The sequence below is a fragment of the Terrimonas pollutisoli genome, assembly GCF_029360765.1.
GTDB lineage: Bacteria > Bacteroidota > Bacteroidia > Chitinophagales > Chitinophagaceae > Terrimonas_B > Terrimonas_B pollutisoli.
Genome location: NZ_JARKNA010000002.1, coordinates 56,803 through 172,145, shown reverse-complemented (window position 1 = coordinate 172,145; position 115,343 = coordinate 56,803). Strand labels below are relative to the sequence as shown.

Sequence of the window (115,343 nt, the reverse complement as noted above, 5' to 3'; positions counted from 1 at the left end):
AGGATTCGGAAGTTTGGAAGGCGTGAAGAAAGCTAAAGGTGAATTATTTGATTTTTTACGGGGACAACCTCATGCTTTCGCTTTCGTGATGTGGGACTATGATTACCTGCAGGAAATGAGTAAAGGTATCAGCGGTATCATCAAGTATGGAACAAAGGATGCACACATTACCGGGAGAGTAAATAAGACCGAGCCTTTTCTTGAAGTGGAAATAACGCAAGGAATATCTAATCCATTTATTCAATCAAAGCTGGTCGGTGAATATAACCTGCCCAATATTTTAGTTGCCGTGACTGTTGGCGAAACATTTAAAGTGCCGGACGAAAAAATAAAATTGGCCATTGAAAACTATGAACCCACCAATAGCCGCTCACAATTAATAGAACAAGATTCCAATAAGATTATACTGGATGCTTACAATGCTAACCCAAGCAGTATGAAACTCGCCATTGAAAATTTTGCCAAATTGAAGGCTCCTAAAAAAGTACTGATGCTGGGTGCGATGGCTGAATTGGGAAGCGAAAGCCTGCAGGAACATAAAACTATTGTTGAGCTAATAAAACAAAACCATTGGAGCGATGTTGCTTTGGTAGGCGGCGATTTCCTCAAAGTTGAGCACCCTTATCATTCATTTGAAAACTCGACCCTTGCTAAAATTTGGTTTCAGAAAAATAATTTTGAAAATGCTTACATCCTTATAAAAGGGAGCAGGAGTATGCAGATGGAAAATATTTTGAAATAATAATGCTGCTGAAACTCCCCGCCGCGGCGGGGATGGAGGTTTAAATCTACACATATGAACTGGAAAGAGATCTTTCCGCAGTTTGAACCTGACTTAATTGCTGTCCTGGAGAAAGAAGCAGTATTTAAGACTTTTGCTGCTGGCGAAGTCATCATGCGAACTGGCCAGTATATAAAATCTACTGTGCTGATATTAACCGGCCAAATAAAAATATATCGTGAAAATGATGAAGGCGGCGAGTTCCTGATGTATTACCTGGGTCCGGGGCAGGCATGTGCTATTTCCATGATCTGCGCTATCCAATCACAAACCAGTGAAATAATGGCGAAGGCAGAAGAAGACACGGAAGTGTTGATGTTACCTATACAATTGATGGATGAACTGATGAACAAATATAAAAGCTGGTACCAGTTCGTCATCCAAACCTACAGAAGCCGCTTTGATGAGTTGCTGTCTGTAATAGATAATATTGCGTTTCGCAATATGGACGAACGGCTTGAGTTTTATTTAAAACGGCATGCAGACAAAACCGGGAAGAAAAACATCGGACTTTCACACCAGCAAATTGCGGACGACCTGCATACCTCCCGTGAAGTTATTTCAAGACTCTTAAAGAAAATGGAGCAACGAAAGCAATTGCAGCTACATCGCAACATGATAGAATTACTCTAGATGATACTGTTGTGATTTCTGTCACATTGCAGAAACACCCGTTAAGTTAATCTTGCAAAAAAATAGTATGGAACTTTTAGGGTATGTCGCATCAATAGTAATTGGCATTTCATTGGGCATGATCGGCAGTGGCGGCTCCATTCTTACCGTACCGGTTTTGGTGTACCTCATGAATATTAACCCCTTGTTGGCTACCACCAGTTCATTGTTTATTGTTGGTACAACCAGTCTTGTGGGAGGTCTCCGGGCTTATTCAAAAAAATTGGTCGACTTTAAAGCTGTTACTGAATTTGGCATTCCTTCTATCTTTTCCATTTTTGTTACCCGTCATTACCTGTTGCCTGCCTTACCTGAGCGAATGTTCAACATTGGAAAAGAAGTCGTGACGAGAGACATATTCCTGATGGTGATATTTGCTATCCTGATGATGCTGGCTTCCTATAGTATGATACGCAACAACAATGAAACCATCAAACCTGTTGCGGAAAAAGACCGGCATAATAAAGCACTGCCGCTTATTTTATTGGGCCTGGGCATTGGAGTGGTTACCGGTTTATTGGGAGCCGGCGGTGGTTTCCTGATCATCCCATCACTGGTGCTTTTTTTAAGGCTTACCATGAAAACTGCGGTTGGAACTTCGCTGCTGATAATTGCCATCAATTCACTTTTCGGCTTCCTTTTTAGTTTGAAACAATTTGAATACAACTGGACCATCCTGTTAGTTTTCACAGTACTGGCAATCGCGGGTCTTTTTATTGGCGGAAAACTGGCCGATAAAATTCCAAATGCTTCGCTAAAAAAAGGCTTTGGTTGGTTTATTTTGATAATGGGCCTCTATATTATAGTAAAGGAACTGGTATTTAAAAGCTAATTGTATTTGTGACAAAAGTCATAGATGATGATTGGGAAAGGAAGGAGATTTGTACCTCATAAAAATAAAAGGATATGATAATCGAGCAAATTTATACAGGCTGTCTTGCACAGGGTGCCTATTACATCGAAAGCAATGGAGAAGCGGTAGTCATCGATCCATTGAGAGAAGTGGATTCTTATATACAGAAAGCCGAAAGAAATAACGCTACTATTAAATATGTTTTAGAAACTCACTTTCATGCTGACTTTGTGAGCGGGCATCTTGACCTGGCTAAAAAGACCGGTGCAACCATTGTATATGGCCCGAATGCAAATCCTGAGTTTGATGCTCATATCGCTAAAGATGGTGAAAAGCTCCGGGTTGGTAATATCACAATAACTGCATTGCATACACCGGGTCATACCATGGAATCGACCTGCTATCTGTTACAGGATGAAAATAAAAAGGCTGTCGCTTTGTTCAGCGGTGATACACTTTTTATTGGCGATGTCGGTCGTCCCGACCTGGCCCAAAAACTGGCAACAGACCTTACACAAGAGAAACTGGCGGGACATTTATTCGATTCATTGCGTAATAAGATCATACCGCTGAGTGATGATATTATTGTTTACCCGGCACATGGTGCAGGTAGTGCATGCGGTAAAAATATGAGTAAGGAAACTACTGATACGCTGGGTCACCAGAAGCAAACCAACTATGCGTTAAGAGCCGATATGACCAAAGAAGAATTTATCAAAGAAGTTACCACCGGCCTGGTAGCGCCGCCAGCATACTTTCCATTAAATGTTATGCTGAATAGTAAAGGCTATGAGAGCATTGATAAAGTGCTGGAACGTGGTCATCATGCCATGAGCCCGGATGCTTTTGAAACGGCCGCTAATGAAACAAGTGCACTCCTGCTGGATACCCGCGACCCTCAAACATTCGCCAAAGGATTTGTACCTAACTCAATCAACATCGGCATCGACGGAAGTTTTGCTCCCTGGGTTGGCACCCTCATCCCTGATATCAGGCAGGAAATATTATTGATCACCGATGAGGGACGTGAAGAGGAAGTGATCACCAGGCTGGCCCGCGTGGGTTATGATTATACTATTGGCTACCTGAAAGGTGGATTCAAAGCATGGAAAAAGGCCGGCAAAGAAATCGATAAGATTAAATCAATCAGCGCTAAGGAACTCAAATTGTTGGCACAAACGAATGACATCAATATTCTGGATGTACGAAAAAACAGCGAGTTCTTAAGTGAACATGTTATTGACGCAGTAAATACACCACTCGATTTTATTAATGATAGCATGCTACAGGTGGATAAAAACAGGACATATTATGTTCACTGTGCCAGTGGTTATCGTTCAATGGTCTTTGCCTCCGTATTGCGGGCAAGAGGCTATGATAATTTAATAGATATACAAGGTGGCTTTAAGGCTCTAAAAGAAAATGGCGGCTTCAGGTTAACCGAATATGTTTGTCCTTCAACATTACTTTAATTATTGATAAAAAATGGAATTGACATTACTAACTATATTGGACTGGTTGAAACAACCATGGCCATGGTATATCTCCGGGCCGCTGATTGGATTAATGGTACCTGGCTTATTATTGATAGGTAACAAAAGCTTTGGCATTTCTTCATCGCTCCGGCATATCTGTGCAGCTTGTATTCCTGCAAAAATTCCCTTTTTTCAATATGATTGGAAAAAGGAAATGTGGAACCTGTTTTTTGTGACAGGTATTTTATTAGGTGCAATGATTGTGGCAGCATTCCTGCAAAATCCAGACCCGGTAAAAATGAATGCCAATCTCGTGAGTGAATTGCAAGAGTATGGCGTCACTGATTATAAAGGACTGGTACCATCAGAGCTTTTCAATTGGAATAGTTTGTTTACAATCAAAGGAGTTATTATGATCGTTGTGGGTGGTTTCCTGGTAGGATTTGGTACCCGTTATGCGGGGGGATGCACATCAGGTCATGCTATCATGGGCTTAAGCAATCTTCAATTTCCGTCTTTGGTTGCTACGATTAGCTTTATGGCCGGTGGTTTTTTTGTAGCTAATCTGATCCTTCCGTGGATCTTAAAACTTTAATGAATGCAAACACAGGAAATTATACAGGAAAAAAAGCACCACGAATTCTTAACCCACAATACCGATTTTGAAGTACGGTCATTGGATACGGTTTGCGTGAATGAGTCAGAATTGAAACATCCATTCTGGCACAACCTGAAATACCTGGTTGCCGGAATTTTATTTGGTATTATACTCGTAAAAGCCGAGGTTATTTCCTGGTTTAGGATACAGGAGATGTTCCGATTGCAAAGCTTTCACATGTACGGTGTCATTGGTTCAGCAGTAGCGGTTGGAATGTTATCTGTATGGCTAATAAAAAAATATAAGCTCAAAACAATCTACGGTGAATCAATCGAATTTGTGCCTAAGAAATTCAATAAGGGAAATGTTTATGGTGGATTGATATTCGGCTTTGGCTGGGCAATCACCGGCGCTTGTCCGGGCCCATTGTTTGCTCAAATTGGAACAGGAGCCACGGTAATTATGGTTACCTTGTTAAGTGCCATCGCTGGCACCTGGGTATATGGTAAAATGAGAGAGAAATTGCCGCATTAGTTTTTCACGCAACGATATAAAATAAAATGTTCACAGTCCATCCTGCTCTATCCATGATGAAGCTGTGAACATTCACACTATTATGGTCTAACCGGCAAAAATATAACCGCAACCTTTTTCCTGTGCCCGTCCCAAAGCCCACACACCGGAAGGAACGACGGTAATGCCTGGCAATAATCCGGACTCCCAATCTTTCCTGACTTCAGCTGCATCTTTATTCATACTTGCAGCGGCGACAGCACTATAAACCGTCATGGCAGCTCCGCATACGCAGAATTGTACGCCACTATCCTGTAATTGATTGATACCAATAGCTACTTCTCCAAAACCAGGAATTTTAAAAGCTCCGGGTTTAGGTTTCCAGAATGGATTGCGGGTAGCCGGCGCTTTGGTTTCAGGATCGTGAGCTTTAAACATTTCACCAAATTTATACTTCTCCCATAAACGGTCTTCAAAAGCATAAGGAATTGAATCATGCCGAAGCACTACAACAACGCTGCAATCTTTTTCGGGTGAGCCAGTCGCTTCATTGGTGAGTAAAAAAACACGGGGCCATGCAAAAGGGAAAATCTCGTGTGGTTGTGGAGAGTCAAAGACAATACGCCGTTTCCCTTTGATTTTTTTAAACATTTCCTCAGGATCATCAGCCCGGCTGGCAGGCTCTTCAGCGTAAAGGTCAAGTGGTTTGGCCAATCCGGCTAGTCCAATGGTGGCGGCGCCTGTGGCAATAGATCCCAGAAATCCACGGCGGTCGGTCGTTCCAGAGAAATCATTTGTTGCCATAACAAAAAGTTTTGATTGAAGAATAGGGCAATAAGAAAAGAACCAGTTAAAAGCTACGAAAAAAAAATGATTATACAATTCCATATTAAAGATCGAATCCCATTAACCGCCTTTATCTAAATTCATTTGCGGTCGGGAAAAAGTCGTAACTTATTACAGGTAAAAGCTGGACAAATTTGTTCTTATCACGAATACAGGAAGAAGCTGGTAGTTTGAATATTGAACATAGTTAGCACATCGCCCACAATCAATAAACTTCATATGAAACAGATTTTTTTTATCCTGGTTATCCTGGCAATGCTTTCCACTCACCTGTTTGCACAACAGCCTGACTACAGGGTGGTATTTGACATTACCAGTAAAGACACTAATGCACACAAAACAGTCATTCGGCAAGCCAGCGCCATCAATAAAGCAAATCCTGATGCCAGATTGGAGGTAGTGTTGTACGGTCAATCACTGGACATGGTATTAAAAGACAAATCCGTAGTAGCTGATGATATTCAAAAATTAGTGGCAAATAAGAATGTTTCCTTCAAGGTTTGTTCCTTTACACTTAAACGACACAATGTGGATGTCAGCCAATTAGTGCCCGGCGTAGCAACGGTGCCCGATGGTATTTATGAAATTATTACAAAGCAGAGAGAGGGCTGGGGTTATATAAAAGTAGCGCAATAAATATTTGCAAATAATTAATACACTGCTCTCCCGGTGTGATTATTATCACCTTTTTGGCACCCCTATCTTTCCTATCTTTGCGGCCCGGAAGGTAAAATACTTGATTATGTCAGCAGCCGAAAGATCGAGAGGATATTTAGCATCTGCATTAACCTGTCGTTGTCCCCGTTGTCGTGAAGGAAGATTGTTTAAAAATCCAGTTAGCTTCAGTTTCAAAAAGACCATGGAGATGAATAAGACCTGCCCGGTCTGCGGACAGGCTACAGAAATCGAAGTTGGTTTTTATTATGGCACAAGCTATGTTAGCTATGCGCTGACGGTAGCACTAAGTGTTGCTACTCTTATTGCCTGGTGGCTGACAATTGGTTTATCTACTGAAGACAATCGTTTCTTTTACTGGCTGGGATTCAATGCTGTATTCCTGATAGCACTACAGCCCTGGTTGATGAGGTTGAGCCGTAGTTTATGGATTTCCTGGTTTGTAAGGCACGATCCCCACTGGCAGAAACACCAGCCGGTTGATGTTTCTGAAAGATTGAATACAGAACAAGCCAATAACTGGTAATAAAAAGTCCGGTCTACGCCAGGCAAAGCGCATCTTTACCATTTAAAGCAGTGCATAGCTCATCTTAAATTTTCGCTTATCCAAACCCACCCCTATTGAAATTTTCTTATGCGAAAAACTTCTGCCCCTCCGACGGGGGATAAAGAGTTCATTATGGAAACCTGGGCGCAAACTCCTTATAATAAGTTTGTTCTTACCAGCGTCGATGAGCCATTGGCTAATTGAAAAAACAGGCAGCCAAGATCAACATCCCCCACCCGTAATGCAACACCAATTATTTTTCAACACCTAACAATTTCCAAAATCCGACATAGGCTGCATCTTCCTTTTCTTCTAAATCCTTTACGATAAATGTCACCGGCTCGGCTCACTTCAGCAAGTTCTTTAAAAATAATTGCGGGATGAACTTCACCGATTTCAAAAAAGGAATTGTCAGTCACGACTGACTCTGGTTCAGCGATCAATGCATTTATTAACAAAGCGGCTCATGCCGCTTTTCTAATGCCCCCAACCAGGTTCTTACCGTCATCAAAGTAAAAGTTTGCTGGAAATCACTTCCGGGCATATCCAAATATTAGCAACCAAAACTGTTCAATCGTTTGCCCAAAATACGCTTCGTTCTTGGTCAGATAGAAATGTTATGGTAATTTACAAATGCTAAACAAAGTTTAATAATTATATAATTCGTCCATCACCATTTGATAAGATTGAAAATGTAGCATTGTACGAAAACGGAGACATGAAAAAAATTCAGGACCTGCTTAAACATTCCAGGTTGTTATTCATTGCCTGGTGTATGGTGGCCGCCTTCGGTACCTACTTTTGCATGTATGCATTTCGAAAACCTTTCACAGCCGGCACTTATGAAGGCATTAATCTATGGGGCATACACTATAAAACGATACTTATCATCTCGCAGGTATTTGGCTATATGTTGTCCAAGTTCATTGGTATTAAAGTGGTATCAGAGTTAAAACCATCACAGCGGCAAAAACTGATCATTGGTCTTATACTTTTCGCGGAGCTATCTTTATTATGCTTTGGTCTTATCCCTTACCCATACAATTTTATTTTTTTATTCCTGAATGGCTTGCCCCTTGGAATGGTTTGGGGCATCGTATTCAGTTATCTCGAAGGCAGGCGTTTTACTGAAGTGCTGGCGATGGGACTTACCATAAGCCTGATCATTTCTTCGGGTATTCTGAAAACAATCTATTTTGAAATACATGATTGGTTCCCGAACGTCATTGAATTCTGGATGCCGGCGTTGGTAGGTGTTGTTTTTCTGCCATTGTTTTTATTATTTGTCTGGATGCTGTCGGCGATACCGCAACCAACGGAGACAGATATATTGCTAAGAGCCGAACGGTCACCTATGACCAAAAAAGATAAAAGGAATGTGCTTCGGGAATTTGGCTTTGGCATTGTATGTTTTGTGCTGATGTATTCATTGCTCGTAACGATGCGTGACTTCCGCGATAATTTTTCGGTGGAGATATGGAAGGAAATTGGCGGAACCTGGGATAAAACGATTTTTTCAAAAACAGAACTTATAACCGGCCTGATCGTGTTGGCGGCGATCGCTTGTCTTTCACTCATCCGTAGCAATATAAAAGGATTTTGGGCAACGCAATGGCTGATTGCTTTGGGTATTCTGTTAAGCGGGGCCAGCACCTTATTGTTTCAATTACAGTTGATCCCTCCTTTTTGGTGGATATTACTCATCGGGATGGGCTTATTCCTTGCCTATATTCCTATACAGGTTGCCCTGTTTGAAAGAATGATCGCATTATTTAAAATAAAAGCCAATGCCGGTTTCTTTATTTATATCTGTGATGCCATTGGCTACTTAGGAAGTGTGGCGTTACTATTATACAAAGAGTTTTTTATGAAAGATCTGAGCTGGGCAAAAGTGATGATGCGCTTTAGCTATGTACTCACGGCAAGCTGTTTGTTTTTCTTGGTTCTTTCTGCCATCTTCTTTAACAGGAAGGCCGGTGTGAAAGGACCTATAACCGGCCCGCTGGAAAAAAAATTACAATCAACCTAACACAACGTATAAACCAGTCGTGATGATGCAGCGATTTTTCAACATACTTCATGGCTAACCAAAAAAGAAACTAATGAAAAGAAAACAGCTACTATTTACACCGGGACCACTGACTACCTCTAAAACAGTGAAGGAAGCAATGCTGGAGGATATGGGTTCCAGGGATTATCTGTTTGTAAATGCCGTAAAAGATATCAGAAATGAACTGCTTGAGCTGGCACATGTGTCAAAGGAAGAAGGTTATGAATGCGTGATCATGCAAGGCTCAGGGACCTTTGGTGTCGAAAGTGTTATCAGTAGCGTGATAGGGAAAAACGATACCCTATTAATACTGGCAAATGGCGCCTATGGTGAACGCATCGCAAAAATGGCCGCCATACATCAATTGAATCACCATATCGTTCGCTTTGCGGAAAATGAAATTGTGACGCCTGAAGCAACCGGCGAATTTTTACAGGCACATCCCGACATCACACATGTTGCCTGTATTCATAGCGAAACAACAACAGGGCTTTTCAATCCAATAACTGAAATTGGTGCAGTATGCAAAAAGCATAACAAAGTTTTCATTGTAGATGCCATGAGCAGTTTTGGCGGCGTAGAAATGGATATGAAGAAAATGCAAATTGATTTTCTCGTTTCATCCTCTAATAAATGTATTGAAGGGGTGCCCGGTTTTGCCTTTGCCTTATGCAAAAAACACGAATTGCAAAAAGCCCAGGGCCAGGCAAGAAGCTTAAGTCTTGATTTGTATGAGCAATGGGCCGGTCTTGAAGCAAGCGGCCAGTTTAGGTTTACACCCCCTACCCTGAGCATCATGGCTTTTCGCCAGGCACTGCGTGAATTAGCGGAAGAAGGCGGCATAAAAGTAAGAGAAAAAAGATATAAAGCCAACAAGCGGATATTAGATACAGGCATGGACGAGCTGGGTTTCAAACAATACCTGCAACCCGGTATCCAGGGACATATCATTACTTCATTCCTGTATCCCGACGATCCAAATTTCAGTTTTGAAATTTTCTACAAAAAATTGAATGATCGTGGCTTTGTCATATACCCCGGTAAGTTGGGAAAAACGGATGCATTCCGTATTGGCAATATCGGCCAGATATTCCCGGCTGATGTAAGAGCATTGATCACTGCCGTGAAAGAAGTATTGGAAGAAGAAAACGTTTTGATGGCGCAAGCCTGATGCACAACAAAAGCAGTCACAACAATGTTTATGGATCAAATAAATCGGTGGCTGCTTTTTTTTACCCACTTACCTTCTTCGATCTTGCGTCAGCACACCTGGTAAGCCACTCATTGCTGAACGGATCGATTTTGCCAAAACGTTGAAGGTTGAAATCAGAAAAATCGTAGGGATTGGGTTTATCCGCAGCCAACTCAGCGAAAGCATGACCCACACCACCGGCTACCGCAATGCCTGCACCTACACAGCCTGTAGCCATTAATAAATTGTTTACCTCCGGAACAGTGCCCATTGATAAATTACCGTCCGGCGTATAGCCTGAAAAACCGGCTACGTAATATTTTAATCCAATATCATAAATGTCGGGAAAGAAGCGGCCCAGCCTATCGATCACTTCACTCAAATCATTCATGCCACGATCTGCACTAAAAGAAAAATGACTGATGTCTGCAGGAATCTCTTTTGGCGAAACACTAAAAGAATTGGATTCACGAATTCCAAATAATAAATTACCACCTTCCGGCCTTGCATAAGCCTGCGCATCGGGCAATAAAACCATGGGTGAATTCACCGGGAATATCGTTGCTTTCTCCGTGATCCAATATTGACTTCTTACCGGGGCCATCGGTAAACCAATTCCGGCCTGGGCGGCGAAAATGGGCGCCCATGCTCCTGCCGCTATGATCACTTTATCGGCATAAATATTATTATTGGCAGTGACTACACCCATTGCCGTATTTCCATCCATGATAAGCCTGTTCACTTCTACGCCCTGGCGGATATCTGCACCCTGCATTTTGGCACAACGGGCAAAGAACGTTCCCAGTAAATAGGGGTCACAATAGGCTTCATTTGGAACAAACCCGATCTTAATTGCTTCATCGGTTTTTAACCAGGGAGATCGTTGATGAGCTTCTTCATTGCCGATATAATATGCCTTTTGTTTAAAAGTCTCTGCAATATTCATCAATGCATCCAGTTCCTTTACTTTAGTTTCACTGGCAGCCACATGCATCATGCCCACTGTTTTCATGTCCAGTGATTCACCCAGCTGTTTTTCCATTTCGCCGACGATACGATACGTTTCCAGTGTCAAAGGAATATAAGATCGTTTGGAACGGACAATGGTCATCAAAGCAGCGGCCCTGCTGGTAGCTGAATTGCACAGCTCATTTCTTTCCAGCACCACTATTTTTTTTCCAGGGTTATTCTTGGTGTAATAGTAAGCAATGGCACAGCCGAAGATGCCACCACCTATCACCACTACATTCGCTTTTTCAGAAGAAGACAATTTTCTAAATTTTTATTGATCCGCTAATATTGCTACTGCTCCATAGACCGTTTGAAATGCTCACTTAGTGTTGGTGAGCATAATAAGAATTTTCTACCGTTCCGTCTTCAAACAGCTCAACAATGGCATAACCTGGTGCTGTTTGCTTATAATAATATTTACCGGCAGAATCCTTGTCACCATCTTCCCACCAGAAACCGCTCAAAGCTCCATTGCAGAAATAGTTGACACCATTGTATTGGGCACTATCCTGCAGGTGAATATGGCCACTCAGGCAGGTGATCTTTTTATCCTTGTGTTTAAAAAATAACTCACTGATATATTTTGAATCCGTATGATTACCACCATCAAGAATAGTACAGACGGCCAGGATAGGATAATGACTCAAACAAATAACAGGCGTACCCACAGGCAATTTTGCCAAATCTTCTTCCAACCATTTGCGCTGTTCTTCATCCAGGGAACCGGCATTTTGATTATTACTGTCAAGTATAATGAAATGCCATCCTTTTTTATCAAAACTGTAATAGCGGTGCGGTATGTCCAGTTGTTTTACAACATGATTTTTGCCATACATTGCATCATCTTTAGATGGAGCAGCCCACCACATATCATGATTGCCCAGGCAGCTATGCACTTCATACCCCTTTAACTCATTGCGACAAGCCTGCCATATCTGCCATTGTTCATCTACCCGTTCACGGGTGATATGCTTATAGTCTGCAGCATAAATGGTATCACCACCGTTCAAAAAAAAATCTATTCTATGCTGTTTTATTTCATCCATACATTTACGAAAGCGGGCCGGCGCATTATGCTCCGGCCTGATATGGATGTCAGTGATATGGGCAACATGCAAAACTTTTTTCTTCCTTCTTTCTTGCCCGTTTGCAAAAGACTGGTCTCCACCAATAGCTATCGCACCGGCGCCGAGCCCCATCTTTTTTATAAGTTCTCTTCTTTTCATATAATAAATAAAAGGGTAAGATTATTTGATCACCGTTTTCACCGCTTCGCCAACCGGGTGATTGGCTGTGAATTTCAAACCTAATAATTGGGCCGCCGTTTGAGCAAACTGATCCTGGTAGATCTGTGTATTGGTTTTTACTTCACCTGCTGCCGGTGTGTCGGGACCAATTACAGCAAGCCAGGTTTCATTGGCACGCGGTACAGAAGAACCATGACTCGTCCATTTGGCATCAATACCACGTCCATGATCCGGGTAGATCATGATCGTCGTTTTATTTTTATAAAATGGATCCTGTTGAATCATTGCCCACAAACTACCGATCATTGCATCGAGATAATGGGCGCCATCCAGGTAGGAATCATATTGCCCATGATGGGCAAAATCGTCCAGGTCCGCGAAATCAATATGAACCACTTTGGGATGATTAGCCTGCATATAGGCTTTTGTCATAGCAAACGTGTGCGCATCAAAACGAACGCTGCGGCCAAAATATTCGGGCAGGTAATTTTGTAATTCATTCGCCAACTGCTGTCCGTCTGATAATCGTGGCCCTTTTACATCTTCGAATGGAAGATTTACCAGCATGCCGTTCCTGTCACGGTTAAGAATACGACCTAAGGCATCCCATGATGCAAATGTCACAACCTTGTTTTGATATCCATTTTGCTTATTGATAAATTCAAGCACATTTTCATTGGGATTATTTGGATACTCATTTGAATTAACTAATGAATCATAGTAGCCGCATAAGGTTTCACTACGACCGGGATACGAAAACCAATATTTGTTTTTTACATTCACCAGGTTTCCGAGATCACGGTTTCCGTATAACTGCCCTTTGTTGGCAATCGTGTTCCAAAAGAAAGGCATCAGCTTTTCACGCCGTTCAGTCGCTGTTGCGGCCCAGAATTTCTTGAATAAAGCTAAAGAATCCTGCGAACGATATTTTTTATTATTCAGGAGAGAAGAATCTGCCCCCTGGTAAATTTCCTGCCAGCGATATCCATCTATAGATATAAGAATAAGGTTTTTCGTTTTTGTTGTCTGACCAAAGCATGAAGAAACAAGAAAAAGAAAATAGAACAATGATTTTATTTTCATCTGTATATTTTTTATTTGATTTTGGCTTCCGATCCTTCGACAAGTTCAGGACTATGGGGAGAACGCCCTATAAACATCCCTGTGTTTCAAAAATTTTATCATGGGCGTTTCATCCTAAATAAGTTTTTATTTATTGATTTGTCATGTAGTTATAAGGGCAGTTTACCAGGGCATGGAAAACGTTTTGACAAACGTGAAGCATTTCATCGCTTCTATTACGCCTTCTTTGATTCCCAATCCCGAATCCTTTATTCCACCAAAAGGGGATGACTCGATCCTGTAGCCGGGCACCTCGTTAATATTGACTGTACCTACTTTTAATTCTTTGACAAAACGCAATGCGTTTTCCATATTATTGGTAACAACACCGCTTGACAAACCATAGGCGGTTGAATTGCTCAGGGTAATGGCATCATCAATATCTTTAAACGTAACGACAGGTGCCAGCGGACCGAATGATTCATGAACGATCATGTCAGCATTGCGGGGCACATCAACGATCACAGTTGGCTCCAGTAATGCGCCATTTCGTTTGCCACCTAAAATGACTTTTGCCCCCTGCTCCACCGCTTTATGCACCACGTTTTCCAGGTAAATTGCGGCAGCTTCATCAATCACCGTTCCTACTCTTGTTTCAGGGTTGGAAGGATCGCCACATGTATACTCTTTCGCTTTGGCAACAAATTTTTCTACAAAAGCGTCTTTTATTTTTTCGTGTATCAATATTCTTTTTACAGCGGTACATCGTTGCCCGCTATTACGAAATGAACCTTCCGCAGCAAGGAACACAGCAGTATCAAGATTTGCATCATCCATAATGATGAGCGGATCATTACCCCCCAGTTCAAGAATCACTTTTTTATACCCTGCTGTACTGGCGATATGTTTGCCAACGGCAACGCTACCGGTAAAAGAAACTATTTCGACCCGTGGATCTTTTACCAGCGGCTCTGCTATTTCATTGGTCGCTCCCAGCAATACACTCAGCATGTAATGCGGCAATCCTGCTTCGTATAACAATTCAACAAACCTGATGGCCGTCAGTGGAGTTTTTTCGGAAGGTTTTAATATTACCGGGGTACCGACTGCTATCGCCGGGGCAATCTTATGTGCTACCTGGTTGAGAGGATGATTAAATGGTGTGATGCAAACACCGAGTGACAAGGGTTCTCTTGTTGTAAAAATTTTTCTTGCCTTTCCGGTGGGTGAAATATCACAGGAAAAAATTTGCCCATCATCTTTTAATGATTCAATGGCGGCAAACATCAGCACATCATGTGCCCGCCCGGTTTCATATCTTGCTTCACGTATTGCCAAACCAGATTCGGCACTGATGATCTGTGCAAATTCTTCTTTTCGTTCTACCAGCAATTGCCTGGCTTTTTCCAATATGCTGTAGCGGTCATATCTTGTTAGTTTCTGACCACCCTTTAAGGCTGCTTCTATCGCCTGCTGCGCATGCGAAGCATTAGCAAGTTTCACGGTTCCCACCAACCGCTTATCGTAAGGGCTACGAACTTCCAGTACTTTACCCGAACTGATTGCCTTCCCTGCTATATAACAGGGAAGATCAATAACAACAGTACCGTTCGTGGCACTTAACTTATTTTCTGCTGTTGAAATTGTTGTGTTGCTCATGTTAATAATTTGAGGCCCGACCTCCCCAAACCCCTCCGAAGGAGGGGCTTGCAACGCACAGGCCAGCTTTTAGAAAATACTCTATTGATTCTACTATTTATAAAATGCAATAGAATTGAAACGATATACTATCAATCATCTCTACACATTTGCATATTTGCACATTTTCATACTTGCACATTAGTTCGTTCCATTCACTGTGAAATCAAAAATGTCAAAGTTTCTTGGATCGCCTGCCGCTTTCATTTTATAAGCTGCATTCAGCGGGTGAGAAATCACCATCGGTACCATTTCTTCATAGCGACCTCCGTGCGAACGAAGAGTGCCATCCAATGCGGACAGATCATGATACTGCGGGCGACGTCCTACTACTACATCTCTTCCGGAAAGGACAACCAAATCACCGATACGGTCTTCGGGTTGCTCCAATACCCGAACCGCAGTGGCTTTATCATACACTTCAGTAATACCCGGCTGCACCGCAAGCCAGTTTTTTATTTCGCTGATCTTTGTTTTATCGTTTACATGCACTACCACATAAGAACCTAATGCGCCATGATGTTTTACATAAGGATCGGTGATAGGACAAATCACTCTAAATCCATTCTCCCCAAAGTTTTCTTCCAGCATATCTTCCACAAACAATACATTCGGGCTGCCATCCGCTTTTACTTTGGCGTTCATACCATGATCGGCGGTGGCGCCAACTACTGCCCCCAATGCTATCAATTTTCCAATCTCTTTATCCATCGCTTCATAGAAAGCTAAAGATTCTTCCGCTTCCGGTGAGTAAGTATGCTGCATATAATCAGTGAGCGATAGGTAAAGAAAATCTGCCAATCCTTTTTCAATAAACGCTACGCCTGCACGCAATACAAACAAACTTGCATCGGCACTGTAGATAGCCGGCGTAGGATGGCCAACAATTTCTTCTACTCCTTCCACACCATGTGTTTCCTTCTTTGCCTGGTTGGCTTTTTCGGCTGAGATAGCAATGCCTTTCATTTTATAGGAAAGGATATCTCTTAATTTTTCTTTTGCTGTAACTACCGCCACTTTTCTTCCGGCATTGGCTGCTGCCGCCAACAATGTTTCTGCCCGCAAATATTCCGCGGAGTTCATCATTACTTCTTCATCTTTGCCTGCATCATAAAAAAAATTGCCGCTGATGCCGTGCACCGCAGGTGATACACCGGTAACGATGGAAGAATTATTGACATTGGTAAAAGATGGTAAGGCACCACGCACCATGCCACGATAACCATTCTTTGCCATTTGTTTCAGATTAGGCATCCTGTCGAATGACATTGTAGTATCCAAATATTCATCAGCCGAACCATCTATACAAATAACGACGATGGGTTTCGCTGCCGGTTGATACTTTTTTCCGTTTGCCTCAAATGCCTGTGTTGAAATACTGCTCATTATTATTTATTTTTTTATTCTTACAATTTTATTTTTCTATTACTTATTACAGTTGGGAACCTGGCTGTGATATCGTCGGGAACAACATCCCTGAATGTTGTTGCACGTCCTTCAATTATTAGCTGTCCTGAAGCTTTGAGTGTTACAAATGCAAAAATTGAATCTTTATAAAAATGGGGGCCACCGCCGGTATATACATAGCTGGCACTATTAATCAGGAAATAATGAACCCCGTTTCGTTCGCCATACCGGTCATCATGGTCATGTCCCATAAATACTGCCGCCACTGCAGAATTTTTACCATCTCTCTTTGCCTTATAATTGACTTCATCAAAAATTGCAAGGATCTCATTTGCATTTCCAATTTCATCAAAAAAATCGCTTAGGAAAACCGGTTGATGCATAAAAATAATTACCGGTTTATCATTTGCGGCTAAATCCTTTTTTAGCCATTCAAGCTGCGGCTGATCGGTAAAACTTCTAAAAGGAGAACTTAACGGCGCCCAATTGCTTGTATCATAATCCATCAACACTCCTTCCTTATTGCGCAAAAAATTTCTATCCATCACCACAAAATGAAATCCTCCATGATCATAGGAGTAATAGGGACGTTCCATTTTCCAGAATTGCATAATGGTTTCTTTGCCGCACACATCCATATCATGGTTACCCAGTACATGGTATTTTGGTCCCTTAAACCTGTTCCATTCAGCCATTATACCTTCTGCGTTCTGTGGCCTGCAAAAATCACCGCATTGCACTATGAAATCAGGAGAAATTTTTAATACTTCATCCATAAATGCTTTCAAACGGTGCTCCTCCGATTTTCCAAACTGCATATGATGCAGATCCGATATAATACCAAATTTTATTGAATCCCTATACCCTGAATTATAATTTTCAGGAATAGAAAAGATTTGGCCGGAAACCATCGTACCCGCACTTAAAGCCCCAATTTTCTTTATAAACTCACGACGTTGCCACATGTTTTTTTATTTCTGTACTGTATCCAATACAATCAATTTGCTCCCTGCAAATGGTTAAGCATTAGTTGATGATAATATTCCAATTGTGGTAGTGGCATTCCTTCTATCTTGGCCTGTTCATCCCATTTGCGTAGTTGAATGATCAATGTAAAAAGCGGATCTTTTTCAAATGCAGCCGCTTCTTCCTCTCCCATTTTTCCGCCCTGGTATTCTAATGTTTTTTTACTGGCCGCTGAAAGTTGCTCATAATATTCCGGGTATCGATAAGTGAGATATCGTTTGGCGTCTACATGCGACTGCACAAGACGGATAATCTTTTTAGAAAATCCTTTATCTGTAAGATAACGGGCTGCTATTTCCTCATGGTTTTTAATACCATAACCATCCATTTCGTTATCGCCCTGTGCTGCTTCACAAATATGACCGATATCATGCAGAAAAGCAGCCAGTATCACTTCCTCATCAAACCCCTGTTGTTCGGCCAGTTGTGCCGCTTGCACCATATGTTCCAATTGGCTTACTTTTTCACCTGCATATTCTTCGCCGCCATGTTTACTGTACATCGCCATTATTTCATTGGCCACTTGTACTGCTTCAGAAGAATTCATACGATTTGTTTTAGTATTGTTTAGAAAAAACAGTCTTGCTCCCAACCAGTTGCTTAAACGAAATTATTGCTTCCTCTCTACTCGCTTCCTGCCTGTTAAAAACAATGATGATTTGATAACCTATACATCATTTTTTTAAACTATCTCCTTTCCGAAACTTTTAAAGAGCCGTGAGAGCACGGCTCTTTTTAAAAACTGCTATATACATGCTTATGAGAAAAGAACTATTGTATCAGCCACATAGCAGAATTGATATTATCGTCACCGCTGAATTGGCGTTGCAATGCTTCTTTCAGATTAGCTTCATTGGTAGTCCTCTCTGAAGTAGGATACAGGAAACGCTTTGGAATAACTCCGCTATTGCCTGTCCCAGACCCTCCTTGTGCGAAGGCAGGCATACCCGTTCTGCGATAATTAAAGAAGGCTTCCCAACCAGAATTTTGAAAGAAGGCAAGATATTTTTGTGTTAACACCTGGCTCAATCCGGTTGCATTGTTTCCGGCATATTTCACGGATGTCTGGTTATAATAAGCATCCAGATCAACATTAATAGTATAGGTATCAAAATTGCCTAATCCTGTATTTACTTTGTGGAAGTAAACTGTGTTTGCCCCATTAGTGATGCCATAAAAACCTATTGAAGCCATGATCCCTTTTTTATACCATTCTTCTGCATCGCCGGTAACCCATCCCCGGTTGATGCCTTCAGCGATATTGAAGCACATTTCGGGATAAGCTATCTGGAAAATTTTTTCTGCAGCATAGGTATTATAATATCTTTTTCTACTAATAAAAGAATATTCCCCTGCAAGAGCTTTAGTGCTCATATCAGCCAGGTCCTCAGCAGGACTTGCCCCTACAAATGCGGCATGATCGGTAGGAGAAATGCCGGATGCAACCTTTTTTTGCGCCGGTTCGGCAACTATAAAGGTTCTGGGATCTTTTAAGCTGGCTAATGTGTTAAGATGGGTTGCCGACATATTAAGGCGACCTGTTTCAAACCCGTAATTGTCCGGATTTTTGGGATATTTATTAAAAGGCGGATTGTACACATACTCCAGGTTATCTGCCATGCCTGTCATGATGGGATACTTGGTAGAATTCCCAATCAATTCCGCAAACTTTGCTTTGATGCCAAGTTCTGCATCTCCTTCTTTTTTACTTAAGCTGATCAATACCCTCAGTTTAAACGCATTTACTACTTTTTGCCACTTGCCCAAATTATTGTTGTTGTAAAAATCACCCAATAGGGAAACATCTGCTGCGGCTATTAATTGGGTCAGATCGTTATTAGCTTCGTCAAGCCATTTCAATATCTGCACAAAAATTTCTTTCTGTGTATCATATTTGGGAGTTTGACTTTCCAGACCTTGCAGAGCATCTTTCATCGGCAAATCGCCCACTTTCGATGTCATCAGGTAAAAGAAATAAGCCCTGAAAAATTTACCCAAAGCAGCATAAGGATTTACATCGGCGCCACCTCCTTTTTTTGCTTCTTCCTCCATTTTGATCACATTCTTCAATGTAGTATAGTTGAGGCCCGTGGTAGTCCAGTTGTATTCCTGGTTTCCGTAATAGTTATAATTATAGCAGTAAAACTGGTTCCATCCCTGGGTACTGTTCCAGGCAGATTCGGAAAGATCATTTAAAATACCATTCAGCACCAGGGCAGCGGGAACACTTTCCGGCCGGTTGGGATCCTGAAAGTACTGATCGAACTTCTTAGCACAACCGCCCAGCACCAGCAGGGAAGTTGTAATGAAGAAAACACTGATTATTCTTTTCATAATAATATTTTTAATTATTTACACCTTCCGGCTTATATGCCGGTTGAAACGTGTATTGGTTAAAAAGTAAGATTCACGTTAAAGCCGAATCTCTTGGTAGTAGGCGATTGCAGATCAGTATCTGATTGTGTGCCTGCATACTGATCCACATCCACATCTTTATTCTTTTTATTCACTAACCAATAGCCAAGGTTTCTACCAATAAATGAAACTTCTGCTGACTTAATAAAAGTGTTTGCTATCACTTTACGTGGAATACTATAACCGATTATTACTTCCCTCAGCTTGGTAAATGTTTTACTCATCAGGTCGCCCTCATAAGGGCTGTGGTAACGGCTGATATAATCCTGCAGGAAGGTCTTGGTGGCATTGGGTGCATATTGAAGATCCTTGTAATTGGTAACCGCACCGGTAACAGGATCATACTGAAGAGCTACGCCGTTGGAAATTTGTACGCCTTCGCCTAAATAGGTTTTGTTTCCTTTTGTATCTTCCAGCCTCGCCGTACCCATGGCCCCCTGTATGGTTTCAATATGTCTTCCACCACGGAAGTTTTGGCGGCGTACAAAATTTCGCATAATACCGCCATGGCGCCCGTCAAATTGTAAAGTCAGTGATATTCCTTTCCAGGAAAATTTATTATTGACAGCCCAAACCCAATCAGGGCTTGCATAACCCAGGAATTGTGAAATCGGGTAAATGACAGGCCTGCCACCGGCATCATTGATGATCTGGCCATCAGGTGTTCTTACAAATGCTGAAGCATACACTTTATCTACACGATCGCCTTTGCGAAAGAAAGTGTTGATCACAGTTTGTCCCGGAGGAAGTTCTGTATATTTTTCCCGGAAGGTTGACCAGTTAACAGTTACATCCCAATTCAATCCATCCTTTTTGCGAATCGGCGAACCGTTTAATGTTAATTCAACACCTGTTGTTTTTGTTTTCACAGCATTTGTTGTATAACCGGTATATCCGGTAGTTTGAGAAAGGGGTTTTGAAAAAATAAGGGGGCCATTGATATAAGTAAAGTAGGTGGCATCCAATCCGATCCTGTTTTTTACAAAACGGATATCCATACCCCCTTCGTAGCTAACCCTGTCATCAGGTTTTAATTCCGGATCAAAAATAGAGTTGGTATAATAGGCCGCCGGTGTGTTGTTATAGATCAATGGCGTACTGTATACCTGCGCCAGGCCATACGAAGGGCCTTCATAGGAAGACTGGTACGCACTTCCATAACCTAAAGGAAAAGAAGCATTGGGTGTGGGACCGATATTTGACTGCACACTCAATCCGCCGCTTTTAACCCTTGCAGTAGAGGTCCTGAACTTCAGAAAGGATATAGCTTCAGGCAATTTTACGTAATCTGAAACTACTGTGCTCAATGCTGCAGAAGGATAAAAATAGGTCCTGTTTTCTCCGGGCAATGTAGATAGTTTATCCACCCTTCCGGTGGTTGACAAGGTGAAATAATTCCTGTATGTAATATCTGCCGAATAATAAGCGCTTAACACCAGCATATTTGAGTTAAAGCTGGTGGACTTTACAGGATTGCGGGAATTGGCAAAACTATAAATTCCCGGTACATTCAGGTAATCAGTAGTTACATAACTCGAGTTGTATTTGAAATTACGGGCAGCACCTCCTACAAAAGCGCTTATATTCACATCTTTCAATACATTTTGGTTGTATTTCAGCATCAGCTCGGTGTTGTTTTCAAACAGGCTTCTTTTATCTTCCCGGTAATCTCCCCTGGCTTCTTCGCGGCCATAACTGGTAGCGGAATAGGGAAATTTTTCCGGCCTGAATATATCATAAGTTGTAACACTGGTACGTCCCATCAGTTCCAATTGCTTGTTGAATTTATACGACAAAGAAGCATAACCATACACATCATTTTTATAATGACCTCTTAGCCATTCATAAGTTATAAAGTAGGGATTATTATACCGCTGATATTCTGCATAGATTTGTTGTACACCTTCTTTGCCGGGCTGCCAGTAATTGCGCATATCATCTACACTCCAGTCGGCGCCAGCCCAGGTAATAATATTATAGATCATGCTATTGGGGCCATAAACCACATCCGGAAAATTGGGAGTGAACTGCCTGTTATAATTGATATTAGTCTCAAACCTTAGCTTAGGAGTGAAATCATAACCCAGTGTAGTATTAAAGTTCACCGAATTTAATTTGGTGTTGGGGACGATACCTTTCTGATAGGTGTAAGAGGTTGAAAAACGCAGGTCATATTTTTCCCCGCTTGACGCAACAGCCAGGTTGGTAGTGGTCAACATTCCTGTTTGGAGAAACCGTTTAAGGTTGTCTTTACCCCGGGCTGTCCAAGGTGTTGGCTTCCTGTTGCTGGTAAACGTTACGTTACCGGTGGTCTTAACAAATGTTGTTGTATAAGTTCCATTAGGATCCAATGGGCTATCGTATTGAGGAATAAGCTGGCCTTCAAACCTGGGGCCCCACACATCGTAGTCGTTATCATTGAGACCGCCGCCGCGGCCATTGCCAAATGCATACACACCGTGATCGCCGGGGCCATATTCATCCTGCACTTTAGGAATGGCTACAAATCCTTTTTCAAACATGGTAGACGTATTCCACTCGATGGAAAAACCCCTTTTATCTTTTGAGCCCTTCTTTGTTGTAATGACTATAGCGCCGTTTTGTCCGCGGTATCCATACAAGGCAGCGGCTGTAGGCCCTTTCAGCACGGTGTACGATTCAATATCATCGGGGCTTATATTCCATGTATCAGAATTAATAAACACCCCATCCACAACAAATAAGGAAATGTTTTTACCTCTCAGTAGAATCTGCGGGCGGCCTAATAACTCCGGGCTGATGCCTACAGTAAGACCTGCTACCTTTCCTACCAAACCGTTTATAGGGTTGGGCTCACGGGCCTTGATCAACTCAGCACCCTTTACCTCCTGCGCTGCATATCCCAGCCGTTTCACATCCTTTTTAATACCCAGCGCTGTCACCACCACTTCATCCATACTTGCAGCTTTGGCATCCAGTTGCAGGTTAATCAATGATTGGTTGTTAACCTTCACTTCTCTTTCAGCATAACCAACCATGCTGAAGATAATAGTACCGTTTCCTGCGGCGCTTATAGTATATACTCCTGTTGCATCTGTAGTGGTTCCGTGGTTAGAACCTTTCACCAGTACAGATACGCCAGCCAATGGCTTGTTATCAGAGTCCGTAACAACACCTTTGATCTCACCTTGAGCAAACACAACATTCATCCCGGTAAATACAGCCAGCACCGTGAGCAATACCGAGAGCATTTTTTGTTGTAGCACTTTCATTGCAGTAGTTTTTTGTTGAAAAGAATGTTTAGTAAATATATTTTTTGTTTAGTATAAATCTACATACAATCATTAAACAATAGTTCACAAATACTAAACATTTTTTGCGCAACCGTATGCTCAGCGGGAGAACAAACGATTTCAGTGCCTGGCCTGAAACAAAAAGGGAATTCGTGCAGTCAGAAGATAGTATTGCAGTCCATCTTTTTGGAGGAAACAAAGATCACTTACCGCCTGTGATAAAAAAATAAACGACCAGCATCAATGCATCAGTATTACCAACATTGGCAAGCCTGTGTCCTTGCCTGCTGTCAAAAAAAAGTGATTCGCCTTCACTGAACAGGTAGCTTTTATCTTCAATGTGATATTCTACTTTTCCTTTGATCATGTAATTGTATTCAAATGATTCCGTCCGGATCATCTTGTTTCGCCGGGCCCCTTTTTTTAATTCCAGCAATACAAAATCAACAGGGCCGCTTTGAACGTTGCGGGTGAAAACACGGTGATACAAAAAACCTTTTGCATATTCTTTTTCAAAGGTCTGGTAGTCCTTCGGTGATTTGAAAACAACCTTTTGCTGAGTTTTCTTTTTGGGGCTGATATCTTTAAAAAATTCATTGAGGTCGATGTTCAGGGATTGAACAATACTCATTAGCACGGGCAGGGAAGGTACAGTGCGGTTGTTCTCGATTTGTGATATTAAACCTTTGCTCACTTCTGCTTTGGTGGCCAATTCCTGTACCGTAATATTCTTTTGCTTGCGTATTTCTTTGATCTTATTGCTGATCTGTATGAGCATATCCTCCTGCATGCTGTATATTTTGGATAAATATATAAGTTCCGGTTCTATTTTCCAGTATAACCTGCGGCAGTCCGAAGCAAAACTCTAATCTGTCCGCTAAAGGTATCCAATCCTCTACAAGGTTTTTATTCGTACCCTACTGAAAAGATGTGCCCTTTTATTAATAAATAGTCGCAATGTGTCTTTATTTTTCACTATATGATATGTATTCAATCGACAGCTTTTATAACGCCTCACCTGGTTATTCCATGCTGTCAGTGGTTTAGAAGACGGACTCCTTTGTCTCCTCTTTAACAAAAGTTTTATTTGGAACATTCGTTCCAATATATTTATCTTTGTTTTGGAACGATCGTTCCGTTATCACTAAACACTAAAATTTATTTCATGAAACGTTTACAAAACAAGGTAGCTGTCATTACAGGCGGCAACAGCGGTATTGGCCTGGCGACTGCTAAAGCATTTATTGAAGAAGGGGCTAAAGTGGCCATTTTTGGCCGTGACAAGAAAACGCTGGACGAAGCAGCCGCAGCACTGGGAGAGAATGCAATTGCCATCCAGGGCGATGTTACCAATCATACCGACCTTGAGAGATTGTTTACCAGCACCAGCACCGCTTTTGGCAAAGTGGATATCCTGTTTGCCAATGCAGGTGTCGCCCTGTTTGCACCATTTGAACAAACAAACGAGACCCTGTTTGACAGCAATATGGATATTAATGTAAAAGGATCTTTTCTTACCGTACAGAAGGCTTTACCTGTACTCAATAAAAAAGCGTCTGTTATATTTAATACTTCTGTCGTCAATGTAAAAGGGTTTGCCGGTACGTCGGCTTACTCAGCCAGCAAAGCTGCCTTACGTTCACTGGTAAGAACGCTTGCTTCAGAACTTTTGGTCAATGAGATCAGGGTAAATGCAGTTTCACCGGGACCCATCGATACACCCATCTTCGGCCGCCTGGGAATGTCAAAGGAAGCAGTGCAGGAAATGACAAAAGGATTCGAAAACAGTAATCCCATGAAACGTTTTGGGCAGCCGGAAGAAGTGGCAAAGACCGTCTTGTTTTTTGCCTCGGATGATTCGTCCTACATCACTGGTTCAGAAATTGCCGTTGATGGTGGGTTGACTCACTTGTAGGCTTTATCTTAGCGCCGGGTAAAATAAGTCCTGATGCCAAAGACCAAACAATTTGATGAAGTGATCGTATTGGAAAAAGCGAGAAATGTATTCTGGAAAAAAGGATACAATGGCACTTCAATGGATGAACTGGTGAAGGCAACAGGACTTAGCCGGTCCAGTATTTATGACTCCTTCGGCGACAAACACGGACTATATCTAAGAGCATTACAACAATACCAGCAACAGCAGAAACAACTAATTGTAAATAGTATACCACCCAATCTCTCCGCCCGCAAAAAAATTGGCTGGATATTTCAGAATAGCATTAAACAACTGCTGGAGGACCGGCAGCGTAAAGGTTGCTTTATGGTGAATACCACCACGGAGCTTGGCAACATTGACAATGCAATGAATAAGATCGTCAATGCCAACTTTGAAGCCATGGAGGAATTATTTTATACCCTGGTTAAAGAAGGACAGGATGCTGGTGATATTAAGAAAACGTTCAAGGCACGGGCATTGGCCAGAAATTTATTTAGCAGTTTTAATGGCCTTACAATAATCGGACAAACAAGACCAGATAAAGAAGTCCTGGAGGACATTGCCAAAATAGCTTTATCCGTTTTGGATTAGCCATTATATGATTTGAAGAGCAATAAGTAGATCTTCCCCTTCCATACATTATCTCCGCAAAATTTTCGACGAAATGTTTTATGAGTATCCCTTATCGCCTCCGAGCTAAAAACAGATTTCAAACTACTACAAAAGCAACTAAGAGTATCTGAAAAAATCAAGTAAAATTCTTGGGAGATAGTTGGTATATCCGCATCAACAAAATGAAGAAATTGAACACTATCCATGCTTGAGATCGCGGAAACAATTGAAAGAGTACAAGTACTCAGTATGTTTCCGTAAACATAATTCTACAAGCTTTTGGCATATTGTTCTATTTTTTTAGCTCTCCCGGGATCGTTTCTTTGTACCCGCAAGCAAAGCTTTAATCCGTATCACTTGAAAACACCCAATCCTTTGAAAGGTTTTTAATCCGTACCCTACCGAAAAGCATGAAGCCTTTTTAAATGAATGAATGATCACAATGTTTTTTCAGTCACCATCTGATCCAAAAAAGCGGCCTAAGCCGCTTTTTTCTTTAGCACATTTTTACACTCAATGCGATTATTTTTTTACAACAATAATAATTCCTGTCGCCCAGGATTGCTTTACCAGGAATAAGTCGTTCCTTGATTCGAGATAGCTCACAAGACTGTCAGCCTTTTCTGTATGTCCTTCGGGCCAGTTAGGTTGGGGTAACATATCGTCAATTATGTAAAGTCCTCCTTTATTCAACATAGATAACACGTCATCCAACAGTAAGTATTTTCCATGCCATGTATCGGCGAAAATATAATCGAACTTCTGATGCCCGTTACCGGCAAGCCATTCTCCGCAATCGATCAGTAGTAGATTGACTCTTGGGTCCTGGCCAAGAAACTCCCGGGCAATTCCAAGAAATCCCGGATCATTATCTATTGATATCAACGATGAATTGTTATCCATTCCATCCAATATCCATGATGTGGAAAGACCTGTGCCCGTCCCCAGCTCCAGGAACCTTCCCGCTGGTTTGGAAGCAGCCAGTGTCCGCAACAAGGAACAGGTTGCTGTATCGGATGCCATCGTGAAATTAGATTGCCTGGTCGCCGCCTGTATCCCGGCATAAGAGACCGGTAAGGGTTGATTGATATCCGCTGTCATTGGCGTTGCTCTTCAATTTGTTTAATTATTCTTTTTAACATCGCAGGTACAATAAGTTTATGAAACGGCCTTACGGGCACAAAGTAAAGTTTGCCCAGCCAATTTTTAAACTCTACAGTTGTTGAGATAATTAAACTTTTCGCCATTGGACTTTCTGTACTGTCAATTTTAAATAGCGAAACACGAAAGTTTAAATGCTTATCATCTTCTCCCAATATTACTTCGTTTTGAGTTCTGTCAAACACTTTAAAAAGGCCCAGCTGTTCATTCGGCTCGCATTTGAAATTGTCGAGTAGTTGTTGTTTGTTGGCTGTAATGCCAGGAGTTTTGAGTCCAAAAACGCCGACAATTTTGTTCCTTACCATAAACAACTTTTCGACCCAGCCAGGTGCACTTTTAAAAAACGCTTTTCCAATTTGCTGTGAAGTCACACTATTGTTTTCGTCAATAAAGCTTCCCTGAAAACTATCTACATAATCGTATTTTCTGTTTCCCTTTCTCAAAATCGAGTTCACAGGCAAAGTAGTTGGTATTATTTTCTGTCGGCTCAAAGTAGAAGTGTTTGAATGGTAGAATTGAGAGAGGGCATAGAATGGTGCAAAAAAATTAAAAAAATTCCCAAGCTGGTATCAGTCAAAAGCGTACATCAAAAATCATTTGTGCAATTTACCAGCGGGACTAAGGATTTGAACCCGATCTCACTTTATCAACAATTTCTTGATGGCGAAGTAAATGCAATAAACAGGAACTAACCAAAAAATCCTGGCTTCTGAAAATCCTGTACTCTTTCCGCGAGATTGTTCCTTCCGTCGAAGGATAGAAAAATTTCCTATAATTTACTAAAATATTTAGTAAATTTGCTAAACATTTACACCTAATTTTTTGTCCGCCCATGCCCGCCTCAAAAGCAGATATTATTGCCAAACTACAAAAGGATCTTCTTCCTTTACAGGGGCTAAAACGTGTAGCTGATGATCATACTATTGATACAGGTCTTGGGCCCATTAACTATGCTTTTCCTAATGGCGAATTTCCTTTAGGCGCTATTCATGAATTTATAGCAGAAGATATTGCTGCTACCGGTGGCTTTGTTGCCGGCATTTTATCCGCGTTGATGCAAAACGGTAGTACCTGTCTATGGATTAGTTCCTATCGAACATTGTTCCCACCGGCATTACACTCGTTTGGCATTTCACCTGACAAAATAATTTTCATTGATCTGCAAAAAGAAAGAGATCTGCTTTGGGCGATGGAAGAAGCATTAAAGTGTAATGGGCTTGCTGCAGTGGTGGGTGAAATAAAAGAATTAAGTTTTACCGCTTCACGAAGATTACAATTAGCGGTAGAACAAAGCAGGGTCACTGGTTTTATCCTTCGTGCAAAAGCCAACAATACTACGGCTTGCGTAACAAGATGGAATATTGCTTCGTTGCCCGGTGAATTAAATGATGATATGCCTGGTATAGGTTTTCCCAGGTGGAACATCCAATTATTAAAAGTGCGTAATGGTAAGCCGGGAAGCTGGCAGGTGGAATGGGTGAATAGAAAGTTCCGGCCTGTTTTCGATATTGCTTCCCTGATACAGCAGCGGCAAAAGAAAGTGGGATGATATGGCAAAGCGTTTTGTTTCTATCTGGTTCCGTTATTTAACGACCGATTGGTTTACCCTCCGCCAACCCGGGCTCTGTCATTTACCTTTTGTATTGAGTGCTCCTTCGCATGGAAAAATAATCATCACGGCAACAAATGCAATAGCTGAAACACAGGAAGTACTAAAAGGTATGGCAGTAGCTGATGCAAGAGTGATCATTCCATCCTTGCAGGTAGCCGATGATCGACCGGGTCTTGCTGATAAATTATTACATCGTTTGGCTGAATGGTGTATCCGCTTTTCTCCTTGCGTAGCTATTGATCCTCCGGATGGATTGTTATTGGATGTGAGCGGCTGTTCTCATCTCTGGGGTGGTGATGAATTGTACCTGGCAACTATTATTAATCGCTTACAAGATCGCGGGTATACAGTAAGAGCTGCAATGGCGGATACAATCGGCGCTGCATGGGCCGTAGCACGATTCGGAAAAGAATCATCAGTGATTAAAAACAGTGGCCAGATCCATGCATTGCTTCCTTTACCACCAGCGGCGCTTCGATTAGAAATGGATGCCATAGAACGATTAGAAAAACTCGGACTCAGGCAAATCAAAGATTTTATCCATATGCCACGTTCCGCTATCCGGAGAAGATTCGGTAATCCTTTTATTATACGATTAAACCAGGCATTGGGTTATGAAGAAGAAATACTACAACCGGTACAACCGATAGAGCTTTACCAGGAACGGTTGCCTTGCCTGGAACCCATTGTTACAGCAACAGGAATTGAAATAGCCTTGCGGCGTTTATTAGAAACGCTATGTCATCGTCTTATTACAGAACAAAAAGGGCTTCGCCTTGCTCATTTCAAAGCTTATCGTGTAGATGGAAAAATGGAACAGGTAAGTATTGGGACCATTCGTCCTTCTCACAGCGTTAATCATCTTTTCAAACTATTTGAAGATAAGCTATGCACCATTGAACCTGATTTAGGTATTGAATTATTTGTATTGGAAGCACCGAAAGTAGAAGATCATTTCGCAGTGCAGGAAAAATTGTGGCAACACATTGGTGGTTTGGACAACCTTACTTTATCGGAACTGTTGGATCGTTTGGCCGGAAAAATCGGCACCAATCGTATTCATCGTTATATACCGGATGAACATTACTGGCCCGAACGATCCATTAAGCTGGCTTCATCACTTGATGAAAAACCAATTATTCCCTGGAAAACAGACAGGCCACGTCCTATACAATTATTGACAAAACCTGAAGCCATTGATGTTACAGCCCCTATACCTGATTATCCGCCGATGAACTTTCGGTACAAAGGAAAACTACATAAGGTTATTAAATCAGATGGGCCTGAACGTATCGAACAGGAATGGTGGATACAGGAAGGGCAACATAGAGACTATTACTCGGTAGAAGATGAAGAAGGCCGCCGGTATTGGCTGTTCCGGTCAGGACATTATTCTGCGGAGAAAACCTATCAATGGTTCATGCATGGATTTTTTGCGTGATTCCTGGTTTGTCATCCTGAGCTTGTCGCCCTTCGATAGACTCAGGGTGACAAGCTCAGAACAAGCCGGATAAATTGTAATGTATGAGTTATACAGAATTACAGGTAACAACGAATTTCAGTTTTTTGCGCGGCGCTTCTCATCCTGAAGAATTGGTGGAACAGGCCATAGCTTTTGGATATAAGGAAATAGCCATCACTGATCGTAATACATTAGCCGGGATGGTAAGGGCACATGTTGCCGCTAAAAAAAAGGGTATAAGAAGTATCGTTGGCTGCCGTCTCGATTTGCTGGATGGCCCCAGCCTGCTGGCTTATCCTACTGATAAAAATGCATATTCCCAATTAACCTCTTTACTCACCACCGGTAATATGCGTGCGGAAAAAGGTGAATGTCATTTATACAAAGCAGATGTATACCAGTATGCAAAAGGAATAAAATTTATCGTACTTCCTCCTGATGTATTAAACAACCTGTTTGAGTTTGATCCATCGTTTGAAAACGCATTGAAAGAATATCATGACGTTTTTGGAACTGATTTGTATATCGCGGCATCACGGCGGTATAATGGAGATGACAGTAAACAATTATTTAGGCTTGCACAATTATCCAACCGTTTGCAAATACCGATGGTAGCCACCAACGACGTGCATTATCATCATCCTTCACGCCGGCAATTGCAGGATATCGTTACCTGTATCCGTGAAAAATGTACAATCTATACTGCAGGGTTCCGCTTATTGCCCAATGCGGAAAGGCATTTGAAATCCATCCAGGAAATGTCGCGTTTGTTCAGGCAATATCCTGATGCTATCCGTCGCACACAGGAAATTGCAGAAGCCTGTACCTTTTCATTGAATGAATTAAAATATGAATACCCGGTAGAGATCACAACTGAAGGACGAACGCCACAGGAGGAACTTACTTTTTTAGCGTACCAGGGTGCACAGGAGTTGTTTGGTGAAGATGTGTCTCAAAAAATAATTGATAACATCAATTACGAACTCGCTTTTATCGAACAAATGAATTATGCGCCATATTTTCTTACTGTATATGATGTGGTTCGTTTTGCCAGGCAGCAAGGTATTCTTTGCCAGGGACGTGGATCGGCTGCTAATTCCACAGTTTGTTTTTGCCTCGGCATTACATCAGTTAATCCTACCAAATTTGATTTATTGTTTGAACGCTTTATCTCTGCCGCACGCAATGAACCACCTGATATTGATGTAGACTTTGAACATGAGCGGCGTGAAGAAGTAATACAATATGTTTTTCAAAAATATGGCCGCGACCGCGCAGCTATCATAGCTACGGTTACACAGCAACATCAGAAAGGAGCGATCAGGGATGTTGCCAAAGCAATGGGGCTTTCAGTTGATACGATCAACCGGCTTTCCAATTCAGTTGGTTCACTCGGTGAATTTCCTGAAGAAGCGTTTGAACAAAAACGGTTTACCGAACAAGGATTGAATCCCGGCGATAAACACCTGCGCAAAGTATTACAATTGACCAGGGAGCTTATGGGTTTTCCAAGGCAACTCGGTCAGCATACAGGTGGCTTTGTTATTACCAATGGTAAGCTTTCTGATCTGTGTCCTATTATGAATGCACGCATGGAAGACAGAACATGCATTGAATGGAACAAAGATGATATCGATGCATTGGGGTTTTTAAAAATAGATATATTGGCACTCGGTATGCTTACCTGTATCCGAAAAGCATTTGATAAACTGAAAGAGCATTATAATCTTGATTTCACACTGGCTAGTATTCCGCAGGATGATCCTGCTGTTTATGAAATGATCTGTCATGCAGATACGATCGGTGTGTTTCAAATTGAAAGCCGTGCCCAGCAATCGATGTTGCCAAGATTGAAACCCCGCACATTTTATGATTTAGTTATTGAAGTCGCTATTGTTCGTCCCGGGCCTATACAAGGTGATATGGTGCATCCTTACCTGCGACGCCGCAATGGAGAAGAGCCGGTAGAATATCCATCAAAGGAATTGGAAGAAATACTGAAACGTACATTAGGTGTTCCATTGTTCCAGGAACAAGCGATGAAGATCGCTATTGTTGCGGCAGGTTTTACACCGGCCGAAGCAGATGAACTTCGGCGAAGCATGGCCACTTTTAAAGCGAAAGGATTAGTGACAAAGTTTGAAGAAAAATTAATCAAGGGCATGTTGAAAAATGGATACACCCTGGAATATGCACAACGTGTGTTTAAGCAACTCGAAGGTTTTGGAAGTTATGGTTTTCCGGAAAGTCATGCCGCCAGTTTTGCCTCATTAGTATATGTGTCGAGTTGGATCAAATGTTATTACCCTGATGCATTTGCCTGTGCTTTGCTCAATAGTATGCCGATGGGTTTTTATCAACCCGCACAAATTATTATTGATGCCCAAAAACATGGTGTTGAAGTACGACCGGTTGATATCAATTATTCAACATGGGATAATATACTCGAAAATTCCGGCCGGGGCGTTGAAAAAAAACCTGGAAACTATTGGGCATTACGCCTTGGTTTCAGGCAGGTAAAAGGTTTGCGGGAAGATGACATGAATCTATTGCTGACTGCCCGAACAAAACCATATATCAACATCAATGAACTGCGTGCTATTAATTTACCGGAAGCGGCGCTTGAAAGATTAGCCGATGCCGATGCATTCCGTTCAATAGGTTTAGACCGGCGACAAGCTTTATGGGAAGTATCGACAAAGGACCGGCCCGTTGCTCTTTTTAACGGCCAGCTTTCAGCAGATGCCAAAGATGAAAATGTAGCATTGCCTGAAATGGGTATTGCTGAACATGTGGTGCATGATTATGCTTCAACATCACTTTCATTGAAGGCACACCCGGTAAGTTTTGTCCGCCCAACCTTACAACAGTTGCATATCTTATCTGCAAAAGATTTGATGAGTGCAAAGAATGGCCAATTGGTGAAAGTAGCAGGTCTTGTATTGGTAAGGCAAAGGCCCGGCACAGCAGGTGGAATCTGTTTTATGACTATTGAAGATGAAACAGGATTTGCCAACCTTGTTATTTTTCAAAATCTTTTTGAAGAATACCGCAAACCCATTTTACAATCAAAATTAATCATGGTAGAAGGCAAATTGCAAGTGGAAGGAGAGGTGATCCATGTAATTGTAAGTGCTTGTTATGATTTTTCAAAATTGTTGCGACAACTAACTCCCTCTGATAATAAAAATCTTCCTTTATTACCAATGGTACACCCGGATGAAAAATTGATTCCGCCAGGATCGAATAAATCGAATAAGAGATCGCAGGTGAGAGAAAATGCACAGGAAAAAGTTTTTCCGGAAGCGAGAAATTTTAGGTAAAAATGCGTTGAAATGAATTTAGTGACAATAACTTAGTTCAGCTGAACTGTTAATTCAGGTTCGGCATCACTGATTATTCGTGAAAGCCTTCAGTAAATAAATCGTAGGCTCTGTTCTACTGTTCTTTACCCTTATCCTATCTGTATTTGTTAATAATCCTTGCACTAACCCAATATATTTTGGCAGGCTCAGCAGTGACCATAGCTTTACAATAGGTATAAAGCAGCTTTTTGCGTTTATAAATTTGTCACCCACCAATTCAATTCGGTATATATCTCCATGTAAGGCATTTGTACCTTTTTCTCTTTCTGATGTAAAATACATAACGTTGTTATCAGTCATTGAAACATGCCATTCACTGACGTCACTGTTGATCATTGAATCCAAACGTTCATGACTGCTCCAGCCATTCGCTGTTTTATATACCCTGTATTGATCTGCATGCCAGATCTCCCCATCTTTTGGCGGTAACACGGCCATAAAATACATGGTCTTTCCATCCCTGGTGATGAATGGCTCTCCTTCATAATTCCTGTCTTTTAAGTAGAGTGTATCTTTCTTTTCAAGGACACTAACGCCGATCTTTATGATCTTACTCGTTGCCCACTCATCATTGGTGATGGCATAATACAACTCAGTACCATTTGGACTAAATGCGCAATACCCAACATGCTCGTTATTTTTTGCAATCAATTTTTTGGCAAATAGTTTAGGTGTAACACCCGGGGGATTATTATCGAACAATAAATATTTCGGTTTGCAACCTGTCAGCAATAAAAGTAATAAAGCGAATGCCCTGCGACTCATGAGATCATCTCCTTGAATTGTTAAATCAATTGACAGCATTTAATCCAAATGCCCGCAGGCTTCCATTATGTTGGGCAGCAATGATAACGCTCTGCCCGTTTTTTGTTTTTAATTCAATCAGGGAATGTGCATTGCCCGGAATATAAATACCGCTTTCCTGTATTCGCATTGCATCGAATCGACCTTTACCATTACCTCTCAACATCAACCCGTTCAGCGCATCCAGCCGCCCATTAAAAACTTCAGTACCGAAATCATTGCCGCACATAATCAAATCAAGGTTGCCATCACCGTCAAAATCGCCGGGCACCATTGCAAAAACAGGTGCCAACTGTGCCATCGCCGGCAACGGAGTAATTTCAAATTTTCCATTGCCCAGGTTCCTGATAAAGCTGCTGGAAAAAAAATTGGCTGTCAGCTTAAGCATTCCTTCCTGTTCCTTCTTTGAAAACAATTGACCAAAAGGAGTTTCAGCAAATCCTTTGTAGGTTAAGGTTTTCTTTTTAATAAAGGGCAATTGATCGGCTACTTCATCCCGGCTGTGCGTGGTGAACTCCCGCATGTTTCCTTCTTTGTCGTTAAAATATTTGGTAGTGATCCCTTCAAAGACACCATTTTTATCAAAGTCATTATAATAATCATGAACCGGCAATTTTTCACCCTTTGTCAAAAAAGAATTCTCTCCAAGATTACCGGCAACATAATCAGTATCTCCGTCCTTATCAAAATCACCTGCAGCCAGGCAGTTCCACCAACCCAATTTGTCAGCGATACCTGTTGTGGCTGTTTCGTCGGTGAATTTTCCATTTTGATTTTTTAAAAAGACGAGAGGCATCCATTCACCAGCCCATACAAGATCGGGCCACCCGTCTTCGTCATAATCTGTCCAGGTTGCATCACAGATCAGTCCTGCGGTTTGTAATGAAGGTGCAATTGTTTTTGTTACATCCGTAAATCTTAGTTGCCCGTTTTGGGAATCATTCCGATAGATATAACTGCTCACTGGTTTTGGATAATTATGCGGCTCTACCCTTCCACCCAAAAACAAATCCAGGTCACCATCCCTGTCATAATCCGCTGCTCTCACACAAGATTTGCTGCTATGATTCAATGGCAAAGCGGTTGAGTCTGTTTGAAAATTCCCTTTACCATCATTTATAAAAAACTTATCCTGGTAAGATGCTGAACCAGCTTTGGCTTCATATCCGCCAACAGAAACATACAAATCGAGGTCACCATCTTTGTCTGCATCAAATAATTGAAGGCCTCTGTCGTAAACAGAAATATCCAATTGTTTTTCCTCAAAAAAATTTTTCTTTAGAAACTTTCCATCAGAACGCTGAACAAAGATTGCACCCATATTTCCTGGACCGTTTCCGATAATTAAATCTTCTAATCCATCATTATTAATATCACCTGCTGCCATCGGCGGCGCATATTGTGAAAATTTGTGCGGCAACAAACGTTGAATACTGAAATCATTGAAGTCCTTCTGCTGGTGCCAATAATTCAGTTGTAGTGAATCACTGATCTCTCTGAACAAACTGCTGCCATTATTATGCGACTGCGTCCACACATGCATCTCCCTGGCATCGGATTGTTTTATTAGCAACTGCTGGTCAGCCTTTACATCCGTCAATTTTTGTCGTTGATGATTGGGCCAAATAACTATCACCGAATCAATCGTAATTTCATTTCCCAGGCCAAAAAAAACAATATTTTGTATGGACGAAAGATAACCTCTTACCGGGTTTGTTTCGTAGGTCTGTTCCCGGCCACCATCTGTGTATATTTTTACCCAGGTACCAAAAGCATCCCTATTGGGTGCATCACCCTGCAATTTTATTCGTAGGTAATGTTGGGAAGATTCATTTTTGTCATTCAGTGTATTTTCATAGATGGTCGCCTTGTCATTGACATTGCTGATAACAACATCCAGGTCACCATCATTGTCGAAGTCCGCTGTAGCAGCACCATTTGAAAATCCCGGTTCATCAATACCCCACTCTTTTGTCGCATTGGAAAATTTCAGGTTGCCATTATTGTGAAAAGTATAGTTGGAAATTTTTACAACGGGAATCTTCTCCAGTAATTTTTCCTTTGAATTCATGGCAAAAGCTGAATTGCGGTAAGCCACAAAATCATGGTCGGTTATATCTTTTGGAAAACCATTTGTCACGATAATATCCCGGTAGCCATCATTATCAAAATCGGCCACCAATGGTGTCCAACTCCAATCCGTTTCTGCTATGCCACTATAAAAACCGATCTCCGCAAATATGGGATGCGACAGCGAATCATTATTGCCCGGATATTGCCCCATATTCAGTTGCAGGCAATTTCTTACATACTGATGCTGATAAGCATAAAAGTCATTATTGATATAATTCTGGTAATTGCCGGACCCCAGCATGGTTTTCTTCCGGTAATTATCTTCCGGATTCATATCCAGTTCAATCACATCACTTAGTCCATCGTTATTAATATCCACTACATCCGCACCCATAGCATTGGCAGCAGTATGTTTGAAGTAATCCTTCGCCCGGTCGGTAAAGGTTCCGTTACCATTGTTGATATATAAAATATTATTGGATAAATAATCATTGGCAACATATACATCTTTCCAGCCATCGAGGTTAAGATCACAGACGGTGACCGAATGCGCATACCCCTCTATCGTAATGCCTTCTTCTTTTGAAACATTAGTAAAAACAGGATGTTGTTGGATGGAATCCCAATCATTGCGAAATAGTTTATCCGTGTTAGGATGTTCTCCTTTTTTTAAAATCTTCCGATACCGGTTGGGATGATCAATCTTGATGATTTCATTGATGGCGAGGTAAACATCGAGGTCTCCGTCGTTGTCATAATCAAAAAAGGCAGCTTGTGTTGTGTGAGAGTTATCATTCAGTCCATACTCACCGGCGAGGTCTTTAAATACCGGAATACCCTGCTTATTCAAACCCTGGTTGATGTAAAAAATATTTTCCCGTTTGACAGAATCCTTTAAAATAGTGGCGGAGACATAGATATCCTGCCAGCCATCATTATTAATATCTACAACAGCAACACCTCTCGACCATTTACCATCTCCATCAACACTGGCGATGGCAGTGATATCTTCAAATTGAAAATTACCTTTATTAAGATATAGCTTATTGCTTACCCTGTTTCCCGTAAAATAAATATCCTGCAATCCATCATTATTAAAATCAGCAATTCCTACTCCTCCCCCGTTGTATACATTCTCCAGGTCGATAATATTGATTGAATCATTTTCCGGGATATCATTGCTGAAATTAATACCTGAATGCGATGAACTGACTTTATTAAATAGTGTATCCTGCCTGCAGGAAGACAAAGCAATGAATACTATCCAAACCCCAATCACTATCCTCTTCATAGCATTTCATTATTTGTTTACTACCAAAAGCTTGGCTTTATAAAAGGTGTTATTGTTGATCATCATGGTACTGTAATAATTTCCTGTCGGTACTCTTACACCATTATCTCCACGCAGGTTCCATTCAATAAATTTTTCTGCTGCGGTCGACTGTTGTTTTATTTGTCGTACCAACCTGCCAGTCACATCGTAAAACCGAAGATTGACCATACCTGTGATATTTGCTGGCAATTGTATATAACATTTTTCTGATGCGGGCACGGGCCATGCTTTGGTCATTTTATATCCAGGAGCAGGATCAAATATGTCCGTTATCAAATCGCCACGGTTCCATATTTGAATGGTTGAAGTGGTTGCATTACCCCCGGCACTAAAGAGATCAACTTTATTGCTATTAACATCCGTAGGATAAATACGTGTTGCAAAAGCCCACCTGTTATTGATAAATACTTCGATCACCGAGCCATCAATAAACAAATGCCATTCGACAGGCTGACCTGCCGGTAAACTGAAAAATTCAGATTGTATATCTCTCGGCGTATTGGGATTGGTAGAAGACTTTGTTCTATCCACTATCATTTTTTGATTTTGATAGTCATACCAGATTTTCGTGAACTCTGTCTTGGTATCATTTTGCCCCACGATAAAACCGGTTTGTGTAGCAGTGCCGGGATTAATAGTTGCTTTAATCTCCATTTGCCAGCCTCGTATATTGAGATAATTTGAGCCTGCAGGTTGAATGCTAATGTTGTTTAACGCAGTTGCCGCGCCTCTGGTTTTTTCGAGATAAGGATGCGGACTTTGGTGCAAGGTATCATTGATCATTTGCCAAACTCTTGGCAGGCTAAAAATATTGGCCCAGCCATTTTCATATTGTTCTGATCCCGGCAACAGGTCAGGAATAATTCCGATTGCCGTTACCCTGTTTTGATCATCAAGATTGACGGCTGGCGATAAAAACGAATTGATGATTTCAAGATTCTGTGAACGGGGATTGGAAGGAATGAATTTGCTTCCATCAAAATCACCGACCCAATAAAATGCTTTGGCGGGAGTTCCGGGTACCGGCACTTTATTTACCAGTAACATAAACTTATTCCCAAATTTCCAAAACACCGGCATTTCCCAAAATACCCCGGGATCATTTAAAAAAGATTCATCAATAAAAAGCGGGCCATCCAATTGCCACGAAACAAGATCGTTTGAGTGATATAAAAAAACCGTGCCCGCCTGTGGCGATTGCAAACCAGTACCAATGATCATGTACCAGGTACTGCCTTCTTTAAATACATAGGGATCCCTGAAATCTTTATTGGGATAAGCAGCCGGTGCTGCAGGTATTAGAGGATTGGCAACATTTCTTTGCCAGGTCATTAAATTATCGTTTGACGTTGCAGCACCAATGCCAGCTTTTATACCATCCACCGCTGTATAAAAAATGGTGGGCAGACCTGTATCATCTTTTATCGCATGACCCGACCAAATACCTACAGTTTCAAATCCCCCAGGTTGCGGCCAAAGGGCAACTTGTTTTTCCTGCCAGTTGACAAGATCAGCACTTATCAAGTGCCCCCAGTTTTGTTGCGAGAAGTAAGGACCGTTCCCATTTTTTTGATAAAACATGTGATACATCCCATTGTGAAATATCAGGCCATGTGATTCATTAGCCCAGGACGACTGGGGTGCCGGGTGATATTTTGGCCTGTGAAAATCAAATGCAAAACGGGAAGCGGGAACCGAAAGATCAGCAGCCGCAGAAGGATTGAGCAAATTGTACTCGTTGCTAATCTGCTCTAACGAAAGTAGTTTTTTGCGAACGATGATTTCATCTAAAATACCGTTGAGATAATTCAGTGGGAATATATCCTGTTTTTCATTCGATGAACTTCTGCCGAGAAAAGTTTTAGCTGATGGCCAAGATAAAGAACCGGGAGAAAAGGATTGATCGATGAATTTAACAGCATTCACATAACCTGTTATAGTTCCCGACACAGCATTGACATTGACCACCACATAACTCCATTTATAATGTTGAAGCCTGGAGGTGGATGTAAAATTGACAACCTGTGCTCCTACGGTAAATCGAACAGCCAGTCTGCCGAATTTATCAATGGCAATAAAAGCTCCCCTGTCTGTTACCGGGTCCACATTGGTCCAGATGGCGGCAGTGCTTACGGGATAGGCTTCCAAAGCTATCCATGCACTTACAGAAAAAGAATCTTCCGGAAATACGGCATTACTGTTGCCCTCCACAAAAAAAGTGTAACCATCTGTCCGTAATGCCTGCCGACGAATACCAGGCACTCTTTCAATAACAGGCCATTTTGTTTTTATCGTGAAATACGTATTGCCCACTGATTCTTTTGTGACCACACCGGAACTTTCATTAAGCCCCCAATAAGCCAGCGTATCCTGGGCTTTTGTATCACCGACCGGCAGCAGCAAGACTAGTATCATATAAACAATAAAATCCTTCTTACTCATACAGTAGTTTTATTCGAACACTCATCAAAAATCACTCTTGTTATTCGCAGAACGCATTTCCCATACAGTGATCTTTTCAGCGACGACTGTTCCACCTTCAGTAAATAATTCCACCTGGTTGCTTTCTTTATATAAAGGAAAAATCCTGGTAGTAAAGGCCGCTTCATTATTGATAAACACTTCCACCACGGAGCCATCAATAAACAAGCGAATGGTCAACTTTTCATTGGGGTTGAGTGGATAATCACCACTTCTTGTTTCAAGGGGAATATTTTTATTCAATGAAGATTTTGTTTGATCAGCACTGAATTGCTTTCTTTCTACATCATAAAAAATTTTTGTCAATTCCTTTTGCTCCGGATGTTTGCCAATAATAAATCCAAACTGTTTGGCATCTTTCAAGGCTATCTCCATTTCTATTTCGAGCTGGCGTTTTCCGCTGGTTAATAAAAGTGGTTTACCGGGAGAGATCATTTTTTTTACAAAAACTTTTTTACTTCCCCTTAAAGATTTCATCGCCGGATGGGGCTGCTGACAGATAATGCCTTTCTTCAGCGTCCATGTTCTTGGAATGCTATACAAATGCGCCCAGCCCTGATCATATTGAGCTTTGGCACTGTTCTCATCCGGAATGATGGCGACGGCTGTGGTACGTCCTTTAGCATCCAGTGCTACAGAAGGCGATAACAAGCGGTTGATCACTTCGAGCTTTTTGGGTAAAGCATGATCGGGTATAAATTTTTCGTTGACAAAATCACCCGTCCAATAAAATGCTACAGCAGGCTTATTAGGTTGCGGCACTTTATTGATCAGCAAAATATATTTATCATTCATTTTCCAAAACACAGGCATCTCCCAAAAAATACCGGAGTCATCTTTTAATGGATCACCAACAAATAAATTATGAATGAACTCCCACCTATACAGGTCCTTTGATTTGTACAACAGGACAGCACCTTTGTCAACCTTATTCTCTGTAATTCCATAACCAACGATCATATACCATTGCGAACCTTCTTTCCAAACATAGGGATCACGCAGATCCGTCCGTGAAAATTGAGCAGGAGCTCCTTTGACAACGGGATTAGCTGAAAACTTTTTCCATGCGATCAATTTGTCATCTCGTGGATAGGCAAGACAGATACCATTGGGACCATCCGTTCCGCCTGTATAGATGATCACCGGTTTACCTTTATCATCCATTATACAATGGCCCGACCAAATTCCATACTGATCATAACCAGGTTCAGGTGACAGGACGGGGCGATGTTCCGTCCAGTTCACCAGGTCAGGACTGCTGAAATGCCCCCAGTTGATTTGACGCAGCAACAGGTTGTTTCCATCTTTCTGGTTGAAAATATGATATCGTCCTTTGTAATAAATCAAGCCATGTGTTTCATTGGTCCAGTTTGCTGCAGGAAGTAAATGATACTTTGGACGATTAAAACCATGTTCAAACCGTGAAGCAGGAACATTGAGGTCAGGCTTTATTTTTGAAATAGTGGAATAATTGGTCCCTTTAAAATCTTTCTCATTCAAACTTCGATTGATGACAGTCACTTCATCAACAATGCCATTGATAGCATTGGTTGGAAAAATGATAATTGACCTTTCCGATTCATCACGCCCAATGATCAACGAATCAAATCCTGTTTGTAAGTTTCCTGTTTCAACATCAAGAATCTTTTTTCCATTCATCCATAGCTCAGCTTTTTCGGGTAATATGTTTAAGGAAACATGTTGCCATTGAAAAGGAGGAATCATTGTGTCAGCGCTGATATATTTTATTTGCTCAGCCTCTTTAATACCGATCATTGGCACACCAAACCGGCTGATACAGGCGGATATCCATTGATGATCATTTTTTAAAGCAAAAAAACCTGCCGTATCAGTCGGGTATGTTTCCAGGGCAAACCACCCACTCACATTGAGTGGTAATTTTGAATTGGTGAATGCCGTACTGATCCAGGTAGAATAACCATCTGTTCTCAATCCGGTTCCTTTGTAGGCTTTCACATATTCCGCTTTTCTTTTTGCCGTATGAATGGAAGATATTCTATTGCCGATCTTTTCTTTTACAGACAATTCCGGCATTACCGAAAAAGGGAAATACATGAGTGTATCGTTCTGACCATACCCGGTCATAGCTAATATAACCGATATAATTGTTATCAACCATTTCAGCATATACTTGTGCTGTTTAAAATTGTTCATCACCGGTTTTATTTAACAGCTTTCATTCGCCATATCTTCACCGACTGAAAATTTGCCTTACCACCTTCAGAAAATAATTGTATACCGCCTTCTTTCTCCAATGGAAATACGAGATCAGAAATAGTAGCAAGTCCATCGTTGGCAAAGATTTCCACCACTGACCTATCAACAAGTAAATTCAGTTTTATTAAACCGTTCTGTAAGGAAACAGGAGCCTTCTCAATACTTGCAAACTTCGCATGAAAATTTACATTGCCCGATTTGGTACGATCCAATTGCAGTTGCTTGGCGACGTTGTCATATTTAATAACAGTTTCTTCATTTTTCCCCTTCAGTATTTTGATACCGGCTGCTTTGGCATCGCCTGGTTCAATGACCAGTTCAACCTGGTAAGCGTCGCCCTTGTAAGGAATATCAAAATTTTCTTCAACGGTTTTATCTGCCAGGGAAAATGCTTCCTGCTTCAACGCATTTAATTCTGCCACTGGTTGCTGAATAAGCTTTAATTCGCTATTCACTGTTACAAGACTTAATTCTCTTGGAATAGCATAAGTGCCACGCCAAACACTGCCGGTAGGTATATCATTCGCATATTCCCAGTTATTCATCCATGCAACCAAAATCTTCCGGTCATTGGGTGCATTATTATAAGTAACGGCTGCATAAAAATCTTTTCCAAAATCGAGATAGGTTGGTTGTTTATAGTCATGATCCGGAGAAAAAGATGTCCCGTCAAAATTTCCAACAAAATACTGCATGCCTACATATCCATCCTGTGCATGACCCGCAGAAACAATAAACACCCATTTTTTTTCATTGGTTCCTTTTACCGATAGTTCTACCAGGTCGGGGCATTCCCATACTCTTGCGGTATTACCAACCCGGCCCCAGCTACTCATCAGCGTCCAGTCTTTTAAATTTTTAGATGAATAAAATTGTGCTTCACGTTGTTCAGCCTTCAATACTACCATCACCCATTTCTGCTGCGGTTCATACCAAAACACTTTGGGGTCCCTGAACTCCAGTGATTGTATATCTACTACAGGATTTCCTGCATATTTTGTCCAGGTGAATCCATCGTCGTTGCTGTATGCGACACTCTGGTGTTGAACTTTTGGCTTAAACTTATTATGCACAAAAGAAGTGTACACTGCCACCAGGGGTGCCTTCTGTGATCCATTGGCGAAGCTGCTGGTATTATTTTTATCTATCACCGCACTTCCGCTAAATATCATCGTGGTATCATTATCGTTGGGATTCTTGTCTTCATACATGGCCACCGGCAATGTTTTCCAATGAATAAGGTCCCTGCTCACTGAATGTCCCCAGCTCATGTGCCCCCATTTAGCCCCATACGGATTGTGTTGATAAAAAAGATGATACTCGCCATTGTGAAATACAAGACCGTTGGGGTCATTGATCCAGTTTGAATCAGCAGTAAAATGATAGGCCGGGCGGTAGGCATCTGTTGTTTTGGAATCGCCTTGAATAACGGATACGGCGGATGAGTTCGAAGAATTACATCCAATACTGCCGGATACGAACAGGAAGAAAAAACTATAGAATGATAATTTCATTTTGTATGCTTCATTTTTTATCCAATCCCGGTTTGCCGGAAGAGTTGATGATGATTAATAAAAGAAATAAGGAGTGGGCTTTTAACGACTGCTTGCTGCCTATGAAAAATTATGAGCTGCCCACTCCTGTCTTTTTATGCAATAAAAGTTTAAACTTCTTGCAGGTTCTTTTAGGAATTAATAATTAGGGTCCTGTATGTATCCGCCGCGGCTGATATCTATCTCCGCCTGTGGTATTGGCAGGTAGTCATGTTTGGTTGCAGTATAATTAGCTGCATTCAAATATGGTCTTTTTGTTTTCTCTACCTGGTAATAGTTGTTAATGACAGATGCTGCTTCACCCCATCTTACCAGGTCATAAAACCGATGACCTTCCAAACACAGCTCCAGCCTTCTTTCAAAACGTAATGCTTTCCGCGCAGTAGCCTGGTCCCATGCTGGTGAAGCAGGATAAGGTTCTACTTTATAATTAGCAGCAGGTGTAGCTGAACCCAGTTGTTTTACGACGGGTGCATCCTTGGCCCTGTTACGGATCAGGTTGATCAACCCCTTTGCTTCTTCCAGGCTTCCACCCGACTCAATCAAAGCCTCTGCTTTCAACAACAAAATGTCTGAATATTTAATGAATGGAAAATTCAAAGCTCCCTGTGCCCAGGGGAATGCTCCCGCACCCCTGAGCGGAGAATTGACCAGGATGATATTTTTCTTTTTGGAATAAGGGCCATAAGTAACTCCTTCCCGGATCCAGTTATTACCATATACTTCACCTGTAAAATCTTTCCAGGGAATACCCGGACGACCAATTGCATGATCCAATCTTGGATCAACGGCAGTAATAACATCTGTTGGCGCAAGATCTGTATTATTGTAGGTGTCAAATAAAGGCAACCCTGTGGCAGGATCTACTTTAAAAGCATTGACCAAATTTTGGGTTGGACGATGAAAACCATCGCCACCACCATAGGCGGGACCGGGAGGTGATGTCAGCAAATCGCCCCAGTTATAATTACCGCCTTCTGTACCACCATTTTTTACCGATGTCTCAAGAGCAAATATTTTTTCGCCATCATGATCTTTTGTAGGATCAGAGTACAGGTCCTGCAAATTGTCGAGCAATTTGAATTTCCCTGAGTTGATCACTTCATTACAATTGCTGATTGTTTCCGCCCAGTTCTTTTGATAAATATTCCATTTGGCGAGATAAGAATAGGCTACATATTTATTGATACGGCCGATATCCTGTCCATCGAACGGGATCGTTATACCGGCACTCAAATCTTCTTTGATCTTATCCCACAATTGTTGTTCAGTGAGATCATTGAGAACCGTTCCTTCCTGGCCGCTTAAAATAGTTTCATCGATATAAGGATAGGTGCGAAAATGTTTTTTCAATTCAAAATAGTAAATGCCTCTCAGCACTTTTACTTCGGCAATACGCTGCGTCCGCAAATCATATCCGTCATCACTCAATGCATTTAACACCGTCAATGCCTTATTACATCTTGAAACACCGTAAAACAATACCCGCCATTTATTATTGATCAATGAATTGGTGGGTTCTACAATTCCCAGTTCAAGACTGTTCAGTTCACCGATATCACCAGTTCCGCCGCCCCCTTTGTAGGCATCACCGCAACGGACATCGCTGTAACTCCAGTTAGATGCCGGGTTGAAGATGGCTGCAATGGGTGACCAGCTATCGCTAAAAACCTGGTCCAATAAAGCATAGGCTGATACTACCAATGCTTCTGCTCCATCTTTATTGGTTAATGTCTCAGTACTTAATGCTCCTTTTGGCGCCTGGTCTAATATTTTGGTGCAGGAAAAACTAAGCATTAATGCACCTGCTATTATTAAAATTTTGTTACGCATGTTGTTAGTTTTTTAAAATCATTTAGCAATTAAAATCCCACGTTGATACCTACACTGACAGATTTTGAGTGAGGGTAAATGGTTTGTGTCAGTCTTCCTTCAAAACCAAAAGGTTCATAATCGAAGCCATCGAAACTGGTAAAGTTGAGCAGGTTTTGTGCCTGTACAAATAGCCTGGCTTTTGAAAGTTTTATTTTATCAAGTATTCTTTTCGGCAAATTGTATCCCAGCACTGCTGATTTCAGTCTTATATAAGAACCACTGCTGATGTAAAAAGAAGAAGTTCTTAGCTCATCATTGGTATTGTTAGCAGTAAGCATGGGAATATCCGAATCGGTGTTGGTGGGAGACCATGCATCTAATAAATCTTTGTGGTGGTTAGAATTGAAAAATACGTTATGCGTATTCGACATGATCTCGTCATATATCTTATTACCTGCACTGGCATCGAAGAAAACAGTCAAATCAAAATCGGCGTACGATAAACCGGCATTCAAACCCACGGTAAATTTGGGGAAAGGGCTACCGAGGTAAGTTCTGTCATCCGGAGTAATTTCTCCATCACCGTTTATATCGCTGTAACGGATACGGCCAAGTCCTTTTCCTGCCTGGGTGGCATGATCATCCACTTCTTTTTGTGATTTGAATATGCCATCGGCTTTGTACCCATAAAAAACAAACAAGGGTTGATCTTTGATAATCCGGCCACGGGCTGTTTCACGAATGTCATTTCCGTCGGGACCTACACTTACAACTTTGTTCTTAATGCTGGTAAATGTCAGATCGAAATTATATTTTAGTTTTTCAGTGCTTTTATTGCGATAGCTTAACAATAACTCAATCCCACTATTTTTAATATCACCAACATTGATAAAAGGAGGACGGCCTTCACCAATAACGCCGGGTGTTAAGGCGGGATACAATAAATCATCGGTAGTTTTTACATAATAATCAGCGGTCAGATAAATTCGATTACTAAATAAGCCGAGGTCGATACCAATATTGGTTTGTTTGGAAGCTTCCCATTTTACTTTTGGGTTACCGATCTGGTTGGCATAATATCCTACCTGCGCAAGCCCGTTGGTTCCAAAAAGATCATAATAAGAAAAGTCAACTGCGGAAACGAAATTGGTTGAATAGGTATAATTGGGAATACCGTCATTTCCATTCTTTCCCCATGATGCTCTCAACTTGAGATCGGATATATTCCTCGCCATAGCCGATTGCGTAAAGAATTTTTCCTCACTGATTCGCCAGGCGGCCGATACAGCAGGAAACACACCATAGCGATTCAGCGGACCAAAACGGGAAGAACCATCCCGCCTGATTGAACCGGCGATTAAATATTTACCATCATAGTTATAATTAAGCTTTCCGAATGTACCAATCAGGCCATACTCATCTGCACCACCGTTCGCATCGGCCAATGCTGTACCGCCATTCAGGTATTGATAGTCAGGACTTTCCAGTGCAAAATCACGGCGGGTAATAAAAAACGATTCTGATTTGTTATTGATCCATTCATATCCTGCCAACAATTGCACTTCATGTTTATTCTTTTTCCAATCGTAAGTAAGCGTATGCGTAGCTGTAAGATTCAACACATCATTGCCACGCTGAGACAGGGAATTGGACGATTGAACAAATCGCCCCATGGTATATTTTGGATAAAATCCTTTGAAGTTATTTGAGATTACATCAACGGCAAAACTTCCTCTGTATGTAAGTCCCTTAATGATTTCAATATCTGTAAACACATTGCCAAATGTTCTCCAGCCTTTATTTTTATTATCCCGGTTGAGGTATAACTCACCAATAGGGCTTAAGCGGTCACCGAGATTTTTAACGGGCCCGCCCCAATTGCCCAGGTTATCTTTTAAAGGAATGATAGCATATTGAAAGATCGCTGACTCAATGGAACGTGAATCCGCTTCCCTGCTACCTGTTAAATATCCAATGGATAGATTCTCTCCTACAGTTATCCTATTCGATACTTTGAAGGAACTATTCATACGTACTGTTAACCTGTCGTACGATGTATATTTCGCAAGACCTTCTTCGCGGTTATAATTAACTCCAAAATAAAAACTGGATCTGTCAGCCGCCTTGGAAATACCGAGATTATAACCCATGTTAGCAGCGGGTTTGTATACTTCTTTCTGGTAGTCCACATTGCCTGCGGGAATAGTTTTATTATCATCTAAAAATTCAGGAATGGTAGGTTCCGGGCCAGTACCATAGATAGCATCTGTGAGCGGCTGGTTGTCATTGATCTTTTGTTGCCACAATACCTTGCCATATTCCATGGCATCCAGCATATCCAGCCCGCCACGCAGTTTTTTAACCCCATAAAAAGCATCAAAACTTACCTGTACATTTTTTGATTTGCCTTTTTTGGTTGCGATAACCACTACACCATTGGCGCCACGGGCACCATATATAGCTGCAGAAGCCGCATCTTTCATCACCTGCAATGATTCAATATCGTTCGGGCTGATACCATTGATATCTTTTGTCGGCACGCCATCCACCACAAACAACGGTTGAATATCACCGAGAATACTGGAGATACCCCTGATGTTGATGATTGTACCGGAACCCGGTGCGCCATCTGTAGTAATGTTTACACCGGCAATTCTACCTTGCAATGATGTAAGCAGGTTGGCATTGGTTTCCTTTAAGGTCTCACCCAGTTTTACAACCGACACTGCACCTTTCAAATCTTTTCTTTTTTCAGTAGTATAACCCAACACTACCACCTCGTTTAAATTCTGCGGATCCTCTTCGAGATTGACATTTATATTAACATCGCTTTCGCTGACGATAAGTTGGTGAGGCTTTCTGCCTATATAGGAGAAAGTAACCACTTCACCAGTTGAAACCGGAATGCTAAAGAGACCTTTTTCATCCGACACTGTACTTCGGGTAGATGTTTGTACCGATACCGAGGGCAACGGTTTTTTATCTTTATCTGAGATTGTTCCGGACAATATTTTCTGCTGTGCAACACTAAAAAGTGCAACAAGCAGTAGTGTACATAAGCAAAGCAACTTTCGCATAAGTCAGAGTTTTAATTTTTAAGAGATACTAAGCAGTTTGTTTTTTTTCATTCATTAAATTTTCGACGTCGGTTATTTCATAGACAGGGCAGGCTCCATGTTGGGTAGCAATAAAAGCTCCGAGGCCGCAGGCAAAATCAAGCGCATCGCCGGGTGTAGCATTATCCAGTTGTTTGGCCAGTAATCCAGCCAGGAACGCATCACCACTTCCAACGGTGTCAGCCACTTCTACTTTATATCCATTGTGAGGATAAATATTTCCATCCGAATACCACAGCGCCCCTTCGCCACCTTTGGTTACCACTACATTTGAAATGTTGAATTGATCACAGATCAATTTTACCCTATCCTCTGTTTTATTGTATTGCGAAAACCATCCCGTGATTAGCTCAAGCTCGGCAAGATTGATCTTTAAAAAGTCAGCCCTTGTCAATAACTCTTCTACAAGGCGACGATTAAAATGCGGAGCCCTTAAATTTATATCAAGCACTTTTGCAGACGCCAAATCCAGCAACCTGAACAAGGTTTCTTTTGATAGCCTGCTCCGGGCCGCCAAACTTCCAAAGACAAAAAAATCAGCTTGGGAAACAAGCCCTGCAAAAGAGTCTTCCCAGGAAATAAAATCCCATGCAGCCGGTTTTACTATATCATACTCCATTTCATTATGATCTCCGGGCTCCGCATATACTTTGCCGGTTTCATATTCATAATCTACCTGGAAATAGTCTGTACAAACACCGTGACCTGAAAATATATTGACGAGTTCTTTTCCTTTATCATCTAAACCAATGCGGGTGATCAGTGCCGGTGTTTTTTGTTTTTTGTGCAGGTGATAAGCTACATTCATCGGTGCGCCACCTGGTACAGCACCCGTTGGAAAAATATCCCAAAGAATCTCGCCAAAACAAACCACCCGGTGTCTTTTGTTGATATCCATTTTTATTGCAGTTATTTTTTTATCAGTTTTGCTTCAATCGCTTCCAGTGATACTCCTTTTGTTTCCGGCATTTTAAAAATCACCCAGAATAATTGCAGCACCATCATAAGAGCAAAGAAGAGGAATAAAGGTGCCGGTCCAAATTTGGTAGCCAGTATAGGAAACACTGTTGTAATGATGGCTGCTAATATCCAGTGAGTAGAACAACCCAATGATTGCCCGTATGCCCTGACATTATTGGGAAAAATTTCAGAGATAAAAACCCAGATCACGGCGCCTTGCCCAATGGCATGTGATGCGATAAACAGGAATAACAAAACCGGTACGATCATTCCACCCAGGTACTCAAAGTAAAAAGCCGCCGCCACTGCTGCCAGTGAAATGATATAACCGAGCGAACCGATCAACATTAATTTTTTTCTGCCCAGCCTGTCGATCAGGTATAAACCAAACATGGTGAATATGAGGTTGACCAATCCAATGCCCGCACTTTGCAGAAACGCAGCATCTTTACCAATACCGGCCAATTCAAATACACGGGGAGCAAAATAGATGATGGCATTGATGCCGGACAGTTGATTAAAAAGCGCAATCAGGAAAGCTAATAAAATGGGAGTGCTAAAACGCCGGGTGAGAAAAGCCGCGATGGTCTCTTTTTGTTTTTCTTCCTCAATGGATTGTTGAAGAGTCCGGATAGCTTCGTCCACGCCTTCAGGGTCACTGGCCTGCAAGATGGTACGGGCAGCGCTATAATCTCCTTTGTGAACCATCAGCCACCTTGGACTTTCAGGTACAAAAACGATGAATACGCAATACAATGCTGAGGGAATGGCGACTACGCCCAACATCCACCGCCAACTATCTTCACCGCCAACGCCCTGTAACAGATAGTTAGATAAATAAGCTATGACGATTCCAAAAACGATGTTGAACTGGAAAGTGGCGACCAGCTTACCCCGGTTTTTGGAAGGAGCTATTTCAGTAATATACATTGGAGCCACTACCGAAGATGCGCCAATGGCAAGCCCGCCCAACAAACGGAAAAGCATAAAGGAATAAACCTCCGGGGCAAGGGCGGAACCGATGGCGGATACCAGGTAAAAAATTCCGATCCAGAGTAAAGTTTTCTTTCTGCCAAATTTGGTAGCAGGTATGCCGCCGAAGAGGGCGCCGATCACCGTACCATATAATGCCATGGCGATAGCCATGCCGTGTAAAAGATCACTGAGTTGCCAGATCCTTTTAATATCCTGTTCGGCCCCTGATATAACTGCCGTATCAAAACCAAAGAGAAATCCGCCAAGGGCTACTGCAATACTCCACAAGAGCAATTTTTTATTCATATAGCATTCCGTTATGTATGCAAAGTAGGTCAGCGTGCCTCCGGTATCGTTTCGAATTTGTAAGAATTGTATTCAAATTTTGGAAGTCGAATAGTTGAGCTTAATGAATTGAAAATCATGTATTCTTTTTTCTAGCCATAAGGATGAAAAAGACTATTTTTTGAAATTGTATAGAATAATTTCAATTCTGTTCACTCAGATTGGGTAGATTACCTGGCCTGATTTTGAAAAAGAGAGGATTTTGAAAACTAAATGAACATTTTTAGTAATGGACTATTGAAAAAAAATGCAAATTGCTGCTGTGACTGCTTCCCATATGCGCCAAGAGAATAAATCAATTCTTAGTTTCCGGATTGTATCCTTAGTTATACTTTGCTGGTCTGTTTTATTATTGTCCTGCAATTCTGGCACAAAAGCAAAAAAATATATAGTCGGCTTTTCCCAATGCACCGGCATCGACGACTGGCGAAAAACGATGCTGGCCGAAATGAAACGGGAACTCTCCTTTCATGATAATATTGAATTGGCATACAGGGATGCAAACGGAAATAGTGATAGCCAGATTCTGCAGATTGAAGAGTTCATAAAACAACCAATTGACCTGTTGATCGTTTCGCCAAACGAGGTAAAACCGCTAACGCCTGTTATTCAAAAAGTGTACAATTCAGGTATTCCCGTGGTGGTCGTCGACAGGCGAATCGACTCCAAAAGTTATACTTCTTTTATCGGCGCATCCAATTATGAAGTCGGTCAAAATGCCGGGAGATATGCAGCTACCATATTAAATGGAGCAGGTAATATTATAGAAGTAACCGGCATACCTGACGCTTCACCCGTTATTGACCGGCACAATGGCTTTATCGATATTATTTCACGTTATCCCTCGTTGAAATATGTAAAACGTTTTGACAACTACCTGACTACAACCCCCGGTATCGCTAATCCCGTTGAGGTGTACTTAAAAACACATAACAACATCAACCTGGTCTATGCGCAAAATGATTTCATGGCATTTGACATCTATAAAATTTGTGAGAGGCTGGGATTGCAAAACAAAATAAAGATTATTGGAATAGACGGACTGCCATCGAAAGGAGGCGGTCTCGACATGGTGCAGAATAAATACATTTCCGCGACTGTCTTATATCCCACTGGCGGCCAGGAAGCCATTGCCACAGCCGCAGCCATATTGAATCAACAACCGTTTCTTCGGGAAAACCAATTATTCACCACCGTTATTGATTCCACCAATATCAGGATCACAAAACTTCAAAACGAAAAACTGTTGGCACAGCAAAGAGATATTGACAGGAGCCAGGAAAAAATTGAAGACCAGGCCATCATTACCCAAAACCAATCCAATATTATTTATACCATATCCGTTTCACTGGCCCTTGCGCTGATCATGGGTTTTGTGCTTTTTTATTATTTAAAAGAAAATAAAAAGATCAATGCCCGGCTGGCCATGCAAAATGAAGAAATCATGATGCAACGTAACCAGCTGATTGAACTAGGAAAAAAGGCTAAAGAAGCCACCGATGCCAAGTTTAATTTCTTTACCAATATTTCACATGAACTACGAACCCCCCTCACGTTGATCTTAGGGCCAATCGAAGAAATGGCATCTTCTTCAAAACTCCATTTTTCGGCAAAAGCGCAGCTGGAGATGGTGAAGACAAATACACTGCGCCTCTTAAGATTAGTCAACCAGCTAATGGATTTCCGGAAAATTGAGCAGGGAAAAATGAAACTGAGAGCTACCGAGAATAACCTTGTAGCATTCGTTACGGACATCACCAATGCGTTTATCGAAACAGCGAAGAAAAAAACGATCTCTTTCAGGGTAGATGCAAAAGATAAAGAATTGAAAGTATGGTTCGACGTAAATATGTTGGATAAAATATTGTTTAACCTGCTTTCGAATGCGTTTAAGTTCACGAACGATCATGGCTGCATTACAGTGTCTGTTGCTAAAGATGAAAACAAGTCAAAAGCAATTATAAGGGTTGAAGACTCAGGGATTGGCATGAGCCGGGAAACACTGGAACATGCTTTTGATCTTTTTTACCAAGGCAATGAGGGAACCTATAAAGGAACGGGATTGGGCCTGGCCTTATCCAAAGAGTTGATTACACTCCACCAGGGAGAAATTACTATTAAAAGCGAAAAATGGAAAGGAACAACGTTTGAAGTATGGCTGCCACTTGGCCATGCGCATCTTAGAGAAAATGAAATAGCAAAAGAAGCCGCACCCGATTATCTTAACTACGAAGATGCCAAAATTTATATTAATGATACAGAAACACTAAAAACATTACCGGTAGAAATTGTTTCAACGCAGGCAAAAGAATACTCCATATTACTCATCGAGGACAATGCAGAGATCCGGAATTTTATAAAAAAACAGTTATCGGACATCTATGAAATTATGGAAGCGGAGAATGGCAATACCGGCCTGAACATGGCCTATGAAATTATTCCGGATATTATCATTTCCGATATTCTGATGCCCGGCAAGGATGGCATGTTTATCGTAGACACCTTAAAAAATGATATCAGGACTTCTCATATACCAATCATCATATTAACCGCCAGGGCAAGTATGGAACAGCAGATTGAGGGATTGAAGTTAAAAGCAGATGCTTATATCGTAAAGCCATTCAATATGGAGTATCTTAAAGAAACGATTAAAAACCTGATCAGGAACCGGGAGATTTTAAAAGACCATTACAGCAGTGAATTACCCAATGAAGGATTGAGAACATCGGCCTCCAAAAAAATTGATCGAAAATTTGTGAACGAATTTTCGTCCATCGTGGAAAGCAATATCGCTAATGAAAACTTTACGGTAGATGACATTTGTAAAGAGATTGGCATCTCTAGGGTTCAACTCTATAAAAAAGTAAAAGCGGTTTTAGGCTACAACGTAAATGACTATATCCTGAATGTAAGAATGCAAAAAGCAAAATACCTGTTGCTTAATGAAGAGCTGTCGATATCTGAAATTTCCTTCAAAGTCGGTTTTTCTTCACAAGCTTATTTCTCTACCGTTTTCAAGTCAAAATTTGGCATGACCCCAAAAGCATTCAAGGAGAAGAACGTTGCCGGCAAATAAAGTTAGTGTAGTCAGCGCCGACTCTACCATTAGCAATTTAAAAAAAGGATAAGCTGCCCGGCAAAAAAAGATATTTAAGAGGGATAACAGGGCCAGTTTTGAGCCACTGAATGCACATCGAAAAAGTGCACTTTTTTTTCTTACAGATACATTTGCTCAATTACAATTAATCTTGCATATCAAGCGCTTTTATCATTTTGCATTATCTGCATGCAAAAAAACTTTAGCGGAGACTAAGGGATTCGAACCCTTGATACGGTTTCCCGTATACACACTTTCCAGGCGTGCTCCTTCAACCACTCGGACAAGTCTCCTTTTTATTAAGGGCTGCAAAAATACGGTTTCAGACTTTAGAGCCCGAATAATTTTTGGGCATTGCTGCTGGTCAACTTAGCAATGTTTTCTACCGTAGTTTCTTTTAAGTCAGCCAGCTTCTGCGCCGTGTAGGAAATATAGCTGCATTCATTCCGTTTACCCCGGAAAGGAACCGGCGCCAGGTAAGGAGCATCCGTTTCCAATAGTATATGATCAACGGAAATATCCATGGTCACCTTATCCAGTCCGGCATTTTTAAAAGTCAATACTCCTCCAATTCCCAGGTAAAAACCCAGCTCAATAATTTGTATGGCTTGTTCGGATGAGCCCGAAAAACAATGGAATACCCCCTTTAATTGACTGTTCTTATACTCCTTTACTACCTGGATGCATTCGTCTGTAGAGTTGCGGGAATGTATCGCAATCGGAAGACCATAATCTATTGCCAGCTCGATTTGCCGGCGAAATGCTATATACTGTTGTTCTTTAAAACTAACATCCCAGTAGAAGTCAAGCCCAATCTCACCTATTGCCACAAATCTCTGTTCGGTCAAATATTGCTCAACCTTTGCCAACTCCTCCAAAAAATTCTCGTTTACAGAGCAGGGATGAAGCCCCATCATACTGATACAAAAACCTGGATTTTCTGTCTCCAGTTCCAGCATTGCCGGGTGCGTAGCTGAGTCGATGGCCGGCATCAGGATTTTCTCTATCCCGGTTTGCTTCGCCCTGTCCAGTATTGCCGGCCGGTCATCCGCGAAGTCATTTAAATAAATATGTGCATGGGTATCAATCAGATTCATAGGCTCAAAATTAAGTCTTACAAGGGGCCGAAATATTCCTGCAAACCAGCCACAAACACTTGTAAATTAGTTTGGATTAATGAAAAATTATTTTACCTTTAGCCCAGTTTTCATAGGGTACGGATTAAAAACGGGCCAGGGTTTCTACCCAGGCCCTAAATTTTTAACTGAATACCAACGCTTTATAATCAGTTTTTTATAAATTATTATTTTCCCTTCTCTATTATTTTTTCTACCCGAATCCTTCTAACTTCTTTAATTGATATCCCTTCTCATAAAAAAAAGAAAGCATCAACGGTAAAAAGAATTCAAGTCGTGCAAAAGCTTTTTGACTATCATGCATAACAATGATTGAACCACTTGTTGCATTCAAAATTACATTTTGCAAACATTGTTCTCCGGTAAGTGATTCATCAAAATCACCACTTATCACATCCCACATAATAATCTTTACATTATTCTTTTTTAGTGCGGCATTGATATTTTTTGCCTGGAATGAAGTGATTCTTCCATACGGAGGTCGAAACAAAATGGAGTCAATATATTTCCCTGCTTCATTCACATCAGCCAAATACATTTCACTTTTCGTTTTCCAACCATTCAAATGATGATGCGTATGATTTCCTACCGCATGTCCCTCATCTAAGATTCTTCTGTAGATCTGCGGTTCGGCCAATACATTTTTACCAATGCAAAAAAAAGTCGCTTTGGCATTGTACTGCTTCAATTGGTCCAGGACAAAAGGAGTAGCAACAGCATGCGGGCCATCGTCAAATGTGAGGTACACATTCTTTTCTTTTGTGTCAACACTCCACAGGTAAGAAGAATAAATTTTTTTGAGCCACCAGGGAGTTTTTACAAAATATTTCATAAAAGCACAAGGTACTAGGAACAAGAAAAAAAACAAGGAACAAGAAATCGATTTTTAAGTCTTGTGTCTTGTGCCCTGAGCCTTGTGCCTTCCTTTGTTATCTTTGCAGCCTATGAGTAAAAAAGTAAGGGTTCGTTTTGCGCCAAGTCCTACCGGCGGTTTGCATTTAGGTGGCGTAAGAACTGTTTTATATAATTATTTGTTTGCAAAACACCATAACGGTGATTTTATACTTCGCATCGAGGATACTGATCAGAGCCGTTACGTACCCGGAGCGGAACAGTATATTTTTGATTGTTTGACATGGGCAGGTTTAGAACCTGATGAGAGCCCGGTACATGGTGGCAGCTATGGACCTTACCGGCAAAGTGAAAGAAAAGAACTCTATCGCCAATATGCAGAACAACTCGTTGAGGCGGGTCATGCTTATTATGCATTTGACACTCCTGAAGAGTTGGAAAAAATGCGGCATGATTTTAAAACCACGGAAAATCCTTCACCGCAATACGATCAGTCCGTAAGAAATAAGATGCGGAACTCTATTTCGCTATCGGCTGAAGAGACAAAAAAATTTTTAGCGGCCGGTACCAAACATGTGATCCGCATAAAGATGCCACATCATGAAACCATTTCTTTTACTGACATGATCCGTGGCGAAGTGCATTTTGATACATCTATTGTAGATGATAAAGTATTACTGAAAGCGGATGGCATGCCTACTTATCATCTTGCCGTCGTAGTAGACGACTATTTGATGAAGGTCAGCCATGCGTTTCGGGGTGAAGAGTGGTTACCTAGTGCACCGGTTCATATTCTTCTGTGGAAATATTTGTTTGGCCTGGAAAACATGCCGCAATGGGCACATTTCCCTTTGATCCTTGGTCCGAATGGCAAACTGAGTAAAAGAGATGGTTCTAAATATGGCTTCCCCGTATTTGCTATGAACTGGACCGACCCCAGGACTAATGAATTGACAGAAGGATTTAAGGAAAAAGGATTTTTACCGGAAGCATTTATCAACCTGCTGGCATTATTAGGCTGGAATGATGGTACTGAACAGGAAATTTTTACGAAAGAAGAATTGATTGAGAAATTTTCAATTGAAAGAGTACATAGCGGCGGAGCCAAATTTGATTACGAAAAAGCCAAATGGTTCAATCATGAATGGATAAAGAGGTCGGAAATCGGAAGTCTGAAGTCAGAAGTCAGAAGCTTCCTGAATGAAAAAAGCATTGCAGTTTCGGATGATGACTTATTGGAAAAAGTGATCGGATTGGTAAAAGACCGTTGTACATTGCTGACTGATTTTTATGATCAATCATCCTTCTTCTTTCAATCACCCGGTGAGTATGATGTAAACGCCGTCAGACCCAAATGGAATGAAGACAAGAAAAATTTCTTTATCACCTATTCGGAAAAAATAAATAACCAAACCGAATGGGGCGCCACGTCGCTGGAAAACCTATTCAAAGAATTGGCTGTTGAAAAAAATATAAAACCGGGTGAACTCCAATTGCCATTTCGGATAATGCTGGTTGGTGGTAAATTCGGCCCTCCGGTTTTTAATATTGCTGAAATAATCGGAAAGGAAGAAACAATTGAAAGAATCAAAAAAGCAATCGAAGTCTTTTAACCTTGTTTTTGTATTAGTTCCATTACTACAATTAAAGGACCGGTTCCCAATTGTTCAATTAAGTCCCTGTCTTCCGGGGTGAGATGGACCATGCCTGCAATATTTTTTTCGGCATGACTTGCCGTCCGGATACCGGGAATAACCGTAGCAACTTCTAGATAGCTTAAAATATAACTTAACGCCAACTGCGTCTTGTTGATGTTATATTTCCCGCATAATTCCCAAGCCGGACCCAACGCATGGTTAGCCGCTTCAATTATTTCTTTTGTTAGCCGGTTCCTCCGGTGATCATTGTCGGGAAACGAGACTTTATCATCAAACTTACCCGTTAACAAACCAAATTGCAAAGGCATCCTGGCAATGATGCCATAGCCCGCTTGCGACGCTTTCTTTACAAGGGGTAGCGCTTTTTGGTTTAGCATATTTAAGACTAACTGAAACCCACTGCCTGTTTTTTGTTGCATAAAAAATTCGGCTTCCGGAAAAGGATCAAAGGTGTTCAAGGAAATACCCCAGTAACGAATCTTTCCCTGTTGCTGCAACTGTTTCATCGCTTCCAAACAATCGCCTTGCAGCAAGTGCGACAACCTTGCCGTATGTAATTGATAATAATCGATAGCATCCCGTTTCAATCGCTTCAGACTTTCTTCACAGGCTCTTACAATATATTCCCCTGAATAATCAACCGTGAATCGATCGTCTCTCGATACATTACCCACTTTAGTTGCGATTATAATATCCTGCCGGTTGCCCAATACTTCGCCGATCAACTGCTCTGAATGTCCTAAACCATAGATATCGGCCGTATCAAAAAAATTAATTCCCAGTTCAACTGACCGCAGTATTGCCGCCTTTGATTCATTATCATCAGCATTACCCCAACCAATTGCTGTATTTCCGATCATAGCTCCCCCACCAATAGCCCAGGCGCCAAATCCTATTTCACTTACCATTAAATCGGTATTACCGAATTTTCTATAGCGCATACACCAGGTTAAGAATAAGAAAATAGTTTTACTTGAAATGAACTTCTTTGAACACAATCGTCAGCATTGAATTGGAAAATTAAAGAATAATCCAACCCTATGCTTATTTTTGACCACGAACAATCGCCAATATGAACAGACCCGTCAGAGTTTTGGTTGCCAAAGTAGGATTAGATGGTCATGACCGCGGAGCGAAGGTCATCGCCACTGCGCTTCGTGACGCAGGCATGGAAGTAATTTACACGGGCCTTCGCCAAACACCCGAAATGGTAGTAAATGCTGCTTTGCAGGAGGATGTAGATGCTATCGGCATCAGTATTTTATCCGGTGCCCATATGACGGTATTCCCAAGAGTGATTCAATTGATGAAAGAAAAACAGATGAGCGATGTGTTACTCACCGGAGGCGGCATCATCCCTGAAGATGATATGAGAACATTAAATGAAATGGGAGCGGGAAAATTATTTGCTCCCGGCACTACCACCAGCGAGATTGCTGATTACATCACTGATTGGGTAAAGAAGAACAGAAATTTTTAAGCTTCTCTTTCAATCATTAAGATACCATTTCTTATACCTCAATAAAGCTTCGATAAAATAATAATCGGCATAGGTCAACGGCACATCAACTTCTGATTTGTGCGGCAATGAACCAACACTGTGTTTTAAAATAAAGCCACCATTTGACCCTGGTTCGGCACGATAGGTTGGTGTGGAAAGTGATTTCAGGATATCAACCGCCCTCTGAATATATTTTTTAGACTCTTCTTCGCTGGTGTATTGTGCTAATTCCAACAAAGCTGACGCCATAATTGAAGCAGCCGATACATCCCGATAAGTATAGCGGGTGATCGGTGCATTATAATCCCAGTAAGGAATTTTATCAGCCGGTACAGTCGGATGATCCACCAGGAATGCGGCGATTTTCCTGGCCTGCTCAAGATAAGCAGGCTCTTTGGTGAAGCGATACATAATATTATAGCCATAAAGCCCCCATGACTGGCCTCTTGCCCAGGCTGACTCATCGCTATATCCCTGCGCAGTTTTCTTTTTCACAATTCCGCCATCCGAGGCAGCATAATCAAGCACATGATAAGAGCTGTTATCAGCCCTGAAATGATTTTTTAATGTTGTATTGGCATGGTCGATAGCAATTACTTTGTATTTAGGTTCTCTGAGTTCGTCACTCACCCAATTGAGCAACTCGAGGTTCATCATATTATCAATGATAACCGGGCATATCGTATCCTTCAGCGAATTCCAGGATTGAATAGCACGAATAGTTGGCCGGTAGCGCTTGATCAATGTTTCAGCCGCAGTCGTCACCACATCTTTATAAGCCGGTACACCGGTAATGCGATATGCATTCCCGAAACTGCAATAGATCATAAAACCAAGATCATGGTTACCGGTATAATATTTTTCTTTTTCAAGGATCGCCAATCGTCGTTCGGCTTCTGCTTTTATCGACGTGTTCTTAGAGTATTCATAGATATACCACAATGTGCCAGGGAAAAACCCACTGGTCCACCAATCAGTATTACTGGCAATAAAGCGGTTTGCATCGAAGGAACGTGGCATAGAATCTACTGGTGTAAGACTCGCCATGTATTTATATTGCTTTACGGCCAGGTCCATATTTTCTTTGATAAGGCGGGCCATCACTTTTTTGTCCTTCTGAGAATAGGCGTTTATCATCACTAAAACCAAAAAGAAAACAATACAGCGCTTCATAATTTATTTTCTATTGTTTTAATCCGGTGAAACAAGGTTTTGATTAACAAATTCATTACGCTTATCTCTAATAGCAGCGAATATTTTTGTTATTCCGATTGATTATGATTTTCTGAAGATAAAAAGTAACCTGCTCAAGACCCTATTTTCATTTGTTTATTTTTTATTGTTTTTTGGCCAAATAGAATCTTGCCTGTCGGCAGACAGGTTCGCCAAATAATCATCCCGGTTGGTGATAAGCATTATCATGGCTCATTTCAAATGTAATTTTTTAAACCCGATTTTGTTTCAGCCGAAGGTATATATTTAGCTACTTCCCTATTTTTGAAAAAAATATTCTTTATGTATTCCTCCCTGCTTGTTCAAACTGAAAATAACATTACCACCATCACCATCAATCGGCCCGATAAATTAAATGCCCTGAATAAAACTGTTATTGAAGAGCTTGGCGCCGCTATCGATGCAATGATCAGCAACCCTGAAGCAAGGTCGGCCATCATTACGGGTAGTGGCTCAAAAGCATTTGTAGCAGGTGCTGATATCAGTGAGTTTTCTTCACTCGATGCAGCAGGTGGAAAAGCATTGGCACAGCGGGGGCAGGACCTTGTGTTTTCTAAAATTGAAAACAGCCCGAAACCCATTGTTGCTGCTGTCAATGGCTTTGCCCTGGGTGGCGGTTGTGAACTAGCCATGAGCTGTCATTTCCGTATCGCTGCTGTTAATGCAAAGTTTGGTCAGCCAGAAGTCAATCTTGGTTTGATACCGGGCTATGGAGGAACGCAGCGCCTGGTGCAATTGATTGGTAAAGGCCGGGCCATGGAGTTGTTGCTGACAGGTAATATGATCGATGCTAACCAGGCATTGCAATATGGGTTGGTTAATTATGTGGTATCGCAGGAAGAATTATTGACAAAAACAAAAACAATTTTAGACATTATTAACTCTAAAGCTCCGCTGGCCATTGCTGGCTGTATCAGGGCTGCCAATGCCGTGTTTGATGAATCAAAAAATGGTTATGCAGTGGAAATAGAAACTTTTGGAGACCTCTTTGATACGGCAGACGCCAAAGAAGGTGCGGCGGCGTTTATGGAAAAAAGAAAAGCAAATTTTACAGGCAAATAAGCTCAAATAAAAGAGCCTTACGATTGGTAAGGCTCTTTTGCAATAAGTGAAGACTGTTACTAATAACCGAATAATTCAGTCAGCGAAAGTTTTTTCAACTCGCCATATTTTTTCAGATCATCCATCTTGATATTTTTCTCCGATCCCACTACGGAATAAGTATACGCTTTTTTAGATAGCTCCTGCTGGTGATAGCTGTACAGGTCATCCAATTTTAACGCTTTGTACTTTTCATAATTGGTTTTGCGGATATCATCTTTCAAACCTTTTTTCTCCGCATTCAGGTAGCTGAAAATGATACCTTCTTTTGTAATGCGTTCGGTCTCGATGTCTTTATTCAGGCTTTTGCGGGCACTGATAAAGCTATTTTCGTTTTTGGGCAAGTCTGTCAGCAGTTCATTCATTCCATTAATAGCTTCATTCAATTTATCGGCCTGCGTTCCTACATATGCTGTAGTAGTGTAATTGTCTTCTTTTTTTGCCGGTGTGCCTACAAAGGCATAGGTCGAATAAGCCAGCGCTTTTGATTCACGAATGGTTTGAAAAACGATAGATCCCATACCGCCACCAAAATAGCCATTGAACATATTTACCAGCGCATCCTTGTTAGCATCAAATTTTTCCAGGTTTCTTGACCAGAAAATATCCGCCTGTACCGCATCATACTCAGCGAACAACACCTGGTTATTGGTTTGAGAAGTACGTTCAAACTTCACGGCTTCTGGAGCCACTGTCCAGGTTGATGGTGTATTATGTAACTTTTGAATTGAAGCAGTAAAGGCCGGCAATTCTTTTGGCCCGTAGTATAATATCCGGTGCTTGTAGTCAAGCAGAGAATGAATAATGGCAATCAGTTCTTCCGCTTTGATATTATTGATCTCCTCATCTGTCAATCCATAATTGTACGGATTCTTAGGGCCATACAAAGCATAGTTTCTTAAAGCGGTTGCAATAGCATTTTTATTCAGTTTATTGTTAGCTCTTGCTTTTAGCAAACGATTTTTCAGACCCGAAAGAGCCGCTGTATCAGCCTTACAATTTTCAATCAGGTCTTCTAACAACGTAACGGCTTTGTCGAAGTTCTCCTGCAGGCCTGTTACGCTGATTGTAGTCTGCTCTGTTCCTGCCGATGCACTGAAGCTGCAAGCCAGGTTATAAAACTGCTTGCTGATATCTTCGGCAGAATATTTATCTGTACCGATATACTGCAGGTATTGCAGGGCCACTGACAACAACTTATTGTTCCACGAACCCATATCGAAATAATAATACAGGTTGAAAATGCTGTTGTCTTTATTTTTTACATACAACACTTCAGCATTACCGGCCTTCGATTTTTGAAGGTCAGTAGCAAAGTTGACCCACACCGGCTTGATGGCAGGCAATTCGGTTGCTGTGATCTGTTTTACAAAAGGGGATTGTTTACCAGCGTTGGTTTCAACCGGCGTGATGGCAGGCTTCTCCACTTTCACAATATTCTTGTCTTCGCCTTTGCGTTTATAAATGAGCACATAGTTACCATCAGCAAAAAATTTATTGGCGAATTCCACAATGTCCTTTTTAGTAATTGCATCCATATCATCCAACACAGATACATCTTTATCCCACTCCTTTCCTTGATGCTTAATATAGCCGTCAACCAGGCCAGCCACTCTTGCACCATTGCTTTCCAATGCCTGTAATTCCGCCAGTTTATAATTAGCCACAATGGCTTTGATCAACGATTCTTCAAACTCACCTTTCTTCAATACAGCAATCTGGCTCATCAAAAGGTCTTTTGCTTCTTCCAGCGTTTGCCCCTGCTTGGGTGAAGCACTCAGGATAAACATGCCGTAATCCTTGTACTGCTGAATGCCTGCTCCGGCGCCCTGTAATTTTTGTTGCTTGTTCAGGTTCAGATCAAGCAAACCAGCTTTGCCATTGGATAAAACGGAAGCAGCTACGCTCGCCAATAAAGACTCCCGGGTATTATTGGCGCCCACCCGATAAACAATCCGTAAACTCTCCGCACTGGGTCCAAATATTTCTTTTACAACAGGCCCTGCAATAGGCGCCTGTTCCGGCCCCTTGTATTGTTCAACGGGTTTAGGTTTCATGTACGCAAATTTGGCATCGATCAGCTTTACCATTTTATCCGGATCAAAATCACCGGCCATGATAAAGGCAATATTATTCGGCACATAATATTTATGATAGTAGTCCCGGATGGCTACCAGTGAAGGATTTTTTAAATGCTCAATGGTGCCAATGGTGGATTGCAAACCATAATTGTGAGTAGGAAAAGTGTTTTTAAACATCGCTTCCTGGATTTTGCGTCCGTCATTGTCAAGGCTGATGTTTTTTTCTTCGTACACCGCTTCCAGTTCCGTATGAAAGATGCGGAAGATTGGATTGCGGAAACGCTCAGCTTGTATCGCTAAAAATTTCTCTACGGCATTGGATGGAATATCTTCTTCATACACGGTTTCCTCTACCCAGGTATGCGCATTGGTGCCCTGAGAACCTATCGATGCCATGAGTTTATCATACTCATTGGCGATGGAAAATTTGGATGCCTCACCGGAAACCCTGTCAATCTCTTTATAGATTTCTTTTCGTTTCAGCGTATCGGTAGTTGAATTGTATTGCTCGTACAAGGCATCTATTTTGTCGAGTAGCGGCTTTTCTTTTGCCCAATCCAGGGTACCAAATTTATCAGTGCCTTTGAACAATAAATGCTCGAGGTAGTGAGCCAACCCGGTATGATCGGCGGGGTCATTGTTGCTGCCCGTTCTTATGGCAATCTGTGTGGCAATTCTTGGTTCTTTTTTATTCACCGAAAGCACTACGGTCAGGCCATTTTTCAACGTATAAAAACGGCTTTGGGTAGGATCGCCTGTAACATATTTATATGTGTAACCTCCCGAACTGACTTGTTTCCATTCATGTTTTTTTTGAGCCAGCACCGCCACGTTGACAAACAGAAGGGTGACCAGCAACAAATGTTTCACTTTCATAGTAGCTATGTTTTAATAAATTTTGACAGGAAATATAAAGAAAGAAACGCTTTTTGGCCTGCAAATACTGGATTTGCGGTTAAAGAATCTTTTAACAGGTAAATGATAAATGTTAATCGAAGATTCACTTTTGAAGCTCCTTATTTGTAATTACATAAAACCCCAAAAAACCAGTTGCTAAAGTAAGGCTAACAGTTTTATATCCAGAGATTGATTTTTCATACTCGCAAGGAAAGGCAACCTCTTTGGTAATACCTTTAAATTCCAGAAGTACATAAGGTTTTCTGCAATTACTCTTTCTTTTTGCATAGTTGCCTGTTTCAATGATTTCCAATGTAACTTTCTCAACTAGGTCACTTTTAAAATAATAATTTATTGCAGTTATAAAAAAAATCAATACTGATACGCCACTTAATACTCCATAAAAACAGGTCACAAAAAGCCCATGTCCCTTCCCATTCCATATAAGGTATATGACAATTACTCCCAAAACCCCGCCTCCAATTATCGATAAGGAAAGTATTTTAGAATGAATAAAGATTTTCTCTAGGAGAATAAGGCCCCAAACAAGTAAAATTGTATCAATAATAATAAGCAAATAGGCAGTAAGTTTCTGTTTCTTATCACTGCTTTTATTCGCTTCAAGAGCAATTCGTTCCTCTCTTTTTCTCCTACTTTTCTTTCCCAAAAAATTAAAAACGTTTTAATCAGTCTATAATGCAAAAATGAACATTATTCTAAATCTATTTCTCAACCAACTTCTCACCAATCAAATACACACCTATTTCACTGATCAAAGGCGTTCCCTTTGCATCTTTGATAACAAGATTCACAGCACTGGCTTCCACGGCCGGGAACGTCACAATTCTTTTCCTGCCGATGGTGGTAATATCTATTTCTTTCACCAATTGGGAACCATTCAATATTTCCAGTTTGGCCGCGGCCACATTTTGTCCATACCGGGTAGCCTCCTGCAACACGATACAATTGATCTTTTTTACTTCTTCAAACTTTATCCAGAGCCTCGTGTTTTGATAGTTGGTCAGTTTTTCGAACGTTGCCTTATTGCCATCGGTAAACTTAGTACGTTGAAAAATGCTGCCGTCCCTGTGCAATTCGGCTTTACTGGCTGAAGCAAAATTGACATCAAAACTTTCCTTCAACAGTTTTTTAAAGCCTACCAGCGAAGCCGAATCTCTTTCATGAATCAGTCCGCGACGATCCGGCGGGATATTCAACAGGAAATTAGCGCCACGGCCCACGGACTTTAAGTAAAGATCAAATAATTGTTCCGGTGTTTTTACCTTATCATCTTCTTCTGCATGATAAAACCAGCCTGGCCGGATACTAACATCACATTCGGCTGGTATCCAATGTTTGCCATTACTATTTCCCTGGTTCAACGTATCCGTCGGCGGTGCACCTTCTCCCCTTTTGAATCCCGCGGTGTCTAAATAATTCCAATTAGTCTGTCCTGCAATTCCTTTTTCATTACCCACCCACCGAATATCCGGGCCGATATCGCTGAACACAACGGTGTTCGGGGCGTATCTCCTCATTGTATTTTCAAACCGCCTGAAATCATATTGTTGCTTCTTTCCACTCGGACCTTCGCCATTGGCGCCATCCCACCAAAATTCAAAGAAAGGTCCATAACGATTGATGAGTTCCTTCATCGTGTTTACATATACATCATTGTATTCTGCCGTGCCATATTTCGGGTGATTGCGGTCCCATGGTGACAAATACACTCCAAACTTTAAACCATACTCTCTACAGGCTTTTGCAAGATTCCCTACTACATCACCTTTACCATTTTTCCATTTACTTTCCCGCACTGTATGTTTTGAAAATTTACTGGGCCATAAACAAAAACCATCATGGTGCTTGGCAGTAAGGATGATGCCTTTGGCGCCGGACTGTTTGGCAATTCTTGCCCACTGGCGACAATCGAGGCCGGTAGGGTTAAAAACGTCTTCCGGTTCATCGCCATGCCCCCATTCCTTATCGGTAAATGTATTGGGGCCAAAGTGAATAAACCAATAAAACTCCAGCTCATGCCAGGCCAGTTGTTGTCTGGTTGGTAATGGTTGCTTGTTTTTTTCCTGCGCTGCAATCATTAGCACCATTGCCTGCAACACAACAATCAACAAAAGTTTTCTTTGCATAACCTAATCTTTTTATCAATAATTATTTGGCCATTTCAAAAAGCGTGGCTTCATTGATCTTATCAACCGGGTTCATAATATAAGTGAACACAGAATTATCTTTCATCAGCTCCACGATCCTGAAACCCCGGTAATCAGTACCCCAGTTACCGCCAAAATGTGCGTCAAAAACGCACGGTATTGATCTTTTTATTTTTATGCCTTCTTCATCATGATCATGCCCGTTGAAAACAGCTCTTATATTCTTATGACGGGAAAACAGATCAAATAGTTCGGGGCAATCAACCCCATGTTTTGTCAGCTTACCGGGATTGATATGCAAAAAAATGAAAATATTGTCCTGCTCTTTGTGTTCTTCCAGCTTTTGACGAAACCAGTTTACATCCGGACATAAATAAGTACCCGCTTCATTGGAAGTAGTTGCAATTAAAAATGAATTCTTTTTGATCTTAAAATCCAGGTTCACCGGCATCTTCCAAATGCTTTCCCATTCCTCCGCACTGGCATGATCATGATTGCCCTGGCTCACATAATATTTAACTGCCAATTTATCCAGCGCCGCTTTGGCGGCAGGAAAATGTCTTTTATCATCATGAATGATATCGCCATTGATGACACAAAAGGAAAAAGGATGCTTCCGGTGTTCTTCATTGATGCGGTTGACAATAGCGGAAAAGAAATTTTCATAATCTGTATTGGGTTGCCCATAATGCCCGTCAGAAGCAACGACGAACCGAAGTTTTACTTTGCGACGGTGCTCTTCTGTTAAAAAATAATCATGAGCTTTTAGAATCTTTCCATTAGCCAGCAATAAAAAAGCTGGGACTGATAAACTGAGGAACTCTTTACGTTGCATGGTATTTGTTTTATTCATAACCATTTTTAATCGTGATCGTTTCTCCTTTCTTCATCTCTATTTCAAGAATCTCATTTTCTAATTTATAGCTCTTTTTCAAATTGGTGAGGTAAAAAGTTTTGAAAGGCTTTTTCAATCGTAAAACACCTCCCTGTTCAGCAGTAATTGTCGCTTGAGACGGCACTGCATTTTCCTTGTCGGCGCTAACCAAAAAAGCTCCTTCGGCCCGCAAGGTTTTAAAGGAAACATCTTTCCAGCTTGCCGGCACGGAAGGAAATATTTCTATTACACCATTTCGTGTTTGGAGTAGCAACTCATGAATTCCCTGGGCAAATGCAAAATTGCCTTCCAATGTAAAAGGGCGATAGGTAAAGGATGAATATTGGCCACCTCTCTGATCGCCATTCAAATGGAAACTATTGGGTGAACAAAAATTGGACGCAAAGATTTGCAATTGCTTTACGGCTTTATCTGCTTGTCGTGCTCTTGCATAAATACAGGCCATCCAGCTAAAGGAATAGCCACACCATTGACTGGTTCCTTTGGTTTCAAGGTGCCGGATCGATCTTTCAATTATTTGCTTATCCTTTTCATAATCTATATCTAACAGGCAAATCGGATAGATAGCCATATAAGGAGAATGATGACGATGAGAAACTTCCAGGTTTTGGCCGGGTGCTATAGTGAGGCCTGTTTCGTTGACATCAAGATCAGGTAATGTCATACTCACGCCGATCCATTCATTGGGTCTTCTATCATAAGCAGTCGCAGACACCTTTGTACCAAAATCATAAAAACCTTTGATTAATGCCAGATCGTAATTTGTAAAACTATCGAACCATGCTTTTATACTATTATCGTTGTACTCGGGACTTGAACTTAATAACAGCTTAGCCTTATTATTTTTATCCTTTTCTTTGTTGAGCATCTCTGCCGTATATCGCTCCACTTCATTTAAATAAGGATAACATCTTTCTTTTAAAAACTTTTCATCCATGCTGTATTTCCATTGCCAGTAGAAATGTTGGGCTAGCCAGGTGGCAGTTGTCGGACTCATGGAATATTGTATCCATCCGCCCATCTCTTTTCCACTAATCGTGGTGACACCCGGCACATTCAATCCATCCACACCAAAATAATTCTTTGTCCATTTTTTATTCAGCTCTTTTACTTTCCATAGCCAACTGGTATAACCTGCTGTTAGGTCAAGATGATTACCGGCATAACCCGGCCAATAACTCAACTGCGTATTTAAATCGTGATGAAAATCGCCTTTCCACGGCGGGAGGTTTCCATTGTCGGCTGTCCAGATCGCCTGCAATGAAATTGGTGGTGTATTGCTCCTGGCAACACAAGCGAATTTATACATCTCGAGGTAGTACTGCCGATCCAATTGCTTGTCGGGTAGTGTAACGGAAGAACGGCTCCAATAATCTTTCCACCATTTTATATGAGAAGGCCAGCCAGTGGGCTCTTTCAACTTAAAGTTTGGATCCGCTAACCGTGCCGGTTTATTATTCGTTATTGTCCATTGACCGATAATCCTGTTACCCGGAAGCCGGTACCATTTAACCAGCACTTCATAAAAATTTTCTTTCCAGGTTGGCTGATGATAAAGGATACTGTTATTCGTTTTTGTAATCGTTCCTTTTTTATAACCCAGCCTTTCCAGCCCAATCCCTTCCACACTATTACCCGAAGTGCCTCTTTTCCCTGTATTATAATTGGGGATCACCAGTTCGGGAACAAAATCCTTTGTCGTAATATTTTCAAAGCCAAAATATCCTACGGGATTAGTTGCATGGATATAATTATTAAAAATGGTTCCATTATCAAATTTGATAACCGATAAGCCGGTTGCAATGTCCAATTCATTCGAAATTGCTTTGCCTATTTTAGCTAAATCAAATTCGATGGCTGCACCCGGTATTTTAGTCGGCGCCGGGTATTTTTCATAAGGCTCGTCGCCTAGTTTCTGTACGGTATCATACTGGCTCTTTTTCACCTGCTCCACCACCCAGCTAAATGTAAGTTTGTTGATCTCGGGCATCGGACGATCATCCCACAGATCAACCCGATCCAGTGACATCCTTAATTTATTTTCTCTTTGCCAGATCAATGCACCCAGCCAGCCATTGCCCAGCGGAATTGCCTCATCCCATCGCCGGGCCAATGAATCAAAAACCAGGTTATGTTCCTTCCGGGGTTGTGCTTGTAATGAAATAGCTATAGGCAGGATTACACAAAAAAGAAAAATGCCTCTTTGCATGCAACAATTAATTTTTAGGAGGTTTTACTTCTGTCGTATCAGACGGCAACATAGGAACAACATATCCTCCCGAATCGAGCTGGGTAGCTGGGAAAGCTTTTTTCAAAGTGGCCCAATCTGCATTGTTCACTCCCGTTTGGTAGAGATATAAGTTCTTTAAATTTTTCAGTTTACTTAATTGAAGCACGCCTTGTGCGGTTACTTTTGTACCTACAAGGTTCAATGATTGCAGTTGTTGCAATGATTGCAATTTGATAACTCCCTTATCTGTGATATCAGTATTGTTTAACTGTAACCTGGTTAGTGAAGTAAGCTTTGCGATATGATCCAGGGTCGCATCCGTAACAGCGGCATCATCCAATTTTAACCAAACGATTTGTTTCTTTAAAGGCTCAAGCAATTTTATTAATGAATCGGCACTACCAGCAGCAGTTACAAAACTTACCAATAAATAATTACTGTTTTGCGCAACCGGCGTAACGATGACCCCGGCACTTTTAAGTTTGCCGACATCTTCGTCCCTGGCTTTGGCTACAGGTGTTTCCGGAACATCCCCTGCCTTTTTATCTGCATCTGCCGAACCGGATTGCAAAGCCAATAATACTGGTTTTATTTTTTCGGTCTGTTTTAAGTCTTTTACTTTCTTATTAAAATCTGCACCGGTGTTGATCCACCAGTGTAATAAAGATATTTCGGAAGGTGATAGTTGCGATTTTTCTTTGGGCGGCATATGGTCTTCATCCGTCATTGGCAGCAATAAACGTTTGATCATTTCGCTTTCATCAGCTTTACCTGCCTCGATTACTTTTCCATCCTTCCCTCCCTTTAAAATATACTCCTGCTGATCCAGCCGCAGTTTTCCTTTTTGCTTGTTGGCGCCGTGGCAATTGTAGCATTTTGCCTGCAGCAATGGCTGTACCACATCTGCATATACTACAGCCTCCTGTATGTTGGGAATGGGTTTCATCACCACCCCTTTTTCATCACCACTATCCAATCCCTCGGTTAAGTAATCTGAACCATGCGTAAGCGAACCACCCAGGTGCCCTGTTATTGTTATCAATAAAATGATACCACCAGAAAAAACATTAGCGGCTTTATCACCAATCGATAATTTATACAAAAGATAAAGTGCCAAAGAGGCAATAGCAACAAAAATTCCCATCCACTGGTGACGTCCGACAACGGCGCCATCATAGTCACCACTCAATGAAAGCATATAACCGCTGATGCAGGAAAATACAGCACCCAGCATTCCCCAGAAAAACATCACCGGGATAGCAGGTTGTAAAACGGCAAACCTTGGCTTTATCGTCAGCAATTGAAAAAAACAAGCCAGCAACAAAATACCGATCGGTAAATGAACCAATATCGGGTGAAAACGACCAATGAGATCAGGGATTGATAAAAGCATATTTATTTGTAAGCAATGAGCGGTAAGTGACAAGCCGCGAGCCATGAGCTGCGAGCTACGAGATTTACAGCCTCGAAGGTTTTTTATTTATTGAATTTATTCATGAAACTTATCAGCATTTTCTGTTCTTCGTCAATATCTTTTAAGATTTGATTTCTCATTTCTTCTTCACCATAATTTACCGCCGCAGCAATCAGCACCTGCGTCTCTACAACTACACCCCATATCTTTTTCTCAGCAACTGCATCATATGCACATTGATCGCCCATTGATCAGCTAATGGTTGTCTTGTATAAGGCAAAGTGGGCATATAATCCGCCGGACCAAATTCTGTTAAGATGGTCATGCGTTCACCGTTTTTCTTTTTCCGTTCAGCCACTTTATCCCACCAGTCAAAATGCTGTTTTACGATCACTTCCCATTCAGGCGCACGGGGATCATTTACCTGTGGTCCTTCGGGATGACCAATGCGGGCATGAATATGTTCTGTTCTTTGTAGTGCCATCTCTACCGTCTCCTTCTGATCACCCAACATACTTTCATGCACATTACACCAATGCGATACATCAAAGGTTAGTTTCAGCTCTGGAAACTTTTCCATAAACTTCCGGGTGACATGCGCAGCAAACATGATCCTCGAACGGTGGCTCTCATGACAAATAGTAATACCTGACTGTTTAGAAAGCTGCGTGGTATGATTGACAAACTCACTATTCTGTTCGAAACTAAAATGATCTCGTCCTGAATGACAATTAATGTAAAGTGGCTTCTGCACATTATTCATGGCAGCAGACATCGTCACCTTCCTGAAGAATTCGAGATGTTCTTTAAAATCAGGTTGCCAGCCGCCGCAAAGAAAACCCACATCTAAGGAGTGCTTTTTTAAAGCGGTGAAAAGCTCCTGCTGATCTTTTACTTCATTGGGCCACCAGATCTCTATTCCATCATAACCTTCTTTTTTGGCAGCAGCACAAAACTGATCGGTTGTACCATTGAAACCCCAGTTGGTAGCCAGTATTTTTAATTCAAAGTTTTTATTCACTATGGCTGATTTATAAGGTGTAGCAAAAATATCTAACGGGGAAAATAATAAAGCGGCAGTAGCAGATGTAGTGGTTTGAATAAAGTTTCTTCTATTTTGATTCATCAGGTAAAATGAAATTGATTTTGTTTCTTACAGTTTGTTCAGTAACGATCAGGAAGTACAAGAGTGCGACGCAACGAAAGCTGATAGTAGCAAGCCGTTGGCTTCATCCTCATTACACCTCATCCTCTTATCCTTCTCCAAAGGAGAAGGACGGCGCAGCAGTGCAAAGCCAAACTTTTGTAACTAACATATCAACGCTATAATAAATCCGTTCATCCATTTTCCTCATCATCACAATAATCTCACAAATCCCGGTTCAGACTATGCTATAATATCCTGTATCACTTTACCCGCTACATCTGTCAACCTGAAAGGCCTTCCCTGGAACGGGTAAGTAAACTCCTCGTGATTAAATCCTAACTGGTTTAAGATCGTTGCCTGGATATCGAATGCATCCACTTTGCCACTTACGGCACTGTATCCTATTTCATCTGTTTCTCCATGCGTATAACCTTTCTTAATCCCACCACCTGCCATCCAGATAGTGAATGCTTCAGTATGATGATCTCTTCCCTTAAATGGATTTTGTGCACCATTGCGGTTTTCCATCATCGGTGTACGTCCAAATTCACCGCCCCATACCACTAATGTTTCTTCCAACAAACCTCTTTGCTTCAGGTCGAGTAATAAAGCGGTAATACATTTATCGATGCTGCGATATTTATTAATGATGCCAATATTCAGGGCATTGCTGGCATTATCACCATGTGCATCCCAACCCCAGTCGAACAACTGTACATAACGAACTCCTTTCTCAACGAGTTTCCTGGCTAATAACACATTGTTTGCAAAACAGGCTTTACCGGGTTTGGTGCCATACATGTCATGAATGTATTGCGGTTCATCATTTATATTCATTACATCCGGCGCCGTGATCTGCATCCGATACGCCATTTCATATTGTGAAATGCGGGATAATATTTCAGGGTCATTGTACTCGTTATATTCCTGTTGATTTGCTTTATTAATCGCATCAATAGAAGCTTTGCGAAGATTGCGGCTCATGCCATCAGGATCTTTGATAAACAAAACAGGATCTCCTTCGCTGCGGCATTGTACGCCCTGGTACACCGAAGGAAGGAAACCACTGCCCCAAACACTTTTACCAGCATCCGGGAAACTGCCGCCACTCGTAAGCACCACGAAACCTGGCAGGTTTTGATTTTCTGTTCCCAATCCATAAGTTACCCAACTACCCATGCTTGGTCTTCCCAACCTCGGACTACCGGTATGCATCAGCAATTGCGCAGGTGCATGATTGAACTGATCGGTAGTAACGGCTTTTAAAAATGTTACTTCATCGGCTACGGTTGCAAAATGCGGTAAGTTCTCACTGATCCATGCGCCACTTTGACCATGCTGTGCAAACTTTGCTTGCGGGCCCAACATCTTGGGCACGCCGGTGATGAAAGCAAACTGTTTTCCTTCCAAAAAAGATTGCGGGCAATCCTGGCCATCCATCTTCGCCAGCTCGGGTTTATAATCAAATAACTCAAACTGCGATGGTGCGCCGGCCATATGCAAATAAATCACACTCCTGGCCCTGCCGACAAATGGCGGCGACTTGGGCAACAACGGATGCGCCGGATCAAAAGCGATAGACGGCGCCACTGTTTTTCCCCTGCCGCAACTTCCCAATAACGAACCGATCGCTAATGCACCAAGGCCCATGGCACTTTCTTTGAGAAAATGGCGACGGGTATGCATTCGCATGGTTGCCGCCTGTGCTTCTCTCAGCAATCGCTGATCGTGCAATTCTTTTTGTGTCATGTTGTTTAATATTTATTTAGCCAACATCAGTGCTACTATCATCGTTTGTTGCGTCGCACACTTCATCATTCTGTTCGCTGATCAGCAACCCACCCCAGTTTCCTACAGCACTTATCTTACTAACTTCGCCCCTCCGAGGGGGGGGAAGTTTCCTTAGTATTTCATTCGAAAGCTATTTTCATAAGAACATCCAAATAAAATTCCAGCTATCATCTATCTCAATGCTCATCATTTTCGAAGACGCCGATAATTTTTTTGAGTCGTCGAAAAGCGAGGGCTGTGAAGCAGCAAGTCCCCTTTAGGGGATTTAGGGGTTTACAGCTTTCTCAACTTAATGTTCTTAAACCACACCCCGCTACCATGATCCTGCAAACAGATATATCCTTTCTTCGCCATGCCATACGACGGAGTATCCTTCCATTTTCCTTCTGATTTTCTTTTTTTCCAATCATCCGACCAGGCTTCAAACTCTACTACTTTCACGCCATTCAGCCAATGCTCACGATGTGCACCTTTCACCACAATCTTTGTCGTGTTGTATTCGCCGACGGGTTTGGCTGCATTTTTTACTGCAGTGTACATAGCGTAATCAGCACCGGTCTTTTGCCAATTCTCCAATTTGTCTGGATAACCTTCATCATCAATCAACTGATACTCCGGGCCGGTGAGGTAGGCGGCATTTTGTTCTTCTGTCACATGATACATGATACCGCTATTACCCTTGGGTGCAATTTTCCAATCGATCGATAATTCAAAATTTTCATACTGATCTTTGGTAATGATATCTGCACGCAGATCACTTTTATCCGTTTCACTTCCTTTACAATACAGTTCGCCATTTTTTACACCCCAGCAATCGGCAGGTTTGTTTTGATACATGCGCCAGCCATTCGTGGTTTTTCCATCAAACAATAATTGCCAGCCTGCTTTCTTTTCCTCGCTGGTCAGTGTGTTGTCTTTTTGTTTGTAGAAAGAAAATAAGGTCATACTACCTGCAGTTAAGGTGATTGCGAAAATTATTTTTTTTATCATTGATTTAATTTTTTGAACTATTGAATAATCGTTTCTCAAAGGCCTCACCTCCTTCTCCCTCTCCGTTTGGAGGGGGGGCGGCACTTATTGTAAGGCCAATCTCCATACCTACCACTTCAACTGTATAACGCTTCTCATCACTTTCGGAGATGCTGAATCTCTCGGAGTCTCCGAAAAGCGAGGGCTGCGCTTAGTTCCTCTCTTTCGGAGAGGTTAGGAGAGGCTTTTCAATTTCACCGGGTCCCATTTCACCGGTTTGTCAGTAAAATAACTATCGTTGCAAAGCAATGCCGGCGCCGCAGCCCTGAATCCGAATAAGGAGTCTTCTGTTACTGATTTCTTGTCACGGATAGCGTTAAAGAAATTATTGAAATGATCGAAATGCGCTCCCTTATAACCTCTTTCTACTTCAAACACCGTTGTATTGGGCGGTAGTATTTTCTTTCTTTCATAAGCACCGGGGTTATCCTTGTTCAACTTGGTTGCCATCAGTGGGTCATCTGTAGCGGCATAGGCTTTATTCCGGCTCAATGTTACCTTATCCCATTCTACATTCATGCTGCCTTCACTTCCAACTAATCGCAGGTAAGTACTGTCTGCTGTACCATCTACAAAATTTACCCGCAGGGATAGATTGAAAGCCGGGTGCTCCGGTGTCTCTGCATAATCAAACATGCCCATCAGCACATCAGGAACTTCACGGCCATCCTTCCAAAAGCGCAATCCACCCATAGCCATTATTTTTTGCGGACCTTTTGAATTGGTAATAAAATGCAGGCTGGAGAAAAGATGAACAAATAAATCGCCCGATACACCTGTTCCATAATCTTTGTAACAACGCCAGCGGAAAAAACGCTTGGCATCAAATGGACGATCGGGGTATTTATTTAAAAACATTTTCCAGTCGACTGTTTTCTCCGATGCGTCTGCCGGAATTTTATATTGCCAGGCGCCTTCAGGAGAATTACGGGCCCAGAATCCTTCCGCATAATTTAATTTCCCGATAGCACCGGCCGCCAATAATTCCTTGGCTTTTTCATTACCCAATGAACTAACACCCTGGCTACCTACTTCGTATACCACTTTATTTTTTGCCTGTGCTTCCACAACAGCGGTTCCCTCGGTCACATCATGCACCATAGGTTTTTCGCAATACACAGCTTTGCCACTGTTCATAGCAGCAACCGAAATATCCTTGTGCCAATGATCAGGTGTAGCTACGATCACCGCATCAATATCTTTTCGTTGCAATATTTCACGATAATCACGGGTAGTGAAAATATCGCTGCCATAAATTCTTTTAGCATCAGCAAGCCGGCCATCATACAGATCGCAGGCAGCTACCAGTTTTACACCGGGAACCGTGATGGCGGTATTAGCATCTGCCAATCCCATACCACCTGCACCAATTAGTGCTATTTGAATAGTATCGTTCGCACTAAATTGTTGTAGTCTTTTCAAACTTTCAATTCTTGCTGCAGGGTCAGCTGCTTTTAATACTTCCGGAACCATTGCAGCTCCAACAACTCCTGTCGTGAACTTTTGGATAAAATTTCTTCTCGATGATTGCTTGCTCATGTATGTATGTTTTATTTTTGTTACCCTTCCGATCCCGACAGGTAGTCGGGACCATCTTACACAGCCCCGCTTTTCGGAGTTTCATTAATTTTTTTGAGAACACTCTCCACAGTTTTATAAAATTCATCCTCAAAAAAACTCCCGAATTCTTTCAGCATCCTCGACCTAAGTTCCCCTTTAGGGGACAGGGGTTTTAATTCTTCGTCACTACTTCATCCAGATTCATCATGGCATTTGCCACTACTACCAATGCCGCGGTAGAAGCATTGGTATGCTCACCATTCACCCCGATCATTTCACAGGTTTTCATTTCATCTCCTTTAAATTCATTCAAAGCCTCGTTATACAGATCAACAAATATCTTTTGCGTGGCAGCAGGCATTGGTTTATACAACATGATCTCATATCCTTTGGCGATTTGCCGCTGTATATCATTGCTGCCTGTTTCCTGTTGCATGCGGTAGGCAAAATGGCGGGCCATATCCAAATAAGCAGAGTCATTTAAAGTAACCAAAGCCTGCAATGGTGTATTTGTACGAACACGGCGGGCCGTGCAAAGCACCCGTTGCACACCATCGAAACTGATCATAGATGGATAAGGTGCAGTTCTTTTCCAGTAGGTATATACAGCACGCCGGTACTGATCTTCACCTTTGCTATTCTCCCACCTCGCACCATTGTAGGGCGATAACCAAATGCCTTCCGGTTGCCAGGGCATCACACCCGGACCAAACATTTTGGGGCTCATTTCACCACTGATGCACAAATGTTGATCACGCAGTTGTTCTGCACTCAGTCTCACTCTTGGCCCTCTTGCATAAAATTTATTCGCCAAATCTTTTTGTTTCAGCTCATCGGTCAGTTTTGAGTCCTGCCGGTAGGCTGCACTCATCACTATTTCTTTCAATGCCTTTTTGATGCTCCACTGGTGATCATTCATCAGCTTCCAGGAAAGATGATCCAATAGCGATTTATGAGTGGGCGGAATACCTTGTGTGCCCATATCCTCTAAAGTTTCTGCTATACCGGCGCCAAACAATTGTTCCCAAAGGCGGTTGACCACTGTTCTTGACACAAGCGGATTTTTTTTATCCGTCAACCACATCGCAAGACCCAAACGGTTTTTTGGCGCATTGGCCGGCATGGCAAAACTTAATGATTTTGGAACAGCCGGCTCCACTTCTTTACCCAGTGTTTTTTGATTACCTCTTTCAAACACATGCGTTTTTCTCCATAGGTTGGAAGGATTTTCTACCATGATTGGAGTAGCCGGCACATCGGCATTGACCAGGTCCCAGAATGCCTTTTTTACGATTTCATAACCAGCTGTTCCCTTGCCCGGTAGTTCCGGCAAAAAAGCAAACCAGTCAAAAATGATCGCAAATTCCTCTGTGTTTTCAGGGAAAGTAAGGCTCTCATACCGGAGGTAAATATCATGCACACCGGCATGTTTCGCCAGGCCAACTGATTCTCTTCTCCATTTGTCAACTGCTTTCAGGTTGATAGTTGTCAACAGTGGCCCATCGGGTGAGTCAATATGAGCTGATAAAACGCCGTTGGGTTTATTGGAATAAAAATTCCAGATCATTTGGCTGGCGTTTTGGAGATCGATATTTTTTAACCGGGCGATAGAATGATTGCGCATGGCTAAAGCATAATTCTTTCCTGCTATAACCGCATTGGTCATGCTGTCAGCGGTGGTAGAATTGATAGCCGGCTGACCGGTGCGTAAAAATTTCTTTATATAGTTAGCTTGTTGTTGCGACCCACGTTCTTTCACCCAGTTGGTGATTTTATCCAGCTTTAGCTTCATCGTGTCATCAAAATTTTTCAGCAATGGATATTCACCGGGCACATCTTCATCTCTTGTATTGTTGAAAAAAGCCAGGAATTTATAATACTCATCATGACGAAAAGGATCATACGGATGACTATGACATTGCACGCAGGCAAACGTAGTGCTCATCAATGATTCCCAGGTAGTATTGACCCGGTCCATCACTGCGGCGGTTCTAAACTCTTCATTATCGGTACCGCCTTCATCATTGGTCATCGAGTTGCGGCTAAAGGCGGTAGCGATATATTGTGCATCGGTCGGATCAGGTAAAAGATCACCGGCGATCTGCTCGGTTAAAAATTGATCATAAGGTTTGTCTTCATTGAATGAATTGATCAGCCAATCTCTGTATTTCCAGATAGTGCGTCCACCATCCGATTCATAACCCTTTGTATCGGCGTAGCGGGAAAGGTCGAGCCATAGCGAGGCCCAACGCTCACCAAAATGCGGTGATGCTAATAAAGAATCTACTAACACTTCATAACTTTTATCATCCGTGCTTTTTAAATATTGTTGCGCTGCCGCTGATGAAGGATACATGCCGATCAGGTCAAGACTCACTCTTCTTAACAGTGTTGGCTTGTCTGCTTCCTTCGATGGTTTTAAACCTTCATCATCTAATTTGGCAAAAATGAATTTGTCGACATCGTTGCGAATCCATTTATCATCTTCATCGGGAATATCTGTCTTTGCCACTGGCAAATAAGCCCAGTGATCACCCCATTTCGCTCCCTGTTTGATCCATCTTTTCAAAATGCTTACTTCATCTTTACTCAATGGCTCATGTTTATAAGGCATTCTTTCTTCGGGGTCGTTAATGGTAATGCGCCGGATCATTTCGCTGCCTTCGGGATCACCGGGAATGATAGCCGGTTTACCAGATTCGGTTTTTGCCAGGGCGTCTTCCCGGAATAACACACTGAATCCTGCTTTTGCCTTTACCCCACCATGGCAGGCAATACATTTTTTATTGAGAATCGGTTTTACATCGGCACTAAAGTCAACCTCTTTTCCTGGCAGCAAAAATTTATAACCGATAAATGCAGCTACTATTAAGCCAATAACAAGCAGAAACTTTTTATTCAAAAGAAAATTCATAATGGCAACGTGGTAGTAAAATATGTTCGGATGATGAACGCCCTAACCGCTTAAAGTTACGGATTTTGACCTCTCTTTCGCCACGGAAATCAAGTCAAACGTTTGCTTATAATTTCTATTTGGGCAGTTGCATAGCAATAAAAATGCATTTATTATTTTTCCAGTGCATTGGGCAATTTATAAACCCAGGCATAATTGCACGGATTATTACCCGGATTTAAAGCCGGCGCTGTGATCACCAGCTTTCCACCACTACTTTTATAACGGATAGTGCCTGCAAAACCCGGCATCGTGATGTTTTTAACAGCCTTAATACCATTCAGCTGTATTTCATTTTTCCATTTAGTCGTGATCACATACAGGTCGTTTCCTTTCCTGGTAAAGTATATATCAGCCGGTTTGTTTTTAGGCGCTTCTTTCCATGCGGTGGTTTCATAGATGGCTTCGCCATTCACTTTCAACCAGTCGCCCATATCTTTTAACCGCTGCTGCATGATGACAGGTATGGTGCCATCGGCAGCGGGGCCGATATTCAGTAACAAGTTGCCGCCACGGGATACAATATCAACTAACATATGCACCAGCTTTTCGCTGCTGGTATATTGCTCCAGGTTTTCATTCCGGTTAAAACCGAATGATTCACCAATACCGCGGCACTCTTCCCATGGTCTCTCCAAACTTGATTTTCCGCTTCCATATTCTGTCGTTGAAAATCCGCCATTGTTGCGACCTCCACCCCATCTGTCGTTGGTGACAACTGTATTCTTCACCGGGGATTCATTATATAACCAACTTAAATATTCACGGCTGCGCCAAACAGTATCTGATTGATCCCATTCACCATCGGGCCAGATGATATCGGGATTGTAGCGTGTCACTAAATCTTTCAGTTGTGGCAACATATGTTGATCAACATATTTTTTTACATCCTGTTTATACAAGGGGTTATACCATTCATAGAGCGAATAATAAAATCCCATGTGAAGGCCTGCTTTTTTTACAGCGCTGGCAAGATCGCCGGCGAGATCACGATGCGGGCCCGCATCCACAGCATTCCAGTTCCATGATTCACGACTGGGCCAAAGCGCAAATCCATCATGATGCTTGCTGGTGAGCACTACATACTTAGCGCCGGCATTTTTAAATACTTCAGCCCATTGATCAGGATTGAAGAGTTCGCATTTAAATAAAGGAGCAAAGTCCTGGTATTTAAAATTGGGTCCGTATGTCTTTTCATGAAAGTCAACAAACTCCTTATGGATCTTGAGTTTTTTATTATTCAATCGTTCCCAATACCATTCGGCATAGTTGCTGCCAAAACCGTCTGCATTAGAATTAGTAGCCCATGAAGGCACTGAATATAAACCCCAGTGAATAAAGATGCCAAATTTTGCATCGGTAAACCATTGAGGTATTGGCCTATTGTTTAACGATTGCCAGGTGGGCTGATACATTTGCGCCAATAATGGAGATTGCAATTGGATAAGTAAAGCAATAACAAGCAAACAACGTAACATAGCAACGAAATTTATTGATTCTTAATTGCCGCCTATTGAAAAGAAGCCTGGGTATATTAAAGAAATAGTGAAAAGGCTGGAAGCTTTTCATAGCAAGCGTAAATCCAAAAAGTATTTGGCAATAATAAGTCATAAATAGATTGAGCACGGAAAAGCCGGTGAAATATTAACGATTCGAAATTATCAGGTTCTGGTCTTTTTTTACCTGATTGATGTTTATTGTATTTACGCAAACGTTTCTCCTGGAAATTGGAAATAAAAAAGCAACAAAACAGTCAAAATTTGACTAATTTAGTATGTATAAACATGCATGTTTCATGAAAGGACGATTGGTTGCTTGCTCACTCCTTATCATTATTGTTACCGGGATCAGTGCTGTATCTTGTTTCCGAAATACATCGAGTAACGAGACGGCCCTTCCTAAGACGGTCAGCTTTAACTTTCACATCCGTCCTATTCTTTCCGATAAATGTTTTAAATGCCATGGCCCGGATGGCAGCCACCGCGAAGCTGGTTTAAGACTCGATATTCCTGATAGTGCATTTGCGCCGCTGAAAGAAACCAAAGGTGCTTTCGCCATTGTACCCGGCAAACCCGAAGAGTCGGAACTGTATAAAAGAATTTCAAGTACAGATACGTCGTATATGATGCCAACACCCGAATCACATTTGGGCGCTTTGTCAGAATATGAAGTAAAGCTTTTCAAAAAATGGATACAACAAGGTAGTAAATATGAATCACACTGGGCATTCACCCCTCCTGTAAAAACGGAAGTACCGGAAGTAAATGATAAAGATTGGGTAAAGAATGAGATCGACTATTTCATTCTCGATAAGCTGAATGAAAAAAAACTAACACCCAATGAAGAAGCTGATAAAGAACGATTGCTGAAACGAATTTGTTTTGACATCACGGGATTGCCGCCATCCGTTAGCATGATGAATCAGTTCATAGCTGATAAATCGCCTAACGCTTATGAAAAAATGGTCAATGCTTTATTGCAAACACCACAGTATGGTGAAAAGATGGCGGTGCATTGGATGGATGTAGCCCGCTATGCTGACAGCTACGGTTACCAGGATGATAATATCCGCACACAATGGCCCTGGCGTGATTGGGTGATCCATGCTTTCAATAAAAATATTCCCTATGATCAATTTCTCACCTGGCAGATAGCCGGTGATATGCTGCCAGATGCGAATAAAGAAAACATCCTGGCCACCGGCTTCTTCCGCAATCACAAATACACGGAAGAAGGTGGCGTGATAGATGAAGAATACCGCATTGAATATTTATTGGACAAAACAAAAACTTACAGCAAAGGCATATTGGGTATTACCATGGAGTGTGCCCAATGTCATGATCATAAATATGATCCCTTCTCACAAAAAGACTATTACTCTTTACTCGCCTTCTTTAATAATACCAAAGAAGTGGGTTATGAAGGTGATGTAAGTGTTTCGAAGCCGGCCAAAAATCCGATTCTTACCATCAGTGCGGAAGACCGGAAAGAACTTCTTTCATTTATCAATTCGAAAGATACTGCTGCTATGACGGTATCAGTAATGGGTGAAAGAGATTCATTGCGCAAAACATATTTATTAAACCGTGGTGCGTATGATCAGCCAGGTGAAGAAGTAAAAGCTGCTGCTGTAAAAGCAGTAATGAAATTTGATACCACTAAATATACCCGCAACCGTCGCGGCCTGGCGCAATGGACAGTCGACAAAAAAAATCCCTTGACTGCAAGAGTATTTGTGAATCAGATATGGCAGGAATTCTTTGGCAGAGGTCTGGTAAAAACTTCCGGCGACTTTGGTATGCAGGGCGAATTGCCATCACATCCTGAACTATTGGATTGGCTGGCCGTTGATTTTATGGAGCATGGCTGGGATATCAAACGATTGATAAAACAAATTGCGATGTCGGCAACCTACCGGCAATCAGCAAAAGTTTCGGATGCTCAGTTGAAAAAAGATCCGGAGAATGTTTATTTATCAAGGGCGCCCCGCCAACGGTTGAAAGCAGAGTTTGTAAGAGACATGTATTTAGCCAGCAGCGGCTTGCTGAATAAAACAATTGGCGGACCCAGCGTAAAACCCTACCAGCCAAAAGGCATTTGGGAACTGGCTTCGTCGGGTCGTGGTGTGCTCGCTACTTACCGGCAGGATCATAACGAAGCGTTGTACCGCCGCGGCTTGTACAATTTCATTAAGTTGACAGTGCCGCCGCCGGGCATGATCATGTTTGACGCCAGCAACCGTGACCAATGTGAGGTAAAAAGATTAAAAACCAATACGCCACTGCAGGCATTAATTATGATGAATGACCCGGCCGTGCTGGAAGCCTCAAGAGTATTAGCACAATCGTTATCAGAAGAGCAATCTGCTGTAAAGGAAAAAATCACAACAGCTTTCCGACGGATCATCTGCCGCCAGCCATCGGAAAAGGAAATTAAACTATTGGAAGATTATTATAATGAACAACTGCCTTTGTTTCAACAAAAGAAATTAAATGCAGCCGTCACGTTAAAAGTGGGTGAATACCCTATGAATAAAAAACTGGACGCTAATCAGACGGCAGCATTGATGAAAGTGGTGAATACGATTTATAATATGGAAGAGGCGATGGTGAAATAGTGGCCCGGCCTCCTCCCGACCTCCTCCAAAGGAGGAGGCCACCAATGCACAGCCCTCGCTTTTCAGTGTGCCTGATGAAATAGTAAACATCGAAAATGTCGAATAGAGATATGGGGTGATGTGGTAGTGATGAGGTTTGGATTTGCAATAAAGCACCGTCCCTTCTCTTTGGGAGAAGGGATAAGAGGGATGAGGCCGTGTTCCGTACGATGAAATGTGCGACCCCGAGTTCCGTCGCTTTGCTCCTCGTCGGGGCAGGCGCAACAGACGATGACCAAAGAACAGAACGCTGGTATAAAAAATTATTTATGAAAAAAGAAATTCTTGAATATGCACTAACCATCAACCGGCGAAAATTTCTTTCCCGGCTTGGGTTGGGCATTGGTGGTGTGGCATTGGGGTCTTTATTGATACCTGATCTTTTTGGCAGCAGTGAAGAAGAAATGGTGATGACAGGCCTGCCCCATTTTGCGCCAAAGGCAAAACGCATCATCTACCTGTTCCAGAATGGCGCCCCGTCACAGCTTGACCTGTTTGATTACAAACCGATGTTGCAAAAAATGCATGGCCAGGATCTGCCGGCCTCCATCCGCATGGGCCAGCGACTGACGGGTATGACGGCCAATCAACAAAAATTCCCACTGGCCGGAAGTGTTTTCCAATTCAATCAATACGGGCAGGCTAGAGCCTGGATCAGTGAGTTGCTGCCGCATACTTCTAAAGTGGTGGATGATCTCTGCATCATCAAAACCATGTTTACCGAAGCCATCAATCATGATCCGGCATTGACGTTTTTTCAAACCGGTGCACAGGTAGGTAACCGGCCCAGCATGGGATCATGGCTGAGTTATGGCCTGGGAAGCGAGAATAAAAATTTGCCGGCGTTCTGTGTGTTGTTATCAAAAGGAAAAGGCAATGGACAGGGCGTATATTCCAAACTATGGACCAATGGTTTTTTAGATTCCATACACCAGGGTGTGCAATTCAGCAGCGGTGAAAATCCTGTGTTGTATTTAAACAATCCTGAAGGCATCGATAAAGACGACAGAAGAAAAATGCTGGATAAACTGGCTGCACTGAATGAAGAGTCGTACAAGGAATTTGGCGATCCCGAGATCAATACCAAGGTGCAGCAATACGAAATGGCTTACCGTATGCAGACTGCGGTGCCGGATATCACCGACTTAAGCAAAGAGCCGGAAGATATTATCAAGCTATACGGTCCCGATTGTTTGACACCGGGTACCTATGCCGCCAATTGTTTGCTTGCAAGAAAATTGTCAGAGAATGGTGTTCGCTTTGTGCAGTTGTATCACCAGGGTTGGGATGGCCATGACAATTTACCCGATCAAATAAAAGGACAATGCAAAGATGTGGACCAGGCCTCTGCTGCATTGATCACTGATTTGAAACAGCGTGGCCTGCTTGATGAAACATTGGTAATATGGGGTGGCGAATTTGGCCGCACCAACTATTGCCAAGGCATATTGACAAAAGAAAATTATGGAAGGGATCATCACCCGAGATGCTTTACTGTGTGGATGGCAGGTGGTGGTGTAAAACCCGGTGTGTATGGCGAAACAGATGAGTTTGGTTATAACATCGCAAAGGATCCCGTGCATGTGCACGATTTTCATGCAACGATCCTTCACCTGATGGGCCTCAACCATGAGCAGTTAACCTTTAAACATTTGGGACGGCGATACAGGCTGACCGATGTATCGGGTGAAGTAGTGAGGGGGATAATTTAAACCCTCCCGACCTCCCTAAAGGGAGGCCACCAACACGCAGCCTCGCCTTTCAAAGACTCAACTAATTATCGGAGTCGTCGAAAATGCTGAGCAGCGATATGAAGATGATGTGGTAGTTATGAAAATCATTAAAAATATAAAGCACCGCTCCCTCCCTTTGGGGGTTCTCGAACGAAGTGAAGAGAAGGAGCGAAGTTCGGAAGGAGGGAGAGGCCTATGAACCGTAAACAATTCATAAAACAAAGTTCCATTGCAACAGCAGGTATGTTGTATGCACCGGCTATCATGCGTGGTGCAGCACCTGAAACGATTCTCGGTCACAACAACAAACGCTACCGGATCAATACCAATTGGAGCCAGGCGAATGCGGCGCAATTCCCGGTAAAAGATTGTCACGAAATGGTACAGGACAAACTGGGCCGCATCATCCTGCTCACGAATGAAACAAAAAACAATGTGCTCATTTATGATAAGGGTGGAAAACTACTCAGCAGTTGGGGACATGAATATCCCGGTGCACATGGTCTTACCCTGTTCAATGAAAATGGCCAGGATGTTTTATTTATCTGCGACAACAACCTCCACCAGGTAATCAAAACAACCGTGGATGGGAAAGTATTGATGACGCTGAATTATCCCAAAGAAACCGGTCAATACAGCAAAGCAGAGGAATATATTCCTACCGAAACCATTATTGCTCCCAATGGTGATATCTATGTAGCCGATGGGTATGGAAAAGATTTTGTGATACAGTATGATTACAAAGGCAATTATATCCGTCACTTCGCCGGTCGTGGTGAGGGTGATCAGTATGTCGTCAACACGCATGGCGTCTGCATCGATAACCGGGATAAAAACAATCCCTGTTTAATTGTGACATCCAGAGTGCAGAATGCTTTCAAGCGATACACGATGGAGGGGAAATATATTGATACGATTCCGTTGCCCGGCGCCTGGGTATGCCGCCCCGTTGTCCATGGTGATTATTTATATGTGGCCGTGTTACAAACCAATGCCCGGCTCGATGAAAAATCCGGGTTCGTGCTGATCCTCGATAAGAACTATAAAGTGGTGTCGAATCTCGGTGGTAATCTGCCGGCTTATACCGGTAATAAACCCGGTGAGATGTATCAAACCATCAAAGTATTTCAATACCCGCATGATGTATGCATCGATGATGAAGACAATCTCTATGTCGCCCAGTGGAACTCAGGTCATGTGTATCCTTATAAATTGTCGCCGATATGAGAAAACGGGTTGTACTATTTTTTGGTTTCAATTTTAGCCGAACAATAAACTTTACGCTTCCTTTCTTTTTTGTCTTGACACAAAAAAGAAACAAAAAAAGTCTCCCGATAGCTATCGGGACGAAAAAAATGACTAAAAATTACTTCACAAGCCTAAACGCAGCGAACTCGCCTCACCCATGCTTTATACCTCAACGATACCACGGGCTCGGACAGCGCTGCGTTTTTTACGGCTTGTTCCGTAATTTTCTTAGCGCCATTTTTTCGAGGCCGTTTATTCAGTACATGCAAATAATCGTTCTGGCACTCGTATTAGTTTTATTGAATTTCCAGAAAAGTTTCGGCCAGCAAAAGTTTCAACTGGCGCCGCCAATGCTGAAATACGAGTCGGGTTTCTTTTCGGGTAAAACATCGTTTGAAGTTATCTTTAATCAACCCGGGGCTGAAGTTCGCTATACATTAAATGGTAATGAGCCGACACAGAAAGATTTTTTGTATTCGAAAGCGGTGTCGATTACAAAAAAGACCCTGGTAAAAGTAAAAGCATTCGGCAACGACTTTCTTCCTTCGGAAACAGTGACCGCTTCATTTATTACCGAAGGCAAAAAGATTAAGCAGGCAATCTATTCAAAACCCAACGAATCCTATGCCAACAGCAAAGCCAATATCCTGATTGATAATATTGGCGGCCAGGTCAATTATCGTTCGGGTAGCTGGGTGGGCTTTGATAATGACACCGTCACCATCGACATCGAATTACAAAAAAAAGAAAAGGTCAGCAAGGTGCTGATCAGTGTGTTGCAGAATGAGAAAAGCTGGATTTTTTTACCCGAACAAATATTGGCTTACTATTATAACGAGCAACAAAAAGCTTTTTTATCGCTCGGCAAAGAAACATTTCAATTCGATGAACCGGGACCCAAACAAGTTAATATCCGGGAGATAAATCTTTCCACTGCTATTAAAACAAAGCAGCTAAAACTGGTTTTCTTCCCGCTGAAAAAAATTCCCGCCTGGCATGGTGGTAAAGGCAATCATGGCTGGCTCTTTCTTGACGAAATAAAAGTATACTGATACACATGCAACGCTGGAAAAATTATTTGTTCAATGCATCACTGGCTCTCAACTGCCTGCTGGTATTTTTGTTATTTTTTGAAAGCAGGTTGTCCATTCCGGCCTGGCTGCAGGTTACCGGTCGCATGCATCCGTTGATCCTGCACTTCCCGCTTGTATTAATTGTATTATATGCTATCGCTGTAGTAGTTCGTCCGCCGCATAAAAGCGGTGGTGGTGATACCTATAGTCAATCAACAGAACTGTTGTTGTTATTCGCTGCCTTCACCGCGGTCATCACTTCACTCATGGGTTTGTTTTTATCGAAAGAAGAAGGCTATGATCCCGAAGCGTTGTCATGGCATAAATGGGGTGGCGTAGCTGTTTCTGTTTTCACCTTGCTGTGGTATAGTTTCAACAAACAGCTCCATGCAAAAAAAATTGGCGTCGTTCTTACATCAGCTTTCGCTTTAATTCTAATACTTTTCACAGGTCACCAGGGAGCCGGCATTACCCATGGAGATAATTTTTTACTGGCACCCATCATGCCGGAGATAAAGCCATCCATCGTTTCGTTGGAAGAAGCTGCAGTACTTACAGACATGGTAAAACCGATTTTGAAAACGAAATGTGAATCCTGCCACAACAGTAAAAAAGCCAAGGGTGAGTTGATCATGGAGTCGGAAGAACTGTTATTGAAAGGCGGAAAAAGCGGCCCGCTTTGGGATAGCACGGAAGCTGATCTCGGTTTAATGTTGCGTCGGGTGCATTTACCATTGGAAGCAAGAAAACATATGCCACCAAAGGGCAAGCCACAGTTGACGGAAGATGAGATCGCCATCATCACCCAATGGATACGCAAAGGAGCTGACTTCAACTTACGGGTAGCTGATCTGCAACCCGCCGACACATTGCATCAACTGGCGGTGAAAACTTTTACCCCCGTTGAAGTAGCCAGCTATGATTTTGATGAAGCCGATCCTTCGGATGTAAAAAAACTAAATACCGTGAACCGTGTTGTGAGCAATGAAGCCTTGGGTTCACCGGCGCTGGCCGTTAATTTTTTCCATAGCAATCTCTTTACCGTCGACCAGCTCAAAGAGTTGAATAAAATAAAAAAACAAATCGTCAATCTCGACCTGGCCAAAATGCCGGTGAAGGATAAGGATCTTGAACTGATCGGCGATTTTGAAAATATTCGCCGGCTCAACCTGGCTTTTACACAGGTGACAGGTACCGGTTTAGCCGGTTTAAAAAAATTAAAGTTCCTGCATACGCTTACGCTATCGGGAACCAAAGTGACCGCACGGGACCTGGCGCAATTGCAAAATTTTCCCGAATTAAAAACAGTATATACCTGGAACACGCCGCTAAACACCAGGGACATAGAGCAGCTGCAAAAGAAGTTCAGCAACGTTCGTTTTGAAACCGGCTATAAAGGTGACACTACCATCATGAAATTGTCGCCGCCGGTACTGTTAAATGAAGAAAGTTTTATTTCTGCCGCCATTCCGCTTAAACTAAAACATTATATCAATGGAACTACGATCCGTTATACCACGGATGGCACCGATCCCGACAGTCTTCATTCCGCAGTGTTCAAAGGTGATGAAACCATCAGCGGCAGCAGCTATATCAAAGCAAAGGCCTTTAAAGCCGGCTGGACCAGTAGCGATATCATTGAAGCGAATTTTTATAAAACTGGTTACACACCCGACACCGTTATTTACCTGACAAAGCCAGATAGCAAATACATTGATGAAAAAGGAAAGGTATTGATCAACCGCGAAAAAGGCGAAGCCGATTTCCGTTTTGGTGGCTGGGTAGCTTACCGGGAAAACCGGATGGAATGTTTATTGGAACTGGCGCAACCCGAACCGGTGCAAAGCATCACGCTGAGTTCGATGATCGATATCGGTAGCTATATCATGCCTGCGCAAACGGTAGAAGTATTTGGTGGTAATGATGCAAAAAATTTAAAGTTGATCGGCCGGATGCAACCCGAACAACCAAAAAAGATGAGATCCACTTATACCAAGGGTTTTGAATGCAAACTCAAAACGGCTCCTATAAAATACCTCAAATTGGTAGTAACACCAGTTGCCAAACTTCCTGCCTGGCACCAGGGCAAAGGTGAAAAGGGTTGGATATTTGTGGATGAAGTGTTGGTGAATTAATGCAAGTAGCGATATAGTAGAAATTATCGATAACTGAATTTGTATTAGCGAAAGTTTTTTGAACCCAAAAAACTTTCGCTTTTTCTTTTAAGCGATTGTAAACTTGCTTGCTGAGAAAATTGCTTCGGTCTTTGGATGGCGGAAACTTTGGTATATTTTTGAATTACCGGTCAGCATACAGCAACAGTTATTCAATTCAAATGACATTTTATTACACTGCAAGAGGGGCATATGATAAGAACTACGGCACTGAGGCAATGTCCTGGGACAAATACATTGAATGGAGTAAGCTAACACAAGTGACCGAACTTGTATCACTTGACGGTATGTTAAATGAAGTTTTAATCGAACCAGACCGCAATAACGCAGACGACTGGAATTATATCATAACAGATGAGCATTATGAAACTGGTTTCTTTAAGACACTTGACTATGTTTTAAATAGGGTAAAGAACCAAGGCAGGTTCAATCTCCTCGCAGTCGTAATTGAGCCAACAGAGAATTGCAAAAATATTATACTTGACGAATTTGAATTCACAGGATATGACCTGTTGGATAAAGATTACAGTATAAGTGCCTTGGTAAATTGTGGCGGTTTTGATGAAACGTTTTTGCCAACTGACCTTAACAAATTTGGACTTCTAGATGATTACGATAATGCGTATGATATAAAAAAAAGGCTGCTTGAAAATAATCCAGAAGAACATCATGCGAACACCAACGTGATTGCCGTTTGGCGACATATTAGAATTGGACGACAAGGCAAAAGCACATAACCGGTTTACTCGGTTCGGGCTGAACGATCACAGGCTATCGCTACATCGCCAAGCCCTGGACGTAGCGGCAACCTTAGTCAGACTCTCTGGACAAACTTGACAATTTTAGGAAATGATCATTAATGAACTTTTTGGCAAGACAATAACAAACATCTATGCGAAGTTTGGTATAGAGCAAGGGTGGCTTGACACAGCAGACTGTTTCATCGAACTGGACAACAATTTAATTATAGGATTCCCTTTTGGTTTTTCAGAAGAAGTTTGGGTTAGAAAACTCGACCCTCATGCGACAACTCTCTTCAAGGACTTATCAGACTATCCAGTTTATCATGTAAATAAGGAAGGAAAGTCCATTGGAGAAATTGCAGCGTCCTATCAAAAGAAGAAACGAAATATTTTTAATAGGATTAGAAAGGCTTTATTTGGACAAGAAGTAATAATCAAAGAATATCAACCCTACAAAATTGAATACAAGGAGAATAAAGCAAAGTATATTCTGAACTCTAAAATATCAGACTTTCTCTGGTATGACGACGGATCAGAAAAAGGATTTTTCCTGCTTGACAATGGGTATGTAATTACAGAAACAACTATGTCTCCGAGTGGAACTGGACTTGCAGGACTCAATTATTATCAATCACTTGAAGACTTAGCCAAATCAAAAGGAACAGAATTTGTCCGCCTCACTGAAACACGACAAGGCAGCCGCTAACATTCGGTCCTATATATAGGCACTTAGAGAAGGATAATATTGTTTATTATTTCTTTTGAAAGTAAGATTATATCGACTTTGGATGGCGGAAACTTTCGTATATTTTTGTTAGCGGCAACCGCCTTTAGTTAGTAGAAGTATATACAAACCCCTTCTCAATATTTCCCAGGCAAATACGTTCTAGTGAAACATTTTCCTTCATTTTAAAATAAATACATGAAAATCGGCCTTAAAGTCTGGCAGAGGGTTCTTGTCGTACTGGCATGTTTTGCAGCAGCTCTCGTTGGATTTATGATAAAGCTGCCATCGGGTTTCAGACATATCGACAAGGAATTACATGCAACGTTTTACTTTCTGGCAGCTGCTCTTTTAAATGTTTTATTTGCAGGTACAAAAATTGTAAGGCATGCGATCATATTCATTGCGCTTTATTTGTTCGGGATGGCAATAGAGTACGGACAAGAGTATTCCAACAGGTTTTTCCGTACCCGAATACACGGCCGCTTTGACCCCGAGGATATTCAATCAAATCGCAATGGCTTAATAGCTTTTTCGCTGCTTTGGCTTTCATGTATAGTTGTTATACTGGTTTACAAAAAACTTACATTGAAAAACGAAGGATATAATTCAAAAGTGCCATAAGCCTCATCAATGCCTTACTGGTTAAAAAGTCCAAGATTCATTAAGTAGTGCCGCATAACAGAGCCCTTGTTGGTCTTCATGCACGTTAACTGTAGTTCGGCCTGACGTTTTCTAACTAACATTTTTATCTTGAACAATATAAAATTCCGACGTGACGGAATGTAAAAAACCACACTTCGCCAATCCGATGCCCATTAATTGCCATTAAGAAAATCCTAAAATTAACAAGTTGCTTCATTAGTGAATCGGGTATCCATATCTTGCTTTTCATATAACTTCTGCTCATTTCAAATCATTCTAATGACAAAAATTTATACGCTACTTGTCTTTCTGGGTTTCTTATATGGATGTTCTGGCACAGTCAAAAACAACAGTACCCTAATGCAAAATCAAAAAGGCTTTGTTTTCTATTCGCCTGTTATACGGGATTCTTTTGTGATCTCGCTACAGCTTCCTGAAGAATACCAAAATAATACAATGAAAAGTTATCCGGTTGTGTACCTGACTGATGCCAATTTCCATTTCTCTATGTTAGCTGCCACATTGAAGCAATATGAAAAAAACGGACTTCTTCCACCGCTTATTTTAGTAGGTGTAGGATATAAATCCTATGAATTAATGGATTCTTTAGGTGTAAGAGACTATATGTATCCGGCAGCCCTACCCTCAGACGAAATGAATGCTGTTGGAGGAGGGAGAAGGTTTGATTCTTTCATAGTAAATCAGCTGATGCCATATATTGATTCTACCTATCATACCGACAAAGCCAATCGTACTTTATTAGGACATTCCTTTGGTGGATACTTCTCTCTGCTTGCCTTATTGGATCAAATAGAAACAAAAAGAAATGATTTTAAAAATTTCGTATCTGCAAGCCCGTCTTTATGGTATAATGATTTTTACCTGAACCAATTGCCCGGCAAATTAAAGGAACTGAATAATAAAGACTCCATAAAGGTGTTTTTGAGTGTGGGAGGATTGGAAGATTCAACCTGGAATGTTTCACCAGTTAAAACATTTGCAAAACAAATCGAACATGCAGGACCAGGGCATTTCCAATTCCAGTGTAGAATCTATAACGATCTGGAACATATGGACGTTGCACAACTATCGTTTGTAAAAGGATTACAACAATTCTATAATCACAAGAACAATTAAGCTGTAGCTAACCCGTCTTCCCCACGAATGCCCGCATTTCGCCCTTGTCGGTCTTACTCAAAAAAGCACGCCGAACATTTTGTTTCAAAACCGATCATTACCTGTATCATTAGCGAACATTTGGGCTTGGTTCGGGTTTTAAGATTATTGATTTTCAATACCTGGATTGTGGGCATTGTCTTTGTGAGATGCAGGAGAATAAAATACCTGCATGAAAAAAATAACTGTTTCGATTATTTTAGTAACAATCATCAACCATGCCTTTGCCCAATCTTCAGGAGCTGATTTATTTATTGATTCATTTGTGAAAAAGAATTCCTTTAATGGCACTATCCTTATTGAGCAACATGGAAAAACCATTTATAAAAAAAGTTTTGGTTTTGCCAATATGACTTTCAGGGTTCCCAATACAGTTGATACAAAATATAAAGTGGCATCAATAACCAAAGCGTTCACAAGTGTGCTCATTCTCCGGTTATACGAAGACGGAAAAATAGATTTAAATAAGACATTCAACACCTACCTGCCGGATTATACCGGACCAGCGGGCAGCAAAGCAACCGTGAAACAGTTATTAAATATGACATCCGGTATGCATAACATGGATGCCGGAACTGATTTAGAATCGGCTTTAAAGAAGGGAATTCCGCAATACCAGAGACCCTATACATCCGCCGAATTATTACTAAAATATTGTAGCGACACATTAGAAACAGAGCCGGGTGCAGCATTTGACTACAACAATGCTGATTTTATAATTCTTGGTAAACTAATAGAAAAAATAAGCGGCAAAACATTTGAACAAAATTTAAAAGAAAAATTATTGCAGCCTTTACAAATGAATAACTCAGGTATGCTTACGCAGCAAGATATTATTGAAAAACTGGCTGACACTTATTTTTACAGAGATGATATAAAAATGCTTGCAAACGATTTGCCTGTTTATTGGAGCAATTGGTATGCGGCCGGCTCTATGTATTCAACAGTTGATGATATTTTGAAATTTTCAAAGGGTTTATTCGGTGGCAAACTTTTAAAAGAGGAGACATTAAGCCAGATGTTCACATCAGGACTTGGCGAGTATGGTTATGGTGTTTGGGTTTATAAAAATTATGAGATTAATCATAAAATGTTTTCCATTATTAAAAGACCAGGCTCTATAATGGGGGCGCAAGCTATGCTGTTTCATATACTAGAAGATAATTCAACAATTATCATATTAAGCAATACAGGCACCGTAAGCCTTGATGAGTTCGCAGCCAAAATCGCTGACAAGATTATTAAATAATATACCAGCGTATTGATCCGTTTCGTTCAAACACCGCCTGAACGGGCTAATAAAGTAAAAAGTCTGACAGTGTCAGGCAAATCCGTCAGACTAAAAACCTGGCTTCGTCAAATCGGTTTACGTTCTGTTGGCGCTTCTGACATGTCGGACAATTCTCTTAATTTTATGACTAAACAAAGCGATTATGTTGATTGAAAGAACATCCAAAGAAATAATCATCCGTTTGCCTGCTTCTGTGGACACGATGGGGCTGCAACGGCTTGTGGACTACCTTACCTATAGAGAAGCGACTGCCAATTCAAAGGCGACTCAGGAGCAGGTTGACAAACTTGCAAGTGAGGTAAAAAAAGGCTGGTGGAAACAGAACCGTAAACGTTTCATCAAATGAAGAAAATAATTGTTGACACCAACATTATTTTCTCTTGCCTGCTTAATTCACAGGGGACAATTGGCGACCTGATTTTTTCTTCCGACAACGTCTTTGACTTTTACAGCAACCAGTACATGCGTTTTGAAATACGCAAGCATTGGAATAAGCTCAAAAGAATTTCTAAGCTCACTGACGGGCAGTTAGAAACCTCTTACGACAAAATGCTTACGAAGCTCACGTTTATTAATGAGGAACTCATCTCACAAAACATTTGGGAAAAAGCCGAAGCCCTGGTCACAGACATAGATGCAGATGACACAGATTTTGTAGCGTTGACAAAATATTTGAATGGAAGCTTATGGACAGGAGACAAACCCTTTTATGATGGACTGAAATCAAAACGTTTCAGAACTGTTTACAACACGCAGGACATGATTAAACTCCGTAATCGGCTAACAAGATAATAAACGGCGTGTAATCCAATAAGCAGGGAGTTTTTTACGCCTCTGTTAGCACCTCTCTCCAACAACACGAACTAAATAAATTTTCATACCTCATTAATTCAGCTTGGATCAGTTGCCAGCGAAATGGTCCGGATCTTCAGTAAACCCGGACCCGTAAACTGTCAATGACTACTTTTGCAATGGCTTTTACAAAACTTTTCTTTAAACATTTTCGGATTGAAATCACTTGTATGAAAAATTTTTGCTGCTGTCTCTTATTCCTATTAACTATCCTACATTCCCAATCTCAAACAATCCCTCCTTACAAACAAGCCAACCTCCCCATAGAAGAACGGGTAAAAGATCTATTGCAACGCATGACGCCGGAAGAAAAATTCTGGCAACTGTTTATGATCCCCGGTGACTTGGGCAATGATCCATCCAAATACAAAAACGGCATCTTTGGTTTCCAGGTCAATACCGTACAGCAACAACAGGGCGCTGCTGCGCAGTTGCTCAATTATAAAGCCGGGCAATCGGCCAAACAAACCCTGGCGAAGATCAATGGCATACAAAAATATTTTGTAGAACAAACCCGGCTCGGCATCCCCATCATTGCCTTTGATGAAGCCCTGCATGGGTTAGTAAGGGATGAAGCCACGGCTTTTCCACAAGCCATTGCACTAGCCGCTACCTGGGATACTTTGCTGATGAGTAAATGTGCGGCTGCTATTGCTAATGAAACCAAAGCAAGAGGCATTCGTCATATTCTTTCACCGGTAGTGAACCTGGCGACAGATGTTCGCTGGGGAAGAGTGGAAGAAACCTATGGTGAAGATCCGGTGCTGAGTGCTGCCATGGGCGTAGCCTTTGTAAAAGCATTTGAACAAAGAGGCATTGTTACCAATCCCAAACATTTTGCCGTGAACCATGGGGAAGGCGGAAGAGACAGCTATCCCATACACTTCAATGAAAGATTGCTTGAAGAAACGTATTTCGTTCCCTTCAAAGCGGTGGTACAAAAAGGCGGCGCCCGGAGCATCATGACGGCCTATAACTCACTGGACGGTTCACCCTGTACGGCCAATGATTGGTTGCTGAATAAAAAACTCCGGCATGATTGGGGATTCAAAGGATTCGTATTGTCTGATGCAGGAGCCACCGGTGGCGCCAACGTATTACATTTTACGGCCGCTGATTATGCAGAAGCCGGCAAGAAATCCGTTGAGAATGGGTTGGATGTAATGTTTCAAACGGCTTATGAACATCATACCTTGTTTGATAAACATTTCCTGGATAAAACCATGGACCCCGCTGTTATCGACAGTGCGGTAGCAAGAGTGTTGCGGGTAAAATTTGAATTAGGTTTATTTGAAAAACCTTATGCCAGTGAAACCGAAGGTGGGCAATCGACGTCGGCACAACATCGTGAACTGGCGAAAGAAGCGGCTATACGTTCCGTAGTGTTACTAAAGAATACCCGCCTGCCGGGGCAGGAAAACCAGCTATTGCCTTTAAAAAAATCATTAAAGAAAATAGCCGTGATCGGTATCGATGCTGTAGAAGCAAGACTGGGCGGCTATAGCGGACCGGGTAATAATAAAATATCCATCCTTGCAGGCATCAAAGAAAAAACAAAAGGAACGGCGCAGGTTGGCTATGCAGCAGGGCCCGGAAGAGAACACAAAACATGGACCTTCGTTCCCTCCAGCGCTTTATCCACTATCAAAGACGGGAAAAAAGTGGCGGGATTGCAGGGAGAATATTTTAACAATGTAACGCTGACGGGTGAGCCCGTTCTCACAAGAGTGGATGAAGCCATCCGGTTTCAATGGACACTGTTTTCACCTGATCCCGAAAAGATCAACTATGATTTTTTTGCGGCACGATGGACAGGAAAAATTCAATCACCGGTTACCGGCACGTATAAAATAGGTATCGATGGAAATGATGGCTATCGCTTATTCATCAATAATAAAATCATTATTGACAATTGGAAAAAACAATCCTACTCTACCAAACTGGCTAACTATTATTTTGAAAAAGGAAAAGAATATGATATCCGCATTGAATACTACGAACCCGCCGGCAACGCCTGGCTGCGTTTGATCTGGAATGTGGGTGTAAAAGACAGCAGTGAACAAAAAATACAGGCAGCGGTACAATTGGCAAAGAACAGTGATGTGGCCATTGTGGTGGCAGGCATTGACGAAGGCGAATTTAATGACCGGGCTTCGCTGGCCCTGCCCGGTTTACAGGAAGAGCTGATACAGCGTGTGGCCGCTACGGGTAAGCCCGTGGTGGTTTTATTAGTAGGTGGCAGCGCTATCACCATGACCAACTGGCTGGATAAAGTAAACAGTGTAGTGGATGTATGGTACCCCGGTGATGCCGGTGGCGCAGCCATAGCCGATCTTTTATTTGGCGACCGGTCTCCCTCCGGCAAACTGCCCATCAGCTTCCCGGTAGCAGAAGCACAGTTGCCGTTGGTGTATAATCATAAGCCTACCGGCCGCGGTGATGATTATACCAACCTCACCGGCCAGCCCTTATTTCCGTTTGGATTTGGATTGAGCTATACAACCTTTGATTATACTGCCCTGCAATTAGATAAGCCCATCATGAAAGCCAGGGAAAATCTTAGTCTGCGATTTAAAATAAAAAACACGGGCAACTACAAAGGCGATGAAGTGGTGCAGTTATACCTGCGGGATGAGCTGGCTTCTGTAGCAAGACCCATCAAAGAGTTAAAAGCTTTTCAGCGGGTGAACCTGCAGCCGGGTGAAGAAAAAGAAATACAATTTATCATTACTCCCGACATGCTGACGATGCTGGATGTAAATATGAAAGAAGTGATTGAGCCCGGCAAATTCCGGATTATGATCGGGAGTTCGAGTATGGATATACGGTTGAGAGAAATGTTTGAAGTGAAAGAATAAACCCTAAAAACACTTACAAACAATAAGACAATGCCACCCTGATTGTATTTGAGCTACTCAGCCGCAGTAGCACATTTTTCGCTAATGTACCTATTAAGAATAGGTTGGAAAATTGTTTACTATTGGAAGTAGCGTATTTTAGCGGAAATACAATCGTTGTAGGCTATGCCAAACGAAATTTCATCATGAAACAAATTTTGATTTTATTATCGTTCTTTCCATTCTCGGTTGCATATTCTCAAAGACAGCCACCTGGACTAATTTATAGTTGTGAGAAAAAAATTAATGGAATAACCCAGTATGATATATTTAATTCATCTGGACAGAAAATCTTAAACCATGGCGTAAAATGGGCTTATTCAAATGCTTGGACTTGGCTATTTGTTATTGATAGTAAAAGCAAGTTGACAACCATTTATAGTTATGAAGGAAAAGAAATGGGAATTGACTCTATTGAATCAAGTCAATCAACTTATACAAATCTTAATAGAGTTGGATTGAAACGTAACGGGAAATGGGGATTTTATGATAAGCAAGGCAAAATAAGAATTCCTCATATCTATGACGACATAAGCCATTTTAAAAATAATATGGCTGCTGTGAAAATTGATAAAGACATATTCATGGTTGACACTAATGGTGTAAAAACAGATTTTCCATATAATCCATCAGACAACAAATATTCTTTTGACGACGTAGGCATTACAATTGGAATGGGAGGCGACTTTTATTATAAAGACTTTAAGAAAATAACTGAGAATAGTAAAGTGGGACTTTTGGATGTAGTTAATAATAAAATTATTATCCCTGTTGAGTATGACAAACTAGTTGACATTAAAGACAAGTTCAAATTAATTACAGGCGGAAAAAATGGAAAATATGGCCTGCTGTCATTTGGCGGAAAAATAATTATTCCATTTGAATACGAAAGAGTTTTTGTACTTAATGATTACTTCTAGACAGAAGCACAAGCCCTACAACAGCGAGGTTTTGCGTCAGCGGGGCGACGAATAAGTGCTCATCTTTTTTCAATCGGCTTCTGTTCCGGCTAACGTAACACAGAATATCAGCACAGCAGAAAGCCCTGACGTTGGCTGTAATTTTACTTGAACACATACAAACCCAATGAATGAAATTTTTCAAGCACTTAACAAGGAGGCAGTTTTTACGAACGAAATGTTGGCTTCTGGTGCGACTCAAATAAGAAAAGCTAACTACGCAGACAAAGGATTTTACTTCCAAGCCTTTACAGCTTTATCAACTGGCTTAGAAAGAATTGGAAAGTTGTGCTTAATGTTGGATTATTACATTAAGCATAATGGTACTTTTCCAAACCTTGATGCGCTAAAACGGGATATAGGTCATGACATAAGGTTATTATACTTTAAATCAAAAGAGATAATCGTAAATAGAACGCTAAGTTTTATTTATTTAGACAACCTCGATAATCCTGTGCATCAGAATATTATTGACATCCTTTCCAATTTTGCAAAAGGTGATAGATATTCAAATATAAATTTACTTACTACTCAAACAAGGAATATCGATCCTATTTCAGAATGGAGCGAAAGAATAGATATGGTATTATTTAAGCAAAACGTTTCTTCAAGAAAAAGAGACGAGATTGAAAGAAATGCGCAAATTGCCCAACAATTACTTGGCTCGTTTGCTCATATTATACATACGAGTGAAAGAAATAAACCCATCAATTCAATTCAAAATGCAAGCTTTTTGACTGGAATGAATAATGCGGTTCGTGGCTTAAGGCAATTTTATGTAGCACAAATCATTAGATATTGGGTTGAACTATTGGAAGCGTTGCAATATCAAGCTATGGCATTGGGAAAACAGGAAATTCCCTATATGGGAGAATCTTTTGTTGTTTTTTTGAATAGTGACAAATATCTAAAATCACGAAAAGACTTTGTACGCATCAGGTAAAAACTATAGCCAAAACAACCGAGGCTTCGTCGGGTGCGCAGCACCAACGATGAAGCCTCGGTTGTACGGAACCTTTGATAGTTTTCTCCTGTGTTGGTGTTCCCAAACTGTAAACCGCCTTTGTTGTGTGTTGCGCCAGGCTTTTGTGCAAGGTCAATCACCAACAAAGCTGGTATAGGACACTAATCCCTTCCTCATTTTCCGTCCTTCCGAGGTCTTCTCTTCTTCAAACTAAGTAAGCGGTCCCGTCGGGGCTTGGCCCGGCCAACCCCGGCGAAAAAATTGTTTTGGGTATTTTCATAGTGTATATTAGCGTAAATACACACGGTTGTGTGCTACTTTAACGGACGATACCAATCACCAGCGTCAGAAAAGTTTACAAGAAGACAACTAATAAAAAAGAGTGAACTCACTTTGACACCGTTTGCGTTCTCTTTTTCCATCAACGGCCTTGATAAACTATAATCATATGCCTGACAATAATAACTTTGAAATAATAATAATTGGCGGAAGTTATTCAGGACTTTCGGCAGCAATGAGTTTGGGACGAGCATTAAGAAACGTCTTAATTATTGATAGCGAAAAGCCCCGCAATAAACAAACACCATACTCGCATAATTTCTTAACACAAGACGGCAAGACACCAAAGCAAATTGCGACATTGGCAAAGGAGCAGGTTAGTCAGTACAAAACCGTAAAATTTCACAGTGGGTTAGCAGTAAAAGGAGTAAAAACAGAGAAAGGATTTGAAATCAAAACCCAGGCGGGTGACTTATTTTACTCTAGGAAACTAATACTCGCCACAGGACTAAGCGATATAATTCCTGATATAAAAGGCTTTTCAGAATGTTGGGGAATTTCCGTAATTCATTGTCCATATTGTCACGGCTACGAAGTAAAATATGAAAAGACAGGAATCCTGGGCAATGGAGATTATGGCTTTGAATTTTCAAGGTTGGTTAACAATTGGACAAAAGACTTAACTCTTTACACAAATGGAAAATCAACGCTAACAAAGGATCAGACTGAGAAATTGAGAAAACACAAAATCCCAATTGTTGAAAAAGAAATTGATGGTTTTGAGCATATTAACGGGCAAATTCAAAACATAGTTTTTACAGACAATTCTAAAACTTCTATAACAGCAATATATGCAAGACCAGAACTCATACAACACTCTGAAATTCCTGCACAACTAGGGTGTGAGCTGACAGAGAAGGGTGCTGTAAAAGTGGATGCGTCCCACAAGACAACCATATACGGAGTTTTTGCCTGTGGCGACAATTCCAATCCGTCAAGAGACATCGCTCTTGCTGTATCAGCAGGTATGGTCGCAGGAGCAGCGTGCAACAGCGAAATAATACAAGAAGAATTCTAAACTGTAATAGTTAGTACTTGATCTGACAGTTTTGGATTTGGCTCGTGCTGTGCTATCAGGTTTTCGGATAATTGAGAGTTGATGACCGCAATTCGGGTACCCGACTCAATATAGCCCACAAATGCGGAACGAAATTCGGGATCAGATTTAAGTCCCACCTCGTCGGCAATTATAGTGGTTTTATTTCAGGAATAAGGATTTTGATTCAGATGTATCCAATATAATCCCAATTCGGCTACGGCTTGGGTAAATGCTTCATAATTGACAGGCTTAACGATATAGCTATTTACTCCCAGTTTATAGCTTTCAATAACATCTTCTTCTTCCTTCGAAGAAGTGAGAACGACGATAGGAATCATTTTTGTCCGTTCATCGGCCTTTAATTGTCTGAGTATTTCCAGACCTCCAACTTTAGGCAACTTAAGATCAAGAAGAATAAGCTTAGGATTTAGTGAATTCAACCTATCTGAATATGCACCGTTGCAAAAAATGAAATCAAGGGCGTCCGCACCATCGTCAATATGCTTCAGCCGATCAATAAGGTTGTGTTTTTTCAGGGCTCTGATAGTCAGTTCAGCTTCATGAAGATTATCTTCTATTAAAAGAATTTCAACATGATTATGTTCTGCCATATTATTTATTTAATTGTTTTGATATTTGTTTGAATTAACAGGTAAGCTAAAGTAGAAAGTTGACCCTTTATCCACTTCTGCTTCCGCCCACACCCTGCCTCCATGACGGGTGATTATTCTATGCATCAACGCAAGTCCCACTCCTGTTCCTTCAAATTCTGTCATTTTGTGTAATCTCTGAAATACGCCAAATAATTTATCTGCGTATTTCATATTAAATCCCACCCCGTTGTCTTTTATACTATATATGATTTCATTCGCAGTTTTAAATGAATCTATTTCAATTTTCGGATGATCTCTTGTCCCGGAATATTTAATGGCATTGGAAATAAGGTTGACCCAGACCTGACGTATTAGACTGCTGTCACAAAGTGCGGGTTCAAGACTCCCGACCTGTATCATTAAGTTGTTTGCTTTTGGAATATCCTGTTCTGCAATAACTGATTCTACCAATTTGGCCATATTGATGTGAAGAAAATTTAATTCTTTTCTTCCTTGCCGGGAAAGATTGAGCAGGTCATCAATCAACTGACCCATCCTGCGGGCATTCTCTGTGACAATTCCAAGTAACCTGTTCCCCTCTTCATCCAGTTTATTGCCGTAATCACTTACAATTATCCCTGTATATCCATCGATGATACGAAGCGGCGCTCTGAGATCATGAGAAACGGAATACGAAAACGCTTCTAATTCCTTGTTAGCTGTTTCTAACTGAGTCGTTCGTTCCATTACTTTTTGTTCCAGTCCTTCATTCAGCTTTTGTATTTCTAACTGGGCTTTTTTCCGGTCGTTTATTTCACGAAAGAATGCAAGTATACGTTCCTGCCCGGTTATGTTAGCTTTTTTTAAGTTTACTTCGAACCAGTTAAATGATCCATCTTTCTTTTTGCCCAGCCATTCAAAAAATTGTTGTTGTCCGGTTGCAGCTTTTTGAATATAACCCAAAGCTTTTTCAAGATTATAATCCGGGTGACTAGTAATAAAATCGTTAGGGTCACTGGTTAGCAGCTCTTCTTTTGTATAGCCGGTCACTTCAACTGCTCGTTGGTTTACTTCAATAACTTTTCCTGTATCCATTTCATGGACATAAATGGCATCTGTTGCGTTTTCAAATATTTCACGGTAGTTCGCTTCGGCCCGAAGAATCGCCTCTTCTGCCTTTTTCCGTTCGGTAATGTCAGTAGAAATGCCAAAAATGGCGTAAGGGTTGCCCATATTATCCCGCAGGATGCTTTTCACCGAGATATATGTATGCAGGCCATCGTCATGCGGCGCCATTTCTTCCTCTGTCAAGGCATGATCAGCCGCAGCTACACGCACATCCACACGTCGAAATGAATCAGCCTCCTCTTTCGAGAAAAAATCATAATCTGTTTTACCCAGAATATTTTCCTGATTAAGATGAAACAATTCGGAAAAACGACGATTCACCATCAAATACTGACCTTGCAGATTCTTAACATAAATAACCGCCGTCGAATTATCAATAATGGCCGACAGTAGTTGCTGGCTTTCTTGCAATGCCTGCTCCGCCTGTTTGCGTTCAGTGATATCTGCTCTTATGGCGATATACTGATAAGGCTTACCATCTTCATTCAGGAAAGGAACTATTGTCGTATCTACCCAGTAAATAGTGCCGTCCTTCGCCTTATTTTTTAATTCCCCTTTCCATATTTTTCCATTGGCAATGGCTACCCATATACTTCGAATAAATTCCTTTGAATGATAACCGGAATTAATTATACGGTGATCTTGTCCAATGAGTTCATTAACGTTGTATTTAGAAATCTTACAGAAGTTTTCGTTGGCATATTTGATGATTCCTTTTTGATCAGTAATTGCAACAATGGACGACTCATCGAGCGCATATTTATAATCTGAAATTTCTTTGAAACTTTTACGAAGGCTTTCTTCAGCTTCTTTGTTTTCCGTTACATCCTGCAATATTAGAACAACTTCCAGTATGTCATCGTCAGCATTTTTTAAAGGATACAATGTCATTTGCGCCCATCTTTTTCTGCCGGTCCGGCCAATTAGGGCAGGGTCGTATAAATAAGGTTCTGAAATTGCAACTTCTCCTGCAAATGCTCTTTCTACATATTTTGAAAGCCCAGAGCCTATTAATTGAGGATCTTTGCGAATGTTATATTCTTCTATCTGCTCTCTTTTTTCCTGCCACATTATTTCCCATGCTTTATTTGCATTGATATAGCATCCATCGGGAGTGTAGGTAACTACGGGATAAGGAAACTGTTCGATGATGGAGCGAAAACGATTTTCACTTATCATTAATTTATCTTCGGCTTCTTTACGCCCGGTAACATCCCGATAAGTAATAACGATTCCATTCAAACCTGGTACATCAAAAAATCCCGCCATCGCTGCTTCTATCCAGCGCCATGAACCGTTCTTATGTTGTACGTGGACATTGATCGTGAAAGGTTCCCCGGGATTGTCAACTATTTTTTGTAACACCCGGCGAAGAGAATGACCTTCCTCAGGCGGCACCATATCGAAAATATTGAGCTTCATATATTCCTGTGGGGTATAGCCCAGCATACGTTCGATTCCCTCTGAAACAAAAATACGATTCCCCTCAAGGTCACTCACGATGATGGCTTCACTACTGTTTTCAATAAGTGCCCGAAAGCGTTTTTCATTTTGTATTACTTCTTTTGTTTTCTCTTCTACCCGTTTTTCCAGTTCCAGGTTCAGTTGCTTGATTGTATCTTCCGTCCTTTTGCGTTCGGTAATGTCGTTAAAGAGAATTGCGACTTGCAGGTTCTTCGGTTCTCCGAAACGAAATGCGTAAACATCATACCACCGGTGCAATTGTTCAGCACGATTCTCAAATCGAATTGGTTCGCCTGTCAACGCAATCTTTCCATAGATTTCAAACCAATGTTCTTCGTGGCTGGGGGCAAATTCACGCATACGCTTGCCGACAGCATCACGGAGCCCGGTTTGCTTTTCAAAAGATGGATTTATCACCAAAAAACGGTAGTCAACCGGTTTTTTCTGCTCATCGAAAATCATCTCAATAATGCAAAACCCTTCATCCATCGAATTGAAAAGCATGCTAAGTTTTTCTTCGCTCTCCTTGATTTTTTCTTCAGCTTTTTTCTGTGCGGTAATATCTCTTCCTTCTCCAACAATATAATCAACACTGCCGGTTGTCTTAAATATGGGAATTAAGCTGAAATTTATAGTAAGTACCTGACCAAAAACAAAAATGTTTTCATCATAATTAATGGCTGTACCTGAACTGGCTTTTTTAAATGCATCACGCACCCGTGAATGAACTTCGGGGTCGAATGTCCACCAATGTCCCTCTGTGAAATTAATCTTCAGCAATTCTTCCATGGATAACCCCGATGCCTGCAATGCAATTTTATTTATCATCAGAATTCTTCCATCTGTAGATAATTTTACACTAAGCGTTGACATGCTGTCTATAAAGTCCTGGATGTCCTGTTTCTGTTTTTGAATTTGTATTTCCGCTCTTTTTTTTTCTGTTATATCACGGACAAATCCAATGAACAGATATTTTCCATCGACAAGAGTAGGAGAAATACTCAGTGACACATCAAATTCAATATTTTTTTTATTGATAGCATGCATTTCTATTGATTTGCCCAGCACCGGCCCTTCGCCTGTTTTTAGGAAATGCTGCAGACCTGCTTTATGTGCCTCACGGTAGCGCAGAGGGATAATGGTTTCACTGAGAAGTTTACCTATCACTTCATCTGCGTTCCAGCCAAAAAGAGTTTCAGCTTTGTGATTCCATCTACCAATAAGGCCATCCTGGTCAATCACAATCACTGCATCGGGAGCGGCATTGAAAATAGTTTGTATCTGCTCTTCGCTTTCACGGCTTTGCTGTTCGGCCTTTTTTCGTTGCTCTATTTCCGCTTCCAGTTCATTTTGTGTTTTTAATGAAAAGACAGAGGGGAGAACCCTGACGACGTAAAAAACCGTGATCCAGCTAACAACCCCGGTAATTAAACGTACCAGGGCATTAAGACGATAAGCAGGAATCCAAAACGCTACAGCATCTAAAAAATGTGTAGCTCCGCAGGCCAGGATAAATGCAGCGAATAAAAAATACAATCGCACAAACCGTATTCCCTGCTTTTTTGAAATGTACCTGATAATCACAATTGGGATGGTGAAATAGGCTGTCCATATTAATAGGTCACTGATAATATAAAGCCATCCGTGAAATTCAGTCCAGCGACCACAATGCCACCGTGGTGGCCAGTCGCCGCTATCGAAAAGCCTTTTAAAAAACTCTATTATCTGTCTCATATATTTTACTTGATTAAAGTCAGGTCTGAAAATATGGCAAAACACGGGGTCGGATTCAAACAATGGTAAGAATGTATGCGGGTGGCAACCGTATAAAGCAAAAAATTCAAACCGATTTAATAAAAGCCATTCCTCACCATGTATATAAGAAATACTGTTTCTCCATACGGAGTTTTCTGATAAGTAGTGCTACGAATCAAGCCACTGTCAATAAGAAGGGACTACCTTAACCTTAGTGGAGTAAAATCTATTTAAAAACAAATGCTGTGATAAAGATCGTAAAATCGGTGGAATTGAGGCGTTTACTTAATAATTGAGTTATAAGTATTTACTATTAGTTTAAAATTAAACCAGATTGCACATCTTCAATTTTTTTACCAAAGTTTCCTCTATTCGATGGGATTCCTGGTTAAAAATCAATAACCATTAAACCATATTCGATGAAAATGCTAAAAGGTTGTACCTGGAAAGTAATACTATTCTTAAGCCTGCCATCAATCTTTATTACAAATTAGGCTTTAAAAAAATTGCAGGCCGGGCTACTCCCTATGAACGTTCAAATATTCAAATGGAACTTGAATTATAACACGTAAACTTTAGACTTTAAAGAATATGAGAAATATAATAAAAAAGGAAGAAGCTACTCCCAAACAATTTTTAGGAGTTGATTTTGTCGTTCTTTCCATTGGAGAAAATTCAATGGTAACAAAGATGTTGTATAAGATAACAGATTTTGTTGCCTTTGTTGGTCTTCCCCAAAAACAACAAACCGAACGCCACCGGTGTTGGTGTTTAGCCTTCGTTGGTGTTCCCAAACTGTAAACCGCCTTTGTTGTGTGTTTCGCCGGGCTTTGTGCGAGGCCAATCACCAACAAAGCTGGTATAGGACATTAATCTTTACTTGCTACTTCAATCGCCGTATACCATGCGTGGTGTATATTTATGTAGCCAATTTAGCTGATAGTTCCTGTTTGAAGTATGTCTTTTATTTTATTCCTTTAAGGGTGCAATAAAGTTATTGCGAGGAAATGTTGGCGGTATCAACATCACTCTACTTCAATTGATAAATCAACGAAATCATTTTTTGCTTTTCATCGACGAAGGCTTTTCAATTGTTGCCAGTATCTCTTCAACATATTGCCGCCCGTAACACAGCAAAATGCCGGAATTTTCGTCAAATGATAATTTGTCCCCCTTATATTCTACATTTTTCGTTTCGGAGAAATAGCCGGATACAACACCAATAGTGCACATCTTTTTTAGGTTGCTGTCATACGCCACTACGGGCCCTCCCGAAAAGCCAACGTTATTATGCCCGTCCAAAACGAGCACCTCGACACGGTTGTACTTCACCACGCCCGATACAATCGCCTTCTTTACTAACGGAAATTTTATTCCCAGGGCCTCTGTTCCCATATTGGTCAGGGGAAATCCATAAAAGAAAACGGGCATACCGAAACCCACAAGCGTAGTATCCAGTGAAATGCCATGACCTTGTGATACGTTCTCTAATAATTTGATAGACTGCGTTACCTTCTCTGACAATTTGAAAACGGCGATATCAATATCTTTGTTGGCATGGAAATAAACTGTAGCATCGAAAGGTTTCAATTCATTTTGAATAAGCATCCTGACAAGAACTGTATCGCCAGACTTATGAGATGATTTGAAAAGATGTGCTGCAGTGACAAAGTATTGTTGCCCGTCTTTATTGACCAGGAAGCAGGTTGCACCCGCTAATGTGTCGCCCTGGAAGTTGAAGGTACTGGCCATTGTTTCAACCGTCGCCTTGAGTTCCTGGTGATCTTGGGAAAAAGAGCTAGCTGGTAAAGCAAAGAATGATAGTATGTATAACAGGCGTCTCATACAAAAATGAATTTACGCATTTCCCCTTGCTATTTAACCGTAAAAGAAAACAGAAGCAGGAGAACACAATCTTTAATCCTTTACAGATGATACATTCCGGATTTGACTTTCGGAATTTATCAAGCCCATTCAAAGCAACAGGTATAGTATTTTTTATAAAGGAAGATACACGAAAGCTGCTGACCTGGATTCAACAGTTCTATATGCCGCAGGAGCCATCTATAGTACTGCGGGAGATTTATATAAATGGATTAAAGCAATACCAGACCAGCAGATACTGACTCCCGGTTCATGGGAACAGGCATTTACTCCAAATAAAGGTAATTATGGTTTTGGCTGGGCAATAGATTCGCTTTATGGCAAAAGATACATAACACACAGCGGCGCTATCACTAATTTCACAAGCCTGGTTCTTTATTTCCCGGATGAAAATATCAGTATTATTTTATTTCCGTCCTTCCAGGGTCTCCCTCTCTTCGAACTAAGTGAATGGTCCCGCCGGGGTTTGGCCCAAGCCAACCCCGGCGAATAAGGATACTTCGTACTTTTAATAATGGCCATTCGATGGAAGCATGATGATACCACCACAATGTATTTCTGCACCTTTACCTGTTATAACTGGCTGCCGCTAATAGACAAGTCAAACGGATATGATGCAGTATATAAATGGTTTGCCCATTTAAAGGAACAAGGATATGGCACGGTAGCGTATGTAATCATGCCAAACCATGTGCATACGATACTCTATTTCCCAAATGCCGGATTTGACCTGAACAAAATTATCGGAAACGCCAAACGGTTTATCGCTTATGAAATAATAACGAGGCTAACACATTTAAACGAGTTAACCATCTTACAGTACCTGTCCGATGGTGTAACGGAAAGAGAAAAGAAGAAAGGACAATTGCATAAAGTATTTACGGATTCCTTTGATGCCAAAGGCATTTACAATCAAAAGTTTTTTAACCAGAAACTAAACTACATACATCACAACCCCGTCAGTGGCAAATGGAAGCTGGTTAACGATTACACAGCATATGAGCATAGCAGTGCTTCTTTTTATGAGACAGGCATAGTAAAAAACTTTGAGCCTTTTGATTATAGAGTGTTGTAGAGGCCTATACACCGGGGTTGGCTTGGGCCAAACCCCGGTGAGACCGTTTCTTTATTATTGAAGAAAGAAAATACAAGAAGTATACTTTCCTTTCTTTTATTTCTACATGGTCCATTCAATACGGCAGTCAGCGCCTGCCAAAGTAAGTTTCTTTTTATCGGCAACTAAAGAGGTTCTTACTAATGTTAAATACTTCGTCCTTTGACGATCCTCACCCCGCCTTAATTCTTTTTTCGCCTGTGTCAGTGTTCCCAACCTGTAAACCGCCTTTGTTGTGTGTTGCGCCAGGCCTTGTGCGAGGCCAATCACCAACAAAGCTGGTATAGGACACTAATACCGACGAGACATTAGAATCATATTATTGGTGGTTCACAATGTCTGTCGGTATTATACCATAGCTATAAGATTAAATTACTGTCTAAATGGTATAATCTTTACTTGTTACAGCAATCAATGTAATAAACGGAGAATGGCCTCCTCATTTCGGTTGTTGGTGTCCTGCATTCACACACCCATGCCAAACACGCAACAACGGCCGCCTGCTTTCCCGAAGGACCCGCAAAAGGAAACTTATGCACTAAATTTAAATTGACGAGAGGTATTCTGCTAAATAAAAACGGCAGCCAATCGGGCAGGCCGTGAGAGTTTCATCCAAAGTATTTTTTTCGTCAAAATTTCTCACCCTAACTAAAACCACATTTTTTGCTTATGTTTGAATGGCAGCATTTCCCTTAATGGAAATTTGTAATCGCCGGTCTTTCCTCATTCCGCATACCTTCTGATTCTATTTGCCGCAGCATCCCTTGCCAATGATAATGATAGCTTGCCTTGTACATTTTTCATCGTTTAAAAGTTTTAGGTATGAACCGGATCAAACAACTGGACAGTATCAGGGCTATTGCCATTCTGCTCGTGATGATGCACCACACACCATTGGGCCTCGTTACTGATTTTCTTTCGATGTACCCGTTGGGTGCAAATGTCTTTTTTGTACTGAGCGGATTTTTAATAACCGGCATCCTGCTTCGGGCGCAGAAGAATATAGCTTCCGGCGCCAGTAAGTTTACTGTATTCCGCAATTTTATCCTGAGCAGGGCCTTTCGCATTTTCCCATTGTATTTTCTAACGTTGCTTTTCCTGCTGCTGACCGGCAGCGGCGATAAAAGCAGCTTTATTTATTTGTTTACGTTTACATCCAATTTTTATTTTTATTCCATCGGGGAATGGGATCATGCAACGGCACATTTGTGGTCCATATCGGTGCAGGAGCAGTTCTATTTTCTCTGGCCCTGGGTTATATTGCTCTGCAGCCGTCGCTACCTGCCGCATGTTTTTAGCCTGTTTATTGTTGCCGGCATTGTCAGTCATTTTTTTACAGGCTTCTCTGAGTTTGGCACTATTCTTACCACGGATTGTTTCGATTCTCTTGGTATGGGTGCGCTGCTGGCATGGATAGTTAATGACCGTCCGCTGATGCTGGAAAAGGCTTATCGCTTTATAAGAGCTGCCGGTATTGCCAGTATCATTATTTTGCTGCTCTTTATTGTTACGGGCATACCGTTTGTATTGAAGCGTACATTGGTTTCGGTACTGGCAGCCTGGCTGATAGCTGCCGTGATGTACAGGGACAAACTGGGAACAGCGAATCGAATGCTCCTGCTGAATAGCAAGGCACTGTCGTTTGTCGGCAAAATAAGTTTCGGACTTTATTTATTTCATCCCCTGGTTCCAGTCTATACAAAAGAGCCGCTCGATTGGTTGATCAACAGCCGGCTGCCTGCTTCACTGGATTCTTATCGGGTCTTTTTCCTGGTAGCAGAAAACCTGGTGATACTTATTTTGGTAGCCTGGCTGCTATGGCGATTTATAGAAAAGCCGTTTATGAGCCTGAAGAAATACCTGCCAGTCAAAAAAGAGGAACTGGCACTGCAGCCAGCCCCCATACAGGCGTCGTAAATTTCTTTTACAGGTCAGCATTACAATGCAACGAGTATCCCGTGTTAAGAAAGAAAAACCGTAGTTATGAATGGCAATAGAATTTCCGGGTGCATTCCGAATTTCGTTTTTCCATGGATTAGTTTCTTCGGATATTTGTACACGTAACCCGTATCCAGCAGCAACATTTCTACTAACTACACAAACGTAGTTTATGAAAAATATCTTCACAACGTTTCGGGCACCGGCACTTATCAGCTTCTTTCTTGTGCTCCCATTCATAACCCTGGAACTGATCAACCGGCGGGAGTTCAACGAAGATTTTCCCTTTCCGTTGTTTATACTGTTATGGCTTTTGCCGGTACTATTCATCTTCACCCTGCTGCCTGTAGTGCGGAAGATTAGCTTAGGAAATAAACCCAGGCTAACGCTTAGTCTTTTTGCAAGGATTGTCATATTGACCTTGCTTGCCTGGTTTTGGGTCAGCGTTATCCTTGATCAAATGCCTTGTTTTTTAGGTGATCGTTATTGCGATTGAAGGAGACAACTTCGATGCGGCATTTCTTCCTCCCGGCATCCTTTTCTGTCCGAACAACGTAAGTGTTGTGCCGTAGTTTGACCAAAGCCGACCCCGACGAACAGGGAAAGACCTGAACATAAGCCCCCGGTCCTTTTCTGCAATGCTGACAGAGGAATATGTCCTCACCCCACCTTAATTCTTTTTGAAAACTGGTCTATCTTCTTTTCATCATCCCCGTATAATAATAGTTTTTTATCCGCCGAGTATAAAAACATCCCGGGATATTTCTGTGGTTTGAACTTACTGATAAAATCATAGCGGGTATCCTGGAGCAACACCACATGTTTTTGATTGACCAGGTTCTTTCCATACTTGCTCATAAATTCATTGATCCTTGCCGGATTCGCCATCGACACCAGGTAAACCGCCGCTTTCTTAAATTCCTGGTGATGCTGGTTGATGTATTGCATAGCATGCTGGCAATGGTCGCAATCAGTGTCCACAAAAACAAAGAAAGACATTTTACCCGCCGTCAAATTAGTTGGGCTGAACACCGCACCATCCAGCGTCGTAAATTGGAAGGCCGGAATGCTTTTACTGGGTTCCTGTGTCCAACTCGTAATGGAACAACCGATCACTATTAATAAGCTCAATATATTTTTCATGTTATTTCCAGATTGATTTTAATGGCACATATTTCAGTTCTTTCACAAGCAGGCCATCGCTTTGAATTTGAATTCTTGTGTAGGGTGCGTTGGGAAAAAATATATCCGTCATCACGGTGAGACCCTTATCGGCAAACAATTCGACAGAGGCATTGTCCAATAACAGCGTGAGATCCGTTTTATCACCGGCCGCTATTCGTGGCGCCACATGTTTGGCGGCAAATCCTTTTTCAAAAGAAATAATACCCGATTGTGTACGATCTATAAAATAGTTGTTGGCCGCCTTGTCATAACCTACTATCAATTTTTCACCAGCCTCATTGGAAAATTGAATGCTGTATGATTTAATAGCATCCGAGGTCAGCGATAACTCATAAGGCCCGTTGGGTTTACCTGTTTTAGCAACCAGGTCATAATTAGTGGCAGCAATATTCTGCAACACCACAGGGCTGGTTTGTATCACTTCCAGTTCTTTCACGGGACGGGAGCTGACAAAATATTTGTCACCGATCTTTTCCAACTGTAAATCACGGGCAATGGTAGCCGCACCGCGCCATGTTTGCGTGGGAACGATATTGGCATATTGCCAGTTGTTCATCCAGCCAATAAAAATTTTTCTATCGCCGGTATTCGACCAGGTGATGCCGGCATAATTATCCGTACCGTAATCGATCCAACGTGTATCAGTTTGAAAAGGCGTAAACGTGCTGCCATCAAAGCGGCCCGTGAAATACTGCGTAGCAGATCCTCCATTGGGCCCACCGGGGTTAATGCTCACCAGCAATACCCAAATTTTTTCTCCATTATAATCAAGTGCAAACAAATCAGGACATTCCCATACACCACCATGTGCACCAAACTCTTTTCCAAACTCACTTTCCTTTGTCCAGTTTTTTAAATCTTTGGATGAATAAAAGGTGATATGATCAAGTGTAGCCAGTGTCATGATCCATTTTTTTCCTTCTTCGTACCAGCTCACCTTAGGGTCGCGGAAATCACGGATACCTGGATTTTTTACAACAGGATTGCCGGCATATTTGGTCCAGGTTTGTCCTTCATCCAAACTATAAGCGATACTTTGGTTTTGAAAAACAATGCTGCCATTCTTTTCACCTTTCGGATCATGATGGGTGAAAATGGCGATCATCGGGGGCTTGCCATTTTTACCAAAACCAGACGTGTTGTTGACATCCATAACGGCACTTCCAGAAAAAATATAGCCCAAACTATCAGGATATAAAGCTATCGGCTGTTGCTGCCAATGAACGAGATCCTTACTCGTAGCATGTGCCCAGTGCATGGGTCCCCATATTGTGCTGTCGGGATAATGCTGGTAAAACAAATGATACACTCCATTATGATACACCATGCCATTGGGATCATTCATCCATTTTGATTTTGGCGAAAAATGAATTTGTGGCCGGTGTTGTTCCTGGTATTCGCTGTAGGGTACATTTTTTACAGCGCTGCAGGAAGCAAGTACGAAACTGAGAGCAGTGTATTTCAGAAATGATTTCATCCCGGTTATGCTTATAGGATTAAAAGATAAAATTTTCATGATTCTTTTGTTTAACTCAACTACAGTTATACATATATCCATCTAAAGACCGCAATATCTAAACACCGGATGTTGATTGATTCACATTTCGAAGTGCCGGCTGTCCAGGGCTTTATTTTATTTTTTTCTTGCGGCAACACCACTAAACCTTAGTAGAAAAATGATTCATAAACCGCCGACCTTATTACATTATTCTAATTTAACCTCTCCAGGACTGTGCAAATTGCAAGCCTTTTTTCCCGACCAATAAGGTAATAAGGTCCATTCATTCAAGTAACTTTTTTTCTACTAAGGTTTAGGTGATGCAAATCGATGTTGCTTTTAAAAAGCTGCTTAATATAAATACCTAAAGCCAATATCTTTTCCGACATCTTAAAGATTGCTTAGTTGCTATGTTGATTGATTCCTATTTTGAAATGCAGGTTGTCAAAAGCTTATTTTAATTTTTCTTACTCAAGACCACCACTAAACCTTAGTAGAAAAATGATTAATAAATTACCAACCTTAGTACATTATTTTTATCCGATTTCTCAAAAACTGCGCAAAATTGCCAACCTCTTTCTTTGACCAATAAGGTAATAAGGTCCATTCATTCAAGTAACTTTTTTTCTACTAAGGTTTAGGTGATGCAAATCGATGTTGCTTTTAAAAGCTGCTTAATCTAACTACCTAAAGCCAATATCTTTTCCGGTATCTCAAAGATTGCTTAGTTGCTATGTTGATTGATTCCTATTTTGAAATGCAGGTTGTCAAAAGCTTATTTTAATTTTTCTTACTCAACACCACCACTAAACCTTAGTAGAAAAATGATTAATAAATTACCAAC

85 protein-coding genes and 1 tRNA gene (1 of these 86 running past the window's edge) are annotated in these 115,343 nt (G+C 41.5%); 41 read left to right on the top strand and 45 right to left on the bottom strand.

Annotated features, from left to right (window positions below):
* The 6 genes from P2W73_RS04755 to P2W73_RS04730 all read left to right on the top strand — a co-directional run.
* Positions 1–742, top strand: partial view of a UDP-N-acetylmuramoyl-tripeptide--D-alanyl-D-alanine ligase gene (locus P2W73_RS04755; protein ID WP_276500849.1) — the 3' portion only. The gene continues 554 nt to the left of window position 1, outside the view; 742 of the gene's 1,296 nt are visible here — the last part of the coding sequence; its start codon lies beyond the left edge, outside the window; the stop codon is at positions 740–742.
* A 54-nt stretch (positions 743–796) separates the two neighbouring features.
* Positions 797–1,414, top strand: coding sequence for a Crp/Fnr family transcriptional regulator (locus tag P2W73_RS04750; protein ID WP_276500848.1), 618 nt, complete (start codon positions 797–799; stop codon positions 1,412–1,414).
* Positions 1,415–1,481: 67 nt separating this feature from the next.
* On the top strand, positions 1,482–2,285 hold the full coding sequence (locus P2W73_RS04745) for a sulfite exporter TauE/SafE family protein (protein WP_276500847.1): 804 nt from the start codon (positions 1,482–1,484) through the stop codon (positions 2,283–2,285).
* Between the two features lie 74 nt (positions 2,286–2,359).
* Positions 2,360–3,778 carry an MBL fold metallo-hydrolase gene (locus tag P2W73_RS04740; RefSeq protein ID WP_276500846.1) on the top strand — a complete coding sequence of 473 codons (1,419 nt, stop codon included), beginning with the start codon at positions 2,360–2,362 and terminating at the stop codon, positions 3,776–3,778.
* Positions 3,779–3,791: 13 nt separating this feature from the next.
* The gene (locus tag P2W73_RS04735) at positions 3,792–4,376 is read left to right on the top strand and encodes a YeeE/YedE family protein (RefSeq protein ID WP_276500845.1); all 585 of its coding nucleotides are present in this window, start codon (positions 3,792–3,794) and stop codon (positions 4,374–4,376) included.
* A 3-nt stretch (positions 4,377–4,379) separates the two neighbouring features.
* Positions 4,380–4,913 carry a DUF6691 family protein gene (locus P2W73_RS04730; protein WP_276500844.1) on the top strand — a complete coding sequence of 178 codons (534 nt, stop codon included), beginning with the start codon at positions 4,380–4,382 and terminating at the stop codon, positions 4,911–4,913.
* A gap of 87 nt (positions 4,914–5,000) precedes the next feature.
* On the opposite strand, the gene P2W73_RS04725 is transcribed toward P2W73_RS04730, so the two are convergent.
* The gene (locus P2W73_RS04725; protein ID WP_276500843.1) at positions 5,001–5,696 is read right to left on the bottom strand and encodes a hypothetical protein; all 696 of its coding nucleotides are present in this window, start codon (positions 5,694–5,696) and stop codon (positions 5,001–5,003) included.
* A gap of 261 nt (positions 5,697–5,957) precedes the next feature.
* Between P2W73_RS04725 and P2W73_RS04720 the strand changes: the two genes are divergently transcribed.
* From P2W73_RS04720 to P2W73_RS04705, 4 genes are all read left to right on the top strand, one after another.
* Entirely contained in the window at positions 5,958–6,374 is a 417-nt protein-coding gene (locus P2W73_RS04720) for a DsrE family protein (protein WP_276500842.1), read from the top strand.
* Between the two features lie 106 nt (positions 6,375–6,480).
* Entirely contained in the window at positions 6,481–6,939 is a 459-nt protein-coding gene (locus tag P2W73_RS04715; RefSeq protein ID WP_276500841.1) for a DUF983 domain-containing protein, read from the top strand.
* A 739-nt stretch (positions 6,940–7,678) separates the two neighbouring features.
* Positions 7,679–8,989, top strand: coding sequence for a DUF5690 family protein (locus tag P2W73_RS04710; protein ID WP_276500840.1), 1,311 nt, complete (start codon positions 7,679–7,681; stop codon positions 8,987–8,989).
* Between the two features lie 73 nt (positions 8,990–9,062).
* Entirely contained in the window at positions 9,063–10,181 is a 1,119-nt protein-coding gene (locus P2W73_RS04705; RefSeq protein ID WP_276500839.1) for a 2-aminoethylphosphonate--pyruvate transaminase, read from the top strand.
* Between the two features lie 61 nt (positions 10,182–10,242).
* Here the strand turns inward: P2W73_RS04705 and P2W73_RS04700 are convergent, their stop codons facing one another.
* The 10 genes from P2W73_RS04700 to P2W73_RS04655 form a co-directional block, all read right to left on the bottom strand.
* Positions 10,243–11,472 carry an NAD(P)/FAD-dependent oxidoreductase gene (locus P2W73_RS04700; RefSeq protein ID WP_276500838.1) on the bottom strand — a complete coding sequence of 410 codons (1,230 nt, stop codon included), beginning with the start codon at positions 11,470–11,472 and terminating at the stop codon, positions 10,243–10,245.
* A gap of 64 nt (positions 11,473–11,536) precedes the next feature.
* The gene (locus P2W73_RS04695; RefSeq protein WP_276500837.1) at positions 11,537–12,439 is read right to left on the bottom strand and encodes a metallophosphoesterase family protein; all 903 of its coding nucleotides are present in this window, start codon (positions 12,437–12,439) and stop codon (positions 11,537–11,539) included.
* 21 nt (positions 12,440–12,460) lie between these two features.
* A complete protein-coding gene (locus P2W73_RS04690) occupies positions 12,461–13,543 on the bottom strand; it encodes an alkaline phosphatase family protein (RefSeq protein ID WP_276500836.1) in 1,083 nt (360 codons plus the stop codon).
* A gap of 162 nt (positions 13,544–13,705) precedes the next feature.
* On the bottom strand, positions 13,706–15,181 hold the full coding sequence (phnY, locus tag P2W73_RS04685) for a phosphonoacetaldehyde dehydrogenase (RefSeq protein WP_276500835.1): 1,476 nt from the start codon (positions 15,179–15,181) through the stop codon (positions 13,706–13,708).
* A 180-nt stretch (positions 15,182–15,361) separates the two neighbouring features.
* Complete coding sequence (gene phnA / locus P2W73_RS04680; protein ID WP_276500834.1) at positions 15,362–16,606, bottom strand: phosphonoacetate hydrolase; 1,245 nt, start codon at positions 16,604–16,606, stop codon at positions 15,362–15,364.
* Between the two features lie 20 nt (positions 16,607–16,626).
* Positions 16,627–17,592, bottom strand: coding sequence for a metallophosphoesterase family protein (locus P2W73_RS04675; protein ID WP_276500833.1), 966 nt, complete (start codon positions 17,590–17,592; stop codon positions 16,627–16,629).
* Positions 17,593–17,624: 32 nt separating this feature from the next.
* Positions 17,625–18,200 carry a phosphonate degradation HD-domain oxygenase gene (locus P2W73_RS04670; RefSeq protein ID WP_276500832.1) on the bottom strand — a complete coding sequence of 192 codons (576 nt, stop codon included), beginning with the start codon at positions 18,198–18,200 and terminating at the stop codon, positions 17,625–17,627.
* 224 nt (positions 18,201–18,424) lie between these two features.
* Positions 18,425–19,987, bottom strand: coding sequence for a SusD/RagB family nutrient-binding outer membrane lipoprotein (locus tag P2W73_RS04665; protein WP_276500831.1), 1,563 nt, complete (start codon positions 19,985–19,987; stop codon positions 18,425–18,427).
* Positions 19,988–20,046: 59 nt separating this feature from the next.
* Positions 20,047–23,319, bottom strand: coding sequence for a SusC/RagA family TonB-linked outer membrane protein (locus P2W73_RS04660; RefSeq protein ID WP_276500830.1), 3,273 nt, complete (start codon positions 23,317–23,319; stop codon positions 20,047–20,049).
* Between the two features lie 223 nt (positions 23,320–23,542).
* Positions 23,543–24,130: a helix-turn-helix domain-containing protein gene (locus P2W73_RS04655; RefSeq protein ID WP_276500829.1), complete on the bottom strand. Its 588-nt coding sequence runs from the start codon at positions 24,128–24,130 to the stop codon at positions 23,543–23,545.
* A gap of 375 nt (positions 24,131–24,505) precedes the next feature.
* Here P2W73_RS04655 and P2W73_RS04650 point away from each other — a divergent pair, with 375 nt between their 5' ends.
* Together P2W73_RS04650 and P2W73_RS04645 are read left to right on the top strand one after the other, a co-directional pair.
* Entirely contained in the window at positions 24,506–25,255 is a 750-nt protein-coding gene (locus tag P2W73_RS04650; RefSeq protein ID WP_276500828.1) for an SDR family oxidoreductase, read from the top strand.
* A gap of 33 nt (positions 25,256–25,288) precedes the next feature.
* Positions 25,289–25,870, top strand: coding sequence for a TetR/AcrR family transcriptional regulator (locus P2W73_RS04645; protein WP_276500827.1), 582 nt, complete (start codon positions 25,289–25,291; stop codon positions 25,868–25,870).
* A gap of 543 nt (positions 25,871–26,413) precedes the next feature.
* Here the strand turns inward: P2W73_RS04645 and P2W73_RS04640 are convergent.
* Both P2W73_RS04640 and P2W73_RS04635 read right to left on the bottom strand, forming a co-directional pair.
* A complete protein-coding gene (locus tag P2W73_RS04640; protein WP_276500826.1) occupies positions 26,414–26,992 on the bottom strand; it encodes an O-methyltransferase in 579 nt (192 codons plus the stop codon).
* Positions 26,989–27,507 carry a DUF2867 domain-containing protein gene (locus P2W73_RS04635; RefSeq protein ID WP_276500825.1) on the bottom strand — a complete coding sequence of 173 codons (519 nt, stop codon included), beginning with the start codon at positions 27,505–27,507 and terminating at the stop codon, positions 26,989–26,991. Before P2W73_RS04635 ends, P2W73_RS04640 begins: the two co-directional genes overlap by 4 nt.
* Positions 27,508–27,884: 377 nt before the next feature.
* Here P2W73_RS04635 and P2W73_RS04630 point away from each other — a divergent pair, with 377 nt between their 5' ends.
* The 3 genes from P2W73_RS04630 to P2W73_RS04620 all read left to right on the top strand — a co-directional run bounded on the left by P2W73_RS04630 (position 27,885) and on the right by P2W73_RS04620 (position 33,449).
* On the top strand, positions 27,885–28,601 hold the full coding sequence (locus P2W73_RS04630) for an ImuA family protein (protein WP_276500824.1): 717 nt from the start codon (positions 27,885–27,887) through the stop codon (positions 28,599–28,601).
* 1 nt (position 28,602) lies between these two features.
* Positions 28,603–30,105, top strand: a complete 1,503-nt coding sequence (locus P2W73_RS04625; protein ID WP_276500823.1) for a Y-family DNA polymerase — start codon at positions 28,603–28,605, stop codon at positions 30,103–30,105.
* Positions 30,106–30,188: 83 nt separating this feature from the next.
* Positions 30,189–33,449: an error-prone DNA polymerase gene (locus P2W73_RS04620; RefSeq protein WP_276500822.1), complete on the top strand. Its 3,261-nt coding sequence runs from the start codon at positions 30,189–30,191 to the stop codon at positions 33,447–33,449.
* A gap of 66 nt (positions 33,450–33,515) precedes the next feature.
* On the opposite strand, the gene P2W73_RS04615 is transcribed toward P2W73_RS04620, so the two are convergent.
* From P2W73_RS04615 to P2W73_RS04575, 9 genes are all read right to left on the bottom strand, one after another.
* Positions 33,516–34,256 carry a hypothetical protein gene (locus P2W73_RS04615; RefSeq protein ID WP_276500821.1) on the bottom strand — a complete coding sequence of 247 codons (741 nt, stop codon included), beginning with the start codon at positions 34,254–34,256 and terminating at the stop codon, positions 33,516–33,518.
* 25 nt (positions 34,257–34,281) lie between these two features.
* Positions 34,282–37,659, bottom strand: coding sequence for a VCBS repeat-containing protein (locus P2W73_RS04610; RefSeq protein ID WP_276500820.1), 3,378 nt, complete (start codon positions 37,657–37,659; stop codon positions 34,282–34,284).
* 9 nt (positions 37,660–37,668) lie between these two features.
* Positions 37,669–40,143: a GH32 C-terminal domain-containing protein gene (locus tag P2W73_RS04605; RefSeq protein ID WP_276500819.1), complete on the bottom strand. Its 2,475-nt coding sequence runs from the start codon at positions 40,141–40,143 to the stop codon at positions 37,669–37,671.
* Positions 40,144–40,167: 24 nt separating this feature from the next.
* The gene (locus P2W73_RS04600; protein ID WP_276500818.1) at positions 40,168–42,357 is read right to left on the bottom strand and encodes a glycoside hydrolase family 32 protein; all 2,190 of its coding nucleotides are present in this window, start codon (positions 42,355–42,357) and stop codon (positions 40,168–40,170) included.
* Between the two features lie 8 nt (positions 42,358–42,365).
* Positions 42,366–43,934 carry a glycoside hydrolase family 32 protein gene (locus P2W73_RS04595; protein WP_276500817.1) on the bottom strand — a complete coding sequence of 523 codons (1,569 nt, stop codon included), beginning with the start codon at positions 43,932–43,934 and terminating at the stop codon, positions 42,366–42,368.
* 177 nt (positions 43,935–44,111) lie between these two features.
* A complete protein-coding gene (locus tag P2W73_RS04590) occupies positions 44,112–45,806 on the bottom strand; it encodes a RagB/SusD family nutrient uptake outer membrane protein (protein ID WP_276500816.1) in 1,695 nt (564 codons plus the stop codon).
* 29 nt (positions 45,807–45,835) lie between these two features.
* Positions 45,836–48,865, bottom strand: a complete 3,030-nt coding sequence (locus tag P2W73_RS04585; RefSeq protein WP_276500815.1) for a SusC/RagA family TonB-linked outer membrane protein — start codon at positions 48,863–48,865, stop codon at positions 45,836–45,838.
* Between the two features lie 28 nt (positions 48,866–48,893).
* Positions 48,894–49,802 carry a carbohydrate kinase family protein gene (locus P2W73_RS04580; RefSeq protein ID WP_276500814.1) on the bottom strand — a complete coding sequence of 303 codons (909 nt, stop codon included), beginning with the start codon at positions 49,800–49,802 and terminating at the stop codon, positions 48,894–48,896.
* Between the two features lie 11 nt (positions 49,803–49,813).
* Positions 49,814–51,145 (bottom strand): sugar porter family MFS transporter, encoded by a 1,332-nt coding sequence (locus tag P2W73_RS04575; RefSeq protein WP_276500813.1) that lies wholly within the window; start codon positions 51,143–51,145, stop codon positions 49,814–49,816.
* A 286-nt stretch (positions 51,146–51,431) separates the two neighbouring features.
* Between P2W73_RS04575 and P2W73_RS04570 the strand changes: the two genes are divergently transcribed.
* Positions 51,432–54,260, top strand: a complete 2,829-nt coding sequence (locus tag P2W73_RS04570; RefSeq protein WP_276500812.1) for a hybrid sensor histidine kinase/response regulator transcription factor — start codon at positions 51,432–51,434, stop codon at positions 54,258–54,260.
* Between the two features lie 227 nt (positions 54,261–54,487).
* Here P2W73_RS04570 and P2W73_RS04565 read toward each other — a convergent pair.
* From P2W73_RS04565 to P2W73_RS04555, 3 genes are all read right to left on the bottom strand, one after another.
* Positions 54,488–54,574: transfer RNA gene (locus P2W73_RS04565), tRNA-Ser, on the bottom strand.
* Between the two features lie 36 nt (positions 54,575–54,610).
* On the bottom strand, positions 54,611–55,378 hold the full coding sequence (locus P2W73_RS04560; protein WP_276500811.1) for a TatD family hydrolase: 768 nt from the start codon (positions 55,376–55,378) through the stop codon (positions 54,611–54,613).
* A 232-nt stretch (positions 55,379–55,610) separates the two neighbouring features.
* Positions 55,611–56,249, bottom strand: a complete 639-nt coding sequence (locus P2W73_RS04555; protein WP_276500810.1) for a polysaccharide deacetylase family protein — start codon at positions 56,247–56,249, stop codon at positions 55,611–55,613.
* A gap of 112 nt (positions 56,250–56,361) precedes the next feature.
* Here P2W73_RS04555 and gltX point away from each other — a divergent pair, with 112 nt between their 5' ends.
* Positions 56,362–57,882 carry a glutamate--tRNA ligase gene (gltX, locus tag P2W73_RS04550; protein WP_276500809.1) on the top strand — a complete coding sequence of 507 codons (1,521 nt, stop codon included), beginning with the start codon at positions 56,362–56,364 and terminating at the stop codon, positions 57,880–57,882.
* Here the strand turns inward: gltX and P2W73_RS04545 are convergent.
* The gene (locus tag P2W73_RS04545) at positions 57,879–58,868 is read right to left on the bottom strand and encodes an aldo/keto reductase (RefSeq protein ID WP_276500808.1); all 990 of its coding nucleotides are present in this window, start codon (positions 58,866–58,868) and stop codon (positions 57,879–57,881) included. The two genes, gltX and P2W73_RS04545, sit on opposite strands and share 4 nt — an antisense overlap.
* A 131-nt stretch (positions 58,869–58,999) precedes the next feature.
* On the opposite strand from P2W73_RS04545, the gene P2W73_RS04540 reads away from it, so the two are divergent.
* Positions 59,000–59,407 (top strand): cobalamin B12-binding domain-containing protein, encoded by a 408-nt coding sequence (locus P2W73_RS04540; protein WP_276500807.1) that lies wholly within the window; start codon positions 59,000–59,002, stop codon positions 59,405–59,407.
* Positions 59,408–59,416: 9 nt separating this feature from the next.
* On the opposite strand, the gene P2W73_RS04535 is transcribed toward P2W73_RS04540, so the two are convergent.
* The gene (locus tag P2W73_RS04535) at positions 59,417–60,601 is read right to left on the bottom strand and encodes a glycoside hydrolase family 88 protein (protein ID WP_276500806.1); all 1,185 of its coding nucleotides are present in this window, start codon (positions 60,599–60,601) and stop codon (positions 59,417–59,419) included.
* A 342-nt stretch (positions 60,602–60,943) separates the two neighbouring features.
* On the opposite strand from P2W73_RS04535, the gene P2W73_RS04530 reads away from it, so the two are divergent.
* The gene (locus P2W73_RS04530; RefSeq protein WP_276500805.1) at positions 60,944–61,723 is read left to right on the top strand and encodes an enoyl-CoA hydratase/isomerase family protein; all 780 of its coding nucleotides are present in this window, start codon (positions 60,944–60,946) and stop codon (positions 61,721–61,723) included.
* A gap of 59 nt (positions 61,724–61,782) precedes the next feature.
* Here P2W73_RS04530 and P2W73_RS04525 read toward each other — a convergent pair whose 3' ends face one another.
* The 7 genes from P2W73_RS04525 to P2W73_RS04495 all read right to left on the bottom strand — a co-directional run bounded on the left by P2W73_RS04525 (position 61,783) and on the right by P2W73_RS04495 (position 72,573).
* Positions 61,783–64,719, bottom strand: a complete 2,937-nt coding sequence (locus P2W73_RS04525; protein ID WP_276500804.1) for a M16 family metallopeptidase — start codon at positions 64,717–64,719, stop codon at positions 61,783–61,785.
* A gap of 124 nt (positions 64,720–64,843) precedes the next feature.
* Positions 64,844–65,407 (bottom strand): hypothetical protein, encoded by a 564-nt coding sequence (locus P2W73_RS04520; RefSeq protein ID WP_276500803.1) that lies wholly within the window; start codon positions 65,405–65,407, stop codon positions 64,844–64,846.
* Positions 65,408–65,462: 55 nt separating this feature from the next.
* Complete coding sequence (locus tag P2W73_RS04515) at positions 65,463–66,887, bottom strand: alpha-L-fucosidase (protein ID WP_276500802.1); 1,425 nt, start codon at positions 66,885–66,887, stop codon at positions 65,463–65,465.
* Positions 66,888–66,909: 22 nt separating this feature from the next.
* On the bottom strand, positions 66,910–67,761 hold the full coding sequence (locus P2W73_RS04510; protein WP_276500801.1) for a metallophosphoesterase family protein: 852 nt from the start codon (positions 67,759–67,761) through the stop codon (positions 66,910–66,912).
* Positions 67,754–70,012 (bottom strand): glycosyl hydrolase family 95 catalytic domain-containing protein, encoded by a 2,259-nt coding sequence (locus tag P2W73_RS04505; protein ID WP_276500800.1) that lies wholly within the window; start codon positions 70,010–70,012, stop codon positions 67,754–67,756. The genes P2W73_RS04510 and P2W73_RS04505 overlap by 8 nt, the downstream gene beginning before the upstream one ends.
* Positions 70,013–70,019: 7 nt before the next feature.
* Complete coding sequence (locus P2W73_RS04500; RefSeq protein ID WP_276500799.1) at positions 70,020–71,426, bottom strand: c-type cytochrome domain-containing protein; 1,407 nt, start codon at positions 71,424–71,426, stop codon at positions 70,020–70,022.
* A gap of 214 nt (positions 71,427–71,640) precedes the next feature.
* A complete protein-coding gene (locus tag P2W73_RS04495) occupies positions 71,641–72,573 on the bottom strand; it encodes a sugar phosphate isomerase/epimerase family protein (protein ID WP_276500798.1) in 933 nt (310 codons plus the stop codon).
* 8 nt (positions 72,574–72,581) lie between these two features.
* On the opposite strand from P2W73_RS04495, the gene P2W73_RS04490 reads away from it, so the two are divergent.
* A complete protein-coding gene (locus P2W73_RS04490; RefSeq protein ID WP_276500797.1) occupies positions 72,582–72,776 on the top strand; it encodes a hypothetical protein in 195 nt (64 codons plus the stop codon).
* A gap of 58 nt (positions 72,777–72,834) precedes the next feature.
* Here P2W73_RS04490 and P2W73_RS04485 read toward each other — a convergent pair whose 3' ends face one another.
* From P2W73_RS04485 to P2W73_RS04465, 5 genes are all read right to left on the bottom strand, one after another.
* Entirely contained in the window at positions 72,835–74,343 is a 1,509-nt protein-coding gene (locus P2W73_RS04485) for a DUF1501 domain-containing protein (protein WP_276500796.1), read from the bottom strand.
* 315 nt (positions 74,344–74,658) lie between these two features.
* Positions 74,659–75,375: a 3-keto-disaccharide hydrolase gene (locus P2W73_RS04480; protein ID WP_276500795.1), complete on the bottom strand. Its 717-nt coding sequence runs from the start codon at positions 75,373–75,375 to the stop codon at positions 74,659–74,661.
* A 213-nt stretch (positions 75,376–75,588) separates the two neighbouring features.
* A complete protein-coding gene (locus tag P2W73_RS04475) occupies positions 75,589–76,953 on the bottom strand; it encodes a Gfo/Idh/MocA family protein (RefSeq protein WP_276500794.1) in 1,365 nt (454 codons plus the stop codon).
* Positions 76,954–77,146: 193 nt separating this feature from the next.
* Positions 77,147–79,888 (bottom strand): DUF1553 domain-containing protein, encoded by a 2,742-nt coding sequence (locus tag P2W73_RS04470; protein WP_276500793.1) that lies wholly within the window; start codon positions 79,886–79,888, stop codon positions 77,147–77,149.
* 152 nt (positions 79,889–80,040) lie between these two features.
* The gene (locus P2W73_RS04465) at positions 80,041–81,405 is read right to left on the bottom strand and encodes an alpha-L-fucosidase (RefSeq protein WP_276500792.1); all 1,365 of its coding nucleotides are present in this window, start codon (positions 81,403–81,405) and stop codon (positions 80,041–80,043) included.
* Between the two features lie 317 nt (positions 81,406–81,722).
* Here P2W73_RS04465 and P2W73_RS04460 point away from each other — a divergent pair, with 317 nt between their 5' ends.
* From P2W73_RS04460 to P2W73_RS04385, 16 genes are all read left to right on the top strand, one after another.
* Entirely contained in the window at positions 81,723–84,044 is a 2,322-nt protein-coding gene (locus tag P2W73_RS04460; RefSeq protein WP_276500791.1) for a PSD1 and planctomycete cytochrome C domain-containing protein, read from the top strand.
* Positions 84,045–84,352: 308 nt separating this feature from the next.
* Positions 84,353–85,795 (top strand): DUF1501 domain-containing protein, encoded by a 1,443-nt coding sequence (locus tag P2W73_RS04455; protein ID WP_276500790.1) that lies wholly within the window; start codon positions 84,353–84,355, stop codon positions 85,793–85,795.
* A gap of 216 nt (positions 85,796–86,011) precedes the next feature.
* A complete protein-coding gene (locus P2W73_RS04450) occupies positions 86,012–87,043 on the top strand; it encodes a 6-bladed beta-propeller (protein WP_276500789.1) in 1,032 nt (343 codons plus the stop codon).
* Between the two features lie 284 nt (positions 87,044–87,327).
* A complete protein-coding gene (locus tag P2W73_RS04445) occupies positions 87,328–88,116 on the top strand; it encodes a chitobiase/beta-hexosaminidase C-terminal domain-containing protein (protein WP_276500788.1) in 789 nt (262 codons plus the stop codon).
* A 5-nt stretch (positions 88,117–88,121) separates the two neighbouring features.
* Positions 88,122–90,272 carry a chitobiase/beta-hexosaminidase C-terminal domain-containing protein gene (locus P2W73_RS04440; protein ID WP_276500787.1) on the top strand — a complete coding sequence of 717 codons (2,151 nt, stop codon included), beginning with the start codon at positions 88,122–88,124 and terminating at the stop codon, positions 90,270–90,272.
* 131 nt (positions 90,273–90,403) lie between these two features.
* Positions 90,404–91,048, top strand: a complete 645-nt coding sequence (locus P2W73_RS04435; protein ID WP_276500786.1) for a hypothetical protein — start codon at positions 90,404–90,406, stop codon at positions 91,046–91,048.
* 112 nt (positions 91,049–91,160) lie between these two features.
* Positions 91,161–91,760 (top strand): hypothetical protein, encoded by a 600-nt coding sequence (locus P2W73_RS04430; RefSeq protein ID WP_276500785.1) that lies wholly within the window; start codon positions 91,161–91,163, stop codon positions 91,758–91,760.
* Positions 91,761–91,976: 216 nt separating this feature from the next.
* Positions 91,977–92,402 (top strand): hypothetical protein, encoded by a 426-nt coding sequence (locus P2W73_RS04425; protein ID WP_276500784.1) that lies wholly within the window; start codon positions 91,977–91,979, stop codon positions 92,400–92,402.
* A 381-nt stretch (positions 92,403–92,783) separates the two neighbouring features.
* Entirely contained in the window at positions 92,784–93,560 is a 777-nt protein-coding gene (locus P2W73_RS04420; protein ID WP_276500783.1) for an alpha/beta hydrolase, read from the top strand.
* Positions 93,561–93,771: 211 nt separating this feature from the next.
* Entirely contained in the window at positions 93,772–94,848 is a 1,077-nt protein-coding gene (locus tag P2W73_RS04415; RefSeq protein ID WP_276500782.1) for a serine hydrolase domain-containing protein, read from the top strand.
* Positions 94,849–95,032: 184 nt separating this feature from the next.
* On the top strand, positions 95,033–95,236 hold the full coding sequence (locus tag P2W73_RS04410; RefSeq protein ID WP_276500781.1) for a hypothetical protein: 204 nt from the start codon (positions 95,033–95,035) through the stop codon (positions 95,234–95,236).
* Positions 95,233–95,682 carry a PIN domain-containing protein gene (locus P2W73_RS04405; protein WP_276500780.1) on the top strand — a complete coding sequence of 150 codons (450 nt, stop codon included), beginning with the start codon at positions 95,233–95,235 and terminating at the stop codon, positions 95,680–95,682. The genes P2W73_RS04410 and P2W73_RS04405 overlap by 4 nt, the downstream gene beginning before the upstream one ends.
* Positions 95,683–95,912: 230 nt before the next feature.
* Positions 95,913–98,600: a glycoside hydrolase family 3 protein gene (locus P2W73_RS04400; protein WP_276500779.1), complete on the top strand. Its 2,688-nt coding sequence runs from the start codon at positions 95,913–95,915 to the stop codon at positions 98,598–98,600.
* Positions 98,601–98,722: 122 nt separating this feature from the next.
* On the top strand, positions 98,723–99,559 hold the full coding sequence (locus P2W73_RS04395; RefSeq protein ID WP_276500778.1) for a WG repeat-containing protein: 837 nt from the start codon (positions 98,723–98,725) through the stop codon (positions 99,557–99,559).
* 166 nt (positions 99,560–99,725) lie between these two features.
* Positions 99,726–100,541, top strand: a complete 816-nt coding sequence (locus P2W73_RS04390) for a hypothetical protein (RefSeq protein WP_276500777.1) — start codon at positions 99,726–99,728, stop codon at positions 100,539–100,541.
* Between the two features lie 469 nt (positions 100,542–101,010).
* Positions 101,011–101,919 (top strand): NAD(P)/FAD-dependent oxidoreductase, encoded by a 909-nt coding sequence (locus P2W73_RS04385; protein ID WP_276500776.1) that lies wholly within the window; start codon positions 101,011–101,013, stop codon positions 101,917–101,919.
* 185 nt (positions 101,920–102,104) lie between these two features.
* Here the strand turns inward: P2W73_RS04385 and P2W73_RS04380 are convergent, their stop codons facing one another.
* Both P2W73_RS04380 and P2W73_RS04375 read right to left on the bottom strand, forming a co-directional pair.
* On the bottom strand, positions 102,105–102,551 hold the full coding sequence (locus tag P2W73_RS04380; protein WP_276500775.1) for a response regulator: 447 nt from the start codon (positions 102,549–102,551) through the stop codon (positions 102,105–102,107).
* 9 nt (positions 102,552–102,560) lie between these two features.
* Positions 102,561–106,859, bottom strand: a complete 4,299-nt coding sequence (locus P2W73_RS04375; protein WP_276500774.1) for a PAS domain S-box protein — start codon at positions 106,857–106,859, stop codon at positions 102,561–102,563.
* A gap of 612 nt (positions 106,860–107,471) precedes the next feature.
* Here P2W73_RS04375 and P2W73_RS04370 point away from each other — a divergent pair.
* Positions 107,472–107,681, top strand: a complete 210-nt coding sequence (locus P2W73_RS04370; RefSeq protein WP_276500773.1) for a hypothetical protein — start codon at positions 107,472–107,474, stop codon at positions 107,679–107,681.
* A 255-nt stretch (positions 107,682–107,936) separates the two neighbouring features.
* Here P2W73_RS04370 and P2W73_RS04365 read toward each other — a convergent pair whose 3' ends face one another.
* Entirely contained in the window at positions 107,937–108,725 is a 789-nt protein-coding gene (locus tag P2W73_RS04365; RefSeq protein ID WP_276500772.1) for a S1 family peptidase, read from the bottom strand.
* Between the two features lie 118 nt (positions 108,726–108,843).
* Between P2W73_RS04365 and P2W73_RS26460 the strand changes: the two genes are divergently transcribed.
* Both P2W73_RS26460 and P2W73_RS04360 read left to right on the top strand, forming a co-directional pair.
* Positions 108,844–109,257, top strand: a complete 414-nt coding sequence (locus tag P2W73_RS26460; protein WP_369127514.1) for a serine hydrolase — start codon at positions 108,844–108,846, stop codon at positions 109,255–109,257.
* 21 nt (positions 109,258–109,278) lie between these two features.
* The gene (locus P2W73_RS04360; protein ID WP_276500771.1) at positions 109,279–109,839 is read left to right on the top strand and encodes a transposase; all 561 of its coding nucleotides are present in this window, start codon (positions 109,279–109,281) and stop codon (positions 109,837–109,839) included.
* Between the two features lie 102 nt (positions 109,840–109,941).
* Here P2W73_RS04360 and P2W73_RS04355 read toward each other — a convergent pair whose 3' ends face one another.
* Positions 109,942–110,151, bottom strand: coding sequence for a hypothetical protein (locus P2W73_RS04355; protein WP_276500770.1), 210 nt, complete (start codon positions 110,149–110,151; stop codon positions 109,942–109,944).
* A 549-nt stretch (positions 110,152–110,700) separates the two neighbouring features.
* Here P2W73_RS04355 and P2W73_RS04350 point away from each other — a divergent pair.
* Positions 110,701–111,795: an acyltransferase family protein gene (locus P2W73_RS04350; RefSeq protein WP_276500769.1), complete on the top strand. Its 1,095-nt coding sequence runs from the start codon at positions 110,701–110,703 to the stop codon at positions 111,793–111,795.
* A gap of 193 nt (positions 111,796–111,988) precedes the next feature.
* Complete coding sequence (locus P2W73_RS04345) at positions 111,989–112,312, top strand: hypothetical protein (RefSeq protein WP_276500768.1); 324 nt, start codon at positions 111,989–111,991, stop codon at positions 112,310–112,312.
* A gap of 164 nt (positions 112,313–112,476) precedes the next feature.
* Here the strand turns inward: P2W73_RS04345 and P2W73_RS04340 are convergent, their stop codons facing one another.
* The gene (locus P2W73_RS04340; protein WP_276500767.1) at positions 112,477–112,959 is read right to left on the bottom strand and encodes a TlpA family protein disulfide reductase; all 483 of its coding nucleotides are present in this window, start codon (positions 112,957–112,959) and stop codon (positions 112,477–112,479) included.
* Between the two features lies 1 nt (position 112,960).
* The gene (locus P2W73_RS04335) at positions 112,961–114,517 is read right to left on the bottom strand and encodes a glycoside hydrolase family 32 protein (protein ID WP_276500766.1); all 1,557 of its coding nucleotides are present in this window, start codon (positions 114,515–114,517) and stop codon (positions 112,961–112,963) included.
* Between the last annotated feature and the right edge of the window lie 826 nt (positions 114,518–115,343).

Bases quoted from the DNA above. Each gene is read 5' to 3' on its own strand.
- P2W73_RS04365 (WP_276500772.1), bottom strand. From the start codon at position 108,725: ATGAGACGCCTGTTATACATACTATCATTCTTTGCTTTACCAGCTAGC.
- P2W73_RS04600 (WP_276500818.1), bottom strand. From the start codon at position 42,357: ATGAACAATTTTAAACAGCACAAGTATATGCTGAAATGGTTGATAACA.
- P2W73_RS04440 (WP_276500787.1), top strand. From the start codon at position 88,122: ATGCAACGCTGGAAAAATTATTTGTTCAATGCATCACTGGCTCTCAAC.
- P2W73_RS04660 (WP_276500830.1), bottom strand. From the start codon at position 23,319: ATGAAAGTGCTACAACAAAAAATGCTCTCGGTATTGCTCACGGTGCTG.
- P2W73_RS04370 (WP_276500773.1), top strand. From the start codon at position 107,472: ATGAGAAATATAATAAAAAAGGAAGAAGCTACTCCCAAACAATTTTTA.
- P2W73_RS04605 (WP_276500819.1), bottom strand. From the start codon at position 40,143: ATGAGTAAGAAGGATTTTATTGTTTATATGATACTAGTCTTGCTGCTG.
- P2W73_RS04345 (WP_276500768.1), top strand. From the start codon at position 111,989: ATGAAAAATATCTTCACAACGTTTCGGGCACCGGCACTTATCAGCTTC.
- P2W73_RS04480 (WP_276500795.1), bottom strand. From the start codon at position 75,375: ATGATAAAAAAAATAATTTTCGCAATCACCTTAACTGCAGGTAGTATG.
- P2W73_RS04695 (WP_276500837.1), bottom strand. From the start codon at position 12,439: ATGAAAAGAAGAGAACTTATAAAAAAGATGGGGCTCGGCGCCGGTGCG.
- P2W73_RS04360 (WP_276500771.1), top strand. From the start codon at position 109,279: ATGGCCATTCGATGGAAGCATGATGATACCACCACAATGTATTTCTGC.
- P2W73_RS04385 (WP_276500776.1), top strand. From the start codon at position 101,011: ATGCCTGACAATAATAACTTTGAAATAATAATAATTGGCGGAAGTTAT.
- P2W73_RS04545 (WP_276500808.1), bottom strand. From the start codon at position 58,868: ATGCGCTATAGAAAATTCGGTAATACCGATTTAATGGTAAGTGAAATA.
- P2W73_RS04710 (WP_276500840.1), top strand. From the start codon at position 7,679: ATGAAAAAAATTCAGGACCTGCTTAAACATTCCAGGTTGTTATTCATT.
- P2W73_RS04570 (WP_276500812.1), top strand. From the start codon at position 51,432: ATGCAAATTGCTGCTGTGACTGCTTCCCATATGCGCCAAGAGAATAAA.
- P2W73_RS04465 (WP_276500792.1), bottom strand. From the start codon at position 81,405: ATGTTACGTTGTTTGCTTGTTATTGCTTTACTTATCCAATTGCAATCT.
- P2W73_RS04410 (WP_276500781.1), top strand. From the start codon at position 95,033: ATGTTGATTGAAAGAACATCCAAAGAAATAATCATCCGTTTGCCTGCT.
- P2W73_RS04475 (WP_276500794.1), bottom strand. From the start codon at position 76,953: ATGAGCAAGCAATCATCGAGAAGAAATTTTATCCAAAAGTTCACGACA.
- P2W73_RS04585 (WP_276500815.1), bottom strand. From the start codon at position 48,865: ATGCGAAAGTTGCTTTGCTTATGTACACTACTGCTTGTTGCACTTTTT.
- P2W73_RS04405 (WP_276500780.1), top strand. From the start codon at position 95,233: ATGAAGAAAATAATTGTTGACACCAACATTATTTTCTCTTGCCTGCTT.
- P2W73_RS04510 (WP_276500801.1), bottom strand. From the start codon at position 67,761: ATGAATAAAACAAATACCATGCAACGTAAAGAGTTCCTCAGTTTATCA.
- P2W73_RS04690 (WP_276500836.1), bottom strand. From the start codon at position 13,543: ATGAAAATAAAATCATTGTTCTATTTTCTTTTTCTTGTTTCTTCATGC.
- P2W73_RS04525 (WP_276500804.1), bottom strand. From the start codon at position 64,719: ATGAAAGTGAAACATTTGTTGCTGGTCACCCTTCTGTTTGTCAACGTG.
- P2W73_RS04500 (WP_276500799.1), bottom strand. From the start codon at position 71,426: ATGCTTTTATCAATCCCTGATCTCATTGGTCGTTTTCACCCGATATTG.
- P2W73_RS04555 (WP_276500810.1), bottom strand. From the start codon at position 56,249: ATGAAATATTTTGTAAAAACTCCCTGGTGGCTCAAAAAAATTTATTCT.
- P2W73_RS04515 (WP_276500802.1), bottom strand. From the start codon at position 66,887: ATGCAAAGAAAACTTTTGTTGATTGTTGTGTTGCAGGCAATGGTGCTA.
- P2W73_RS04455 (WP_276500790.1), top strand. From the start codon at position 84,353: ATGAAAAAAGAAATTCTTGAATATGCACTAACCATCAACCGGCGAAAA.
- phnY (WP_276500835.1), bottom strand. From the start codon at position 15,181: ATGAGCAACACAACAATTTCAACAGCAGAAAATAAGTTAAGTGCCACG.
- P2W73_RS04335 (WP_276500766.1), bottom strand. From the start codon at position 114,517: ATGAAAATTTTATCTTTTAATCCTATAAGCATAACCGGGATGAAATCA.
- P2W73_RS04470 (WP_276500793.1), bottom strand. From the start codon at position 79,888: ATGAATTTTCTTTTGAATAAAAAGTTTCTGCTTGTTATTGGCTTAATA.
- P2W73_RS04655 (WP_276500829.1), bottom strand. From the start codon at position 24,130: ATGCAGGAGGATATGCTCATACAGATCAGCAATAAGATCAAAGAAATA.
- P2W73_RS04350 (WP_276500769.1), top strand. From the start codon at position 110,701: ATGAACCGGATCAAACAACTGGACAGTATCAGGGCTATTGCCATTCTG.
- P2W73_RS04630 (WP_276500824.1), top strand. From the start codon at position 27,885: ATGCCCGCCTCAAAAGCAGATATTATTGCCAAACTACAAAAGGATCTT.
- P2W73_RS04640 (WP_276500826.1), bottom strand. From the start codon at position 26,992: ATGACAGCGGATATCAATCAACCCTTACCGGTCTCTTATGCCGGGATA.
- phnA (WP_276500834.1), bottom strand. From the start codon at position 16,606: ATGAGCAGTATTTCAACACAGGCATTTGAGGCAAACGGAAAAAAGTAT.
- P2W73_RS04750 (WP_276500848.1), top strand. From the start codon at position 797: ATGAACTGGAAAGAGATCTTTCCGCAGTTTGAACCTGACTTAATTGCT.
- P2W73_RS04340 (WP_276500767.1), bottom strand. From the start codon at position 112,959: ATGAAAAATATATTGAGCTTATTAATAGTGATCGGTTGTTCCATTACG.
- gltX (WP_276500809.1), top strand. From the start codon at position 56,362: ATGAGTAAAAAAGTAAGGGTTCGTTTTGCGCCAAGTCCTACCGGCGGT.
- P2W73_RS04595 (WP_276500817.1), bottom strand. From the start codon at position 43,934: ATGAAATTATCATTCTATAGTTTTTTCTTCCTGTTCGTATCCGGCAGT.
- P2W73_RS04645 (WP_276500827.1), top strand. From the start codon at position 25,289: ATGCCAAAGACCAAACAATTTGATGAAGTGATCGTATTGGAAAAAGCG.
- P2W73_RS04420 (WP_276500783.1), top strand. From the start codon at position 92,784: ATGCAAAATCAAAAAGGCTTTGTTTTCTATTCGCCTGTTATACGGGAT.
- P2W73_RS04625 (WP_276500823.1), top strand. From the start codon at position 28,603: ATGGCAAAGCGTTTTGTTTCTATCTGGTTCCGTTATTTAACGACCGAT.
- P2W73_RS04670 (WP_276500832.1), bottom strand. From the start codon at position 18,200: ATGAATTCTTCTGAAGCAGTACAAGTGGCCAATGAAATAATGGCGATG.
- P2W73_RS04615 (WP_276500821.1), bottom strand. From the start codon at position 34,256: ATGAGTCGCAGGGCATTCGCTTTATTACTTTTATTGCTGACAGGTTGC.
- P2W73_RS04725 (WP_276500843.1), bottom strand. From the start codon at position 5,696: ATGGCAACAAATGATTTCTCTGGAACGACCGACCGCCGTGGATTTCTG.
- P2W73_RS04675 (WP_276500833.1), bottom strand. From the start codon at position 17,592: ATGTGGCAACGTCGTGAGTTTATAAAGAAAATTGGGGCTTTAAGTGCG.
- P2W73_RS04730 (WP_276500844.1), top strand. From the start codon at position 4,380: ATGCAAACACAGGAAATTATACAGGAAAAAAAGCACCACGAATTCTTA.
- P2W73_RS04560 (WP_276500811.1), bottom strand. From the start codon at position 55,378: ATGAATCTGATTGATACCCATGCACATATTTATTTAAATGACTTCGCG.
- P2W73_RS04530 (WP_276500805.1), top strand. From the start codon at position 60,944: ATGTATTCCTCCCTGCTTGTTCAAACTGAAAATAACATTACCACCATC.
- P2W73_RS04665 (WP_276500831.1), bottom strand. From the start codon at position 19,987: ATGAAAAGAATAATCAGTGTTTTCTTCATTACAACTTCCCTGCTGGTG.
- P2W73_RS04505 (WP_276500800.1), bottom strand. From the start codon at position 70,012: ATGCAAAGAGGCATTTTTCTTTTTTGTGTAATCCTGCCTATAGCTATT.
- P2W73_RS04650 (WP_276500828.1), top strand. From the start codon at position 24,506: ATGAAACGTTTACAAAACAAGGTAGCTGTCATTACAGGCGGCAACAGC.
- P2W73_RS04705 (WP_276500839.1), top strand. From the start codon at position 9,063: ATGAAAAGAAAACAGCTACTATTTACACCGGGACCACTGACTACCTCT.
- P2W73_RS04740 (WP_276500846.1), top strand. From the start codon at position 2,360: ATGATAATCGAGCAAATTTATACAGGCTGTCTTGCACAGGGTGCCTAT.
- P2W73_RS04425 (WP_276500784.1), top strand. From the start codon at position 91,977: ATGAAAATCGGCCTTAAAGTCTGGCAGAGGGTTCTTGTCGTACTGGCA.
- P2W73_RS04445 (WP_276500788.1), top strand. From the start codon at position 87,328: ATGCAAATAATCGTTCTGGCACTCGTATTAGTTTTATTGAATTTCCAG.
- P2W73_RS04575 (WP_276500813.1), bottom strand. From the start codon at position 51,145: ATGAATAAAAAATTGCTCTTGTGGAGTATTGCAGTAGCCCTTGGCGGA.
- P2W73_RS04745 (WP_276500847.1), top strand. From the start codon at position 1,482: ATGGAACTTTTAGGGTATGTCGCATCAATAGTAATTGGCATTTCATTG.
- P2W73_RS04580 (WP_276500814.1), bottom strand. From the start codon at position 49,802: ATGGATATCAACAAAAGACACCGGGTGGTTTGTTTTGGCGAGATTCTT.
- P2W73_RS04460 (WP_276500791.1), top strand. From the start codon at position 81,723: ATGAAAGGACGATTGGTTGCTTGCTCACTCCTTATCATTATTGTTACC.
- P2W73_RS04380 (WP_276500775.1), bottom strand. From the start codon at position 102,551: ATGGCAGAACATAATCATGTTGAAATTCTTTTAATAGAAGATAATCTT.
- P2W73_RS04715 (WP_276500841.1), top strand. From the start codon at position 6,481: ATGTCAGCAGCCGAAAGATCGAGAGGATATTTAGCATCTGCATTAACC.
- P2W73_RS04720 (WP_276500842.1), top strand. From the start codon at position 5,958: ATGAAACAGATTTTTTTTATCCTGGTTATCCTGGCAATGCTTTCCACT.
- P2W73_RS04485 (WP_276500796.1), bottom strand. From the start codon at position 74,343: ATGACACAAAAAGAATTGCACGATCAGCGATTGCTGAGAGAAGCACAG.
- P2W73_RS04610 (WP_276500820.1), bottom strand. From the start codon at position 37,659: ATGAAGAGGATAGTGATTGGGGTTTGGATAGTATTCATTGCTTTGTCT.
- P2W73_RS04375 (WP_276500774.1), bottom strand. From the start codon at position 106,859: ATGAGACAGATAATAGAGTTTTTTAAAAGGCTTTTCGATAGCGGCGAC.
- P2W73_RS04430 (WP_276500785.1), top strand. From the start codon at position 91,161: ATGATCATTAATGAACTTTTTGGCAAGACAATAACAAACATCTATGCG.
- P2W73_RS04400 (WP_276500779.1), top strand. From the start codon at position 95,913: ATGAAAAATTTTTGCTGCTGTCTCTTATTCCTATTAACTATCCTACAT.
- P2W73_RS04415 (WP_276500782.1), top strand. From the start codon at position 93,772: ATGAAAAAAATAACTGTTTCGATTATTTTAGTAACAATCATCAACCAT.
- P2W73_RS04450 (WP_276500789.1), top strand. From the start codon at position 86,012: ATGAACCGTAAACAATTCATAAAACAAAGTTCCATTGCAACAGCAGGT.
- P2W73_RS04390 (WP_276500777.1), top strand. From the start codon at position 99,726: ATGAATGAAATTTTTCAAGCACTTAACAAGGAGGCAGTTTTTACGAAC.
- P2W73_RS04590 (WP_276500816.1), bottom strand. From the start codon at position 45,806: ATGCGTAACAAAATTTTAATAATAGCAGGTGCATTAATGCTTAGTTTT.
- P2W73_RS04540 (WP_276500807.1), top strand. From the start codon at position 59,000: ATGAACAGACCCGTCAGAGTTTTGGTTGCCAAAGTAGGATTAGATGGT.
- P2W73_RS04495 (WP_276500798.1), bottom strand. From the start codon at position 72,573: ATGAATCAAAATAGAAGAAACTTTATTCAAACCACTACATCTGCTACT.
- P2W73_RS04620 (WP_276500822.1), top strand. From the start codon at position 30,189: ATGAGTTATACAGAATTACAGGTAACAACGAATTTCAGTTTTTTGCGC.
- P2W73_RS04535 (WP_276500806.1), bottom strand. From the start codon at position 60,601: ATGAAGCGCTGTATTGTTTTCTTTTTGGTTTTAGTGATGATAAACGCC.
- P2W73_RS04735 (WP_276500845.1), top strand. From the start codon at position 3,792: ATGGAATTGACATTACTAACTATATTGGACTGGTTGAAACAACCATGG.
- P2W73_RS04490 (WP_276500797.1), top strand. From the start codon at position 72,582: ATGAAATTGATTTTGTTTCTTACAGTTTGTTCAGTAACGATCAGGAAG.